This window comes from Butyrivibrio sp. INlla16, from assembly GCF_900104155.1.
In the GTDB taxonomy this organism is placed as follows: domain Bacteria; phylum Bacillota; class Clostridia; order Lachnospirales; family Lachnospiraceae; genus Butyrivibrio.
Genome location: NZ_FMYB01000002.1, coordinates 57,672 through 173,014 on the forward strand (window position 1 = coordinate 57,672; position 115,343 = coordinate 173,014).

The window sequence follows — 115,343 nt, forward strand, 5'->3', positions numbered from 1 at the left end:
ACACCATAGGCAAAATCGATGCGGATGACCTTCGCACCTATATCAAGAACTTCTACGCAGACGATAACCATGAGCACATGGTTTTTCCGGGAGCGGTTTATATCTCGCATCCAACTGAGTATGGAACGCTGTATTCCAAAGAAGAGCTTTCAAAAATATCAGATGTTTGCAAAGAATTCAATATTCCGCTTTTCCTTGATGGGGCAAGGCTTGGCTATGGCCTTATGAGTAAAAGAACAAATGTTACCTTAGCTGATATAGCGAGCCTTGTGGATGTATTTTATATAGGCGGGACCAAGGTGGGCGCACTCTTTGGAGAAGCAGTTGTGTTCCCGAATGGCGTTACTGCAAAGCATCCGATTCCTGTTATCAAGCAACATGGCGCGCTCCTTGCGAAGGGATGGCTTTTGGGCCTCCAGTTTGACACGCTCTTTACTGATGATCTGTATCTTGAAATCAGCAGAAATGCTATAGAGATGGCTGAGGAGCTCAGGGCTTTGCTTGTTAAGAAGGGATATAGGCTTTTCATAGATTCCCCGACAAACCAACAGTTCATAGTTATGGACAATGAGAGGCTAAAGGAGTTTGCGGAGCACGTTCGCTATGGCTTCTGGGAGAAAATTGATGATAACCACACGGCGATAAGACTTGCTACAGACTGGGCTACGACCAAGGAGGATATCAGGGAGCTGGAGAAGTTTTTGTAAACTGACCGGGATGATTTTTGAGATGATAGAAAATGAGTTTTTAGACAGATATACAAAGAAGCTGAGCGAACAGCAGCTTGATGCGGTAAGGACTGTAGATGGACCGGTGCTCCTTCTTGCAGTGCCGGGGAGCGGGAAAACCACAGTGCTTGTAAACAGGCTTGGATACATGCTCTACTGCAAGGGGATTGCGCCTGAGAACATACTGACACTTACATATACCGTGGCTGCCACAAAGGACATGGCGCAGAGGTTTGAAAAGCTTTTTGGGGAGGATATTTCCACAAGGCTTGAGTTTCGTACTATCAACGGAATCTGCGCGAAGATTATCGCGCATTACGGAAGACTTATCGGTAAAAATGCCTTTGAGCTTATCACGGATGAGAAGATTATAGGAAAAATTCTCACAGAGAATTATGTGCGAATCTATGAAGAATATCCCACGGAGAGTGATATCAAGAATGTTCGCACGCTCATAACTTATTGCAAGAACATGATGCTATCGAAGGAGGATATATACAAGCTTGAGGATGAACTGGATACCGATATCTACGCCATCTACGAGGCCTATAACAGCGAGCTCAAAAAGAGAAGTCTGATGGACTACGATGATCAGATGATATATGCCTACAGAATGCTTAAGTCAACGCCGGATCTGCTTTCATTTTACAAGGATAAATACAGATATCTATGTGTCGATGAGGCGCAGGATACGTCCAAAATTCAGCATATGATAATCAGTCTGCTCTCGGGAAATGATGGTAACCTTTTTATGGTGGGCGATGAAGATCAGAGTATATATGGCTTTAGAGCAGCATATCCTGAAGCTCTTCTTAATTTTGAAAAGGAGCATCCAGGTGCAAAGGTTCTGGTGATGGACAGAAACTACAGGTCCAATGCCAATATAGTTTCTGCCGCAGACAGATTCATAAGGCACAACACCATGCGCCATGACAAGCATATGCAGGCGGCGAAGGCGAGCGCATCCGAGATTAACTACGTAAGGCTTAATAGCAGGAAAAATCAGTATAATTATCTGCTTAAAGTAGCAACTGATATAAATAGCCAGATTGCAGTTCTTTACAGGGATAATGAGAGCATACTTCCGCTGGTGGATCGTCTTGAAAGGCAAGGAATTCCATATAGGATTAAAAACGCTGATATGGCATTTTTTACACATAGAGTAGTTGGAGATGTCATAAATATCATGCGCTTTTCAATAGATCCTTATAATAGCGATCTTTTCATGAAGATATACTACAAGTTCCAGACATATCTCGGTAAAAAGCAGGCTGAGCAGCTCTGCAGGATTGCCGCCGGGTTAAACATTCCTATTCTGGATGCTGTGGAAGAGACGGAGATGATTAACAGCAGGGTTAAGGGAAAGTGCCGCGCACTAAGAACGCACCTTGCAAATATGAGACATGAAAATCCGTATAAAGCGCTTATGAGAATTGACAACTACATGGGCTATGGCGAATATATGGAGACTAATCATCTTGATTATAACAAGATTTTTATTCTTGAAATGCTCGCTGAAAATGAGCACTCGATTGACGGATTTATCAGGAGACTTCAGGAACTTCAGGATATAATCAGGGACAAGGAAACGTCATATAGGGAAAAGTTCATCCTCTCCACCATACACTCCAGTAAAGGCCTTGAGTACGATGAGGTATATCTGATGGATGCCTGCGATGGAGTTTTCCCAAGTGAGGTTATTGATAATAGGAAAAAGGCGTCGCCAAAGGAGCTTCGCGACTACGAGGAGGAGCGAAGGATCTTCTACGTTGGCATGACAAGGGCAAGGAACAAACTGAATATCTTTACTTATAATGATGAGGAGTCCACTTTTGTTAAAGAAATCTCCGAGATATCAGCAAGCGAGAAGAAGGATATCAAGGAGAGAGTAAAGAAAGCAAAGGCTTCCATCAAAAGAAGTGTGAAAGAAAAAGGGAAGATAGATTCTCAGGAATATCCCACAAATCTTACTGTAGGACAAAAGGTGGTCCAGCCTAAATTCGGGCACGGAATAATAACGGATGTCACTTATGATGAGGATGAAATTCCGGCCAAGTTTTCGGTTAGGTTTGAAGATGAAAAGGAGCGCCTTTTTGCATATCCGTTTGCGTTTGTAATGGGGATGAAACTTGAGCAGTGAGTGAGCACAGAGGTAAATGAAATGGATTACATACATAATGTTCAGTACTATGAGACTGATAAGATGGGAATAACACATCATTCAAATTACATAAGGTGGATGGAGGAAGCAAGAATAGATTTCCTTTCGCAGATTGGATGGGATTATGCAAGGCTTGAGGAAATGGGAATCATATCACCTGTCCTTAGCGTGACATGCGATTTCAAGAAGACAACGACATTCTCTGACCGGGTTGAGATAAGCGTTACTGTTGAAGAATTCAAAGGAGTAAAGCTTCATTTGTCATATGAGATGAAAAACGAGGACGGCGAGGTTGTATGCCTTGGAAAATCTTCCCATGCATTTTTGAATAAGGAAGGGCGCCCCATAAGGATGAAACAGGAGTACCCGGAACTGTTTGAGGCACTAAATAAAGCTGCGCAAGATAATTGATTGTAAAGGAGGCAGGTCGATATGGAAGCATTAGAAGCTGTTTTAACAAGACGAAGCACAAGAAGATATTCCGAAAACATGCCGGAGAGAGAACTGATAGAAAAGGTGATTGAAGCCGGGAGATATGCCCCAAGCGGTGGTAATAACCAGACAACCCATTTCATTGTTTTTACTGATAAGAACATGCTTAAAGAGATGGCAGAGCTTGTCTGCACCGAGTTTTCCAAGATGGAAATAAAGGAAGACACCTATTCATCTCTGAAGAATTCAATAAATGCATCAAAGAAGGGCGGCTATGTTTTTCACTACGGAGCGCCGGTTTTTATTGTGACGGCGAACAAAAAGGGTTACGGGAATGCCATAGCTGACAGTGCCTGTGCACTTGAGAATATGATGATTGCGGCAAATGCTCTCGATCTTGGATCATGTTGGATAAATCAGCTTCACTGGCTTGATGAAAACGATGCCATAAGAGAGTTCATGTATAAATACGGACTTAAAGAAGATGAGACTATAACAGGCGGACTAATTCTTGGGTATCCTGAAGGCGGAAGCCCTAACAGAGAACCGCTTGAAAGAAAGGGAAATCCTATAACCTGGGCAGAGTAAAACAATAAGGAGATGAAAAATGGAGACAATATATTTTGCAGGTGGATGCTTCTGGGGAGCCCAGAGATTTTTTGATCAATTTGATGGCGTGATAAATACGGAGGTCGGATATGCCAACGGACCGACTGAAAATCCTACATATGAAGAAGTCTGTAATGATTCCGGGCATGCTGAGACAGTAAAGTTGGAGTTTGATCCCGATAAGATAAGTCTTGAAGAGCTTATAGATTACTACTTTAAGGTTGTTGATCCGGTCTCTGTAAACAAACAAGGTGGGGACGAAGGGATTCAGTACAGGACGGGAATATACTATACTGAAGACAGTCAGCACCCTATTATTGAAAGTAAGATGTCAGAGCTTGAAAAAGAGCTTGGGCAGAAGAGTGCTATAGAAGTGCTGCCACTTGAAAACTTCTACACAGCAGAAGAATACCATCAAAAATACCTGGTGAAGAATCCCACAGGATACTGCCATATTCCGGCTGTGATGTTCGAACTGTCAAAGAATAAAGGACAGGGGAAGTGATGAAAAAGGGGGAATCATGGGAAGATTAAAAGAGCTAAGAAAATATGTGGATGAAGAACTTAATAAGATAGAGGATCCCGACAAAAGGACAAGCGCCATAGCACATCTCTATGGGGTATCGTTATCAGCTACAATCCTTGCAAAAAAGAGGGGGATGGACGAGGAACTTTCTGCTATGGCAGCAATGCTGCATGACCTTCATGCATATAAAAGCGGATCCTATTATGACCATGCGCACCTCGGTGCCGAGCTTGCAAGAAGCATCCTTGAAGAATTGAATATTACGACCAAAGAAGAAACGGATATCATATGTGAGGCCATATACCACCATGATGATAAGCTTGTAGTAGATTCTCCTATGGATGAACTCCTAAAGGATGGTGATGTGATCGACCACTGCCTGAAGGATTCATCAAAACCGGTTAAAGAAAAAGAGCAGAAGCGATATGACTCTATTTGTAAGGAACTGGGAATAAATTAAAGTCGGAATAAGTATATGTACAGTCAAGGGCATCTTGCATGAGATGCCCTCAAACTTTGTATAACAAGAAAAAGTAAATAAAATGGGGTTTCTTGCATTTTGGTATACGTTTTAGGTACTTTTTAAGGGCGTTTTGAAGAGAAAAGTAAATAGAGAGCTGGAAAGAGCATTTTGGTATACCTGTTCTGAGAAATCATGGGTACCAAATGCTTTAAAAAGCCTTTTTATTTACAAATAGCCATAAAAGAATCCGGAAAAATGGCCAAAAGGTATACCAAAAGTTCAAAAATGCTCTCTCATTTACTTTCATCCATTTTTTCCATTAAAGAATGCTTCCCCCTGGTCCTTTGCTATGCGAAATCCAACCTAATTTGATATAATACTCTTTAGCTGTTCTGCTTGGAGGATACAGAAGTAGGCAGGGATAAAATAATAAACATTCATAAAAAGTGATAAGAGGTTTTTACAATGGTATATGAAAACGTGCTCGCTGCAGTCGGGCATACTCCGATGATAAGACTTAACAGGATACCGGATCCGGACGGGGCGGAGATTCTGGTAAAATTCGAAGGTATCAATATCGGCGGATCGATAAAGACGAGAACCGCCCTCAACATGATACTGGCTGCCGAGAAGCAGGGAATAATAAATGAAAATACTGTAATAGTTGAGCCTACAAGCGGAAATCAGGGGATAGGTCTTGCACTTGTCGGAGCGGTAAGAGGCTATAAAACAGTAATAATAATGCCTGATTCGGTAAGTGAAGAGAGAAGAAAGATTATAAGACATTACGGCGCCGAGGTAATACTTATCCATGATGAGGGAGACATAGGTGCATGCATAGAAGAGTGCTTAAATACAGCGCTCAGGATGCAGAAAGAGGATCCGAACATTTTTGTTCCTCAGCAGTTTGAGAATCCCAACAACACCATGGCGCATAAGAATCACACAGCGCTCGAGATAATGGCACAGGTTGAAAAACCGATACACGGCTTCTGCTCAGGAATAGGCACCGGCGGAACCATTACGGGAATCGGTGAAGTACTAAAGGCGCAGTATCCTTTTATAGAAATCTGGGCGGCAGAGCCTGAAAATGCCGCAATTCTCGCGGGAGGTAATATTGGAACACACCTTCAGATGGGAATAGGTGACGGCATAATACCCGATATCCTGGATCAGTCTATTTACAACAATATCTCCATTATTACGGACGAGGAAGCCATCGGAATGGCCAAGAGGCTTGCCAGAGAAGAAGGGATAATGTGCGGAATTTCAAGCGGAACAAATGTAGCTGCGGCAGTTAAACTTGCGAAGAAACTCGGAAAGGGGAAGACAGTAGTTACCATACTTCCGGATACCGCTGAGAGATATTTTTCCACCCCTCTTTTTGATGAAAAATAATCCTGGAGAGTTCAATTTTCATAAGGCAAATGATATAATATTTTTAAGCGAATAGAGACGAGAGAATGATTATCTATATGAAGATGTGTTAAAAATTCTAAAACCAGGAGGTAGAAAGCATGGTGATTATAGATAAGATATTCGGGGAACACGAGGACGTGTACAAGAGCCCCTCAGAAGGAGAGCTCCAGATGGAGCAGACGGGAACAAAGGAGAAAAAGCCGAAGGCCGAGATCACGGAGGAGGATACGGTGAGGTTTACGGAGCACGACAGATTCTGGGAGGGCATGAAATAAGTTTGTTTTAATTTAATTCATCACGTTGACACTGCACTGCGCTAGTGTTATTATGACATACAAGATTCAGATAGAGGTTGCGTATTCTATCAGTAAGAATTCTGATGCGACAGGCGCAGGTGAGGAATTCCGAAAGGACAATACGCCGAAGGATGAGCCCGCCTGCAGGGGTTATACCTGGGCATACAGTTAAGAGCTGTATGACTGTCATCGCAAGATGGGGAGCTATCGCACTAATTTATTTTGGTGATGATTATTATGGAGCTAACTCTCTTTGCGATGAGTTAGCTCTTTTTCAAATGTTATACATTTGAAAAAGACGATGTACAAATAATAAAAGGAGACAACTTTATGGCAGTATTTAAAGGTGCAGGTGTTGCTATTGCAACTCCATTTTATGAAGACGGATCGGTTAATTATGATGAGTTCAAGAGACTGATTGATTTTCAGATTGAGAACGGAACCGATGCTATCATCGTGTGCGGAACGACAGGTGAGAGCGCTACCATGACAGAAGAAGAGCACATGGAGGTATCAAGGTTCTGCATCGAATATGTAAATAAGAGAGTTCCCGTAATTGCAGGAGCAGGATCGAACTGCACTAAGACTGCAATCGATCTTTCGGTTGATGCTGCTAAGGCAGGCGCGGACGCGATCCTTTCAGTAACTCCTTATTACAACAAAGCAACTCAGGACGGACTCGTTCAGCACTTTACTGCAGTTGCTAAGGCTGTTGATATTCCGATAATCCTTTACAACGTACCCAGCCGCACAGGCTGCAACATTCTGCCTGAGACAGCAGTCCGAATGTGCAAGGACGTTGATAATATCGTCGGTATCAAGGATGCAGCAGGTAATCTGGCTCAGACTACCAAGATGATGCAGCTTGCTGACGGATGCATCGATCTCTATTCAGGTGAGGACGGACTTGTTGTTCCGATCATGTCACTCGGCGGACTCGGAGTTATTTCTGTATTATCAAATGTTGCACCAAGGCAGACTCATGACATGTGTCAGAAGGCTCTGGACGGAGACTTTACAGGCGCAGCCAAGATTCAGCTGGAGGCACTTCCTCTTATCGATGCACTTTTCTCAGAGGTTAATCCCATTCCGGTTAAGGCAGCACTCGAGATGATCGGCTTCAAGGCAGGTCCGCTTCGTCTTCCTCTCACAACTATGACAGAGAAGAACAGAGTTGTTCTTGAGAAGGAACTGAAGAAATTCTTGGGATAAGGGGAGAAAGGACAAAGTATGATTAAAGCAATTATGCACGGCTGCAATGGTCGTATGGGTCATGTAATTGTCGACCTTGCAGGGGCAGATGAAAATATCGAGATCGTAGCAGGTGTTGATGCCTATGGGGAGAATTCTTACAATTTTCCTGTATTTGATTCTATAGAAAAATGTGATGTGGATGCTGATGTTGTAATTGATTTTTCCAATGCATCGGCTGTTGATAACCTTCTTGAGGTATGCGCAGGCAAGAACCTACCGGTAGTACTTTGCACGACCGGACTTTCGGAAGCGCAGCTTGCTAATGTTCAGAGCACTTCAGGCAAAATTGCAATCCTGAAATCGGCTAACATGTCTGTAGGTATCAACATGCTTATGAAGGTACTGAAGGAGATTTCACCTGTACTTGACGCAGCCGGTTTTGATATCGAGATAGTAGAAAAACACCACAATCAGAAGCTCGATGCGCCCAGCGGAACAGCGCTGGCACTCGCAGATTCCGTTAACGATTCACTTACTGAAAAGTGCGAGTATGTATTTGACAGAAGCACCAGACGTGAGAAGAGACCTAAGAAGGAAATCGGTATTTCTGCGGTTCGCGGTGGCACCATCGTAGGAGACCATGATGTAATATTTGCGGGAACTGATGAGGTTATCACTCTTTCTCACAGAGCTTATTCACGAAGCGTTTTTGCAAAGGGTGCCATTGAGGCAGCGAAGTTCCTTGCAGGAAAGAGCGCAGGAATGTATGACATGAGCGATGTTATCGGGTGACAGATCTTAAGCACAACTTTCGCATAAATGAGGATAAAATGAGACTTAGACCTTGCATAGATATACATAACGGACAGGTTAAGCAGATTGTAGGCAGCAGCCTGCGCGACACGGGGGACTTGGCTAAAGAGAACTTCGTATCAGAGCAGGATGCTGCTTTTTTTGCACGCCTTTATAAGGAAAAAGGGCTGCGGGGAGGACACATCATAGTTCTTAATGCAGCTGACAGCCTATACTACGAAGCATCTGTAGGGCAGGCACTATCCGCTCTTTCAGAAACACCGGGATATTTGCAGGTGGGAGGAGGAATTACTGCTGAAAATGCCTGGAGATTCCTTGATGCAGGAGCTTCGCATGTCATCGTGACAAGCTATGTTTTTAAGGATGGAAAAATCAATTACGAGAACCTTAAAAAGCTTCTTCGGGAAGTCGGAAAAGAGCACCTGGTTCTTGATCTTAGCTGCAGGAAAGCAATTAAGAATGACAGCTCCGAACAAAACTATTATATCGTTACGGACAGATGGCAGAAGATGACAGAAGTCGCTGTGACAATGGAGACCATGGATGAACTATCGGGCTACTGCGACGAATTTCTTGTACACGCAGTCGATGTGGAAGGAAAGCAGTCCGGCATAGAAGAGGAGCTTGCAACCATGCTTGGAGGGTGGGGGAAACTTCCAATAACCTATGCGGGTGGAGTTCACAACTTCGATGATCTTAACCTTTTGAAAAAATCCGCAGGAGGAAAACTTGATGTCACTATAGGAAGTGCCCTTGATATTTTCGGAGGGAATATGCCTTTTGAAGATGTTATAAGTTTTATGGAACACAGCTGATATGAAGGAATAATGTTGCTATAGCAACCTCGCTCGGTGCTAGAGTTTTTGTTAGCAAAACTCTTTTTTTATACTAATTTAAGAAAAGAATTGTGCATAATATAGTACGATATTATTAGTAAGATTCGTAGAGTTTTTGCAGAGGGGGCACTCAGAATGAGATATATCAACGCAAAGAAAAGATTTATGGTATCTGATGAGGATTGCATCACTAGAAGTATCGAGTTCACTGAAGAATCACTAAAAAGTATAGGCTTAAATAAAAAGCTGGTAATAAAGGCCGTTCTGGTTGCAGAGGAGACGATTGCCCAGCTTATTAAAAAGATGCCTCCCAATGGTACATTTACTGTCTGTGTAAGGAAAATTCTTGGTGAGACGGAAGTGGTAATAAGGGCCAGAGGACCTGAATATAATCCGGATACAACAACCGCAGACGGGGTTGATAATTTAGAGAGGCTTGAGGATGAGGATGCGCAGGATGCTATTAGAGCTATCTTGCTGAAGGCACATGGCGAGGACTTCAAGGTAAGCTATAAAAACGGTGTCAACAAGATCAGAATTCTTGCAAGCGGTGCTGAATCTTCAATGCTTATTAACACAATGATCGGCCTTGTGCTTGGCCTTATTTTCGGAGTTCTTTTGCAGATGGTGATTCCGCCGCAGATTGCGGGAGGTATTTCAAAATATGCACTGGATCCCATAAAAACAGTCTTCATGAACTGCCTTAAGATGATAATCGCACCGGTTGTCTTTTTCTCAATCGTATCCTGTGTATCGCAGTTCAAAGACCTGTCCCAGCTTGGAAGAATTGGCGGCAAAGTAATGGGAGTGTATATGCTGACGACGGTTCTGGCTGTGCTGCTGTCGTTGGGTATTTCGATGTTTATTCACCCCGGGAACTTTGGATTTGCGCTATCCCTTTCGGAAGCGGCAGCAGACGTATCCGTTGATACGAATGTTGATACGTCGATTCTTCATACGATAATTGGAATATTCCCATCGAACTTTGTACAACCATTCGTGGATTCAGATACCCTTAAGATAATATTCCTGGCATTTATATGCGGAATAGCAGTTGGAATGATCGGTGAATATTCGGCATTCCTAAAGAACTTTTTCGATGCCTGCAATTCACTTTTCCTTACAATAACAACGCTTGTCACAAAGATAATTCCTGTCGCTGTATTCTGCTCGGTAGCGCTCATGGTTAAGGACATGGGAGGTGCGTCGATTTTATCGGTGCTGGGGTTTGCCGGAACGGTACTGTTCTCAATGCTTTGCATGATGCTGGTGTATGGCATTCTGATTGCTGTTATCGGACGACTGAATCCCATACACTTTTATAAAAAGAATCGGGAAGGCATGCTTACGAGTTTTACGCTTGCATCAAGTAATGCAGCCATGCCGACAAACATGAGAACCTGTACCGACAAACTTGGAATATCTCCGAGAGTCTGCAGCTTCTCGATACCGCTCGGAGCAACCGTTAATATGGACGGAACCTGTATATTCCTAACAGCAGCGGGATTGTTCCTTGCCAGAGCTTACGGCGTCAGCATTCCTCCGTCAGCATATTTGTCTCTGGTTATAACCATTATTTTGCTTTCTCTCGGATGTCCGGGAGTTCCCGGAGCAGCAATCGTTTGCGTGGGTATTGTTCTTGTACAGATTGGTGTCCCGATTGAGTCGGTAGGACTTATAATCGGTATCCATCCCATTATCGACATGTTCGAAACGATGTCCAACACAACAGGAGACGTGGCTGCAGCCTTGATTGTAGCCAAAACAGAAGGCCTCCTCGACGTAGACCTCTATAAATCATGAAAAACAGTTCCCCGGGTGATGAATACATATACCCGGGGAACGTTATTAAGGGGATAGTATCAGTTTTTGAATTTATCCAAATCCAATAGGTTTTCGGTTTTGGCAACTATGAGAGCGGCGGCAACATCGCCTGTAGTATTCGACATGGTATCGATCATGTCTATGATAGGGTGAATTCCCATCACAATTCCGATAGCTTCCAGAGGAACGCCAATCTGTCCCAAGACAATGCCGAGACACACAAGTCCGGATCCCGGCACGCCCGGACAGCCAAGTGACAGCAAGATAATAGTGATAGCAAGAGAAAAGTACGATGAAGCAGGAATGCTGATTCCATAAGCTCTTGCAAGAAACAATCCTGTGGTTACCAGAAAAATACAAGCGCCGTCCATATTCACCGTAGCACCAAGCGGAATGGAAAAACTGCATACTTTCGGAGAAATCCCGAGTTTATCGGTGCAGATTCGCATATTGGTGGGCATTGCTGCATTACTTGATGAAAGAGTAAAACTCGTAAGCATGCCTTCTTTGTTCTTTTTATAAAACGTAAACGGATTCAGCCTTCCCATAATGGTAATCAGAATGCCATAGATTATGAGCATGCAGAATATGGCAAATAGCTGGGTAAAGAAAAATCCCAGAACCGAAAAAAGTGACTTCCCGCCAAGATTTTTAACCATAATTGATGCAGAACAGAATACAGCGATAGGAATACATTTTGAGATTATTGTCGTTATGGTAAGGAAAAGTGAATTGCAGGCCTCGAAGAATTTTCCTAGAAACGATGAGTATTCACCGATCATCCCAACAGCTATTCCGGTCAGGGCAGCAAGGAAAATGATCTGCAGGGTATTGGAATCTACAAACGGCTGCAGAAAATTCGAAGGGAAAATGCCTACAATTGTGTGAAGAAGAGATGTATCGACAGTTGTATTCACTGATACATTTTGTGATACATCAGTAAGGGTAAGAGCAAATCCCAATTCTCCCGGTTTTATTAGCATAGAAATGCCCATGGCCATCAAAATAGCAAGCACTGTTGTAAACAGATACATGCTCATAACTTTGCCGCCGATCCTTCCGAGCTGGGATAAATCCTTAAACTGCGATATGCAGGATACGATCGAGAAAAAAACCACCGGTGCGATAATCATTTTAAGACAGTTCATGAAGACTGTTTTTACAGGATCCAGAGCATATTGTAAAATACCATCTGCAACCTGCGACGGAATTACTGTTTGCAACAGAACTCCGAAAATAAGTCCAAGCCCAAGACAGATCATAGTATTAATAAGCATTGAAGATTCTGAGCCGCCCGCGAGAATTCTGATCGTATTGGTGCCGTTTTTATAGCTTACTTTATAATTCTCACCATGGGCTTTTAGGAGTAAGGAACGTATTATGTCCTGAGCATCCTCATCTTCAAGCTTTCCGAGATTATCAATTCCATCTGCGACTGAAGTATCAGGATGATATTCGCTTCCTTTTGCAGTTATAACAACTTCCGCCTCGCCGAGCATTTTTCTCACACATACTGAAAAATGCCCATTTGGCGGTATCCTCTCTATGAGCTGAGCAACCGTTTCTTCTGCAATAAGAATAGTCTTTATCAAATGCTTTTTATTTAAATCTCTTTTTTCAAGAAGCCTTCACCCACTGCTCTTGCAATATCCACGTCAAATTTGGTGTGATAAGTAAAAACTATGGGTGCATCTGTCTCATTTTGCAGAATGCGAGCCATTATAGTTGATGATGCCGGGCAATGCGTATGTATTATATCAGGTCTTGTACCTGCAATCTGTTCAATCTCGCGCATTGCAAGTGGGTTACCTGTTCTGTAGCCCTTAATAAAGTCAGTAGTATCAAGACTTTTATAAGGTACTACCTTGTAGGGATAGCCGCTGTAATCAGCTCCCGGGTATTCCGGGGTCCCGACAACAACACCTGCTCCAAGCTCTTTCGTTAGTATCCTTCCATAGTTCATCACTACGTTGGCAACTCCATCAATCACAGGTGGAAATGAATCGTTTAAAAGACAGATATTCATATTATTACGTTGTTCTCCTTAGGCTTTTTTTCTCTCAGAATTCTTGAAAAGCTACGCATCAAGACACTTTGAAAGGTTCGCAAGCGCTGTCTGCATTCTCTTTTATCTTCCGGAATCCTTGTGATCCCCTGCATCAACCGACATAAGATTCCCTATGACGTTATCTAAATAGGCATCTCCGCTCTTTGTGCTTTCAGATATGTCTCTTCATCCTTGCTTTAACCGCATAATCTATTATCTCACATTCTTGCACAAGTGTATGCCTGTTTTTTCTCTTTCGGGCATAATAGAACAATGCCTACGGCATAGTTGTCAAGACATGCATGATTCCGTGTATTAATTTGGCTTTGACTTGAACAGCGGCCTTAATGAGACCGTCTGTGAGACCTCACGGGGTAAGTCTCCGAACCTTTCCTCGTTCACCTATCCGATTTAGTACCATGGTTACGGTTGCCTTTGGGACTTTCACCCAAGGTTCGGGACATGCCCGTCACACTGAAAAAAGCGAAATGCAAGAGCCAACTCTCACATTTCGCTTTAAACTTTTATATCTATAAGGTTTTTACTTACTTCTTAAATTTTTTGTATTTGATGACTGGTTTCTTAGCACCGCTTTTTTTCTTAATTTTGTTAAATACTTTCTGTGCTTTCTTCTTGTTCTTTGCCTTAACTACAATTTTGATCCCGGACTTGGTTTTTCTAAGCCAGTTTTTTCCTGTAGTTTTTAGAACATTTCCATTAACCGTTATTGTACTTAGCTTGGTGCAGCCATCGAAGGCATTTGCACCAATTTTAGTAACATAATTGCCAACAGAGATAGTCTTGACTTTAGTATTTCCTTTTAATGCTTTTGCTTTTACTTCAGTAACCTTGTAAATATTACCGCTGGCGTCCTTTACAGTATCCGGGATGTTAATTTTAGTCTTTTGCGCATTTGCTGTGGTACCGGTGTAGGCAACAGTTGGATTTGATGGATCAGAGCTTGTTACGGTATAACCGGTTTCTGCACCTGATTCGTCTTTAAGCTCTGTACCCTCAGATGCAGGAGTTCCTTCGGCACTGCCGTCTTCTGTGGCAGTTACAGGAAATTTCATCTTTAAATAAGGGAACGACTCTATTGTACTTCCTGCTGCGATCGCTGTGCCTGTTCCTGTACCGGAGACGTTTGTCCAGCCCATTCCTGCAAGAGATGTAGTAATAGGGAAACCGGTATAGGCAAGAGTATCACCTGCTATTTCCACATTACCGCTCTTTATTACCGTGTTTTTATTATCGCAGAAAATTCCATATTGTTTGCCATAAGCATTCAATGTGCCGCCTTCTATAGTAACACCTTCAAAAGAACAGATAGCCGCATACCAATTCTCTGCCGTACCATTCCCGGTAGCCTTCAATGATCCGCCGCTTAAAGTTAAACCGCCGCCGTTCCAATCTGAAAAACCACATGTCCCTCCTGTCAGGTCAACAGTTCCACCTTTTACATGTAATCCATGTGAGCCTATTGCATATCCATTAGAATTAACTGTAACAGTTCCGCTCTCAATAGTAAGAAGTGAACCAGGCACAAATATTCCTGCATCATCAACAGCGTTCCCAACATTTATATCAAGACTGCCAGTGCCTGTTATTGTAACAGGTTGTGCACTATATATTCCATAATAATTATCCATATGAGAACTGTCTGTGATTTTATTGTTTCCTTCTAATTTTATTGTAAGAGGATTCGCACCCAAGTATATAATATTAGCAGATTTATTGGTTCCATTATTGGGATTTATTGCATTCGCAACCACATCATCGGAATATCCATTTAGTGTCAAAATATTATTAATAGCATCATAACTCCATCTACCCGCATTGTAAGAATCCCAGACAGAAATGCCGCCTACATACAGGTTCCAGCCGTCAGCCTTAGCTGTTAAGACGCCGTACCCCAAATTTTGGAAAAGGCAGGAGCACACAAGACTTACAGCCGTTATGGATGCCAACACTTTCAATATGTTTTTACTCATAAAAACCTCCTTGTAATTATTTCTTCACTCAAAGAACACTTATGCCAAGTCAGTATTCAAACTGGTAAGAACATTTTATCATTCGTGTAATTTAAATCAACACTCTTTAGGGTATCCTCAATAAAACCAATACTCTCTCTTATACAATCCTCATCAGACACCAAAAACACTTTTTTAGAATTAATAAATTTCAAAACAAACTCCTCCTTATATCATAGAAGTAAGGTCCCCCGGAGTGTATATGTTCAGCACCCGATCGATTATGCACGAAGTGCAACGAGATCGGTGATGAATATATACACTCCGGGGGACCGTATTATATCAAAGTGAGAATTTTGCAACGAAGTCCTGGAGTTCCTGGGCGTTCTCGGCGAGCTTGTCGGAGGCTTCCGCAACCTCGTGGGTGGAAGCTGTCTGCTGCTGTGATGCAGCGGATACGTTCTGAGTCTCGTCGGCTACATTGGCGCTCATTTCCTCGATCTTCTGAATATTGTTGGCAATAGTCTCGGTACCGCCTGAAAGCTGGTCAACAATCTCACTCATGCGGGCACTCTGCTCGGATACAGAGTGAACACGGCTTACAATCTCGTTGAAGGTATTACCTGCCTCGTTAACGACTTCAGAACCTTCAATAACACTCTGGGCACCTTCTCGCATGGATTCTACAGCTTCTTCGGAGCTTGTCATTATATCACCGATAAGAGCAGTGATCTTGCTGGCTGCTTCGTTTGACTGATCTGCGAGCTTGCTGATCTCACTGGCAACTACAGAGAAGCCTTTACCCATTTCGCCGGCTCTTGCCGCCTCAATACTTGCATTGAGTGACAGGAGATTGGTCTGGCTAGCGATTTCTGCAATTGTATCAACGAAGGCGTCGATATTCTTTAGCTTATCGCCAAGACCTTCAACCATAGTAGCAGTATTTTCCACGGATTCTTTTATCGTATCCATCATGGCTGTTGCGCGGTTCATGTCGGCAGCACCCTTTGTAGCAGCTTCGTTTGTAGCATTTATCATGTCATTGGAGGTAACAATTGCATCCTGGAATTCCTGCATGTTATTAACAAATTGCTGAGTCTCATTGCTTGCTCCGGATACAGCAGTAATCTGGCCGCTGCAGGAGTTAGCTACAACTGTGCAGGAGTTTGCAACCATTTCACTGGCCTGTGCTGACTGTGAAGCGCTTGCGGAAAGCTCCTCAGATGCAGATGCAACGTATGCTGTAGTATCTGAAATCTTTGCCATGAGTTCACGGATATTGGTATGCATGAGATCGAGGGCTTCAGAAATAAGACCAATCTCATTATTATGTGTTTTTAACGGACGAACCTTTTGTATGTCTTTGTTATCACTAAAGTCGCTGTTTGCCATTCGCTCCATCTCTTTTGCAACGAGAACAATGGGAGTACTGATCTTTTTGCCGATATAAAATGCAAGAATTATGCCGAGAATGATCATGACAATCAGCACGATAACTGACTTGATGATGGCGTTCCGCAGAGAAGCCTCTGCTTCAGCTTTATATTCTGCTTCGAGAGCATCGATGTGATCAATCCATACACCGGTTCCTACAACCCAGTTATAGGGCTCGTAGAGCATAGTGTAACCCATCTTCGGGAGCGGCTCTGTCTCATCGGGCTTAGGAAAACTGAAATAGGAAAAACCGCCGCCTGCCTTAGCATTTGCGATGAAATCCTTGATCATATATACGCCGTTGGGGTCGCAGGAATCGATACGACTTTTTCCCTCGGTATTTTCACGTCCCAGAAGCACGACATTGACACCTTCTGTGGTATCAATCCAGAAGTATCCGTCGCCGTCCATGTAGCGGAGTTCGCGGACATATTCAGCGGCGATTCGCATGGCGTCATCTTCTGTAATGGCACCGGCCTCAGCAGCTTTATGTACCTGCTCAATAAGGCTGACCACGTTCTGAACCTGGTTTCGAAGCTCTGACTGCTGATCCTCCAACAGCCTTTGTCTATACGCGGCGGTCTGCCTTTTTGTCGTAGCGATTGTGCTATTAATTGTAAAAAGCTCAATGATTATACCGGTCAGAATAACAGCACCGGCTATAACTGCAATTAGTACATACATTAAAGATCCATTACGCTTTCGCATTGTGATACCTCCATAAGAAAAATCGAACACAATTAAATGATAGCAAAAACGGAATATGGATAAAATTAAGTAGATATAAAAATAGATTAAAACCTTATAAAATCGTAGGGATTAAATATGAGATTGAAAGAAAAGGAAGATAGTTTGGCCTCAAAAAACCCATCCGTTACCGGATGGGCCTATTGATTAATCATTTGTACACTTGCTGATTCTATATATTAAGAATAAGGCACATTGTAGTCTTGATTAAATGTTGCCGCTAATTAAAGCTTGTTTACGTTAACGGCCTGGGGTCCTTTTTCACCCTGGATTACGTCGTAATCAACTGCAGCGCCTTCGTCGAGAGACTTGAAGCCCTCCATGTTGAGTCCGGAATAATGTACGAATACATCATTGCCTGCCTCATCAGAAATGAAGCCGTAACCCTTCTGGTTGTTGAACCACTTAACTGTACCCTTGTTCATAGCTTACCTCCACTAAAAAATAAAAAATAGTTCTTATCGTCAAACGAGTACATCAATTGACGATATGTTGTATTAAAACAACATAATTAGGATATCATACGGGGCATTAAAAGTAAAGGAATTATTAAAATATTCGCGAAAAAAATCACAATTTACAATACTTATGATAGCATCACTTTACTTTAATTGTTTAGTGTGTTAAAATATGCAAGCAGTGAAGTGAATTGACGAAATAAAGTAAATTATGTTTCAACATATTTATTTGCTTTTTTGGATATAGTTGCTTCATTTTTTTATGCATTAGAGGGCAATGATATTTTTTATCACACGGAGGATAATAATGAATAAGAAAATTCGTACAGAGGCTGTTGATCACTTATTTGAGGCCATTCTGTCACTTGATGATAAGGAAGAGTGCTATAGCTTTTTTGAGGATCTTTGCACGGTGAATGAGCTTATGTCTCTTTCCCAGAGATTTGAAGTTGCAGCCATGCTCAGAAAGCATAAGACCTATCTCGAGATAGCAGAGAAGACCGGAGCTTCAACCGCCACTATCAGCAGAGTTAACCGATCATTGAACTATGGCGACGACGGCTACGCTTTGGTATTCTCTAAAATGAAAGAACAGTAAGTGGTAAATCTTCTCTTAGTGGGAGATAAGATAAAGATTAAAGCCTTCTCCCTCAGGGAGAAGGTGGCAGCAACGCTGCCGGATGAGGGAGAATCAAAAGCCCGCCGGAATATATATGAAATTTCAAGCGATTATAGCTTTGCTAACGAGCGAGAAATTTCATATATATTTTGGCGGGCGTATTATATTAAGTAGTAGCAGCTCTTTCTTTGGCTGTTTCAGCAGAGGTTTTTTCTGCGGTCATCTTGCATTGGCCCTGGAAAATTGCATTTTCATCGATTACGAGAGTTTTTGCGGCCAGGTCTCCGACAAGCTTTCCTGTGTCACTGATTTCAACTTTACCCTGAGAGCAGTTTACGTTGCCCTGAATTTCACCTGCAAGGAAAAGATTTGTGGCGGTAACTGCGCCTACGATTTTTCCTTCCTGACCAAGGATAAGTGATCCGCCTACGGACACATTGCCATTGATGGTTCCGTCAACTCTTGTGCTCTCCTTAGCGGTGAACGGACCATCTATAGTTGCGCCGGATGCGATAAACGTTGTTATCGGCTCCGCAGCAACATCAATTGAACCGTCTGATTTTGAACTGTTAAAAAGTGCCATTGTATTCCTCCTAATTTTAGCGGCTTTGTTAACCGTTAATCTCAACCATCTCTTCGGGATTGACAAAAACCCCGTCCTGCTTGATCTGATATCCAAGCTTTGTATTATTTTCTCCGACAACGAAAAGTGTAGCTCCCTTGGCAACACTGTCACCTTCGTGAACGAGGCTCTCGCCGGCATTTCTGTAAATTGTTATATAGCCGTTGCCGTGGTCAATCGTCACACTGTTTCCGTATTTTACATCTGCAGTAACGCTGGTTACTGTGCCGGAACCTGAAGCAATTATAGTAGAGTTGGCCTCGGTGGTAAGAATGAGGATGGGATCAAGACCTGTGGTATCAACAGGAGTCTTCTCTGCATCTTCGCCCTCTGCACCTTCTTCGTCAGCGTTTTCTTCGCCGCCGTCCGCCTGAAGTTCAATCTCGGTAGAATTAGGATCGTCGTAGGAATTCTCAATCGATGCTGTTCCTGAGATAGGAAGAAGAGAGGGGATGTACTGCTGTTGTTCCTCGGCTGCGGTCTGAGCCTCCGCCTCAACCTTCTGATTGAGCGCCTGACTGAGCTGAGATACTTCATTCTCAAGCTCGGAGTTTTTCTGAATGAGTTCCTTGTTTGCTGTATCGAGTTCCTCTATCTGAGCACTCTGCTGGACTGTATATTTTTTCAGAGATGAGAGTGTGATAGCTGAGTGGATGACATAACATATAAGGAATAAAAAGATCGCAAATATGGAAAATGCCAGAACCTGAGCTGCTACATGTCCCACATGGAAGCTTCCGCTGCTTCCGTCGGAATCCCCCGAAATAATCATAAATGTGTAGTGGCGTTTATGCCTGTGTTTTTTTGGTTTATTAATATCTGCCATAAAAACCCCCAATAAAATTCAACTTATAATAGCATATATTATTAAAAAATCCAAGATATAGTTGTTTGAAAAATGCGGACCGCTAAATCTGCCATTTTCATCTGAGAAACCCCGAAATATCCCAAACGTTTACATAACAATGAAAAGATACTATAATATGAAAGATTAACATCTTATTTATGTTGATTTCGAAATACTATTATTTGGAAGTGAGGTTACACATTATGGCATTATTAAAAGAGTGGCGCGATATGGCTTATTCAGAGAAAGCTGATAAGGCCCAGCTGCAGAAACTTTGGACAGATTATTTTCAGAAGGAAAAAGAGATCTATGCAGAGCTTCTTAAGAATCCCGACGAAGTTGTAAAGGGAACAGTTAAGGAGCTTGCTGAGAAATATAGCATCGATATCATGACAATGACAGGTTTCCTTGATGGAATCAATGATTCACTTAAGGAGCAGAACGACATCGAAGCGATGGAAGAGGACACAGAGGTTCAGCTTGGTTTCGATAAGGAACTCCTCTACAAGAACATGGTAGCAGCAGGTGCTGACTGGCTTTACGGCCTCGAGGAGTGGAATGATATCTTCTCAGAGGAGAAGCAGAAGGAGCTCTACAAGGAGCAGAAGGCTTCACAGACCGTACGCAAGGAGAACAAGGTATATCCCAACGATCCCTGCCCGTGCGGAAGTGGCAAGAAGTACAAGAAGTGTCACGGTAAGGGTAAGTTCTAAGCGCTTCCTCAGATAAGCCTTCTCCCACTGGGAGAAGGTGGCGCGAAGCGCCGGATGAGGGGCTTTAATAAAAATAACTGTACCCGGTTGGTACGGAAAAGGAGAGAACAATGACAAAAGAAGAATTCAAAGAAGTGTACCGCCATTCATTGGCACACATCCTGGCAAAAGCCGTAATCGAGCTTTACGGTGAGGAGACACAGTACGCAATTGGTCCGCAGGTAGCAGACGGTTGCTATTATGATTTCGTTTTGCCGAAGGCTGTTACTGAGGATGATTTCAAGACTATCGAGGATAAGATGCGCGAGATCATCAAGAGAAGAGAGGACTGGACAAGAAAAGAGGTATCCAAGGCTGAAGCTCTCGAGATTTTCAAAGGTCAGAAATTTAAGACCGAGCTTATCGAGGATCTTCCCGAGGGTGAGACCATCACTACTTATAACACAGGTGATGACTTCATCGATCTTTGCCGCGGACCTCACGTTGAGAACTCTCAGGAGCTGATGAATGTTTCATATAAATTGAAGGCTGTATCCGGTGCATACTGGAGAGGCGATGAGAAGAGAGATTCCATGACCAGAATCTACCTCTACGCTTTTCCTTCAAAGGACGAGCTCAAGGCTCACCTCAAGATGATCCAGGAGGCCTTGGAGCGCGATCACAAGAAGATCGGTGCTCAGCTTGATCTTTTCATGTTTGATGAGACAGCTCCCGGAATGCCTTACTGGCTTCCCAGAGGCTGGAAAATGTACCAGAAACTCCTCAAGTTCTCAAGAGATATTCAGGAGAGACATGGCTATACAGAGATCGCTGCTCCCCTTATCGATAATAAGAAGCTGTGGCTCATCAGTGGACACTGGGCTCACTACATCAACAACATGTTCATAGTTCCCGGAATCGCAGGACACGTGCAGGCAGATACCAATATTCCTGACGTAGCCGAGAGCATGGAAGAGGATGCACCTAAGGCTCCCGTAAAGATTGAGAGAGGCTCGGTTATCTACAACAGAGAAGCGCTTGATACAATGGGCGCTAAGCCTATGAACTGTCCTAACGCGATGATGACTTACAAGAGAACAGTTCATTCTTATAAAGAACTTCCTATTCGTTACAGCGAGTATGATGTACTTCACAGAAAAGAGAAGTCAGGACAGATGAACGGTCTTTTCCGTGTTCAGGAGTTCAGACAGGATGATGACCATACATTCGTAATGGAGTCACAGATCCAGGATGAGATTGCAGATATCATCTCAATTGCAGACGAGATCTACAAGACATTCGGTGTAACTTACAGAGCTGAGTTTTCAACACGTCCCGAGGACTTCATGGGCGATATCGAGGTTTGGAACAGAGCTGAGGCTGCTATTAAGAGCATTCTTGATAAGAAATATGGCGAGGATGGCTATGAGATAAATGAAGGCGACGGTGCTTTCTACGGTCCCAAGATCGACCTTCAGATTAAGGATGCGCTCGGAAGAGAGTGGCAGTGCGGAACAGTACAGCTTGACTATCAGCTGCCTCACAACTTTGGCCTTACATATCAGGCTCAGGACGGAAGTCTTGAGATGCCTGTTGTTATTCACAGAGCGATCTACGGATCACTTGAGAGATTCATAGGTATCATTATCGAGAACTTCAAGGGTGCTTTCCCGTTCTGGCTCAGCCCTTATCAGGTAGGTATCGTTCCTATCCGCGTAGAACACAATGAGTATGCTAAGAAGGTAGCAGATCTTCTTTATGAGAACGGAATTGATGTTGAGGCTGACTACTCCGACAATAACATGAAGGAGAAGATCAAGAAGTTCAAGAACTACAAGGATCCTTACATCATCGTACTCGGTGATAAGGAGGCAGCTGAGAACACTGTTTCAATCAATGTTCGCGGTTCCAACAAGCAGATTCAGAACGTACCTCTCGATAAGTTCGTTGAGATGTGCAAGAAGATGAACGCTGAGCACACACTTGAGCTTATTGATAGTGTAGAGTAAAAAAACTGATCAGAAATAAACGCCTTCCCCCACTGGGGGAAGGTGGCGCGAAGCGCCGGATGAGGGGATTAATGACACTCCTTAACGATTCAAAAAAAACGTGGGACAAAGCCGAAATAATCTGCGGAAGTCTTCTATACCTGATTTCTTCAGCAATGATTATCTTTTCAGCATATCTTTGCTTTAGTCCCGACATATGGTACGACGAGCTCTTTAGCATGCAGCTTGCCACTAAGCCTGTTTCTGAGATGGTTAAATTAACAGCGGCGGATGTTCACCCGCCGCTGTATTATATTATCGTCCATTTCGTGATTAAGGCGCTCACACCCTTTGGCAATTCCTTCATGTCATCCGGACTTGTAAATAGCGGAGCTGCCCTGGGGAGCATGCAGATCATGTATGCAAAACTGGCGAGTGTAATTCCGCTGTTCATTCTCTTTTTGTATGCCGTCACAATCATCAGAAAGCGCTACGGAATTCTCGTGGGAGGACTTTTTTCCTGCGCTGTGATTGCAATGCCGCAGATGGCTGATTATGCGGTTGAAGTGCGTATGTACAGCTGGGTTATGCTTTTTGTGACAGCACTTTGCATACACGCCGGGCCGTTTATTGAGACTGAAAAGGATAAGCAGATAAAGGGACTGAAGTGGGGGAAGATTTTTCCTTTATTTATATATGGGCTGTTAGCCTGCTATACTCAGTACTATGCTGCTGTCGCAGTGGCTGCGGTATATCTGTTCCTGATCATTTGGTCGGTTCGGAAAAATGTATATCAGCTTGGAATCCTGCTTATCAGTGCCAACATGACTGCGGTTTGCTATGTGCCCTGGATAAGCGTTGTGCTTTCGCAGGCGAGATCAGTCTCATCCAATTACTGGATTCAGCCGCTGTCTCTAAGGAGCTTTGGCGGAATTATCAAGTTCCTGATGAAGCCCGGATTTTTTAATGATAAACTCGCTACTGTTCTGGCAGTTGTGATGTTTGTGCTGGTGGTAGCAGTGGTATTTTGCAATATCAGGGACTCCTATATGTGGCTCTGCTTCATGCCGATAATCGGAATTATTGCCTTTGGCTTTGCTGTGTCATTTTTACTTAGACCTGTTTTTATATACAGGTACATGATTCCCGCTATGGGAGCTATGTGGCTTTCAGTACTGATTGCTGCTAAGCGGCTCCTTAATGGAGAACGTGGAAAACTCCTATTTGCAGGACTTCTTCTGTATACATTGATGACTATTTTCTGCATCAGAGACTTTTGGGCTTTCCGTGGAAATGAGCTCTATAAACGTGTTAATATGGTACAGACGGAGCAGTTCTGGAAGGGTATATGTGAAGGCACAGGTGCTGAAAATACAGATGAGGACTCACTTTCGGAAGATCCGATACTCATCTGCAATTTTGAACAGGTAGCGGCTCTTTCAATGTACTATGCGAATGGATACTGTGACATAGTGGGAGATGCGGGAAAAGAGCTTCCGGTACAGGTTTATCTATACGGAGCGATAACGGATAGCATTCTTGAGAGTACTTTACCGGGGATACAGGTTATAAGTGAATACCCGGAAGTTCAGGAGCTTGTGGACAGTGGGAGGAGAGTGCTTTTCCTTGGAAGCTTTAATTCCAGAGAGGACATTCTGCAAGAATGGAAGGATTCACCTGCCGGGATTGAAAATAAGAACATTGGCAGCTATCTTAATGAGCGATATTGGTTTGATGTGTTTGAACTATCGCGAAAATGAGAAGACAGACAAGAGGATAGCTGATTACAGAAAGATTATTTCTATAGATATATAGGAGAGACATTTGAGAAAAAGATTTTTATCAATTATCTTCATACTTACGGTATTCACGCTGGGAAACAGCAGAATCAGCACGCTGGCTTCGGCAGGTGCGGGCGCGGTTCTGGATGACATGATTAAGGATGCGGATTCTGAGAATTCTTCCGGATCAGGTGATGAATCCAAGGCCGGAGGTATATCAAAGCTTCCGGAAGCACTTGCCTGTACGTTTTTCGTGCCCATGGGATTCAAGGCTTCAGATGAACCCGGAGTCTTTGTGAATGAGCACTATCCGTTGGAATCCGCAAACATCACTTACGAGGTTTCGGTTCTTCCGGAAAAGAAAATACTTACCAATGCTCAGAGGGCAGCAGGGGAATCCGAGGATGCGACCAATATCGAGTATAGATATGACGAACTCGCCGCAGAGATGTATGAGACTATTCAAAAGGAAAACTACGAAAGTCTCTACGGAGAAAACATCGGATTTACGCTGGAATCCTTTGAAAACATGGAGTATGACGGTTTCCCGGGATATATGATAAGGACCTCTTACACACCGGAGAACTCACAGACAATTCATCAGGCTATCGCAATAGTACTTTCCAAAAACAAGGTATTCACGATTGTCTTTTCAAGGGCAGAGGATGATGACTTTGAGGACAAATGTACACAGACACTGGATACAATACATGTTCTTGCTAAGAAGTAACCGCTCATTTAGAGCGGTTTTTCTTTTATATAGTACGTGCTCAATAATTAATAACTACTGATATTTACTGACTTTGTGGGCAATCCGTGAGATAATAGATGCAAGGAAATTATTACTTTTACCTCAAAAACCTTGCACCTTTCGCGGAGAATCCCATGTACAAAAAGAATCAAAATCGTCAAATTACCCTCAAGTTGTGGGATGCCGGCAAAGCCTCTAAGGATGGCACTTGGTGCACTTCTCATTCAGAAGAAATATGACTATTCTGACAGAGAGCTTGTAGAACAAATCCAGGAGAATCCGTATTATCAATACTTCATCGGGCTACCAGGATTCCAGCTAGAGCAACCATTTGCACCATCACTACTTGTTGAGTTCCGAAAACACCTTACGGATGAAAAGCTTGCCGGACCAGCTCTTGGAAGGCCTGGCAAAGATACAGTCATCGATAAGCGTACAGAGTACATTGATAGTGTAGACAGAATCGAAGCCCGGTGTAAATTTGGAATATCAAAACGCAGTCACGGACTGGGGCTGATTTTGGGAAACGTGAGAACTTACATTTGTTAATTTTAATCTTTATAAAAAGAGATATTAACGGAAAAAAGAATATTCTATGTCAGGTGTGCGGAAACTAAATTTGCTGATACAAAGAGAAATATCAGGAAAATAGAAGAGTTTAAGGGAATTATTAAATTTTGAATATAAAGAAATTCGTTTATAAATATTTTAGAATTGGTCTGATTGACGGAAACTAAATCCGAGAATACACTACAGTTACTGTTTTTGTTCTGCGACAAAACATATTTCGGCAAACTATGGGTGACCATAGGACGCAAAGCTATAGGGACTTTCATTAAGAAGTCAGCCAGTTGCACTTTCTGAGAACCTTAGCTTTGCGAAGCGAAGGTTTTTTAGAAAGGGGATTTGTTCATTATGAATCGAATCAAATCAATTCTCGCTATTGCTTTGACAATGTTAATTGTCTTTTCCGGCGTTTCGCCGACTTCTATGTCAGTAATGGCAAAGAAGTCATCTTCAGGGGGAAAATCCATAACCCTCAACTATTCCCAGTACACACTTAAGAAGGGCAAAAAAGTAAAGCTTAAGGCAACAACATCTTCTAAAAAGAAGTCAGTTGTATTTAAGAGTAAGAACCCCAAGGTAGCAACCGTTGACAGCAAGGGTAACGTAAAGGCTGCTAAAAAGGGAAAAACAGTTATCACAGCTACAATAAAGGGTACTAAGAAAAGTGCAAAATGTACTATTTATGTAGGATCACCCGTAAGCATTGTATCCATTGGGGATCAGCAGATAGAACTTAATGCAGGGCAGAATTATCAGGTGACAGCAAGAGTTGAGCCCCTGGATGCTTCTATTAAAACAGTAAGCTTTAAGAGTTCAGATGAGTCTGTTGCATCAGTTTCAGAATCAGGACTTGTTGTTGCAAAAGGAGAAGGAACTGCCACAATAACAGCAACAGCTAATGACGGAAGTAAGAAAAGCGCATCTTTGCTTGTTAAGGTAAACGGTGCAACACAAAACGGCAAAGATTCCAAGGATTCAAAGGATTCCAAGGATGCAAATAATACAAATAATACAAATGGCACAAATGGCTCAGGTGAGTCCGGTAACTCAGGTGGATCATCAGAGTCAACCATAGGTTCCGCATCAAAGAATTCAGGCCTTGTAACCCTGACAGCTTCAAGTAATAGCGTTGTAGCCGGAACTACAGATAATAAAGTATATTTATATGCCACAGTCGCTGTAAATGTAGATAAAGTTGAGCTCTATGACTCCAATGGCAACTTTGTAAAAGCGATGGAGGATGACGGAGTTTATAAAGATAGCGGCGATGATATGAAGGGAGACCAGATTTACTCTGCTTACAAAAGGTTTGTATCAGGTAATAACGGTCGTTACAGCTATTATGTAAAGGCATATGTGGGATCAGAGGAGATAACCTCTGACACAGTTGATATTGATGTTGTTTCCGTAATGTCCGATGAAAATAGAGAAGAGATGACAGCAGCGGATAATGCCATCGAAGAGGTAACGGAAACTCTTAATCCAAATGCCACCATCGAAGTAAAAAAGACAGCAGTTCAGAATGTCTTAAATGAACAGAAAAACTCCGGAAATATTAAATCTGTCGGAACATTTGACAGTGAATCAAATGTTATAACCTTTGAATATACTGATGGCACCACAGGTGCAGTATCTCTTGAAGAGAATACAATTAAGAGTAATGGTACCGGAAAAGTTCGTAATCCCAAGGGAAGCGGACTCTGGGATACAATGATTAAGTCGGAATCTCTTGCACCGATTGCCCGTAACAGCTCAAATACTGCAGGATCAATCGGAAAAGCTATCATATACTTCGGTTTTAGCGGAAGTAATGAAGTAGGCTGGAGAAAGGCATATTATAACGACGAAGCCATTCCGGAACTGAATGGAATGGGACTGACAACAACTATGAAGGAAGCTACCTTAAAAGACTTCAAAGCTATGTCAGCCTATGATGTTATTGTTTTCAGTATGCATGGATCCTCTTATGGAAATGATCTCTATATGTGTACCTATGAAAAAGTTTCTGCTGAAAAGGATAACGCGTATTATGCAGATCTGATCAATGGCAGAGTAGTAAGAGCAACACTTATAGATGGCAATACATACTACTGGGTTAAGCCCGCATTCTTTACTGCAAACCTTGGTGCTACTTCCCTGAACGGAAAAGTACTTTTCTCTGAGACCTGCGATTTTATGGGTGAGGGATCAAAAGTAAGCACACAGTTTTCATCAGCACTCTTAGGACGCGGAGCAAGTACGGTTGTGGGCTTCCATAATTCAGTTCTTGCAGTCTACAGTAGAGAACTTATGAAGGCATTTGTTACAGGACTTGCTTCCGGTAAGACAACAGGCGACGCATTCGCAAGTGCAACGGCAACATACGGGGTAAATGACGGGCACGGAGCATACCCTATACTTTCAGGATCAACCAATACTGTGCTGTTCACAGATGATTTCAAAAACGGAAGCTTTGAATTAACACCTGTTTTGACAGAATGGTATCATCTTGGTGATGCAAGAACCATAACAGGACTTGCAGAATTATCACCCACTCATGGAAAAAAGATGGCGATACTTACAACCGGTATCGGATCATCCTCCTCTTCTTACGACACACAGAAGAATGAGGGTACAGAGGGAAGTGTTCTTTCGCAGACCTTTGTGGTTCCGTCGGATGCAAGCACACTCAGCTTTACCTATAATGTGGTATCTGAAGAGCCTCTGGAATATGTTAATACTGAGTTTGATGACAAATTTATAGCCCGTCTCCTGGATACTAACGGAAATCTGATTGTAGAGCTTGCACGTGAAGAGGTTAATACTTCCACATGGTATGAGATATTTAATATCGATTTTGATGACGGTGACGATACTGTTTATCATACTAAGTGGAAGGATGTTTCCTACGATTTGTCTTCGCTCAGAAATCAGAGAGTAACACTTGAATTCGTGACATTTGATGAAGGCGATTCAGTATTTGATACAGTAGGTATAATTGATAATGTGGTTGTAAAATGATGAAAAATGCAGTTCGAACGGTTATACTGATTGCTATAATTTCATGTACTATTCTTTGTGGATGCAACCAAAAGATAACAGGGAATGGTGATAAGGAGGCAGCGGCAGTTATGAGCAGTGATTATATCAGTGTTGTTTCGAAAAGAGTGACGAACGTTTTGAAAAATGCTACCTCGGAGGATGCCGCGTTGTCAGGATTAAGCGAAGAATTGGAAGCATTAACGAAGGAGGGATATATTCTGGACTATAAGATTGATTATCCCAAGGCAGTGCAGGTGACCTATTCGGATTCCACGGAAGGAATGATCATGCTTACACCGTTTGATACTAACTACAACTAAACAGCAATCTTGAAAACTTTATAAAATAACATTGTGCACTTTGCGTTTTTTACTATATATGGTAAAATAAAATAATTAGCAGACGATATATAGTGTTTGATTCTTGTATGGGGGTATTATGGCAGGAATAGAGCTTCTATTATTTATCTGTGTTCTTATTTGTCCTGTGATAGCGGCGATTGCAGGATTTATTCTTATGAAAAATCCACCGAAAGAAATCAATGATACCAAGGGGTACAGAACGAAAAGATCCAAGAGCAGCCAGGAGGCTTGGGATTTTGCGAATACCTATAGCGGAAGAAATACTATGATCTATGGAATAGTAGCACTTGTACTTAGTGGAATAGCCTATGTTTTGGTTGTGAAAAATGCAGGCTTTAATCCGCTTGCAGCGATGGTGCTTATTATTTTGATTCAGATGGTTGTCATGATAATCGTTATGATTGTTCCGACGGAGAAAAAGTTGAAAGAAAAGTTTGGGGAGTAAAATCAAACACTTTTAACATAACTTTAATGGGTGGGGGGAGACTCAGTTGAAGAGTGTTTACAACAAAGAAGCACTGAATAGGATTGCGGCTCAGGATAAACTGGATAGGATGATAGTCCTTGTTTCGCCTGCAGCTTGGGTCTCTATTTTTGGTGCTTTTATTATTATCGGAGGACTTCTTGTCTGGGGATTTTTTGGAAAACTCCCTACAAGTGTTGATACTGACGGAATCTACCTAAATGCTGAGGGTGCGAATTACATCTATTCACAGACTGAAGGCTTTGTCGTCTCTGTTAATATCAAGGACAATGATGTGGTTCATAAGGGCGACATAGTTGCGACAGTCGGAGATGAAGATGATATTTACCGAATCAAGCAGCTTGATACCCGCATACAGTATGTCGAGAATATGACCTTTGACTCGGAAATGGACATTGTTACTTCGGATACAGAGCAGATGGCTCAGATAAAGCTTTCCGCAAAGCAGGCTGACCAGGATGCACTGAGCACAGAGGCGGAGCTGCAGCTCAAGGAGGAAAAACTGAAGGAAGCACAGACCCTTGCGAATGAAAAAGAACAGCAGATGCTTGATTTTAAGCAGCAGTTTTTTGCGACACTGAATGTTACGGATCAGGAACCGCAGGTAAAGTATAACGAGGCAAGTACCGATTACGAAAATTGTTCGCAGAGATACGAAACAGCAAAGGCAAACTATATCAGCCTCAAGGAAACTTATTATTCCGCGAAGGAGATATTTGATGCCCAGTACTTCGATTTTGATGCTCTTGAGCATACCGAGGCGGAAAGAAATGCTTTCGAAGCAGCCCTTGCTGATGTGGAAGCCAAGGAAGCTGCTGCAAATGATCATCCGAAGACTGAGTCAAGCTTTAGACTTACCGCCAAGGCCAATACGGAGCAGGGCTATACGTTCAAGTATTGGGAAGACGGAAGCGGTAATGTTTTCACAAATGAAACCTTTGTGGTTTCCGGATTAAAAGAAGATAAGACCTATACTGCGGTATTTGTTCAGAGTGCGCAGCAGGTTACTGTTGTTATAGAACCGTCTCCTGAAGAGGGCGGAACTGTTCAGTATAACAACGAAGCGCCTGTATCCAAGGCAACGCCCTACATTTATAACAAGGCCACTGAGACCGGCTTTACGTTAAAAGCTGAAGTTAAGCCCGGATACACCTTCCAGTACTGGATTGATGACAAGGGCAATACCTATACCAAGAGCTCTGTCAGAATTACCAACGTTAATGAGGACAGTGTCTTTACCGCATTTTTCGTAAATGAGGAAGAGGAAGGGGGACTGCGAGTTGTAGCAAGCCCTCCGAGCGGAGGCCATGTAAGGAAAAAGGTCCTGAAAAACGGTAAGTACAAGATTACCGCTGAGCCTAATGAGGGCTGGTATTTCGTCGGATGGAAGAAGGATGACAGGAAGGGCGAAAAGAAAGGCTATGTGTCCAAGGCCAAATCCTTAAAGGTGAAGGATGAAGATATCACTTATATTGGATGCTTTGAAAAGGATGAGAATTATTCCAGGAACACGGACATAATTAGCGAGCATTTTTATGATGAAAAGCGCGAATTCACAGAGCCGAACAACAGCGTAACAAGGCAGACAATAGAGGGGCTTGCGGCAGCAGCTGTCTCCTACGACAGACTAAGATACGGCAATGATCTTCCCAGTTTGCATGCCTATGGCGCTGTGAAGTCTGTGGAAAACTACTATAAGGAAAAGCTTAATGATTCAGACTTTTCCTTTGCCCGCGGCATTCTTACAACAACTGAGGATGAAGTGATAGGGACCAGCAACATAAAGGATATTGATCCTCTTATGAATTCGGCAAAGAATATCACACTTGATAAGTTTGGGGAGCGCTACGACAGCGAAGTAGTCGCTGCCGTATACACAGAGCCTCCGGAGGATTTCGACGGCGAAGTAAGAACCTACCTGTGGAGAAACACAGACACGAGCATCAACGACAACATCTACGTCATGTACCGCAACTCCGGCTCAGGCTACAAGGAGATGGCAGCAGTCGTTGATGATGACGGCACCGTCCGCTTCACCCTCGAAGACGCCCTCACCGGCACCGAATTTGCCCTTATCCGCGTCAACATCGAAGACAACGTCCAATCCAAGAAGGATTGATGAATTTCGCCCCGGCACTCGGAGCCGGGGTGAATTTACAGAATGTCTCTGAGGTGGGAGTAGTTTTCTTGTTCGGGGATGCGGTGAACGGCGGTATCGGCAAAGACGTTGGCGCGAAGGAGATCCTGCTTGTCGGGGTGGCGCTGTCCTTCATCGAAGATGGCGATCATTCGGTCGGCGAATTCATCGCCCCGTTTTCCGCGGAGCTCTTCGTAGCGATCGCGAATGAAGGCCGGCATGGAGCCCTGGCAAAAGAAGGAACCGAGATAGCGGTTGTCTGTGGGAAGCCAGACAGTAGCAATGGCTTCGACGGACTTGTAGTAGGCGGGATCATTTCCCATGCCACAGGTGCCGAAAAAGGCCACATTTTTTCCATGCAAAGAAGAAATAAGGTCTATGACTTCCAGTGAACAGGTACCACGGTTAACCCAAAAACCAACGAAATAAGTCTCGGCGTCATGCCTTCCGTTCCAGCTTCGTACATTGAGCTCTTCTTTGGAGTCGGAAGGAAGTGCATAGAAAATTTCGTCGGCTATTTTCTTGGTATTCCCTGTTTCACTTGCATAGACCACTAAATATTTCAGCATGTTTCCTTTATGGTTTTCTGAAAAACTTTATAATTCTGTCGGTAAATTTCACAAAAGCCTCATTTTCATGATAACGTCCCGGAATATTTTTCGAAAAAAGACGGAAGTAACTGTAAATGAGCAGAGCAATTGCTATGTAATATATAAACTCAAAAGGAGTAAGGTATGACAACACAAGGATAACAACCGAAGCAGCCAGACAGGTTTTGGTCAGTCTGTCAGTTCCGTATGCACCGTACCGTCCCTGAAAAAAACGATATAAAAAATCTTTCATATACTACACCTTCGAACAAGATCAATTTGTGTTTAAGTAAACACCCCCTCAATCTTAAGGAAAGTATAGTGTTCATGCGGCGAAAATACAATTAATCGCCAATGAATTTCTCTTAAAAATCCATAAATGTATTATTACCTAAACCCAAACTTTATTAACACGAAATAAGCTTAATTGAGCACTATTTCCTTGATTTCTAGTAAACGATGATAAATAGTGGTATTATATATGGGATTATTTATTGCATGGATTGTTTTGAATAAAATATTCCATGCAATAAAGATTTTTTGGAGGAAAGTATGCAGATAATTATAGTTGGCTGCGGTAACGTAGGCGCAGCTTTGACTGAACAGCTCAGTGGTGAGGGGCATGACGTTACTGTTATTGAGGAAAAACGTGACGTCATTCAGAGTGTTGTCAACAACTTTGATGTAATGGGCATCGTCGGTAACGGCGCAAGTTACCTTGTAATGAAGGATGCCGGAATAGAGTACGCGGATCTTATGATCGCGGTTACGGGTAATGACGAGCTTAACCTTCTGTGCTGTCTGATAGCGAGAAAGGCCGGTCATTGCAACACTATCGCCCGTGTTAAGAATCCTATTTATAAGAGAGAGATCAATTTCATCAAGGAAGAGCTCGGTCTCTCCCTGGTTGTTAACCCTGAGGAACTCTCTGCGGCTGAGGCAGCAAGACTTCTTAAATTCCCGGCTGCCACCAAGATCGAGACCTTCGCAAGAGGCCGTGCCGAGATAGTGCACATGACCGTTAGAGAAGATACCAGAATCTGCGATAAATCCCTTAAGACAATACAGTCTGAGATTAAGAGTAAAGTGCTGATTGCGGTTGTATCCCGTGCGGACGAGGTTTTCATCCCGAACGGAGACTTTGTTCTTAGAGCGAACGACGAGCTTACAATCGTTGGTGCATCGAGAAGTATCGCCGAATTTTTCAGAAAAATAGGAATGCCCACCGCTAGAGTACATTCCTGCATGATCATCGGCGGAGGTGCGACATCATATTACCTCGCACAGCAGCTGATTTCCTTCGGAATCGATGTAAAGATATTCGATAAGAGCCTTGAGAGATGTAAGAAGCTCTCTGATCTGGTTCCGCAGGCGCTCATAATAAATGCCGATGGAACCGACAAGGATGCGCTGATGGAAGAGGGCCTCGTCGGAACGGAATCCTTCGTCGCCATGACCAATCTCGATGAAGAGAACATCATGCTTTCTATGTATGTAAAGAGCGTGAATCCCAAGGCTAAGCTTATTACCAAGGTTCACAGAGTTAATTACGGTGAGATTATCGGCTCACTTCAGATCGGAAGTGTTATCTATCCCAAGAACATCACTGCGCAGAGAATTGTCCAGTATGTCCGCGGAATGAGTAATTCCATGGGTAGTAATAACATAGAGGCACTCTATAAGATGAACGACGGCAAGGTTGAGGCGCTGGAGTTCTTCGTAACGGAAGGGGCATCAGTTATCGGCAAGCCTCTTTCAGAGATGCATTTGAAAAAGGGTATCCTGGTGGCTCTTATTAACCGCAAAGGCGAGATCATCTCCCCTAAGGGTTCAAGCGTCATAGAGGCGGGAGATACGGTAGTTATCATAACCAGCCAGCTTGGACTTCAGGATATTTCGGACATCGTATCCGACAAATAATTACAGAGGTGATTTTGTATGAACTATAAGATGATCCGTTTTCTGCTCTCAAGAGTTTTGCAGATAACCGGAATTCTCATGATGCTGCCGCTGATTGTGGCGATCATTTATAAAGAGTACGGCTGCGCACGCATGTTCTTTTTACTGATTATGACGTGCCTTGCAGTCGGATCCATCGGCGCTCATTTCAAACCGAAGAATGTTGCAATTTATGCCAGAGAGGGCTTTGTATCCACAGCCCTGACCTGGATTCTTATAAGTATGATCGGCGGGCTTCCCTTTGTCCTTTCGGGAGTAACCGACAGCTATGTGGATGCTGTATTTGAGACAATTTCAGGTTTTACAACGACCGGATCTACGATTCTCACAAGCGTTGAGATGTACTATAGCGTGCAGTTCTGGCGCACCTTCACCCACTGGGTAGGCGGTATGGGTGTGTTGGTATTCATCCTTGCTATCATGCCCATGGGAGGCGGCTATAGCATGCACCTTATGAGGGCGGAGAGCCCGGGCCCCTCTGTAGGAAAAATCGTACCGAGGGTGCGTGATACAGCCAAGATTCTTTACCTGATTTACATCGGTATTACTGTATCTCAGATTATTCTGCTTATGATCACGGGACTTAATCCGTATCAGGCTATGACAACCACCTTTGCTACGGTTGGTACCGGAGGTTTCGGTATTACAAACAGCGGCGCCAACGATTTTTCAACAGCATCGCAGATAGTCATAACCATATTCATGATAATGTGCGGTATCAACTTCAACGTATACTACTATCTGATAACGCTGCGTCCGAAGGAAGCTATTAAAAGTGATGAGGTTAAGCTCTATCTGGCGTTGATGTTCGGATCCGCTTCACTTATCGCATTCATGATTTATAGAAACGGTGTGACTGCAACTCCCTTTGAATCCTTCCATCACTCACTTTTTACTGTGGCATCAGTAATGACGACGACAGGTTTTGCAACTCTGGATTTCAATCAGTGGCCTCAGCTTTGTAAGACGCTTCTGGCGTGTCTGATGCTCCTTGGAGCCTGTGCGGGTTCAACGGGCGGTGGCTTCAAGCTCTCCAGATTCGTCATCTTGATAAGAGCCCTGAAAAATGAGCTGACCTACATTGTTCATCCGAAGTCAGTCAAGAAGGTATATATGGACGGGCATCCGATAGATTCGACGGTTGTGAAGTCGGTATCCGCTTACCTTAGTATGTATGTTGTGATTTTCATTATTTCAATCCTTCTCATTTCCTTTGATGAGTTCGATTATGAAACGAATTTCACGGCGGTGGCAGCTACACTTAACAACATCGGTCCCGGTCTCGGAATGGTTGGCCCTACAGGAAACTTCAGCGCATATTCAGATCTGTCCAAGATTGTTCTTATGTTTGACATGCTGGCAGGAAGACTTGAGCTGTTGCCGATGCTGATTCTCTTATCACCCAGAACCTGGGCCAAGAGATAAATATAAAATAAAAATAAAATAGTGACGATTTAAAGATGTGAATATAAGTCCGGTAGTATAATTGAGATAACGAATTAATGTTATTGAGGGGAAAATTATGCTGCCGGAAAATTATATTAATCGAAAAGACATGCTTGCCTGTGTGCTGTGCAAAGATCCGCCGTGCACCAAGGCATGTAAGAAGATGGATCCGGGGAAAGCGCTTTTTGATATTTGGTTTGACAATGCAGATATCGCAGCACTAAACCTTCCGGAGAATAATGTTTGTGCAAAGTGTGATGCACACTGTGAAGATGCCTGTATCAGTTCCCGCAGGGTTCCGATACAGAGACTTATGTCGACTTTACATAAGGTGGTCGCACCTGAGGCGGAGATTGATGTGCCTGAGGATTACAAACGTCTTCAGTGTGACATCTGCGGAATCCCGATTGAGAATCCGTTCCTATTGTCTTCATCGGTGGTGGCATCGACCTATGATATGTGTGCAAGAGCCTTCGAAGCCGGTTGGGCAGGAGCCTGCTTTAAAACTATCTGCTCTTTTGATATTCATGAGGCTTCACCTAGATTCTCGGCGATTACAGGGGATAACGGAAGCATAGTGGGCTTCAAGAATATTGAGCAGTTATCGGACCACAGTGTTGCTGAGAACATGGAGATTTTCAGAAGGCTGAAAGAGAGATATCCAAAGAAATTCATTCTGGCATCCATAATGGGACAGGATGAGGACGAGTGGGAATCACTGGCAAGGCTCTGTGAGGAGAACGGAGCGGATGCCATAGAGCTCAATTTTTCATGTCCAAATATGCAGGAGGACGGGCTTGGTTCGGATATCGGGCAGATTCCGGAACTGGTTGAGAAATACACCGCTGCGGCAAAGAGAGGCGCCAATATTCCTGTCCTTGCAAAGCTGACTCCCAATGTGGCAACCATGAGCCCCGCAGCAGAAGCGGCTTTTCGCGGCGGAGCGGATGGCATAGCAGCCATAAATACGATAAAGAGTATAATCGGGGTAAGTCCTTATACCTTTGTTTCTGCCCCGGCAGTCAAAGGAAAATCGGCGATTGGAGGGTACAGCGGCAATGCGGTTAAGCCCATTGCGCTCAGATTCATATCAGAGATCGGTCAGAATCCCATGCTTAAGGGCATTCACATAAGCGGAATGGGAGGAATCGAGACCTGGAGAGATGCTCTTGAATTCATCCTGATGGGTGCAGGCTCAATACAGATAACCACAGCGGTTATGCAGTACGGCTATAGGATTATCGATGAGCTTAAGGATGGCCTCAATTATTATCTGAACCAGATGGGCATAAATTCCGTCAAGGATATAATCGGTGCAGGCCTTGACAGCGTCAGTGATACCACGGATGTACTTGAGAGGGATTCGGTTCTTTTCCCTAGATTCGAGTCCGAAAAGTGTATAGGCTGTGGAAGATGCGTGATTTCCTGCAACGACGGTGGTCACCAGGCTATCTCTTTTGAGAACAGAAAACCCAAGCTTGACGGAAGCAAGTGTGTGGGATGCCATCTCTGCCTGCTTGTTTGCCCGCAGAATGCAATTGTTCCTTCGAAGAAGAGAATAAATCGTGCGACATAAGATTATAATAAAAAACTTATCAAATAATAAAATGATATAATTAGCATTTTATAATAATTTTAGTGTTGAAAAACCGATGATGGATGTATAATAATGAAGTATAGAATAATGACTTATTCAAGAATTTCTTTTATGAAGGGAGAGTTTTGCTATGACAATAAATAAGGAAGCAAGCGGAAGCGATCTGGTTATTGCACTCGGAGGAAGACTTGATACCACTACTGCGCCGCAGCTTGATGATGAAGTTAAGAATCTTGATGGCATCGAGAAACTTACTTTTGATTTCAAGGATCTTGAATATATTTCATCTGCTGGTTTAAGAGTTCTTCTGTCAGCTCAGAAGGTTATGAATAAGCAGGGCAGCATGGTTATTAAGAATGTTAGTGAAGAGATCAGCGAGATCTTTGAGGTAACCGGATTTGTTGATATTCTTACAATAGAGTAAGGGAATCCTATAATTATTTGATTTATGAAGGCTGTTGTACTTTTTTGGTACACAGCCTTTTACTATGTTCTGAAGTAATTCTTTGTGTATCATGTGTTGCAAAAATGCAATATGACCTCTTCTCAGGAATATTGGGCACTCAAGAGGTCAATGGCAGATATTGCTGTCGCTATGGTCAAAAATCAGGAAAAATTTGAAAGTAACCTCGGAAGAAAATAAAATATGTTTTTTGGCGTTTTGGTATACATTTTGGACGTATTTTAACGGTTTTTCAAACCCAAAAGTAAATGAGAAGGCATATTTAATGAGTTGGTATCCTTGTTTTCTCAAATCATGGGTACCAACATGTAAAAAAACATGCTCTCATTTACAAGTTATCCAGAAGAGCCCTAGAAAAGTGCATAAAAGGTATACCAAAATGCCTGGAATGCTCTCTCATTTACATATTAAATATGGGGGAATATATAAGCCAAATTTACAGGCCAAATCTCAGTCAAATCTTCATATTTTTGACGAAATTTCGATTATGATAAATCTGTTTATCTATTTTCCTAATTTGGATTTATGGTTTTTGTTTGAAGAACAAATAAACACACATGAATATACGTAATAAGGTGCAGTGGTGCTATTATACCCAGAATTGGTCCTGATTTTGCTCATTATATTGATAATTAGTAAAACCACTTTTGGAAAACTGTAAAATGGATTTATCATATTTGATAAAACATAAATATATTAATGATATTAAGATGATTTATAGTATTAGGATAATGAATAAGGATTATGCTGGCAGCAAATAATATTCACCCAATATAATCTGAAGAATTACTGCCAATAAGCATAGGCTTTAAGCAACCTATACAGATAATGGCCATTTTTGACAATTGCGACAGCAATCTATGCTATTGACCTCTTAGGTGACATCTATTCCTTAGCAGATGTATGTCAAGGCCTTTAGAGCTTGCGTGCCTTGACGTGCATCTGCTAAGGAATATACTCTGAAAAAGAGGTCAATAGCAGGTTGGAAAAATTATCCCAATAACCTTATTCCCACACGCCAAAGCTCTGGGCGCCAATAACAAGCTCATCTTCTAAGAAATCGGCCTTACCGATGCCGTAGATGAGGTTACTGCAGGAAATAGAGTCAAGCTCGGAAACAGGAATCTTCACAGCTTCACCTGAAGGGTTAACTGCAAGAAGAAGATTTCCGCGTTTATAAACTAAAATCCGCTCGCCTTCTTTGGCATAGACTACTTCAAAAGGTGCGTCGGCCTGAAGGTCCTCGTATTCATGGCGAAGAGCGATGATACTTCTTACTGTGTGAAGTATGGAGTCGGGATCACTTTCTGCTTCTGCAAGAGAAGGTGCATCCGCAGAAGAATCCTGTGGAATGTAGAGCTTCTCGGAAGAAGCTTCTGAGAAGCCGAAGTTTTTAGCGGAAGCATCCCACTGCATGGGAGAGCGGGAGCCTGTCCTGTGAAAACCGCCTTCCTTTGTGCGAACATCAGCTAGATAGCGCATACCTATTTCATCACCATAGTATAGGAAAGGCACGCCGGGCATTGTGAAGAAAAATGCATAGGCAAGCTTTATTTCAGAAATATCCAGTGCCTTGGTGACACGGGGAGTGTCGTGGTTACAGGTGATAAAACTTATGTAGCCATAGTCTTTGGAACCCTCGTAGCGGGGAAGGTAGTCCGCAAGGAATCGCTGCGGTCCGTCGCCGCCATCCTTCTTAAAGTAGCTGTGGTCACCGCCTTCTGTCTCACAGTCACGAACGAGAACATTGTAGCCATTTCCGTGATGATCAAGATAGAAATCTGCGTGAAAACCGTATTTCAAGGCACATTTGGGATTACACCACTCGGAAACAAGAGCTGCTTCAGGGTAATCCGCATCCAGCATTGCTCTGATATTTGTCCAGATAGCTCCGGTCGCACTTTTAACTTCATCATCCTCTTTTACAAGAGAGTCAGCCATATCCACGCGGAAACCGTCGCAGCCTTTATCCAGCCAGAAGCGCATTACATCCTTGATGGCTTCTCGTGTTGCGATACAGGAAGGATGATCTGTGGGAAGCTGCCATTTTTCGGTGATATTCAGCACTCCGTAGTTGAGCGCAGGCTGACACTTGAAGAAGTTAAGCATATAGCAGCCGTCGCGCTCGGCCTCACCGCCGATGTAGGGGTGACCGGCGATTCCGCAAAAAGCTCCGTCGGTCCAGATGTACCTGTCGGAATATTCGTTTCTGTCAGCCTCGCAGCTTTTCTTAAACCACTCGTGCTCCTCGGAGGTGTGTCCGGGAACCAGATCAAGAAGAATCTTTATGCCCTTCTTATGAGCTTCATCAAAAAGTCTGACAAGGTCCTCATTTGTTCCATATCTCTCTGCGACCTTCTTATAGTCGCGCACGTCGTAGCCCGCATCCTTGAAGGGTGAATCGAAAAGTGGATTAAGCCATATCGCGTTACAGCCAAGCCCTTTCACATAATCAAGTTTTTCAATAATTCCTTCAATATCGCCTATTCCGTCAGCGTTTGTGTCGTTGAAGGATTGCGGATATATCTCATAAAATACTGCGTCTTTTAACCATGCCGGCATGATAGCCCTCCTCGTTTAGTTAGTTTTTTTCGAACACCAAAAACAATAGAAATGTTTAGAAAAACGTTTTCCTAAACTTTTTACATTATTACATATCTGTGAAGTAGATTTCAACATGCAAATGAGGAAACGTGGAATTATTTCTGAGGGAGGGCAGCAGTTCTGATATAATAGATGGATATAAAGGTTTTGCCCAGGGGAAATAATAATCAATGGATGAATTATATAACAGACTGGAGAAGCTTGCAGAAGCGCTTCCCAGGTTTGATGCGAGTACTCTGAAAATTGTAGCGGTTATCACAATGCTTATAGATCACATTGGAGCCGGAATTTTACTGTATCTTATTAAGGGTGGATTCTACCCTTTTGGCGGTGATTTTGATCATAATGCGGAGATATATTACTGGATAAGACATGTGGGAAGGCAGGCTTTTCCCATCTATTGTTTTATGCTCACGCAGGGACTTGCTCACACCAGGAGTGTGCCGAAATATCTGCGTAATCTTGCTATATTCGGAATCATTTCTGAGCCGTTTTTCGATTATGCAGTGAAGATAAAACAGGATGTTTTTTCACTTGATCTTGTAGCGGTTTTTAACGCAAACAGAGAGATAATTCTTACCAAGTGCAATGTGTTTTTTACACTGTTTGTTGGGCTGATATCGATTTGGATGATGAAATACGTGGAAGATATGATTTTTGAAGAAGATCCGACTTCACCCTTTGGAGTTTCTGCGGCAAGTCCTTTTCATGTACTTCTGTACCTGGCGCCTTTGGCAGCAGGCTGCATTCTGACGCAGGTAATTCAGTCGGATTACAGGTGGTGGGGAGTTTGCCTCATCGGAATCTTCTATGTCTTTAGAAGGAGCAGGAAAATATCCTGTATCATAGGATATCTGTTTTTCATGAATATGGGAGGAGAGGCGTGGAGCCTTCCGGCTTTTCTTTTGATCATGCTATACAGCGGCCGTCCGGGCACAATAACAAGACGCTTCAAGTATGCTTTCTATGCATTCTATCCGCTTCATCTGTGCCTGATATATCTTGCCAGATGCTATATGGGAAAACTGATGCCTTGAGAATGTACTTCCAATCCTATTCAAACCTTGCCATCGTCAGGAAAAGGGCAACAAGAATAAGAAGCACCATGATAACGAAGATGATTTCGATTATCTTGGCGAAGATACTGAACTGCCTGAAATCTCCGCTGAAGAATAAAAATCTGACAAGCACAAGAAAGAAGAGCAGCTCGGCTATAACAATTATTGCGTCAAAAATGACGGACATGAGGGCTATTGAAGCCATAAACGGAACTGGGATCATCGGCAAATTCCTTCAAAAATTTTTATCAAAAAAATATAAATATCAGAAACATTTTCTCAATTTCATTTTAACACCAAAACATAGTCAAATAGAATCCATAAATCCCTTTTTTAAGCCATTTTTAATACCTAGTTAATAGAATTGTCATTGTTATTGTGATACCATAAAATCGAATTATCATAAAACTATGATGTCGTAACTATGCGGGCAGAGGAGTGTCGATGAAACAAAAAAAGATTACCCTCACAATGCAACTTATAATAATAGTGGTAGCTATTTTGCTCATTGGAGATGCTCTGATGGGTTATGTTATGATGAGGCAATCCCGGGAATCGATTAAGACGATCCTGAATGAGAGAATGCTGGACATCGCCAACAGTGCTGCGGCACTGCTCGACGGAGATATCATGGAATCGATTAGTCCGGCGGATACAGGAACTCCTGAGTACAACAGCCAGATGGAAAGGCTGAGTGCCTTCAGAGACAGCATCGAGCTCAAATATATCTATTGCATCAATGACGATGGAAACGGCAAATTCACGTTTTCAATAGATCCCACAATTCTTGATCCTGCGCCTTTCGGAGCGGAGGTTGTATACACCGATGCCCTATACGAGGCGAGTCTTGGAACCCCTATGGTAGATGAACAACCATATACCGATGAATGGGGCACTTTTTACAGTGCTTACAGTCCGGTATTTAATTCGGAGGGAAAAGTTGCCTGTATAGTTGCTGTGGACTTTTCTGCAAAGTGGTATGATGACGAGCTTGCAAAATATGCAAGGGTCACCATGATAAATATTGTCTCATCATTGATTGTCGGTATTGCGCTTGTTGCCTTTGCCATGGGAAGAGTAAGGAAGCGCTTTGGAGAGCTAAGCGTTGAGATAAATGATCTTGCTTCCGATATTGATGACATTACTCGTGAGCTTCAGACTCAAACGGATAAGACAGTTTCGGAGCCTGTAGTGATAGAACCTGAAAAGAAAAAAGCAAGCACCGATGCCATCGATGATATCAAGGAAATCAGTGAAAAAATCCACGAGGTTCGCGGTCATATAAGTGAATATATGGATCATGCACAGAGACGTGCAAACAGCATGATCACGGCTCTGGCTGCGGATTACAGAAGTGTCTATTATGTAAATCTGGACAAGGATGAAGGCGTCTGCTTCAGAGAGCATTCAAATATAAAAAATGGCCTTGGTGAAGGAGAGCACTTTATTTTCAGCGAGACCTTTACAAAGTATGCGAATGATTATGTTGCTGAGAGCTACAGGCCCGGATTCCTTGAATTTATATCACCTGAGGTTATTAGGAAAAATCTTGAAAGCGAACCGATAATAGCTTTCAGATATCTGGTTTCCAGAAACGGAGTTGAGTCCTACGAGATGCTTAGAATAGCAGGTGTTCGAAGGGCTGAAGACAGGGACGATCACATCGTTCATTCTATTGGAGTGGGATTTACCGACGTTGATATGGAGATGAGAAGATCCCTCGATCAGAGCCAGGCTCTTAGTGATGCGCTACAGGTTGCTGAGGAAGCAAGTAAAGCGAAAACTGTTTTCCTGTCAAATATGAGTCATGAGATCAGAACGCCCATGAATGCCATCATAGGGCTCGACAGGATTGCCCTGAGCGACCCCGATATCTCTGAAAAAACCAAGGATTACCTTGAGCAGATTGAAAGCTCCGCGAATCATCTGCTTAAGATAATAAATGACATTCTTGATATGTCCAGGATCGAGTCGGGACGTATGACGATGAAAAATGAGGAATTTTCATTCATTAAATTATTGGAGCAGATCAATACGATTATCGGAAGTCAGTGCAACGACAAGGGACTTAGGTTTGAGAGCAAGATAGTCGGAGATGTTGATAAATACTATATCGGCGATGACATGAAGCTGAAGCAGGTCATCATAAATATCCTTGGCAACGCGGTTAAGTTTACACCAAAGGACGGTACGGTGAGTCTTGTAACCGAGCGAACGGCAAGGTTTGACGGGAAATCAACCCTGACCTTCACCATGAAGGATACTGGAATCGGAATGGATGAGGAATTTATTCCGAAGATTTTTGAACCCTTTGCACAGGAAGATGCTTCCAGTACCAACAAGTACGGCAGTACCGGCCTTGGTATGGCAATAACCAAGAATATCGTCGAGATGATGAACGGTAAAATTGAGGTCACAAGCAAAAAGGGAGAAGGTACAACGTTTGTTGTCTCTGTTACTCTGATGGACTCCGACAGAGTGGACACAGCTGAGGATGGAGATGAGATAAATCCGCATGAGATGGTTGTACTTGTTGTTGATGATGACGATTTTGCATGCGAACATGCAAAGCTTGAGCTTGAGAAGGTAGGAATAGCCTCGGAGATTGCACACTCAGGTGAGGAAGCTTTGGAGATGGTAAGGCTTCGCCATGCAAGGAGAGAACTGTACAATCTTATTCTTATGGACTGGAAGATGCCTCAGATGGACGGTATTGAGACCACAAAGAAGATAAGGGAGATAATCGGTGATGATTCTGCGATAATCATCCTGACCTCCTTCCAGTGGGATGATGTACTTCATGAGGCATTGGAATCAGGCGTTGACAGCTTTATCTCAAAACCGCTTAATTCAGTCTTTCTTCTTGATCAGTTCAAGGAAGCACTGGTCAAGAAGAATATGGAAAACTCAGCCCGCATAGACAAGGTTAAGCTTGAGGGACGACGGGTTCTTCTGGCCGAGGATATAATGGTTAATGCCAGGATTATGATGAAGGTTCTTGACATGAGGAAGATTGAAGTCGACTATGCCGAGAACGGGAAAATTGCGGTCGAGTTCTTTGAATCCCACCCCGAGTGGTACTATGACGCAATTTTGATGGACATGAGAATGCCCGAGATGGACGGACTCACCGCAGCGGCTGCGATAAGAGCTCTTGACAGGGACGATGCCAAGAAGATCCCGATCATCGCCCTGACCGCCAACGCCTTTGACGAGGACGTGCAGCGAAGCCTCCAGGCAGGCCTCAACGCCCACCTTAGTAAACCCGTTGAACCCGACATAATATTCGAAACCCTCGAAAGCCTCATCACGGATCACCCGCACAATTAAAAACTTCACACAGTAAATAAGAATCCCGCTCAGCCGTTCTCATCAGCGCTGGCGGGATTTTATATTTCATGGCATGCTCCGCCTCCAATGGCCTTGGCCCCCATGCAGCCCGATGGCTCCGGGCCGAGACCATATGCTCATTTTCACCGTCAATTGGCTCAGAACATTCATCAGGCTCTTTGTTTTCTTTAATTCATGCGTGGGACAAAACTCAAAACTGTTTGCGAAAGCCACTAACGTTCTTAAGACTCTTTTGCAATTTATTCTGAGCTTTGAATTTTCTTATGCTCACATAGCAGATTTTAAGTGCATGCGAGATAACGAGCTTTGAAAAAGCGATTATATCGAGCATGCACAATAGAAGAAATCTGCGTGAGCATTAGAAAATTCAAGCGAGTGAATATAGAAGCAAAAAGTCTTAAGAACGTAAGTGGCTCTAAGCAAACCAATTTTTCCTTCATTGGTATATTTTACGGCATTTGACAAAAGATTCTGATATATCTGGCGTAGCCTGACGACATCACCGTACAACCTTCGCGGCATGTCCTGATCTATCCGAACCTCGTAGGCCAGGCCCTTTGCTGTAGCCAGACGTCTCGAGGATTTGATCGTTTCGTTGACCATTTGTGGAAAATCATATTCCGTCTCTGCAAGTTCCAGATTTCCCGAATCAATCAGAGAAAAATCAAGCAGATCATTGACCAGAGAGACTACCAGATTGCCGGCAACATGTATTTCGGAAGCCTGCTTTCGAATAGTGTCATCAGAGGTCTCGCGAAGAATCATCTCATCAAGTCCCATGATGGAATTGACGGGAGTTCGAATTTCGTGTGACATGTGGGACAGGAATTTGTTCTTTGTTTTTACAAGGTTCTCGGCCGTCTTTTTCTGCCTGTTGATTAAACCGGCATATAAACTGAAGACGATGATAAGCGTGATGATAATCAGATCATTTTCAATCGTACTTTCTTTCATCTGTGAAACTTTAATTATAGTCATTTGTTCATCAAGAAATGCATCAAGATGTGCCTTTTCTTCCGGAGTTTGACTTATTCCGTTTTGATCAAAAGCATGGTTGTGATAGTCCTGGAGATTTTCCACTACAGTATTTGTGGCTGTGTCCGTAATCTGTCTTGTCCAAACCGAAGTGGTGAAGAAGATCAGAAACAGAAACATTATCCATACAACAGTGGAACTACCGAATCGCCACTCGTCATCCTTTCGACAGATGTAGCGGAAAAAGATGAAACCAAGGACGCTCCAGATAACAAGAATCAGGTAGGACTCCGTGGAAAGAGTTGATACTGATGAAAAACTGGGAATAATGAAGTACATAAAGAAAAAGACGGAACAAAGCATTCCGATTGTGCCGGTAGCTGTAACTATATAATTTTTCTCATCCTTTGATATTTTGAAAGCTACCAGTGAAATATAAAAATACGCAATTGAGGCGCCTATTGAGCTTATATCCACGATCCAGCCGATAACACTCCTTCCGAGGAATGGGACAGGCAATGAAATAAGAACGATAAACGGAATAATATTCTTGGAAATGTGTTTTTTGTCGGAATGTCCGAACCAGGAGGGAAGCATATTCTGTCTGTCCATGGACATCATGAGCCTTGAGAGTACAAACATGTTGCCGAGGATTCCTGTGAACAATGCCCCTACTATTGTAAGAATGAGAAATCTGATACCACTTTTTCCAAGGATTGTTTCTACCGAATTAAAAACAGGAATACTATTGACTCCGGTGAATCTGCTAAGGTTATTTATATATGAAAACCAGTCCCCATATGGCTTTTTGGGTGCGGATGCGGCAACGAGTGCAAGGGCAATATAACAAAAAGCACTGAGTAACACAGAAACAATAATAATCGGAAGAGATTTTTTAGTTGAAAAATTGAACTCCTCCGAGGCGTGTGAGATGGACTCAAAGCCAACAAAAGCCGATGGAGATAGCGCAATAATATTCATCATCCCAAGGAGCGGTATTTTGCCGGGGGATAATAAGGCACTATATTGAAGCCGTTTTTCGAAAGATGAATAACTGCAGCTATGAAAAAAATGATGATTCCCGCGATCATTATCAAGGCGCAGACAGTCTGTACAATACCGGGAATTCTGTTTCCGGCATAGCAAATTCCGCCTATTAGAAGTATTGCAAAGATGGACAGGAGAGCTTCGCCGAAATATACATCGTATCCTGCAATCTGATAATGGAAGCCGAACTGAAACTTTTTTCCCATGAAATATCTGAAGATCAGCGGGAGTGCCGTGGCATTTGCCCATGCGATTGAAATATAAACAATCGCAAGAAACCATGAGCAGAGAAATCCGTGATCATAACTAAGATTCGTTCGAACATAGGTAAAGGCTCCGCCTGCATCAGGTGAGTGGTTTATCATGAAATGATAATTGACGCCTATTATCAGCATAATTGCAGCGCTGATTAGCATGCTTATGACCGTACCGAGAGGTCCGGCTATGGGAAGGAAAGTTGTTCCCGGCATCATGAAGGCACCCCAGCCGACAGCGCAGCCAAAGGAGATGGCCCACACATTTAGCGGAGACAGATTTTTCTGGAGCATGGATGCGGATTTTTTCGTATTGGTTGGTTTCATTTCGCTCACCATTTTCCCTTAAAAGATTCGACAATATCTGCATATTATAATTATCCACCAAGCTGATAAACCTATGATAAACTGAGCATTAAATATCGATAAAAAGTTTTGTGAAAAATGGTTGACAACGCGGTCTACCGCGAATAGACTATAAATGTGAGGTCGATTGAGAATAGACTTACATAAAGGAGGGAATCATGGCTGTAGAATTAGGGGAAGTTCAGATGCAGTTTGCAGAGCTTATCTGGGAGAAGGAGCCTGTGGAAGAGACTTTTGGGGGATTGCTCCCTGCGTTTCTGGCCGCTTTCACATCGAGACAGAAGCTTTCTAAAAAAGAGATTGATGAGATAAAGAAAATAATCGACGATGCGAAGGGCTGATAGTGACTTAAAGAAGTTTGCGATTGGCATTAAACTTGGGCTAGAGGAGAAGTGTGTATGGGGACAATATTTATCAGGATAGTAGGGATGAGCACGGCTGCAGTTTTTTTGATGCTGGCAGTAATTCTTGTAAGGATTCCGCTTAAGAAGGCGCCTAAATGGTTTATGGGAGTGCTTTGGGCGATAGTTGCGCTGAGGCTTGTTATACCATTTCAGATTGAGTCGAAGATCGGATTTTTGCCGGATATAGGTAATGTGATTGAGTCCTATGCCGATGGCGGAAGGAGTACAAGTTATAGGACAGAAGTTACAACCCATGTTTTTCAGGCTGATGGAGATGTTGGCAGTGATGATGCTGCAGGCACGGCTGAGGAAACTGTGAAAGAATATCTTCCGGCTGAGGAAATTACAACTACAAGTATAGGAAGCACAGGCACTTCGGGGAGTCTTTTGTGGAATGAGCTTTTCATAAGACTTCAGATGATCTGGCTGATCGGAATGCTTCTTGTTATTGGCTATGCGGTGTTCAGTTTTGTTTCTATAAAAAAGAAGACGAGCGCATCTATAAAAATGGAGGGCGTGGACAGAGCATATATCTGCGACGAAATCGATACTCCGTTTATATTGGGAATAGTTCGTCCCGCAATATATCTGCCTTCGGGGCTTGACGGCGAGACCACAAGAAATGTTATCGCACATGAGAGAGCACATATCAGAAGAGGAGACCATCTCCGCAAGCAGTTTGGATTCCTTCTTCTTGCGATTCACTGGTTCAATCCGCTGGTGTGGATTTCCTATATTCTGTTCTGCAAGGACATTGAGCTTGCCTGCGATGAGAAGGTTATTAGCCGCATGTCACTCGATGAGAAGAAATCCTATGCGAATGCGCTTCTTCTTTGCAGTACGCATCAGAGGATGGTGCTTGCTTATCCGCTTGCTTTCGGCGAGGTTGGAGTTGGCACGAGAGTTAAGCAGATATTCAATTATAAAAAGCCGACCTTCTGGCTTATTCTTCTTCTGGTTGTAGTTAGCGGAGCGCTTTCGACTTGCTTTCTGACAAGTGCTGCTGAGAGCGATGTCGCTATGGCCGGAGCCGATGTAAGTGAGAATTCCGAATCCGAAAATGAAGCTGATTCAGTGACAGGGAGTACAGCCGATTTTGATTCTATAAATGATGCGAAGGACAGATTACTCAAGAATTGGGCCGACGCTTTTATTGCAAGAGATGCAGATAAGATCATCAGCTTTTCATCGGAATCTGTTCAGCAAAAACTAATAAGGGAAGGCCTGCTTTCTAAAGAAGATGATGGTGCCACCTTTGGCTGGTCAAGTCCCTGGCCTTTGGTTTCCACGCTTGGTAAGAGTGCTTTTTCCACATGCTATTTCACAGATGATTCCAAGACCGAGGCGGAGTTTCACTATCTGGCGACAGATTCCGAGCCCCATGTTTATGTCTGGATAGAAAAGATTAAGATTGCGGAAGATGAGAACGGAGACTACAAAGTAGTCGAAGAGCATATGGACATCTACTATGAGATTTCATCCTTCAAGGACTTCCAAAATGCTTACTATTTGAACAGTGTCGATAATGAGTACATCGATTATGTGAAGAACGGATTCGGAGAATATCTTAATCAAAATGCAAAGGAAGACAAGGATGGGCTCTACGCAAAGCTGTTTGATCCGGCGGAAGCTGCGAGATATCTACTGAATCTCTCGGATGATGATTCACTTGTTACGGTAGGTACAGGTGCTGATAATGGAGAAGGAGTAGTTGTTTCAGTCAAGTTTTTAAATGAAAATAAGTTCCTGGACATTCTGATGGTACAGCCCTTTGGCGAAGATGGCATATATGTGCCCAGGATGGATCTTCCGATTAGCAATTACGGCAAGCTTAGCTATCCGAATTATAATGATGAAACCGGATATGAGATTACTGAAGAGGATGGGGATTCAGCCGGTGATAGCGATTCAACCGGTGAGGGTGCGACAAATCTTCCGTATACTAAGGACACCGATGCCGAGACAGTGAATCTGCCTTATGAAGGCGACGTGGATTCTGCTGAATATATAGATGAGAATAAATCCGTACTGGATGGTGAGTAATGTGGGGCAGATTCACTAGAATAAGAGCTATGGTGAAGACATGGCGGGACGCAAGTAGGAATCTTGATATTCCTATATTGCGTCCTGTTTTTTATTGAAAGTTTTATTGAAAGGCGTGCATACAACAATAATGAAGGCAAGGACTGAATTTGTTGTAACAGAAAGGAATGTTTACAACAAGTATTATGGCAAGCGATAGATTTATTGTTAGGCAGGAAAAATTGAACAATAAGTCGGCAGAGAATCACAGTGTTTGTTGTGAGCCTATTGAAATTTATGAGATTTGTTTGGGATGCCAAGATATTTGTAAAACTAAGATAATATGGGTACATCGAGAACGCCTGAATGCCAAGATTTTCATATAATCAAGCATATTTGGGCTCGGCAATTTTATAATACTACCAAGATAACTTGAAGAACTGAAAAATCTTGGTATGGAAAATAGTTGGCATTACCAAGATATTATTAAAAATGGAAATATCTTGGCATGAGGAAGATTCGGGAATACCAAGAAAAAGTGAAAAATAGAGATATCTTGGTTTAGAGAACAATGGGGAATACCCAGAAAAAGTCGGAAATCCAAATATCATGGCATGATCACAATAACATAAAAAATATGTGACGACCTTTTGTAGGACAGCTAGTGATACTGTATATGGTGTTGTAAAATGGTGTTTGGAAGGTTTCCAGATATATCAAGGGTTTATCAATAATAGAACTATGAAAGCTCAGAACTGATGCTGATACTCAAACACATACATTAGGAAGGACAACTATTTGACTACAGATTCCAACATACAGATTCTTGTGGCACTCAATATGACACTTATATTGCAACTTCTCGGGGTGTTTTTGGCGGTGCTGGCTGATCCATATATAAAAAGAGGGCATAGGATCAGTCTTTATACAATCTTAGGGCTTGTGACATTTTTGCTTATTGAACCGCAAATCAGCGAGGCTTATGGAGAGGTGCTTTATAGGAGTGCGCCGGGACTATGGAATACACTGATATCGGCGGCCGGTTATATTATGCGCACAATAGTGCTGTATCACTTTATAAAACTTACAGGAAATGAAAAAGGATTAAAGCTGCTGAAGATTCTCATTGTTGCAAATGCGGCTTTATGCTTATCCAGCCTTTTTGTGCCCTGGGTGTTCTTCTATGACAGTGCAGGGCATTGGCACAGAGGACCGCTGAATTACATTATTTTTGTGGTGAGTTTCTTTATGGTGCTTTGGTTCGTGGCAGGAACCCTGATAAGATATCGTGGAATCAGGCACAGAGAGAGTATCGTACCGATTATCATTTCCGTAAATGTTGCAATTGCCGTTGCAATGGATCTTTCGCTGGGCTTTGGCCCCAAAATATCCTTTTTGACGGTGGCGATGACTGAGAGTACCGTATTTTTCTATATCTGGCTGCATCTCCAGTTTGTGCGTGAGCATGAAAATTCTCTTAAAGCCGAGCAGAGAATCAAAATCATGATGTCCCAGATACAGCCGCACTTTTTATTTAACACACTCTCAACCATACAGGCACTGACGGAGATTGATCCGGAGAGAGCTTCGAAGGTCATTGAGGAATTTGCGATGTACCTGAGGCAGAACATCAACTCTCTCAATCAGGAATCGCTCATTCCTGTGAAAAAAGAGATAGAGCACACAAAGATTTATTCAGATATTGAGGAAGTGCGTTTCCCTTCAATCAGAATAGATTATGAGATAGAGGATGATGACTTCCTGGTTCCGCCCTTGACGATTCAGCCGATGGTGGAAAATGCCATCCGCCATGGAGTAAGAGGAAAAAAACATGGTTGGGTTTCCGTCAGCACCTATCGTGAGGATGATTTCCATGTCATCTCTATTCGCGATAACGGCAAGGGATTTGACGTGGACAAGATGATTGAAGATAGCATGAACGGAGATCATATAGGAGTAAAAAATGTCCGCGACCGTATCATAGACATGACGGGAGGAACCTTTGTAATTGACAGCGTGATCGACGAAGGAACATCCGTCACTATAAAGATACCGGCTTTAAAGGAAAATTTATGAAAGCAATATGTGTAGATGATGAGGAGCTGATCCTTTCAAGGACGGTGTCACTTGTTAAAAAAACAAAAAAATTCGATGATGTGGAAGCCTTTTCCAATGCGCTGGACGCACTGAAATATCTTGAGTCCGACAATGCTGATCTGGCGCTTCTTGACATAGATATGCCTGAAATGGGCGGACTCGAGCTTGCAACCAATATTAAGGACAGATGCCCCAATATCAAAATTATTTTTCTGACGGGATATTCCGAATATGCTGTTGATGCGTATGCCATGCATGCGTCGGGGTATCTTCTTAAGCCCATCGGATATGACAGACTTCTCTCCGAGATTGAGTATGCGCTGGGACCGTCTGCGACAGTAGCGACCGCCAAAGACAGCGAGAGTAAACCTTCGAAAATCAAGGTTGAGACTTTCGGATTTTTTAATATTCTGGTCGATGATAAACCGGTGGCTTTTAAGAGATCTAAGGCAAAAGAGCTCCTTGCATGTCTCGTAGATCGCCGCGGACAATTCGTCTCCCGTAAGGATTTGTTCTACATCCTATGGGAGGATGACGACTACGACAGGGCTAAGCAGAAGTACTTTGACACGATTATAAGAAGCCTCAAGGATACTTTAGAGGAGTACAATATATCGGACATCTTTGAAACGCAGCCCGGGCTTATGCGAATAGTACCTGAAAAAATCGACTGCGACCTGTACCGGTTTCTGGATAAAGACAAAGCAGCAATTGACAGCTTCAGAGGGGAGTATATGAACTCCTATACCTGGGCGAGTGCAACCGAAGGATATCTTGACGACCTTTTGTAGGACGGTGTGTGATAAAACTGTGATAGTGCAGTTGATAAAATCACAACTGTAAATAAAAAAAATTCATCTTGAGGGGGAGAATTTTTATGAAAACAAATAAGGTTTCAAAGGTAATTGGTGTTGCAGCTATCACATTGATGATGGCAGGAGTTATGGTTGGCTGCGGAAATTCGCAGGCAGACGTGACTGAGATTGCAGAGGATGAGGCTCCGAAGGCTGCTTCAGGAAATGCCGGCTATGTTAAAACACTGGAAGATGCAGAAGAGACTGATCTTGCAAAAAACGACGCTGCTGATGAGAGTGCAAATGCAGTAAGCGACGCACAGGCAGACGGATACTTTACCGAGGGCGTATATGTTAATTACGCTGCAGAGGCAGAGAATCCGGATAAGACATATTTCTATGTATTTCGCGGTGATGGCACAGGTTCCATCGAGGATGGCGAGGTTATGACAAGCAACTACATGGAATATGAGCAGGGCGACGGAGTTGTTACATTCCATATCGGAAGCAATGATACCATAACAGATGAATTTAAGGTTGATTCCAGTGAAAACGGTATGGTAAAAGGCTCTTTTGAGGATGGACTTGAGCTTGTATTTGAGCCTTTGCAGGGTGAGGATCCGTACACCTTTGATGCAGCCAATTATGTAAGGGCAGCAAGAGGTGAGGATTTCGTTTATACAAGCGGATACGGCTGGAGAGTAAGATACAATCGCGATAAGTTCGAAGTAAACGGTGGTGGCCCTGTTACAACATTTGTTTATACCGGAGAGTGTGCCGGAACAAATATGGTTTCAGTGACCTATACAGTGGACAACAATGCTGAAGATGCTATAAAGGAACTCGGAGAAGCTTACGGAGACAAGGCTGTATTTACCGAGAGCACTTTCCCCGGAACTATGTAGTGTTGTTTTTCAAATCTGTAAAGGTATAACTTGTGTCTCCGTTTTTGACTTTTATCGGAGAGGATTCGATTTTTTTCATGGCCTCTCTGAAATTTGGTCCGTAATTAGACTGGTAACCATACTGACGTCTGTCAGCGACGGGATCATAATTTTCGCATTCAACGCACATTAGCTGTATATTGCTCTGACCCTTTGCGGGACTTATTACAGTGCTTTCATCACTATTTGATGACCAGTCTACGGTAATAGAGTTTTCCGTTACGGTAGGATTCATCCATATAGTTGCGCCACTATAGGATGAGCTTATCAAATACTTATTATATCCGGCAGAATCATAGGTTGATGTATCGAGCGGGACATACTCTGCTTTCTGATATTTTGTGCTATCATCCTCCCCGGTGGTGGTTACAGCATCGCTCTGAAAATAGCGAAGCATTATTTTACCTGTTTTTCCGTCGGTATAACTAATCTTTGCTCCGATTACAACGGTATAAGTATGGTCCGGAGTAAGACCTCTCAGCATGTAGTTACCCTGGGAATCGTTCAGACGATGCGTCTTTTTTCCAATCATTGCCTTTGCGGCTTTTAAGGCATTATCTTTTCCGTTTGCCTGGTCGCCGTAGCCCAGATAATAGGTGATGCTGGGTCTTGTCTTGTCCTGAAGTTCATTCTTCAGTTCCTTTATAAGACTTCGGTAATCCACCGTAGCGGTTGTTCCCGTAGCGCCGAGAACAGGAAGTTCCTTCGGCTTTGTGGAAGTGCAAACTCTTCCGAGAGTAATATTGCTCATAGAATATGACGGACTGCCGGGTGCGTATCTAAAGTAGTATTCGACATTTACATAGTAGTTTTTATCAGACTGTAGACCTGTAAATGTGTACTGTCTTGTAGAACCACCAACTCTTACAGCACCACTTCCGGGACCATTAAAAGCGTGCGATTTTCCGTCATCCGGATCATAAATGACTACATCAAAATAATCGAAATAACCGCTTGGGTGTTCAGCTCTTTTCCTCTTGTATTCGTAATCGGCAGCTTCGGTCCAGTCTACTGTGATGCTGTTTTCTGTGGCATCGATCCAGTAGATGTTTCTACCATCATTTGCAGCTTTTGCTTTGTTTGGAAAAAAACATAGCAGACAAGCTAAAGAAGGCCATGATGAGTATCAGGCCCAAGTGACGTTGTGACATTTTTTTCATACCATTAATTCCCCTTAATAAAATTCCCCCTGAGGGAATATTATAGAGGAAAGCGAAATTAAAGTAAATAAGAGCGCTATGCGAAACACACATAGCGCCAAGGGTTGTTCAAATCTATTATTTCACTTTGATCTTCTTTGTTTTACTCCATCCGGAGTAGATTCTTTCGCTGCCGACATTTTTATAGCATCGGATGCGGACGAAGTATTTTTTTCCGGACTTAAGCTTTTTGATCTTTGCAGAGCTTTTGCTTCCTGCAAAGGTTTTCGTTTTTGCATCTGAAAACTTCTTGTTTGTAGCATACTGAATTTCATATTTGCTGGCGCCGGATACCTTGTCCCAGCTTACGGAGATGCTGCGTTTTCCTTTGGAAAGAGAAAAGGTCTTTATTTTTCTCGGAGCCTTTTCGGAGCTTTCTTTCCCAGAGTTTTCATTCTTCGAACTTTTCATTATATAAAACATAAACTGTTTGGTACCGGTGAAATTGCCCTTTCCGGTTACTATTGCATAGGCATAGCCGGGCTTAACATTGTTCGAGTAGGAAACAGTGTAGTCAACGCCGTTTACTAAAGGTGTTCCATTATAGGTCAGAGACACATCGGGTGTCACAGCGCTTCCGGTGGCAGTTTGCGCAGGAATTGATTCACTATCGACAAAGTACATATTCACGGGATTAACTGTAACAGGTATTGAAAAACGGCTTCCGTTAGAAAGGAAACCATCTATGGTTGCTGAGCCTGCTTTTTTTCCTTTAAGAGTCGACTTGTCAATTTCAATAAGGGAGCTGTCTGAAACGGAAAAGCTGCTGATGGGCTTAGTCTGAATGGGACGATATACCGATTCATAGAAAACAGCCTCCTGAACCTTGGACAGATCGTAAGTTTCGCCATAGTCCAGACTTATACGTGAGACGGAAGTTCCGCTTTTTATTTTTGATGAAAGGCAATCCACATTTACGGCCTGTGTACTGTTGGTAGCGGGGGTAGCAGCTGTGGATACTGTGGGACTTCTGAACTCCTGAACCCAGTAATGGGTGCCGTTTCGGATGACATGACCGACAGCTACGCAGGTAAATCCTTGTCCCAACATATTTCGGCGGTGTCCCTGTCCTTCGTAAGGATCATCTGTCTCCTGCCATGCTCGGAATACTGCATCAGCCGTACTATAGCCGTAGGCTATGTTCTCGCCCGCAGACATATATTGGCTGTATGCAGAAAAGCATTGACTACCATTTGGCCTTGTGTGCTCAAATAAAACGGATATCTCCATGGCTCTTTGCATAGCAGTTTTCTCAAGATCATAATCATACACTAGGTTAGAAAGACCGGTGTACCAAACTTTCTGAGTGTTGCTTTCATTCCATGCCCATGCCTCGGAACCGGTCCTGAAATCATTGATTGCCTTCAGCATATTACGCGCACTTGTCTGCTCGTAGGTTCCTGTAACCTGATAGGTTACGATGGATTCAGCGTGTACGGGCATAGGAGAGGTCAGTGCTGATGAAACTGCTACCACCGTAATTATTGCTGCCGAGATTATCCGGGCAGATAGTGATTTAATTGTAAAAACAAATTTGTTGCTCATGTAGCCTCCAATAAGCATTTATCAGTCTTTCAGAGTATAGCATATAACAATATCAGAATTGCAACTTTTTTCATGACTAATCTGTATAGATAGTATAAGAGAAATAATTGTATTTTTGCCTGTGAAAATGTATCATAACCATAGCAGATATATGGGGATATCTATTGTTTTATGTATGTTTTACGGAGGGAATGTTATGTCAAAGATTTTTGTTGGGAAATGTCCTCAGTGTGATGCGAATGTATATCAGGAGGAGGGAGAGAAAATAGCAAAGTGTTATTATTGCGGATCAATTGTCAGCGCGCTCCCTAAGGCCGATACACCATTAAAATGCGTTACCATTGAAGCGGAGGTAACAAAGCGAAGAAAGTCGGCAGAGACTAACAGTAAGATTGCGCTTGGACTTGTAATAATGCTCGGGATTTTGTTTGTGGGACTCGGCGTTATGCTTAGCGTTCTAGGCATCAGCTACGCAAAGGAACGCCTTGTTGCTTCCAATAAGAAACAGGAGCCTGCAACTATCAGTAATTTTTATGATAAAACGGATGATTCTGACTTGGATTATGATGAACCGGTAGAGCTTCCTGATGTTGCTACCAATCAGGACATTGAGACCATTATAGAGGAGGAAGCACCTACGGCAGCTGCACCTTCTGAGGCTTCGGACGGATCCGTTCCGCAGTATGGTGACCTCACGGTAAATGAGTGCAGGGCAGTGGAGGATGCAAGATTTTATCTGAATTTATACAGCTTTTCCAGAAGCACTCTGATGGAGCTTTTATCAGAAGGAGAGGATGCGAAGTATACAGAAGCTGAGGTCAGTCACGCTCTTGACTATATGGAAGAAAATGATTTCGTGGACTGGTATACACAGGCTATGCTGGCAGCAGAGGAACTCCTGGAGATCTATCCTGATTACACTAAGAAGCAGATTGTATATTTGCTGACTACAGGTTCTCAGAGATACACACAGAAAGAGGCTGAGTTCGCGGCAGATGCACTCGGCATAAAATAAATCACGTCATTGACGTGTGGTATAAAAAACTGTATATTAAAACAGTTGGCAGAAGTGATGGAATTGGCAGACATGCAGGATTTAGGTTCCTGTGCCGCAAGGCGTGTGGGTTCAAGTCCCATCTTCTGCAGGAATAAAAAAGAACCGACTCAATTTTGAGCCGGTTCTTTTTTATTCACACCGAGGAGTCCCTTGAACCCAGGGTTCAAGGTCTCCTCGGTGCAGAGCACCTCGTCGGTCGGTTCGGCGGGAAAACTGTCCCCCGGACAGTTTTCTGTCTCCGCCTCACCCCATCTTCTGCTGCGTTCTTCCAGTATGGTTATTATGAATTGTTTTATTTTTATTTAAAAATCTCTTAATCATTGAATGATACAATTGTTTAAGGATATGATATTGGATTTCTTAGTGGAGGGATTGTTATGCCGGAAGCAGGATTATCTACCAAGTATATTATATTGTCGGATTTTTTGTTCTGTCAGGATTATTCATATTAGGAATGGTCGTAGAAATATTTATAGCAAATCAATTCTTTATCACTCTGTTTTTCTCTATACCCTATACTAAAAAGGTAAAAAGAAATGGCTATAGAGTTGATAATTCGATATATCAAAAATTTTTATTTACTATAATCATATCGTTATCGTTGAATATATTGATTTTCTTGTTGATCGCTATTTTTCTTCCAGATTCATTTATTGCTTATACTTTAGGACTGATATTAGGCTTTTTGATGTCACTAAGTAAATTAGGGGAAAATAAGGATAATGTTTCGGACTATCTTAATACTTATGGGAAATATATAACAGAGGCAGAAGATATTATAGTAGAGAATGTTAGCATAACATATTGTAAAAAATGCGGTGGACAAATTGATAGAACAACTAGGAAGTGTTTATCGTGCGGAAAACAATATGTTTGTCCCAATAGGGTTGTGATTGCAATTTTTAGGTGTAGTTATATGCTGCCTGCTATTTTATATATATCTTTTGAAAATGCAAGTTCAACAGTACGTAGATAATGTTAAAGACTATGAAGAAAGACTATTATCTTATGAAAGTGACGAACAATTTATTATTGAGTTATGTGAGGATAAGATAAATCCCGAAACAGGAGATGGTATACATTCATTGTCAGACTATGTAGAGGCTATAAGTGCAACGATACGTATGAATGAACAACTTGACTCTGATACAAGTGATTTAAAGGATGAGGATGAAGAAATATTAGAAGAGGTTGAACAGGTAGATAAGGTACGATATGTAGGAAATACATCTACTAAGGTATATCATAAGCCAGATTGTTCTATGGTTATCAGAATGAATGAAGATTACAAGATAGTAAGTTCTTCAAAAGATGTCTTTATCAAAAAGGGATATAGGGCTTGTGAATATTGCAAGCCATTAGATTAAGAAAATATCGAGAATATTGACAAATGTGATTGTGTTGTTGATAGTTGTTGCACTAGATAAGGCCCTTGATCCCAAGGGCCTTATCTTATTGAATGCTGGTTTTGGCTCGTGTCCAGTATTGCTTTGAGTCGTCTAATCTCAGCATCTTTGTCAGCAAGAGCAGCATCTTTGTCAGCAAGAGCGGCGTCCTTTTCAGAGAGTGCTCTGTTGGCATCATCAAGTTGTTCCTGTAGTTCGTCTATCATATACTTTACAGTATTGTCATCAAGTATTTTTAATTCCTTTGAAAACATACTCATCACCTCCGCGACGTTTTTACACATCTCATAAAGGTCAGCATACATCTCCTTGAATCGAGGATATTCCTCAATAAGTCTGATGATGTATTCGGGTTCATCACAAGAAAGGAATGTAAGCCATGCGTCAAGCTCACTATTTATACCTTCATTATGGAGTTTTTCAAGAAAAATATCAATCGGGATGAAAGCATAATTTTGTAGCATATTCAGTTTTATACCGCTGTCAGAAGTATATCCAAAATTATGAATATAAGTGTCCGGATATTGTTTGAAAATGGTGGGGCTACTCTCCAGAAAGACAATGGTGTAGACTTGTCCGATATCTTTATAACTGAAATGCTTCTTTTTTTCATCACGAAGTCTCTTGTACTGACGAAGCAGTAAATCTGCTGAATAGCAAGCGGCTCTTTCTCCAAGAAAAGCATAACCAATTTTCTGCACTTCAACATTTGCAATGCTTCCGTCTTCAAGCTCTACAACTATATCAGTGATTACAAGCGACATCTCATCGCCAAGACGTGAAGAGTCGTTTGGAAGGGCATATTTCACTTTGACTTTTTTGCCAAGCAATACAGATAGCAGATTTGATAATCTCTCAGGTGATGATTCGGGATCCAGAATTTCCTTGAAATAGCTGTCATAGAGCATTTTTACACCTATGTTTCCTGTTAGGATGTCAAGAAATTCGTTCTGATGCTCAGTGCTCCAGGAATTAAATGTAATGCTGAGCGCAGGATCAGATGAGATTTCATTAACCAAATCTGTTCTTAGTCTGATCGATGGAAAATAATCAGACAGTTTTTTGTTTCTAGTGTTCATTTTTGTTTTCCTCCTTTGTTACGTAAGAAAATACAAAAAGACACTTCTTTGGGCACTTTATTTGATGGAAAAAATGGAAAATGTGGATGAAATCCTATAAGGATTATCCGAATGCACAAATGTGCAAGAAATATGATAACACTATTTTACAATGATGCAAGACTTTTCTACTAACAATTCCTTTCTATCTATGATATATTAGAAGTCCGGCCTAAAAATATAAGGATAAAATAATTAAGGGGAACTAATATATTATGAACGAACGTGAATCACTTGGCAGCAGAATGGGATTTATTCTGCTTTCGGCGGGATGCGCCATTGGAATCGGAAATGTGTGGCGCTTCCCGTACATGGTTGGAGAGTATGGCGGTGGACTTTTCGTAATCGCTTACATATTCTTCCTTCTGGCACTTGGTATTCCGGTGTTGACAATGGAATATGCCATCGGAAGATCCAGCAGACTCAGTATTCTTCCGGCATTTAAGAAACTCGAACCCAAGGGGGCGAAGTGGCATATCTACGGATACTTTGCAATTGTGGGTAATTACCTGCTTCTCATGTTTTACTCGGTTGTGTCCGGATGGATTTTGAGATATTTCATTTTTGCGGTGATGGGCAAATTTGACGGACAGACACCTGATGAGATAAACACAATTTATTCTCAGATGATGTCCAGTCCTAAAACGCTCATCTTTTTCATGGCACTTACCATGATCATAACCGTATCCGTGGCATCCATGGGACTTAGAAACGGAGTTGAGAAGATAACGAAAATCATGATGGTTGTGCTTATAGTAATCATGGTTTTCCTTGGAATCAGATCACTTACTCTTCCCGGAGCGCATGAGGGCGTGAAGTTTTATCTACTTCCGAATGCTGCGAATGTTAAAAAAGCAGGCCTTGGTAATGTGCTTTACGGAGCGCTAAATCAGAGCTTTTTCACACTGAGTCTCGGAATCGGCGGCATGGAGATATTCGGAAGTTACATCAAGAAGGAGCGAAGCCTTGTGGGAGAAGCAATGATAGTTGCAGGTCTTGATACCTTTGTGGCTATAGTTGCAGGACTTATCACGATTCCCGCCTGCTTTGCATACGGTGTTTCACCGGACAGCGGACCGAGCCTTATATTCCTGACACTTCCCAACATCTTTGCTACGATGAAGGGCGGCAGAGTGATAGGCAGCTTTTTCTTCCTGTTCATGTACTTTGCGGCACTGTCTACCATGATCGGAGTGTTTGAGAACGATGTCAGCTTTTTGATCGATCTTTTCAATATAAAAAGAAAGAACTCGGCGCTTATCGCGGGAGTGCTTATAACTATCGGCTCAATTCCGTGTGCTCTTGGATTCAATGTACTTAGCTCATTCCAGCCGCTTAAGACAGGAAACACTGTCATGGACCTTGAGGATTTCATTGTAAGTAATCTTCTCCTGCCTATAGGATCCCTTATTTGCTGTCTTTTCTGTACTATGAAATTCGGCTGGGGATTCGACAATTACATTGATGAAGTAAACGGAGGAAAAGGCTTAAAGCTCAGTAAGAAGCTTAAGTGGTACTTTGTGGTAGTACTTCCGATGGTGCTTCTGTTTTTATCGGTGTACGGACTAATCAGTTATTTTAAGAAGTGACAATATAAGAAAAATACAAAAAGAACGTATAAAATTTAATTTTTTGTGCATAATACCTTGTTTTATGTTAGAATAGGTTTTGCGTTTTTCATTATTGAGGGGACAATAATATACTAATGGAGGGAAGTATGAAAAAAGAAAATTTATTCAAGAGAATTGTGGCTACAGTTCTCACAACTGCTATGGTTGTGGGTGCAGCTGTAGTATCACCCGCATTTGGAACAGATGTCCACGCAGAAAACTTCACGGAGACAACACTTCAGCTGTTTGCAAACGCTGAGGACGGAGCAAGTGCACCGGCATTATTTACAATGCCTTGTAAGCTTGAAGAGGAAGGTGAAAACAAGAGAGGTTATGCAAAGGAAGCAAAGGGCTATTTCAAGTTTACATTAGCTCAGGATGCATGGGTATATTTCACCAGCTCAACATCTTCTGATCGTGATAAGCAGTCACTCAGTTCCCGTACTAAAATCTATGGAGATCCTAATTTCTCAAATCAGGTTGCTGAATTTGAGGATCCTTACTATACAGATGCTAAGAATGATACAGCATTCCTGAAAAAAGGTACCTATTATGGTTATGTTTACGCACATTGTGATAACTGGGATTATTTTGAAGGTAACGTAAATGTTATTGGTTACGGTGTTCCGATTGCAAGTTGTTTCCAGATTAAACAGAAGAAGAAGCACAAGAAGACAATCGTAACAATAAATAATGCTCTTGGAAGATTCAGCAAGTATATGCAGTGCGTTCCTAAGGGAGTTGGCAGCCAGTCACTTTACAATGACAGAGTTTGGAAGGATGAAGGAAAGTGGCACGGTGATGACAAGACTAAGGTGCTGGATTGCAACGAGAACGATCAGTTCACCTTCACTGTAAAGAAGAAGTCCAAGAAGTATACAGTAATGCTTGAGGATATCAATGGTAAGAGATACCAGAAGACCTTCAAGGTTAAAGTTAAAAGATAATAATGTAAGATAAGTTAATGGGCTGCCGGTTTGGCAGCCCATTATTTATTTTCGCGCGGTGCAGGTTACTAAACTACATCGTCATCCGCTGCATTCGCGTCAAATTTCAGAATATCTCCCGGTTCGCACTCAAGTGCCTCACATATACCTGCAAGAGTGGAGAAGCGAATTGCATTTACTTTATTGTTCTTTATTTTTGACATATTCACATTGGCAATTCCGACCTTATCGGACAGGTCATTGAGGGACATGTGCCTTTTTGCCATCATAACGTCTAATTCAAGTATGATTTTTCCCATAGAAGACCTCCTTACAATAATCCTTCAACGTCGCGTTCAAGCTGTGCGCCATATACAAAGTACTGGGCAAGGCACAGGATAACAAGTCCAAACAGAACCTCGCTGAGCTCAACGCCGAACGCAAATGTTCCGGTAAGTAATCCGAGAATAATGTTCGCGATAAGCTTAACGATCGGAAGTGATATTGCAGCGAAGCCGATCTGCTTTATCAGAGTAACATTGGTCTGTGAGAAAGGTGAGTCCGTGTTGGTCTTTCTGAAGATCAGATTTACATTTCTGAAGATGAATCCCATCAATACGAGTATCGCGGTTATTGAAAGAAATATTATGATCAGGACAGGAAATACTTGGCTCTCATTCACCTGAGTGATGTCGAACCCAAAAGCTGCAAAATCGGACATATCTAAATCGGCATCCTCCGTTAATCCTTTGATGAATTCGTCTCTGACGATAATGCAGAGAATGGTGGAAACGAGAATGCCGGCTCCGCCTATCCATGAGAGTATGAACATAAATTTTGCCATTACTGCTGTGAAGTTTCGTAAGTTTGATGATTTCATTTTAATAATCCTCCTTAGACTATTTGAATAAATGTATATCGTTTAAATGTTAATGTTTATCGTTAAATAAAATATACAACGGCGTTTAATGCTTGTCAACAATAATTTAATGAAAAACATTAAAAAATATTCGCAATTCGTTATTTTGCTAGTGTCAAAGCGGGCTGCGCGATAAATATAATTTTTTCTTAATTGAATTAAGGGTGATACAGAATTAAAATTAAATATAAGGAAATACCATACTAAGACATAAGGAGGGAACGGGCCTATGAAGCTTTGTTTCATCGGTGCAGACCATGAAGTTACCGGCAGCTGTCATTATCTTGAAATTGGTGATAAGCATATTCTTGTAGATTATGGTATGGAGCAGGGGCGAATATCCTTCGAGCATGTGGACTTGCCTGTGAGTGAGGCAGAGATAGATTACGTATTCCTGACGCATGCGCACGTTGATCACTCCGGAAATCTTCCGCTTCTATATGCAAGAGGATTCCGCGGGAAGATATTCATGACAAGACCAACTGCAGATCTTTGCAGCATCATGCTTCGCGACTGCGCGCACATCCAGATGCAGGAGGCTGAGTGGAGAAAGCGCAAAGGTAAGAGAAATAAAGAAATCAAGCAGATAGAGCCGCTATACACCATGGAGGATGCAGACAACACGCTGCGTCACATCATTCCGTGCGACTACGATAAGAAAATCGAAGTCTGCGAGGGTGTACAGATAAGGTTCACAGATATTGGACATTTGTTGGGATCAGCCAGCATTGAGGTCTGGCTCTCTGAAAAGGGTGCCGACAAGAAAATCGTCTTTTCGGGAGATATCGGCAACAATGATCAGCCGCTTATCAAAGATCCGACTTTCACATCAACCGCGGACTATGTTGTCATGGAATCGACTTATGGTGACAGATATCACGGCGAAGAGAAGCCTGACTACGTAAGCGAGCTTGCGGAGATCTTGAACAGGACCTTTGCCAGGGGCGGTAATGTGGTAATTCCTTCCTTTGCAGTCGGAAGGACCCAGGAGATGCTATATTTCCTTCGTATTATTAAAAAAGAAAAACTTGTCACAGCTGTACCTGACTTCCCGGTATATGTGGACTCCCCGATGGCGGTTGAAGCGACAGAGGTTTTCACTGACCATGCGATAGAGTGCTACGATGAGGAAGCGATGGCTCTTGTGAAAAACAAGATAAATCCCATATCTTTCCCGGGACTTAACCTTGCGATTACAACAGAGGAATCCCGCGCGATAAATGAGGAGGAGACACCAAAGGTTATCATCTCAGCGTCGGGCATGTGCGAGGCGGGACGTATCAGACATCATTTAAAACACAATCTATGGAGACCGGAATCCACAATCCTGTTTGTAGGCTATCAGTCCATAGGAACAACGGGACGCGCGATCATCGATGGCGCGGATGAAGTCAAGCTCTTCGGAGAAGTTATTGATGTCGAGGCGGAAATCTGCAAGATGACCGGTCTCTCCGGACACGCAGACAAGGGCGGCCTTATCAGATGGATTCAGGGATTTACGGAAAAGCCGAAGAAGGTATTCATAGTTCACGGTGAGGATTCGGCATGTACTTCCTTTGCAAATTGTCTGAAGGATGAGTACGGCTTTAGTACCTATGCACCCTACAGCGGAACCGAGGTCGACCTTATCTCGGGACAGATAATTAAGGAAGGTGTTCCGAAGGCAGCAGTCAAGAAGACCAGCAAAGTTGTATCCGACGTATTTACGAGACTTAAGGCAGCAGGCGCAAGACTTACTGCGATTATTGCAAGAAGCGAGGGTATGACCAACAAGGACAAGGCCAAGTTTGCCGACCAGATTCTTGCGCTTTGTGATAAATGGGAAAATTGAAAGAAGTATATATGTTAAACAAGGAGCAGGCGCACGGGAGTGCGCCTGTTTTTTTTTAATACAAAATATAGTGATTTTCAAAGATTAATGGTCTAATGCTAGTATTTGTGGTAGAATATATGAGGAATTTTATTGTAAATTCATAGATTTCTTCTATGAAATATATGCAATCCATGAGATTGCAAGATTTTTTATGTGAGGTGAAAGGTATGAAAAAAGGGATAATTGCAGCGCTTGCATGCGCTCTGTTTATTACGGCAGTTCCGCTTACGGCAAAAGCCTGGACGGGAACTCCCATCAGGGGATACGACAATCAGGAAAATGCTACTCCTCTGACAAATGGTGAGGCTTATTTTGAAGAAGCCATCATTGAGGATAAGGGATATTACTACAAGTTCAACACAGGAGCTCAGGACGGAGTTAGTCTGGTGAGCCTTGAGTCCGTTGTTGAGAACAGCACAGCCAGCGGTCAGTTCACGGCTAAGATCCTTGACAGATATGGAAGCGTTATTTCTCAACAGACAGTTGGCGGAGCAGGTGCCGCTTACAGAAATGATGCCGGCGGAAGAGCACTGGACATCATGTTCCCGCTTAACGGACTTGCTAAGAATGAATGGTATTATATTTGCCTCAGCGCAAATGATGGCAACGCAAGTGCAAGCTATCCGATTACCAACAGACTTTGTGTTAAATTTGTTTCTTTCCTTCCTGCTGAGGGATTTACCATGAAGCATGAAGGCAACAAGCTGAACTTTAGCTGGAGTAACATTCAGAAGGCAAATAACTACAGCACACTTAGTTCTTTTGACGGTTTCTGTCTTGAACTTTATGCAGATAATGTAACCAAGATCAAGGAAATTGGAAACGGCGGTGCTACATCATATTCACTTTCCACAACAGATCCCGATCTTTTAAGTCTCGGATATCCGGCAAAGGGCGTTCGCATAAGACTAGGCTGCATTCAGAAGTATCGTTCTGCTCTTGAGCATACAGTTACTACAACTAATTGTGTTTATTCCAACACCGTATTTGTTACGGAAGTAGTTAAGAAGAAGACAGCATCAGCAGTCTCAGATTATAAGTATGAAATTACAAGAGTTGCCGGTGACGGATCAGGAACAGTTAAGCTTCTTGGTTTCACAAAGGCAAATAACAACATCAAGAAGGTGAAGATTGGTGCGACTGTAAATATTGATGGTACTACATACAAAGTCACCGAGATAGATGAAAAGGCATTTGCCGGTAATAAGAAGATTAAAACTGTAGAGATCGGCGATAATGTGACCAAGATTGGAACAAAGGCATTTGACAGTTGCACAAGCCTTAAGAAGATTACCTTCAGAACAAGAAATCTCAGTTCAGTCGGCAAAAATGCATTTACCAACATAAGCAAGAAGACTACAGTACTCAGCCCCGATTCAAAGCTTAGAAAGAAATACAAGAAGCTTCTTAAAAAGAAGATCGTCGGCGGCGTTAAGTACAAGATTATCTAAGAACTGTTTTGTTCGGAGGATTCAATGAGTAAAGCTGATGAGATTTTCATAAATATGTGCAAGGACATCCTTGAGAACGGTACCAGTACTGAGGGCGAGAAGGTTCGCCCTCACTGGGAGGATGGAACGCCTGCATATACGATAAAAAAGTTCGGCGTGGTTAACCGCTACAATCTTGCAGAGGAGTTCCCGATAATGACTCTTCGCAAGACCGCGCTCAAGAGTGCAACGGATGAGATGCTCTGGATCTGGCAGCAGAAGTCCAACAATGTAAACGATCTGCACAGCCACATCTGGGATGAGTGGGCTGATGAAAACGGCTCAATCGGTAAGGCCTACGGCTATCAGATGAGCGTTAAGCACAAGTATAAAGAGGGAATGTTTGATCAGGTTGACAGGGTTATCTATGACCTTAAGAACAATCCTTTTTCCAGAAGAATAATGACCAACATCTATGTGCACCAGGATCTGTCAGAGATGAACCTGTATCCCTGTGCCTACAGCATGACCTTCAATGTCACTCAGAAAAAGGGCGACGATAAGCTTACTTTGAATGCGATTCTGAATCAGCGTTCTCAGGATGTGCTGGCAGCAAACAACTGGAATGTTGTTCAGTACTCGGTTCTGGTTCATATGCTTGCGCAGGTCTGCGACATGAAGGTAGGTGAGCTTGTGCACGTGATCGCTGATGCTCACATCTATGACAGGCATGTGGATATTATCAAGGAACTTATAAAAAGAGAGCCGAAGCCTGCTCCGACTTTCAAGCTGAACCCCGATGTTCACGATTTTTATGAGTTCACAAGAAATGATGTCTCGCTTGAGAACTACGAGGTGGCGGGCGAGCAGATCACGAATATACCGATAGCGATTTAAGAGGAAAAATACATGAAAATGATTCTATCTGCCGACGAGCACTGGGGAATCGGCAATAAGGGCCAGCTCCTTATCAGAATTCCCAACGACATGAAGAATTTCAGAGCAGAGACTATGGGCAAGGTACTGGTTTATGGAAGAAAGACACTAGAGACCTTCCCTGGGCAGCAGCCGCTTGAAGGAAGAAAGAATATTATTCTTTCAACCAATCCGAATTATGAAGTGAAAAATGCCACTGTGGTTCATGATCTTGATGAACTGAAGGATGCACTTGCAGAGTATGACACGGACATCGTGTATTGCATCGGCGGAGCGAAGGTATACGAAGAACTTCTTCCGATGACAGATACCTGTATTGTTACCAAGATTGACAGGACCTTTGAGGCTGACCGTTTCTTCCCGAATCTCGATGAATCGGAGGAATGGGAACTTGTCGAGGAGAGCGAGGAACAGGCGTATTTCGATACGACCTACACCTTCAGAACCTACAAGCGGAAGTAATATTTAAAAGAGCATATTGTAATGATAAGGACTCCCACGAATTTGTAAAATGTAATTCGTGGGAGTTTTTGTTTATATAACTTTTATAAAGTATGAAAAAAAGTAACATCTGTAGTGTATAGGTGTATTTTATAATTTTTATATATAGGTATTTTTCTAAGTCCGGAGGTGCACGAATGCTGCTGATTGATGATATTCCTACCAATAAAATCGGACCATTAAGGTATAGAGTCGGGAAAGTGTTCCCTTTTGGGGCAACGCTCCGGGAAGACGATAGTGTAAATTTCAGCGTTTACTCGAAGGAGGCCACAGGTTGTACCTTGGTTTTGTTTCACCACGGTCAGAAAAAGCCGTGGATAAAAATACCGTTTCCTGAAGAGTACAGAATCGGAAATGTGTACACTATGCTGGTTTATGGAATAAATGTTGAAACTACGGAATACGGATACATTTTTGATGGCCCCTATGAGCCTGAAAAAGGGCTTTTATATGACAAGAGCAGAGTTTTACTGGATCCTTATGCAAAATCGATTTCCGGAAGAACTGTGTGGGGGAAGAAACACCGTGAAGATGAGCAGTTTGTTCACAGAGGACAGATTGTGGATGAGGACTTTACATGGGGCGGGGACAAACCCCTTGAAATTCCGGTAGAGAAGCTGGTTATCTATGAGATGCACGTTCGCTCTTTTACACAAAATAAGAACAGCAATGTCAGGCACAGAGGGACTTATGCCGGAGTTATGGAAAAAATCCCGTACCTTAAGGAACTTGGCATAAACTGTGTTGAACTCATGCCTGTTTTTGAATTCGATGAGTTTGACAATTCGAGAGAGGTCGGTGGAAAAAGGCTTTATAACTACTGGGGGTATTCCACGGTGGGCTTCTTTGCACCGAAGGCCGGGTATGCAGCTTCTGCTCCTCTTGGAATGGAAGGTTACGAATTCAAACACATGATCAAGGAATTCCACAAGAATGGAATAGAAGTAGTACTGGATGTGGTTTTCAATCATACTGCTGAAGGAAATGAGAACGGGCCTTACATTTCATATCGCGGAATCGATAACAGGACCTATTATCTCCTTACACCCGAGGGATATTACTACAATTTCAGCGGCTGTGGCAATACCATGAACTGCAATAATCCCATTGTGAGGCACATGGTTCTGGACTGCCTCAGATATTGGGTGACGGCTTATCATGTTGACGGCTTCAGATTCGATCTTGCATCGATTTTGTCAAGAGATAAGGATGGGGCTCCGATGATGAACCCACCGCTTTTGAACAACATAGCCAATGATGTGGTACTTGGAAAATCACTGCTGATTGCTGAAGCCTGGGATGCCGGCGGGCTCTATCAGGTCGGCGATTTCCATCATTGGGGAGAGCGCTGGGCTGAGTGGAACGGAAAATACAGAGACTGCATCCGCAAATTCATCAAGGGCGGTGAGGAACAGGCTCCCGAAATAATAAGGAGAATAAGCGATTCCAAGGATCTCTACGGAGAAGGAGGTTTCGAATCCTCGGTTAATTTTGTATGCTGTCATGACGGTTTTACACTCTATGATCTTGTATCCTACAACGACAAGCACAACGAGGCCAACGGTGAGAGAAACCAAGATGGCTGTAAATGCGCATTGGGAGGATCACGATTTTGAACTGCCTATTTTGCCTGAAGGGTATAAATGGGAGCTTGTACTCGAATCAGGAGGCTATGGCTATGACGGTTCGGGAAGAATATGTTTAAAGAGCAGATCCACGGCAATACTTAAGGCAAATTGAGAATGGATGATAAAATATATCCTTTTTTCTTGACCAAAGGGGTAGTTTGAGATAATATAATATTTGTTTACTTTGACAGTTTAAAGTGTCAAAATGTTAAAGAGTTAAATAATCACAGGATGGCTGAAAATACCGGGGTTACACCGGCTTTTTAAAAGGAGCATCCGAAAAAACGAGGAGGAAACGTATGAAAAAGAAGATTCTTGCTATGGTTCTTAGCACAGCTATGATTTTCAGTATGACAGGCTGCGCTCGTACAGCAGGCGGCAACACTACTTCTGAGCCTGCAAAGACAGAGGAGACTGCAGAGGCAGACACAACTGAAGCAGAAGCTGCTGATGATACAGCAGAGGCTGAGGATGCTGCAGAGGAGGTGACCGAAGAGGCAGCTTCTGAGGATGCAGAGGATCCCGAAGGTGGTAAGACTTTCCACGTAGGTGTTATCCAGCTGGTTGAGCATCCCGCACTTGATGCTGCTACAAAGGGCTTCGAGGAAGGCCTTGAGGAGGCACTTGGTGAGGCAGGATATTCAGTAGAGTTCGATTATCAGAACGCTCAGGGTGAGCAGGCTAACTGTGCTACCATCGCTACAAAATTCGTAAATGACAAAGATGATCTTATCATGGCAAACGCAACACCTGCACTTCAGGCAGTTGCAGCTGCTACAGGTGATATCCCGGTAGTCGGAACATCAATCACAGACTACAAGTCAGCAGGCGTAATCAATGATAACAATGCACCCGGCACAAACGTTACAGGTGCTTCCGACCTTGCTCCCGTAGATGAGCAGATCGCACTTCTTCAGAAGCTCGTTCCCGATGCTAAGCAGGTTGGTATTCTTTACTGCTCATCAGAGGCTAACTCCAAGTTCCAGGTTGACCTTGCTGCAGCAGCTCTTGAAGCAGCAGGCATCGGTTACAAGGAGTACACAGTTGCTGATTCTAATGAGATTCAGTCAGTTGTTACAAACGCAATCGCTAACAGCGACTGCCTGTACATCCCTACAGACAACACAATCGCTGATAACATGTCTATCGTTAAGAATGCAGCATGGCCTGCAAAGCTTCCCATCATCTGCGGTGAGGAGAACATGTGTAAAAACGGCGGCCTTGCAACACTTTCCATCAGCTACTATGACCTTGGTGTTACAGCAGGTAAGCAGGCTTTCGAGATTCTTGTAAACGGCAAGAACCCTGCAGAGATGCCTATCGAGTATGTATCTGAAGGTATCACAAACGAGTACAATCCTGAGACTGCTGAAGCTATCGAGTTTGACGATGCTCTTCTTGACGGCCTTACAGCAATCGATATGTCAGAGTAATCTATCGGAATACATTTTTATTAAAAAACAGGCGAAGGTGCTCATATCACGCGAGCACCTTCTTATCTTGTTTTTTCAAAACAAGATAAGCGCTCCGCGGGATGCGCAGCTCGCAGAAAGGTAGTTATTGCTCACGCAATCTGCTCGCGCGCAAGAATTTCGCAAGCGAAATTCTATTTCTATGCGTTGTATATTATTTTACAAAGGAGTAATATTTATGATCTCGCTATTACATGCACTGCCGGGTTCTGTTGCCCAGGGACTTATCTGGGGAATTCTGGCAATCAGCGTTTTTCTCACATTCAAGGTACTTGACTACGCCGACATGACTGTTGACGGATCCTTCTGTACCGGAGGAGCTACCTGCGTAATGCTTATGCTCTCAGGACAGAGCGTATATGTAGCTCTTATTTGTTCATTTATTGCGGGAATGTGTGCCGGCTATGTCACCGGACTTCTGCATACAATGTTGAAAATTCCGCCGATACTTTCCGGTATTCTTACACAGCTCGGTTTATATTCGGTGAACCTTGCCATTATGGGAAAATCGAACCAGGCGATAAGCGTAGATCAGTATGCTCTTATTGTCAGCCTCAGATTTATTAACTATTCAATCATCATGAGCGTGATCATAGTTGCGATAATCATTTTCCTTCTGTACATGTTCTTCGGAAGCGAGATCGGATCAGCTATCCGTGCTACCGGATGTAATCAGAACATGGCAAGAGCGCAGGGTATCAATACAGGTCGCTGCATCAGAATCGGACTTGTTGTAAGTAACGGTCTTACTGCTTTTGCCGGCGGACTTTATGCACAGTATCAGGGAAATGCCGACGTCAACGCAGGTCGTGGTGCTATCGTAATCGGACTTGCTGCGGTTATCATCGGTGAGGTTATTTTCGGATCAAGACATAATTTCGCAGTGAGAATGGGAGTATCTGTTGTAGGCGCGATCATTTACTACATCGTAATCGCAGTTGTTCTTCAGCTCGGACTTCCTTCAACATACCTTAAGCTCTTAAGTGCAGTACTCGTTGCGGTATTCCTTGGAATCCCGGCTATTCAGGGATATCTTGGAATCAAGGTGAAACAGAGATAAAGTAAAAAGAGCATAAGCAGAGGAAAAGAAACTATGTTAGAAATCAAGAATCTTGTAAAGATATTCAATAAAGGAACAATCAACGAGAGAGTCGCTCTTAACGGCGTTGATCTCACATTGAACGACGGAGACTTCGTAACTGTCATCGGTGGTAACGGAGCGGGAAAATCGACCATCCTTAACGCTGTTGCAGGCGTGTGGCCGATTGATGAGGGAAGCATAGTCCTGAATGGTCATGATATTACAAAGCTTCCTGAATATAAGAGAGCACAGTACATCGGACGCGTTTTCCAGGATCCCATGATGGGAACTGCTGCTACAATGCAGATTGAAGAGAATCTTGCACTTGCTGCAAGACGTGGACAGAGCAGAGGTCTTAAGAGCGGAATCAATAATAACGAGAGAGCAAGGTACAAAGAGCTCTTGAAGTCACTTGATCTCGGACTCGAGGATCGTCTTACCAGTAAGGTCGGACTTTTATCCGGTGGTCAGAGACAGGCAGTGACACTTCTTATGGCTTCACTTAAAAAGCCCGATCTTCTCCTTCTCGACGAGCACACAGCAGCCCTTGATCCCAAGACTGCGAAGAAGGTGCTTGAGATTTCCGAAAACATCATCAAGGAGCACGGTCTTACAGCCCTCATGGTTACACATAACATGAAGGATGCCATCGCCCACGGTAATCGTCTTATCATGATGAGCGAAGGTAAGATCATCTATGATGTATCGGGTGAGGAAAAGAAGAACCTCAAGGTTGCAGATCTTCTTCAGAAATTCGAAGAGGCCGGAAATGATGAGGTCAATGATGCTATGGTGCTTTCATAAAGGATAAAAAATAAGCCCTCTGTAATCTGCATGATTCTCTTGGAAGAATTGCGGTTACAGAGGGCATTTATTTGTTTCATTTTATGAGCGATTAACGCTGCATTTTTGGTTTACTTAACCTTAATGGGTTTGCGGGTGTATTCTGACCATCCGGAGAAATACTTTTTGCCGTCTTTTACAACATAAGTTCTTACGCCAACATAGTATTTCTTTCCCTTCTTGAGCTTCTTGATGGTTACTGTACCGTTCTTCTTATCGAACTTTACCTTCTTATTTGCAAATGCTTTTTGTACACGATTTTTTTCGAAATACTTATCTGTGGCACAAATAACCTCATAGCCATCAGCATCCTTAACTTTCTTGAATGTTACTTTGAGAGCCTTCTTGGAAGGAGACTCGACCTTGACGAGCTTGGAAGTTGCAGCTTTTGATACAAACAAGCAGGATATATCAATTTTGATATCTTTGGTATCCATGTTGAGGAATGAAATATAATAGTCACCAGCTGTCAATTTGATATTACCAAAATCAGTTTTATTTTCTACATCCTTTACGAGTGTAAGTTCTTTTTCGAGCTCAGGCTTTTCGGCATCTGCCTTCCAGAAATCAACATAAACTTTCCCGTCGCCAAAAATGCTGAAGGTGATTTTTCCATCAACCCCTGCATGGAATTTGAAACATGTACAATCATTTTTGTCAGGTGCTGTGTCACCTTCTTTTCTTCCTGTTATGGTATCTGACTTGCAGTACTCTTCCTCACTAATTACTTCTATGGCATCCTTTTGAAGATTATCCCTTACATCCTTGAAAGTCTTCAACTGGGTTGCGCCTGCCTTGGCAGGGAGCTCTGCATGCGCAACAATAGCTGGTGCAATGGGCGCTGCCAATGTGGTGGCTGATAAAAAACCTGCCATGGTTATCGCAAATCTTCTTCTAAATCTCTCAAATACTTTCATGAAAACCCTCCTATTCATAAGAAAAAGTGCATAAGAATGCAGTATTCCTATGATTTTGAGTATAAGCGCGCGTGGTATGCACTTCAATAGAATGGAGGTTTATTTAATACAATTATAATAATGTTTATTTATCGGAAATAAACGTATCAATACAATAAAATATTACAACTATATTGATGAAAAATATTCCCATGATAAAGCATCCTTAATAATACCGAATACGGTTTAAACTCGGATATAATTGTGATATGATAGTAAATGATAATAAACAAAAACGCCCGTAAACGGCTATTTATTTATGCTTTTATTATTTGCTCCGGAGGTGTACTCATGACAATAGATGAAATGAAGGAGAGAAGACGTGAATTTGGATACTCCTATAAAAAGCTTTCGGAGTTATCCGGGGTGCCGCTGGGTACAATACAGAAGATTTTTAACGGAGAGACGAAGTCACCGAGGCATGATACTATCGTGATGTTACAGAAGGTATTGGAACCGGATAGTGATGCGAAGGAAAACTATAGGTTTAAATCTTATGGCGATAGCAAAGAAAAAAAATACGGCGCGGAGGGGGAACACTACGAAAACCTGAGAGAAGAGCCTGCTATAATTTATGGGAGTAAGAAAAAAGTCGACCTGGAGCATTTTAATGGGAAGAAGCAGGGAGAATATACAATCGAGGATTACGAGGCTCTTCCGGATGATGTGCGAGTTGAGCTAATTGACGGTTATTTCTTTTATATGGATGCGCCATCTACGAGACATCAGCTTATAGGCGGTGAAATCTATGCACCGATTCGCAATTATATAAGAAAAAACAAAGGAAAATGCATACCCTTTATATCACCGACAGACGTACAACTTGACAGAGATGATAGGACTATTCTGGAGCCGGACGTTTTTATAGTTTGTGACCCATCTAAGATTACTGAGAAGAGAATATATGGAAATCCTGATTTTGTTGTTGAGATCATATCGCCATCAACAGCGAGGAAAGACAGGTTTATCAAGGCTAAAAAATATAAGTATGCCGGTGTTAAGGAGTTCTGGCTTGTGGATCCAAAGAAGAGGAATGTGCTTGTGTATAGCTTTGACGATGAGGATAATGATGATATAACTATCTATGGGTTTGGAGATAAGATTCCGATAGGGTTATATGACGGAAAACTGCAGATTGATTTCGCAGATATCGCAGAGTATGTGGATTCGATTTGCGGACCGGTAGAATAGGATTTATGAAAAATGAATTATAAATTTGAAGAAACCACTGATGAAAAAAATGGAAAGTATCTCATAATAAAGGGTTGTGAAGACTCGTGCAGACAGCTGGTTATACCGGAGTCCGACAGTAATCTTGTTCCGGTGAGGATTATCGGTAATCATGCCTTTTCCTCAAGAGATGACCTTGTAGAGGTTGCGATTCCGAATTCTGTACACACTATTCTTGGATTTGCTTTTCATAACTGCGGGAATCTCAAGAAAATATCGTTAACCGATTCGGTCACGGAGTACCTTGACGGTGGTACGAGACAGTGTGAGAGCCTTGAAGAAATCGAGGTTTTCCTGGAAAATGGGAACAACTATATTATACGAAGAATCCTCGAGGATAACGACAGGCGATTGACCTTCAGAATGCATATGCCTGATGGCGAGGCTCTGCTGGTATTTCCGGGATTTAACTATGATTTTGTGGAAAATACGATGGCGAGAACTATTCAGTTTGCCATTGAGGGAACCGGTTATGCTTACAGAGAGTGCGTAAAGAGTGACCAGATAGGCTTTAGAGAGTACGATAACCTCTTTTCAAAAGTTTCGGCGGATGATAAGGGCACGGCAGAGATGATCGCGATGGCGAGAATCCTTGCACCCTATGAACTATCTGAAGATGCCCGTATTGCCTATGAGAAGTGGCTCCTGGAGCATGCTTTGAAGAGTTTGACTATAGCGGTCGATAATGCAGGAACTGTCTCAAAAGGTAAGGCAGGGACAAATACCGGAGCTAATATAGGAACCTTTGATGATTATCTCAGAGATACCGAGGAACACACCGCTTTCTACCTTGAACGAAAGCTTATAACGAAGGCCGATGCCCGTAAATTAGCACATATAGCTGCTGACAGAGGTATCACCGCAATAGTTAGTATGCTTATGGACTACGCAGAAACTGACAATGATGTGGAGAAAAGTGGTGACGAAGGTGTCACAAATAGAAAAGATGACAACATTCTTGAATTGGATTTCTAACACGCCTTCCCCTTGGGGAATACAGAATAAAAAAGCCTTCCCCTTGGGGGCGCACGACGTCCGGGGGACGTCGGCTTTGCGCGGACCGGAGCGGAGCGGAGACAGGTGGCACGAAGTGCCGGATGAGGGGTACATTTTGAACCAAACAGATAACCTTGCCAATAAAATATGGACCAGCGTCAAAACGGAGCTTCTTTTATCCATGCGATTCATGGCTCCGGCTCTTTCTATGCTCGAAATCCGGCGTGATATGTCCACCACATCGGTAGGGACTGACGCGGTCAGCGTGCTGTATAATCCTAATTATGTTTTCAAAACCTATGTCGAGGATCCGAATAAACTGAACAGGGCCTACCTTCATATGCTGATGCATTGCATGTTCAGGCATATGTACAGGGCTTCGGAGTACCCGGATGCTGAGTTGTGGGATCTTGCCTGCGACATTGCCGTGGAGAGCATCCTTGATTCCATGGATTATCAGTGCATTTACAGAGTCAGCTCCGATCTCAGGGAGCGGTGGTATGGAAAGCTCTCTGAAGAACTTAAGGTTCTGACAGCGGAGAAGATATACAGTTTTCTGGAGAAAAATGTTGAATGGAACATAAGGGACTCAGGTTCTGCCAACGAGAATCTGATTACGGAAGATACCTGGAACCGCCTGGTACGCGAGTTCAAACTGGACGACCACAGCTTCTGGGACAGACTTGAGAATAAGGAAGAGGAACCTCAGAAAGAAGATAAGCCAGATATCGACATGCAGATGCAGATGAGGCTCAGAAGGGCCAATAAAAAGGAAATAGAGGACGCCTGGAAGAATACTGCGAAACGCATAAAGAGCGATATTGCAAGTCTCGGAGATGAGAAGAGCACCGAGACCGGGAGCCTTAAATTCTATTTGAAAGCGGATACTCAGGATAAGACCTACTACACCGATTTTCTTAACCAGATAGCGGTTGTGAGGGAGGAAATTCGCATAGATCCCGATTCCTTCGACTACGGATTGTATAATTACGGCATGGAGATCTACGGCAATATGCCTCTTATAGAAGAGAATGAATATAGCGAGACACATAAGGTCGATGAACTGGTAATTGCAATAGATACATCTGCTTCCTGCAGCGAAGAACTCGTGCAGTCATTTCTTAATGAGACCGCCGGGATTTTGCGCAGCAGCGAGAATTTTTTCCGAGAGATACATGTACACATCATCGAGTGCGACAACAGAGTCCAAAATGACCTGACTATCAATCATCCCGAGGAGATGGAGCACTACGCCGACAGATTTGAGATTTCAGGCGGATATGGAACAGACTTCAGACCGGTATTTTCCTATGTGGACGACCTTAGGAAAAAGGGAGAACTGACGCATCTTCGAGGTCTCATGTACTTCACTGATGGTTTTGGGGACTATCCCGAGAAACCCACGGACTACGATACCGCCTTCGTTTTTCCGTCGGACAAGGAGACCGGCGCCGACAAAATGCCAAACTGGGCGATTCAATTATACATCTAAAGGCCTTCCCCTTGGGGGGAAGGTGGCAGCATAGCTGCCGGATGAGGGGAGAAAGGACGAATATGAACATACAACAAGCGAAGCAGGAAATCATCAATACCATAAAGGCATACCGCGAAAAGGACGAGATGGGGAACTACCTCATCCCCGTGCAGAAGCAGCGCCCGATTCTTCTTATCGGACCTCCGGGAATCGGTAAGACAGCCATCATGGAGCAGGTTGCAGAGGAGCTTTCGGTCAACCTCGTTTCTTATACAATAACTCATCACACCAGACAGAGTGCGATCGGCCTTCCTTTTATATCCAAGAAGGAATATGGGGGAAAAGAGACTTCCGTTACTGAGTACACCATGAGTGAGATCATAGCCTCGGTCTATGACAAAATAAATCAGACCGGCGTTAAGGAAGGAATCCTTTTCCTTGACGAGATAAACTGTGTATCAGAGACACTTGTTCCCACCATGCTGCAATTTTTGCAGTATAAGACTTTTGGTGCGCACAAGGTACCGGACGGTTTCATCATTGTCACAGCAGGTAATCCTCCGCAGTACAACAAGGCTGTCAGAGACTTTGATATAGTTACTCTCGACCGTGTGAAGAGAATCGACATCGAGGAGGATCTCGAGGCCTTCAAGAGCTACGCAGATATCAACGGAATTCACGGATCAATCCTGGCTTACCTCGATATTCACAAGGACAATTTTTACGGAATTAAAAATGATATCCAGGGCAAGCGCTTCGTGACAGCCAGAGGCTGGGAAGATCTTTCGCAGCTGATCAGAGCCTATGAAAAGCTCGGCATCGAGGTTGATGAGAAGGTGACTTCGCAGTACCTTCAGGAGCCTGAGGTTGCCAGGGATTTTGCCATGTATTATGCGCTTTATCATAAGTACGAGGATGTTTACAACGTCGATGAGATCCTCGAGGGGAGTGTTCCCGCTGAGAGAGATAAGCTGCGCAAGGCTCCTTTTGATGAAAAACTCAGCATAATAAATCTTCTTATAGACAGACTTAATCAGGAATTCAAGGCATATGACGGTGAGTTTGGAGTGCAGAAAAAGCTCCAGAAGGAGATTACAGATATCGTTAAGGGCACTGTTTTTGCGGAAGAATCTTCGATATATAAAAGGCTTCAGCTTCGCATAAAGGAAATGCGTGCAGAATACGAGCAGAAGGCCGGTGAACATCTGATGGATAAGTCATCCGAGATCACGCTTAAGAAGGAGATCCAGGCACTTGAGAATCTTGAGAGAAAGCTTGCCAGCTCTGAGACTGAGGATAATAAGGATATTATCAAGGCATGGTTTTCCGAGAGAGAGTTCACTCGCAGAGAGAGCGCTGGGAATACCGGAAAGCACCTTTCGAATTGCTTCTCATTCCTTCAGCAGATTTATGGCGAGGAGCAGGAGATGGTTCTGTTCCTCACAAGGCTGGATTCAGGTCACTATAGTCTGAACTTCATCCAGAATGAGGGCTCGGAGGAATATTACAAATATAATAAGCTCCTGCTCCTTCGTGACAGGAGAAAAGAGATTGTAGCGCAGGTTCTGGAAGTGTGAGGAAACTCGCAAGTTTACGGATTGACACTAAAAGCATCCGTATTTCGGCTCACACGAGGTTTTCCATCTATTTGTGATGGGCGGGAGTTTTTGCCATTTTATCTTTATGTATCAGTTTTTGATGCGAAAAATAACAACGAAATATTATAAACTTTTTATAAACTACAATAAAATCCGTAAAAATGCATGAATACTCGATTGACAGCCGTTTTTAGGGGCGGTAAAATGGTAATAGTCACAGTAAACGGTTGCGAAAAACCGTACATTTTATTGAAGGAGGGTTCCTTATGAAGGGTTTTAAACAATTTGGCACAATAGCGCTTGCAGCTGCATTGACTATTACTTTTGCGGTACCTGTAAAGGTTAACGCTACGTATTATGATTATAATAGAAGCGCTGAGTATACCAGAAATGCTGAAGGTGAGATCATCGATACTAAAACAAAGTCATCTACTTATACCAATAAGGTAACTAATGAATCTTATACATTTGATTATGCTACCGGGCAGTCATCAGGCGACATGTATAAGGCTACGCATTACAATAACGGTATTAGAAAAGGCCTTGTAGTGGGAATTAATGACTATAATGATATTAGGTTTACACTTGATCCCGGTGCAGAAGTAACAAAGATAAAGGTTACAAAAGGAAAAGGAAATATTAATGTAAAGCAGTCGGAATTTAAGTCTGAAGAAGCGCAGATCGATAGAGATAGTGAGACTAAAAAGTACTACTATAGAAAAGTAAATGGTGACAAGGAAGAACTTACACTTACGGATGATTCTACAACCGCTGAGTGGGAAGCTGTGAAACGTATGCAGAACTCATATGAATACAGAGTATGGGGAAAGAAGAAAGGTGAGTCTGTTGTAGCCATAACCGTAAAAGATGCAGCAGGTGCTACAACAACAACTAAAGTGAAGGTTTCTGTTTCTGAAGATGAAAGATGTATCACACAGATTACTTATGCCGGCAAGAACTTGAAGATGAATTATAACAAGGGCGCCAATAATAATAATTACTATGCATGCCAGAGTGCAGCTAAGAGCGGTAATTTTTATGTAACTAAGAAATCCGGCAAGCTTAAAGTTACAATGGGCAAGAATTATAAATTTATCGCAGCATATGTAATTAAGCCTAACGCATATACAACAAAGACTCAGACAAGTGATGACAGTACTTCTACTTTTGTTGACAAGTCTACAACTACATATGCTACCAGACAGTATTCTTATGGTATTGACCTTAACGGAGATGGCGATTATGAGGATACAATAGATGGCATTAGAGAGCAGGATCCTGAGTATAAGAATTGCAGCTTTGTGAAAGTTAAGAATAATAGCAAGATTTCTCTTAATACCGTTCCTTACAAAGAAGACAGAACTACAGTTAGAACCTATGGTGAAACGGGACAGTATACAACAACAGAGAAGGAAACTGCTAATGGTAATATGGCTTACACAACAGTAATACTTGTTTGCCAGGATAAGCTTACTAAGGAATTCGTTAATGAGGAAATTACTATTTCACTTAGAACCAGCAAACAATAATTAGTCAAGCTTTATATCAGGTACATCATTTACTTTTATCAATCATACAGAAAATGGTCTCGTGACAAAGTTTGTTCATGTGCTTGATATAGATCATTTCGCCCCGCAGCGTATGCTGCGGGGTTTGTTTTTGCATATAAACTATTCCGTTTGATTATTAGTTGCGCCTATTCAAAATAAGTGTTACTCTGTCAAAGCATTTTCCTTTCTAATGTTGTCTCGAAGAAGCAAATCGGAAAGGAAAAAATGCTATACAACAATTTTTCAGAAGGCCAAGATCAGAAAACTGATCAGAACCGGACAAACAGTGGAAGTACGCCTTATGATGACGTCTTCCGAACCCTTGTAGTCGAGCACAAGGGACTTCTCTTAAAGCTTCTCAATGAGATGTTCACAGACATTCATTACGAGGGAGATGAAGAGGTGAATACGCTCAACAATGCCTATTTTGCCAACCGAAGTGAAGGTAATCAGGATAAGATGATAACCGATTCGGCTATCGAGATTATTGATCACTATGGTTGCAGAAAGCTTTTTCATCTGGAGTGTCAGTCCGATAACAATGGAACAATGATACTCAGGATGTTCGAGTATGACGTACAGATTGCCATAAAAGAAGACAGTTCAGTTTCTGATGACAGACTTATCGTTAACCTTCCTGCTTCAGGGGTGCTGTATCTTAGGAGCAATTCCGCAACACCCGACAATATGATTGTCACAGTTAATGTCCCTAGCGGAGACCATGCGCAGTATAGGGTTCCCATCATGAAACTCAAGGACTATTCTTGTGACGATATTATCGATAAGGAACTGTACTTTTTGATTCCGTTTTATCTGTTTAATTTCGAAGGTGACTTTGATAAAATAGAGTCACAAGATGAAGCTTTTCTTGATAATTTTAGGAAGCGTTATCAGGAGATTTATGATAAGCTTCGGGAAAAGCTTGAAAGAGGACAGATCGATGTTTTGACGCATCATTCGATTATTATGCTGTCTAAGAAGGTTATAGCAGCCTTAACAGCCAAGCGGAAAGTCGTAAAAGAGGAGGCCGAGAGAATTATGGGTGGACAAGTACTTGATTACGAAACTAAGGAACTGATACGAACAGGGATTGCACAAGGAATGTCGAAGCAGAGTGCTGATGATATCCAAAAACTTGCTGATTTTTTCCAAAAAACAAATCCTGAAATGACTGAAAAAGAAGCCTTTGAAGAAGCAAAAAAGGTATTGAGCAACTAAATCATTTTTATAGTGAGAAGAGCCGGCGTGAAGTAGATTCATGCCGGCTTTTACTATGCGATTGAATTATAAAATCAGCCAATTTTTCATAATGTGATAATTCTGTGATAGAAGACCTGATAATATGATCTCAGATAAAACAAAGGTGTGTTTCACAGAAAGGAAGAAATGGTTATGAGATTTTTAGGAAATATATTGTGGATGATATGCGGTGGATTTATTAGTGCAGTTCTTTGGTTTGTGGTAGGATGCTTATATTGCATTACATTGATTGGAATCCCGATCGGAGTACAGTGCTTCAAGATAGCAGGGCTTACACTTAATCCTTTTGGACAGGAAATTAAAAATGAGGGCGGCCCGGTGTCATTCCTTCTTAACGTTTGGTGGTTTTTCTTTGGCGGTATGGAGCTTGCGCTGACAAATTTCATTATTGGAGTACTCCTTTGCATCACAATCATAGGAATACCTTTTGGAAAACAGTTCTTTAAACTGGCAGCACTTTCACTTACTCCCTTTGGAACAGAGGTTCAAAGAGTACATTTTGCTTAATTATTGAAAAAAGCATACGAGATGGAAAGAATAATAAATCAGTCTTGAAATGTTAAATTTCCCTAAAAAAGAGTGCACTAAGGTGGTGCACTCTTATTTTTTATATTTTTATGACGATATAATTGATAAGTGAAGTTATGTGCATTTTATGTACGGATTATCGTAATTTATAATTTTATGGAGTTGTAAACATAACACTTGATTACGGGGGATACATAATGACGAGAATATCTATGAAAAGGTATTTCTGTTATTCTTCGGTGCTGTTAGTATTGCTGATGGCATTCTTTTTATGTCGTTATAATCTCTGCGTAAAAGCTGCTTCCACCAGTAATATCAATCCACAGAATGCTGTAAATATTTCCGTTAGTGGGTCAAACGAAACAGGAAGTGCAACCCTTGGAACAGAATACTGGTATAGCTTTCAGGCTCCTACCGGAAACGTATGGGTGATAGCAAGGCTCACAGGATCACAGACAGCGGGTGTAATGCAGATAGATATTCTGGATGAGCAGTTAAATGTGATTAAGTCCAGTTATACGCATACAGGAAACCATATTGCAGAGATTGTGTGTAGGATGGAATTCCAGGGAGTTGGCAGTAAAGATACATACATGCCTAAGCTTCTGGAGGAAAAGAATTACTATATTCGAATAAGTGGTACCGGGACATATACGTTGAACCTAAATAGCTATGCAGATGATTTTTATGGTGATTTTGATATGGCAACACCGTTAACGGCAGGGGCGGCACAAACAGTCGGAATGCTTGAACGCGACGATGACATAGACAGTTTTTATTTTGAAGTTCCCAATAATATGAACTATAAGGTAACTATTGTAGCTACTAAAAAGATGGATACCAGGATAGCTGATGACAATGATTATACAATCGACAGCAATAGCCTGAGGGTATTAAGAGACAACGGAACAGCTGAATATACGATGTCAGGCTACCAAATCCGGCGATATTTCTTTTTATCCGGAAAAGGCGGTACACAATACAAAATAAGTGTTGATATAAATAATGACGATTCACAGCTGGGACTATGGACAAGTGTTTCAACAAGTACAGGAAGCAGATATATTACAGTTAATACTCTAAAAGGTGCAAAAATCAGCATTATAGTAAAAAAGGGATCAAAAAATAAAAAGATCAAAATAAAATATAAAAAGAAGAAAAAAACTAAGATTTCACTTACTCAGAAAAAAACAACCCAAACGTACACGTTAACAAGAAACTTGAAACCGGGTGATGTAGTAATAGTCACAGCAACCAAGAAACGATATAAAGAATTCAATTATAAGAAGAAATGCAAGTAAGGTGAATACTGCCAAGAATGGAGGGGAAATGAAACGACGACTTCGTAATTTCATAATAATTCTTTTGGTTATAGTATTGTTCAACAGTTCTGCATTTAGCTCAAATGCTGCTTTTAATGATCTTAAAAAGAGTGGTTGTAGCTTTAATTTTACAAAGGGCTCCTGGATTACGGTGTACTCGCAAGTACCGGGAAAAAAAGGGCTTTCCAAGTTTTACGCAAAGATTACCAAGTTTCGAATGAGTGAATATCCCTCATCTTCCGGGACTTCAAGCTCATCTTCTCAGTCTACGGATTCGACTATGACAGTGATAATGACAATACAGGTGCAGAATCCCAAAAAGCCTTCGAAGAAGATGGCTAAAAAGCTGATAAATTCAGGACATGATTTTATAGACTATCTTGATGTTGTGGTTGTGGACAAAAGTACCGGAGAGAATTTAAATACTGCGGAAACGTCTGAAGAGGGAACCAACTACCATGCAGTAAATGTTACTGAGACAGAGTGGAAAGGATTAAAGCCTCAAAAAATGGCATGGTCTGACGGGACTGTGTATCAGTATTATGTTTCATACGTCAAGACTATTGTTATAAAGTTTCCATCCAACTATACAAAAACTTGTGTTGGAATATGCGGAACACACGTCGGCGATTATGAAAAGATGACAGACTGGAATGAGGGATTTATCGAGGGATATACGGTATTATCCGATACAACCCATGTTAAGCTTGGAAGTAAGAAGAAGACCTCTCAGCTTTCGCATTTTATAAATATCAAGAAACCGAAACAGGCTCAGTCGACTAGTGGTAATAATTCAAATAATACCACGCCATATAGATGGGGATTCAATAGATAAAAAATAGCGACGTGAACTAAGATATATCAGATATATCTTGCTTCCGTCGCTAATCTTATATTAATAAACGATAAACAATCATAAAAAATTCGTATATCGCCGCATTTTTCACAATTAGTCGCGTATAATGATATTAGGTATGATTTATGCGCGAGGTTTTTATGAAAAAAATCCTGATCGTAGATGATGAAAGAATTACACTGCGAATGACGCAGCATATACTCGCTTCTCAATATGACACAATTTGTGTGACATCAGGAAGTGAGGCCATTGAGGCATACAAACGTGAGAGACCTGACATGATCCTCACGGATCTTCATATGCCCGGAATGAGCGGCTTTGAGCTTCAGAATACACTTCAGGACCAGTATGCCGAACATATTCCGGTTATGTTTATGACTGCTGATGCCGACGAGGAGACGGAAGGAAAAGGCTTTGAGCAGGGTGCGGTTGATTTTATTAGAAAACCGTTTAGGGCAGATGTACTGCTTAAGCGTGTAGAAAACATCTTGAACCATGTGGAGCAGATTCAGGGACTTAAGGCAGCCGCCGAGACTGATCCCATGACAGGACTCCTTAATAAAGCATCTTCGCAGACCGAGATTGGCGCCATGTGCAGAAATACCCGCGGCGTCCTTATGATGATAGACCTTGATAGTTTCAAACTTGTAAATGACCTCTATGGACATAGCATGGGGGACAAGATTCTCATCAGATTTGCGGAGATAATAAGAGCAGCGATCAGAAACAACGACATCGCAGGCAGAATGGGCGGTGATGAGTTTATTGCTTTCTGTCAGAATATCCTGGATGAAAAAATCGTCGCCGAAAAGACCAGATTTATCAATGAAGAACTCCTCAAATCCGCGAAGGAGTTTATGGGTGAGAATATGAATATTCCGCTTGGAGCCTCGGTTGGAGCAGTTCTTGCTCCCGAGGAGGGCACCGATTTTCTCACCTTATACAAAAAGGCCGACAAAGCCCTTTACACAGTTAAGCAGAATGGAAAACACGGACACAGCATGTTTGTGGGCTCCGGTAAAAACGAGGAAGAGACGACATCAGTCACCTCGGATATTGCTCAGGACATGATGATCCTCGGGGAGCGTAACAAAGGAAAAGGTGCTTATTCACTTGATGGTGATCAGTTCAAACTCATTTATCGATTTTTATGCAGAGTACAGGAAAATTACCAGGTTGGTAATCATTTTATAGTATTTACAATAAGTCCCGAAAAAGAGGGCGAGACAAAGATTCCACAGGAAATCGGTGATGCGTTTTATGAGGTTGTGAAAGATTCCTTAAGAGGCAGCGATGTAGTATCACAGAATGGGAAGAGTCATGTGAGGCTGCTTTTACTGGAGTCAAAGGATGTGAATACTGATATGGTCATAAGGCGAATTATTGAAAATTGGAAGGCTAAGGATCCGGAAGGCAAATACGTTATCACCTACGAGATGGAAATGGTTAAGGGATAGCCACATGTCAACGAACGGGGGTAAAAGTATGAGAGATGAGCAGATGATGCATTACCTGACGGGGCTCCCAAATGCAGGGGGATATATCAGGGAAGTTGCAGGGCGCATCAATCAGGGGACTATCACAAATTACACAGCTTTCTATTTCAATCTGAAGGGTTTCGGTAATATCAATAGCAGATACGGAATGGAGGGCGGAAATAAGGTTTTAGTCCAGTTTACGGAAAAAGTGAAGGATTTTCTTCTGGATGATGAGGTATTGGGACATCTGGGAGGAGATAACTTTGTCGCGCTCATAAAGACGGAGCGGAAGGAAAAATTCTGCCGCCTTTTGAACGGAATAGAAGTCTATCTGGAAAATGATACCAAGCTGAAAATCCAATCGACAATAGGACTTTGGGATATCGAGGAGACTTTCGATGATCCCGGAGATGCTATCGGCAGACCATCCGTAGCGCTTCAGCATGCAAAACATGTGCTGCACGTGCCTGTCGTAAAGGTGACCGATGCGATGCTCAAAAAGGTTGCCAGCAATAAGGAGGTTTTGGAAAAATACCAGAGTGCGCTTGAAAACAGAGAGTTTCTTGTTTTCTATCAGCCGAAGGTGGATTCTAGGACCAACACGCTTGTTGGTGCAGAGGGACTTGTCAGATGGAAGCATGGCGGAGAGATGGTTTCACCCGGCGTTTTCATACCACCGCTTGAAGAGAACGGCGAGATAGTGCTGCTTGATTACTATGTGCTTCGCCGTGCCTGCGAGGATATAAAAAGATGGGTAGAAGAGGGGCTCACACCCGTACCTATCTCGGTCAATTTTTCAAGAAAAGACCTGCTGGACGTTGATCTGGCAGAGAATATAGACAGGATCATTACAAACTCCGGAATTGATAAGAAGTACATCGAGGTTGAGGTTACCGAGACCGTGGATGAGCAGGAACACGGTGAACTATCCAAGTTCATTAAAGACCTGTATGACCGCGGAATTATGACCGCAATTGACGATTTCGGAGCAGGATATTCTTCACTTGCAACACTTCGTGAATTCCAGGTGCACACTCTGAAAATCGATCGCTCATTCATTAATACCGATGAGTTCTCATGGAAGGATGAAGTAATCCTAAAGGATATTATCCACATGGCTTCAGGCCTTGGTATGAACGTCGTAACTGAGGGTGTCGAGAGAATTGATCAGATCGAATTTATAAACAAGGTCGGCTGCTTTGTTATTCAGGGGTTCTTCTATGACAGGCCACTGCCGGTGGAGGAATTTGAGGAGAGACTGAAAAATAAGGTTTATCCAAAGAAGGAATGAACATAATAAAAGAACCTGTACTTCGCGGGGGTACAGGTTCTTGTTTATTTTAAAATTCCCTATGCTCTGTGGACTGATCTTATTGTTATCTGACTGTCGAGCTCCGGATTTGTTATATTCTTTTTAATTACCAAACGAAAGTAACTGCTTCTGCTACGTCTTCTGTGATTGTGTTGTCTTTTACGAGTTTCTTAAGCCATTTCTCCAGGTCGTCTACCTTGTGTGCTGTCTCTATGAAGTGAATACTTTTTCCATTTACATCTTTTGCAAGAAACAATTCGTACATATACATAAGTCATTTACCTCCGTAAAACTCTTGTGATTTGTTTCATGCGTTCGGCCGTTTGTGCATGTTTTTTTGTTGTTCACTAATATTATCGATATGGGAATATGAAAAGTTTATAGCTAGAACAAATGTTTTTAACTTTCATTTTAGGGCGATTTCAGTTGAAAATTATATTCGGAGGAGGGTGTCTTGATAGATCGGGAAATCCAAATTGTGATATGATATCTAATTGGATGTGAAAAAAAAAGATTGGGGACATGAAGAGTGAAACTATTTGTACGTGATAAGCAATTCTATAAAATGCTGGTGGCGTTTGCGCTCCCGATAGCACTTCAGCAGCTGATAACTGTTGGGGTAAATATGGCTGATAACATGATGCTCGGGCAATTGGGAGAGGTTCCCATGAGCGGAGCCACGCTTGCCAACAATTTCATAACTATCTTTCAGATAATGTGTATGGGCCTTGGAATGGGTGCGAGCGTCCTTGTCAGCAGATTCTTTGGAATGAATGACAGACTCAGCATGAAAAAATCGGTAATCATCATGTTCAGGATGTTGTTTATAACCGCCACCTTTTTCTCCGTGATCACTGCACTTATGCCGGGAAATATCATGAGATTGTTTACGGCTGAAGAGGAAGTTGTTCGTCAGGGAACCGGGTATCTTCTGATTTCGATTCCCTGTTACTATCTGAATGGATATGCGGTTACTTCAAGCCTTATGCTAAGGAGCGTAGGAAAAGCGCGTGTTCCGCTTTTTGCAAGCTGCTGCTCGTTTTTTCTGAATATCTTCTGTAACTGGGTATTCATATTCGGAAAACTGGGTGCTCCGGCTATGGGAGTAAGAGGAGCGGCTCTTGGAACGCTCATTGCAAGAATAGTTGAATTTATAATCATATGTGGATTCTTACTGTTTCGTGATACAAATATCGGGCTTCGAATAAGCGATCTTACGATACCCGTCGGGGATTTGCTTCCGGAATACATTCGTATTTCCATTCCCGTTCTTATATCCGATACATTGCTTGGACTTGGAAACAGCGCAGTAGCAGTTGTTATGGGACATGTAGGAGCGAGCTTTGTTGCCGCCAATTCCATAACAACGGTGGTAATGTCCCTGGCAACCGTTATCATCCAGGGAATTTGTCAGGCAAGCTGTACGATTACCGGAATTACTCTTGGTAAGGGAGAGGTGGAAAAAGCCCAGCAGCAGGGAATTACATTTGCAACTCTTGGATTTGTCATAGGTGGTTTCGGGTGCCTGCTGATTCTTGCAATCTCGGATCTGGTGGTGGGAGCTTATAAAATCACACCGGAGACAGCTGTCCTTGCCAAGGATCTCATGCACGCGGTTGCTCTTGTTATCTGGTTTCAGGCGGCAAACAGTATTCTTACAAAGGGGACGCTCCGCGGAGGCGGCGATACGAAATTCCTCATGGTTGCGGATATTATTTTCCTCTGGATATGCAGCATACCACTTGGAGCGCTGGCGGGACTTGTTTTCAAATGGCCGGGCTTCTGGATATATATCATGCTCAGAATAGACCAGTTCATTAAATGCTTTGTATGTGTAATACGCCTTAGGAGCGGTAAGTGGATAAAGAAAATTGACAGGAAATGTTAATTCAAAAGAGCCTGTACTTCAAGTGATAAAGAAGTATGGGCTCTTTTTTGATGCCATGAGAAACGTTTTTGGGGATTTTGAAAAAATGACACTGAAAACATATTGACAAACGGAAACTTGTACGCTATTATTTCAAAGTAATTTAGTTAAAAAGAATTTAGTTAAAACGGAGGAAACAAAAATGACATTCGAGGAAATCAAGGAACTTATAGCAGAAATTCTTGCAGTAGATGAGGACAAGATCACAAAGGACTCAAAGCTCATCGACGATCTTGGAGCTGATTCACTCAGCGTTGTGGAGCTTCACATGGAGATCGAGGAGAGACTCGGCGTGAAGATTCCCGATGAGGAAGTTGCAAATCTTAAGACTGTTCAGGACGTGCTGACTGCAATCGAGGCACACAAATAATAGGAGGTCTGCGATGGGGACTTTTCTTGATTCGTTATCTTTTCCTGCAAGAGTCAGGAAGGATATTGGAGAGGTTTTCCTGAAAAAAGATAAGGAGCCGGTTTTCATAACCTGCAAATCCTGCAACAGACGTGCCCTTAAGAGGGACTGGCAGGAGAACTTCTATGTATGCCCTGTGTGTGGCAATTACAGACCGATAGGGGCTTACTACAGACTCTCACTCATCCTCGACAAGGGGACCTTCAGGGAACTCAACGAGGACATGACGGCTAAGGATCCGATGGGCTTTCCGGAGTACAAGGACAAGCTCAAGGGTCAGATGCAGAAGACCGGACTTCCCGAAGCAGCTGTTACAGCGACAGGGAAAATCGGTGGCCATAAGGTAGTGTGCGCGGTTTTGGACAGCCGCTTCTTTATGGGAAGTATGAGCAGTACTGTGGGTGAGAAGGTGACAAGGGCAATTGAGTATGCCACTGAAAAAAAGCTCCCGCTCATCATCTTTTCAGCGAGCGGCGGTGCCAGAATGCAGGAGGGTATCTACAGCCTTATGCAGATGGCAAAGACCGCAGCGGCAATTGAGGAGTTCAACGCAGCGGGAGGACTTTACATAAGCTTTCTTACACATCCCACAACCGGCGGCGTTACGGCGAGCTTTGCATCCCTCGGTGATATCACCCTGGCCGAGCCCGGCGCACTCATCGGATTTGCGGGGCCAAGAGTAATTGAGCAGACTATCCACAAAAAGCTGCCCAAGGGCTTCCAGCGAAGCGAATACCTTGAGGCACACGGTTTTGTGGACAGAATCGTTCCCAGAAGCGAGATGAGAGATACGCTCCTGCAGCTGATCGAACTGCATGCCTAAAGACAGCAACAATAAATGCCTTCCCCCTGGGGGGAGGGTGGCGCGAAGCGACGGATGAGGGGGTAACCCATGATACAAAAAGTTCTAACCAAAATAGACAAACTTGACGCAAAAATCTCTTCCCTTGAACAGAGGGCAATCGGCGCGACTAAGGCACTTGTAAAGGAGTCCTTAAAAGCACCCGATGTCCTTAGAGATACCCGGGAAGATTACGAAGCCTGGTCCGAGAGTGAAGATGAGCTTGATAAGCTCAAGGACATGCGAGATCACTTTCTTAGCGAATGTGAGAATCTCACACCTGATGAAAAGGTCTTCCTTGCAAGACATCCTAAGAGACCGCATATTGATGATTTTATCGGCGGACTTTTTACGGATTTCTTCGAGCAAAAGGGCGATCATCTCTTTGATGAGGACAAGAGCATTTACGGAGGAATTGCCCGATTCCATGGAATACCTGTGACGGTAGTGGGGCATATGAAGGGACACACCATGGAGGAAAACATGGAGTACAACTTCGGAATGCCTTGTCCCGAAGGATATCGCAAGGCTCTTAGAATAATGAACCAGGCTGAAAAATTCGGAAGACCGATCATTACTTTTATTGATACGCCCGGAGCTTATCCCGGACTTGAGGCTGAGGAGCACGGACAGGGCGAAGCCATCGCAATGAATCTTGCGAAGATGAGCCAGTACCATGTTCCGGTAATTTCAGTCGTTACAGGTGAGGGCAATTCAGGTGGAGCCCTTGCAATAGGCGTTGCAAACAAGGTTTTGATGCTTGAAAATGCGGTTTATTCCATTTTGAGTCCCGAAGGGTTTGCAAGCATTCTGTGGAAGGATGCTGAGAGACACAAGGAAGCCTGCAAGCTCATGAAGCTCACGGCAGACGACCTCTATGAGGCAGGAGTTGCCGATGAGATTGTAAAGGAACCTGTGGGGGGAGCGCAGAGAAATTATGGTGAAGTTTTCAAAAATCTGGACCGCGTCCTCTATTCAACCCTGAAGGAGCTGATGACACTGTCGCCATCCGGCTGCAAGAGACAAAGACTTGAGAAATACAGGAAGATCGGATGAGGTTATGAAAAATATTGAAATAATATCTACCGGAAGGGCTGTGCCCTCGAAGGTCGTTACCAACGATGATCTTGCGAAAATCGTGGACACCAACGATGAGTGGATAAGCACCAGAACCGGAATTCGTGAGAGACGCTTTTGCAGCGAGGAAGAAAGTGCGACCACTCTCGCAGTGGAGGCGGCAAGAAAAGCTCTTGAAGCTTCGCAGCTTGCACCATCCGATATCGGGGCATGCATCTGCGCCACAATTTCCGGTGACTATGCCACTCCAAGCATGGCATGTTTGGTTCAAAGAGAGCTCGGCTTAAGGGAGCCTATACCCACACTTGATGTGAATGCTGCCTGCAGCGGCTTTTTATACGGAATCGAGGTTGCAAGGGGACTGCTGAATGGCTGCGGTGAAAAGTATGCACTTGTTGTCGGCTGTGAACAGCTCTCAAAGCTTCTTGATATGACTGACAGAAGTACCTGCGTCCTCTTCGGAGACGGCGCAGGAGCTGCGGTAGTGAGGCTCTCTGAGGATGCGACTTACGCATCGACTCTCGGTGCAAGAGGCGGCTTTGAGATAAATGTCGAAGGCGCGGGACACGGTTCCAGCCACATCCATATGCAGGGGCAGGAAGTTTTCAAGTTCGCAACATCGATCATACCGGTTTGCATCAGGCAGCTTCAGGAAAAGAGCGGCCTTTCGGTGGAGAATGTAAGCAGAGTGGTCTGCCATCAGGCTAACGAGAGGATTATCGATTCTGTTGTCAGAAGGATGAAGGCAGATCCCGGCAAGTTTTACAAAAACATGGACCGCTTTGGCAATACAAGCGCGGCTTCGGTGCCGATCGCACTCGACGAGCTTGTGGAAAAAGGAGACATCAAGGCCGGAGACATGTTGATGATGGTCGGCTTTGGCGCAGGCCTCACCTGGGCCGGAGCAGTGATTCGATATGCAGGAGTTTAAATATTATGAAAAAAATCAATGAAATCCTGGGCACGGAGTTCCCCATAATCCAGGGCGGCATGGCGAACATCGCAACAGGCTCTTTTGCTGCAGCCTGCTCAAATGCCGGAGCCCTCGGACTTATCGGCGTCGGAGGGATGAACCCCAAGATGCTCAGGGAAGAGATAAGAATTTGCAAGAGTAAGACAGACAAGCCGTTTGGCGTGAACATAATGCTGATGCACCCCGATGCGGACGAATTTGCCGACATCGTGGTGGAGGAAGGCGTCAAGGTAGTTACCACCGGCGCCGGCAATCCCAGCAAGTACATGGAAAAATGGAAGGCTGCGGGCATAACGGTTATCCCCGTTGTGGCGGCTCCTATCCTTGCAAAGCACCTGGAAAAAGCAGGTGCGGACATGATCATCGCAGAGGGCTGTGAGAGCGGCGGCCACGTGGGAGAGATGACCACAATGACACTGGTCCCTCAGACAGTTGACGCGGTTAATGTTCCTGTTATCGCAGCCGGTGGAATTGCCGATAAGAGACAGGTCAAGGCAGCCTTTGCACTCGGAGCCAGCGGAATTCAGGTCGGAACCTGCCTCCTTGCAAGTGATGAATGTCCTATCCATGAAAACTACAAGAATGCCGTTATCAAAGCCAAGGGCACAGATGCGGTTGTGACAGGAAGAATCGGCGGAACACCGGTCAGAGTCCTCAAGAACAAGATGACTCGCGAGTACATCAAGCAGGAAAAGGCGGGAGCAGATATGCTCACCCTGGAAAAATTCACTCTTGGAAGCCTTCGCAGAGCCGTTTTTGAAGGCGACACCGATACTGGAAGTCTCATGGCGGGTCAGACCTGCGGACAGGTTAAGGAAATCAAACCGGTTAAGAAAATTTTAGAGGAGCTGATGGAAGAATGAAGACTGCATTTTTATATGCGGGCCAGGGGAGCCAGCACAAAGGAATGGGCGAGGATCTCTACCGCGATTTCGAAGAATTCAGAGGAGTTTATGACAATGCAAAGACCTCTTTTGATCTTAAAAAGATGTGTTTCGAAGATCCGGACGGAAACCTATCAAAGACAGGCTACACACAGCCCTGTATGGTTGCCTTTGCATCCGGAGTTACCGCAATTTTAAATAAACATGGTAAAAAGCCCGACTATCTTGCGGGACTCTCCCTCGGTGAGTACTCAGCTCTTCAGGCAGCAGGCGTCTGGGATTCAGGAAAAGCCATAAGCCTTGCTGCTTTCAGAGGCGAAGCCATGACCAAGGCTGCAGAGGGTGTTGAGTCAGCTATGACAGCGGTTATGGGACTTTCCGAAGAGGAACTGCAGGCCTGTGTCGACAAGGCATCAGAGGAAAGCTCGAATGGCAACGACGGACTTGTTTCCATCTGCAACGACAACTGCCCCGGACAGATTGTTATAGGCGGCGAGAAGAAGGCAGTTGAGAGAGCAACTGAGCTTGCAAAGGAATGCGGCGCCAAAAGATGCATTCCGCTTAATGTCAGCGGACCTTTTCACACAAAATATATGAGCAGCGCCGGCGATGCACTAAGGAAATATTTCAGTGATATTGAATTCGGAAAAGAGCAGATTCCTGTGGTTTTCAACGTTACAGGACGTGAGAAATCAGAGGCGGAAACCGTCGAAGACTTGCTTGTAAAGCAGGTTCAGAGCGGCGTTAAGATGACACAGACAATCAAGTACCTTTTGGATAAGGGCGTAAGACGCTTCGTCGAGATCGGCCCCGGAAAGGCACTCACAGGCTTTGTTAAGCGCACAGCCAAGGAAATGCAGGTAGATGATATCGAATGCATCACACTTGAAACCTCCGAAGATATAAAGAATTTCCTTGAGATTGCGTGAGGCGAAGGCTTAGAGACAGAGGACAGGATATGGCAAGAACAGTAATAGTAACCGGTGCGAGCCGTGGAATCGGACGTGAGATTGCGCTGGAATTTTCAAAGAAAAATTACAATGTTGTTATCAGCTACGCCGGTAATGACGAAGCCGCAAAAAAGGCCGAGAGCTTCTGCAGAGAATGCGGAGCTTTGGATGTAACCCTTTTCAAGGGAGATATCTCCGATGAAAATGTGGCTGAAAATCTCGTGAAGGAGACGCTTGAAAAGTACGGACAGGTGGACGTTCTTGTCAACAATGCGGGAATAACCAGAGACGGACTTATTGCAAGAATGAGCACGGAGGATTTTGACAAGGTTATTTCTACAAACCTTCGCGGCGCATTTTTGATGAGCAGATTCGTAACGAAGCCCATGATGAAAAATCGCTATGGAAGAATAATCAACATCTCCAGTGTGGTCGGAGTTCACGGGAATCCCGGACAGGCCAACTACTGTGCAAGTAAGGCCGGACTTATCGGAATGACCAAGAGCGTGGCAAAAGAGCTTGCTTCCAGAAATATCACAGTCAATGCGGTGGCGCCCGGAATGATTGCGACCGACATGACAGGTGCACTCAGCGATGCTCAGAAGGAGAACATAAACGCGCAGATTCCTGCGAAGAGAATGGGCGAGCCTAAGGATATTGCCAATGCGGTTGTTTTCCTTGCGGATGAAAACAGCAGTTACATCACAGGGCAGGTGCTCGGAGTAGACGGAGGAATGGGTGCGTAGGAGCAGAACTTCCTTAGAAAGAGGTAAAGATGAAAAGACGAGTTGTAGTAACCGGCATCGGCACCGTGAATCCCACGGGAAACAGCGTTGCGGAGAGCTGGGACAGCATTAAAAACGGAAAGATCGGAATCGGCGAGATTACCTGCTTTGATACCGAGGGCTATAAGGTAAAGGTGGCCGCAGAGGTCAAGGATTTTGATCCGACAGGAAAAGTTGATAAGAGAGAACTTCGCCACACCGCAAGATTCACACTCCTTGCACAGTGTGCGGCTGAAGAAGCCATAAAGGATTCGGGACTTTGTAAAAGCGCGGAAGGCGACTATAGTTACGATACACAGGTATCGGAGATTGCAGCTGACAGATGCGGAGTTATCATTTCAAGCGGAATCGGCGGTCTTGATGAGATTGAAAAGAATCACAGCAAGTCCCTCGATAAGGGCAACGGATTTGTAAGTCCTTTCTTTGTGCCCATGTCCATTACAAATATGGCAGCTGCCCGCATAGCGATTGCTCACGGCTTTAAAGGTATGTGTACCTGTCCCGTAACAGCCTGCGCAGGTGGCAGTAACGCAATCGGAGATGCTTTTTTCAGAATCAGGGATGGCTACGAGGATGCTATGATCTGCGGAGGTACCGAGAGTTCAATAACGCCTCTTGGAATCGCAGGATTCCAGAACATGAAGGCTCTTTCAGAGACTACGGATCCCGCCCGTGCGAGCATTCCTTTCGACAAGGACAGAAACGGATTCGTAATGGGTGAGGGAAGCGGAATTCTCGTGCTCGAAGAATATGAGCATGCGAAGAGCCGCGGAGCTCATATCTATGCGGAAATCGTTGGCTACGGAAGTAACTGCGATGCTTATCACATCACATCTCCCGCGCCCGGCGGAGAGGGCGGTGCAGCCTGCATGAAGCTTGCAATAAAGGATGCGGGCATCACAGAAAGCGACATCGATTACATCAATGCACACGGTACCTCCACCAGCCTAAACGACAAATATGAGACAGCTGCGATTAAGACCGTGTTTGGTGAAAAGGCTAAGGACCTCTACGTATCAAGTACAAAGTCAATGACAGGTCACCTTCTCGGAGGTGCCGGCGGAGTTGAAGCGGTATTTTGCGTAAAAGCCCTTGAAGACAGTTTTGTTCCGCCAACAGCGGGTCTCAAAGAGACAGATCCCGAGATGGATCTCAACTACGTTCCCGGCAAAGGAATCGAGAAAGAACTTAACTACGTACTTAGCAACAGCTTGGGATTTGGCGGCCACAACGCCTGCCTGATCTTCAAGAAATATAAATCATAATGCCTTCCCCCTTTTTGGGGGAAGGTGTCAGCGGAGCTGACGGATGAGGGGAGACTCATGGAAAAAATAGAAATACGCGAAGCAAAAAATTCACTAACAGCCGAAGAGATAGCACAGATATTACCGCACCGCTATCCCTTCGCCCTGGTGGACAGAATCATAGATCACGAGCCCGGAGTGTGGGCAATCGGCAGAAAGTGCGTAAGCATGGATGAGCCTTTCTTCCAGGGACATTTCCCTGGAAAGCCCATCATGCCTGGAGTCCTCATAATTGAGGCACTCGCCCAGACAGGAGCCGTAGCAGCTCTGGCGCTTCCGGAGAACAGAGGTAAGCTTGCACTTTTCGGCGGCATAAAAAATGCGCGCTTTAAAAGGCCCGTTACTCCGGGAGATGTGCTTGAACTTCGCTGTGAAATGGTCAGATGCAAAGGCCCTGTGGGTGTAGCGGAGGCCGAGGCACTCGTGGACGGTGTTACAGTAACGAAGGCAGAAATTACCTTCTCGATTGTGTGATATAATTGAGAAAAAATATTCAAAGGATTTCTGCCCATGTTTGATTATGCAATAAGCCATATTTATGACAAGCTCCGTCTTCATTTGTACATGAAGATATATTCACGTTTTGAAAATCGCGAGGCTACACTATCCGCAGTAGAGACCTTCAGTATGGAGGTCATCATGGCGATGGAGGAGCCCACAGTTGCTCAGTTCGCGAAGATGCTCGATATCTCATCTCCGAATGCTGCGCACAGAGTCAAATGCCTTGTAAATAAAGGCTATGTTGAGAAGGTTCAGTCCCCGGAGGACGGAAGAGAATTTCACCTTCGTCCCACTCAGAAGTATTTGAACTTCTGTAAGATCAATGAGGACTATCTCAAGATCATTATGAAAAGATGCGAAAAGCGCTTTTCCAAGGAGGACTTCGCGAAGCTCAACGAGATGCTGGACATCATCAACAACGAACTGATGCCGGAGCTTGACATAGAGGAGTTTAAAAAACAGTGGGGAAATTAAAATGAACATACGTGGTAAAGAGCTCGCCCATGGAATCATTCAGGGCGGAATGGGGGTTGGAGTATCCCTGTCATCACTTGCGGGTAGTGTCGCAAAGGAAGGCTGCATGGGAGTGATAAGCTCTGTGAACATCGGCTTTAATGAGCCTGATTTTATGGAAAATCCATTTGAGGCAAATATTCGTGCACTTAAGGAGCACATCAAAAAAGCTAAGGAGATATCCAAAGGCAACGGCCTTATAGGTGTAAATATCATGGTTGCGGTGAGCCACTATGAGGAGACCGTGAAGGCAGCCATAGAAGCCGGCGCGGATGCAATCATATCCGGTGCAGGACTTCCACTTAAGCTGGCTGAACTTGTTAAGGGAAGTGATACACTCTTTGCACCTATCGTATCCAGCAAGAGAGCGGCAATGCTCCTTTGCAAAAGTTTTGTTAAAAAGGCCGGAATTCTCCCTGATTTTCTTGTTATAGAAGGCCATCAGGCCGGCGGACATCTTGGTTTTTCCGCTGACGATTTAAAAAGTGACACCTGTCAGCCCAATCTCCAGATATTAAAAGAGGTTAAGGAAGCGATAAAACCCTTTGAGGAGGAGTTTAAAGAGAAGATTTACGTCTTTCTCGGCGGTGGAATTTTTGACAGTAAAGATGTAAAGGAAGCTACTGAAGCAGGCGCCGACGGAGTTCAGATAGGAACCCGCTTCATTGCCACAAAGGAATGTGATGTGGACGAAGTATTCAAGCAGGTGATCGTTGACTCCAAAGAGGAAGATATCCGCATCATCAAAAGCCCTGTGGGAATGCCTGCCAGAGCGATTTACACACCTCTCTTGCAAAAACTTGATGAGGGAAAATCCTTCCTTGCAAAGAAGTGCAACAGCTGCTTAACAGCTTGTCCCAAGGGCGACAACATCCCCTATTGCATCAGCAGAGCACTCATCGCTGCTGCTCACGGAAATAAGGAAGAAGGCCTCTTTTTCTGCGGGGAGAACGCTCCCAGAGTAAAGGACATAGTAACTGTAAAAGAATTGATTGATGAACTGACATGCGTGCAGCCACTGTAAAAAACTACAGTGGCTGCTTTTACGTGCGCTGTCAGCATGTTTTATGGAGAAGATAATAATGAAAATTGTCTGTTCAATAATTATTTAAAGAACTCAAGATCTTCTTTTAGTTCATCTGCAAGCCGCTTAAGTTCTACGGAAGCATCCGCAAGTCTTGCTGTTTCTTTGTTGAGTTCTGCCATGGAGCTTGAGGTTGTTTCTGCGGAGGCGGCATTTTCCTGAGATATCGCGGACAGATTCGTCATAAGATCAACGACTGTCTCTCCGGAGGTCTCACAGGATTTGGCCTGATCAAGTACATCCACAACAGATTCCTTGGTGAAATCGATGCCGATACTTACGTCTTCGAATATGTTGCTGGTTTCATCAATACTGGTTTTCTGTTCGTCAATAAGCTCTGTCACTTCATTGATAGTAGCGACGGTCTTATTAGACTCCTCGGAAAGGTTATGAATTATATCTTCTATTATCTTAGTAGACTGATTGGTCTGATCAGCCAGATTTGAGATTTCGCTTGCAACTACCGCAAAGCCGCGTCCCGCATCACCTGCTCTTGCTGCTTCTATGCTGGCATTTAAAGACAAAAGGTTAATCTGGTCAGCAACAGATGCAATAAGGGATACAGCTTCCTGAATTTTTCCAACGGACTCATCGGTCTTGTGAACCTGTGAAACAATCCTTGTAAAGGCATCGGTGGTTGAATCACTGGAACGTGTCAGATTAGTCATGTTGCTATTGGCTTCTTTTCCGCTGGTACTCATGCTCTCAGATTTATCGGAGAGATTGGATACACTGTCAAGAATCTGCTGGATATTGCTTCTGATATCAACAACCTTCTGAGATGAAGTCTCGATATCCTTTGCCTGTTCTCCTGCGCCCTTTGAGATTTCACTTATTGTCTCACTGATTTCACCTGCAACCTGTTTGGTCTTTGAAGCACTTTCCTCCAGGTTGAGCCCTGTATCGGCGAGGATATCACTTACTTCCTTGACTTTATCGATTGTACCCTCAAGTGTATCCAGGAAGTTATTGAGACTTGAGGCAAAATCGGCAAATTCGTCTTTTCCTGAGTCATTTGCTCTTGAGGAGATTTTTCCGGAGGCAATCTCTTCAATAGCGGACTGGAAAGATTTAACACTCTTATTTATTCCAAGGCTGATGCGGCCAAGTATGATCAGCAGCACAACCACACTTATTATCAAAACGACGAGAATAATGACCGTCACACTGGATCTGAAGGTCCTGGCTGGAATTTGTATATTCCTGATATTTTCCCGTTGAAGATTCATAGCCGCGGGAGGAATGGATTTTCTTTAATTCGTTATAGTTAGATTTACTCTTATCTACATTGCTGATAATGGCTGAGATGGATTCCTGGTACCCGGGACCTGCTATAGTTTGCAGTTTTCCGCTTTTTTGACCCATTTCATCAAGATTGGTGAGAGTGGCATCCAGGTAATTTTCATCAACATAATATTGGTAAAGCGCATCATTAGCCAGATTCTGCGCCTGAAGTACGTTTACTTCATCCACAAGAGATACAATTTCACTATTCTGAGCGTTCTTATTTATTGATGTAGCACCGACAACACCGATTATAAGAGCTGCCGCTATTCCAAGGACACCCATGAAAAGTATCTTACCTTTTACCGATTGAAAGAAATTTCCGTTACTGCCCGTTTTTTTGTTTGTGTTTCGAACCTTGCTCATAGTAATATACCCCCGTATAATATTGAGAAGTGAGTGCATATAATAAAGAATTGATAATTAATAGTATGCTATTAATATAAAAATTAACAATGTATGGAAGGCTAAAAGTTTTCTAAAGAATTTGTTAAGTGAAGTACTGTAAAAAATAAGTCAAAAATCAATATCTGCAGGGAATACAATGAAAAACAGAGTTCTATTTTTATACATAATCGTGGCTATAATACCGCTGCTGATCATGGATGTGGCGGCTCTCGGAGCCATCGTGAGATCTGAAAAGAGAGAAATAATTCATGAGATGGAAAATGCCGCAAGCGCAATCCAGTACACGCTGGCGAATGAGCTGGATAGCGCGGATAAGTTGACTCAGAGTGTTTATACAAATAAATACATCTATGATTTCATCGACCGCCATTACCAGTCGGGACTTGAATACTATGAAGCGTATTACTCATTTTTCGAGGATACTCTTATCGACATGGTGGATGGGGCAAACAATATATCCTACACATTCTATGTGGACAATGATAGCATTATTAACGGAGCGCAGTTCCAGAGACTGGAGACAGCCGAGGGGCAAAGCTGGTATGAATATATAATGGCGAGCGGCAGAAAGCTCGGGCTAATGTTTGATTATGGCGGCGCGATCACCGGCGTCAGGGAGGATGAGAGAAGAGTATATTTCTATGAGATACTGGATATGTACGATCACAGATCCGGGAACCTACTCCTTGTAAATATTGATTACAGCTATTTGAGTAAGCTCCTGCAGAATACGAATTATGATCTGGACGTCTATGTCTGTGATGATGAAAAAATCCTCATGTCCAATAAGAGCGAGATAAATGCGGGAAAGCCTTATGAGAGTATTAAAACCCTTGAAAATATCGGCTATGTCAAGGAGTTCCAGGCGTTTAACCAGCAGCTCACAATTCGCGTCGCAAGAAAAAACGGTGTTAGCAGCGTGTGGATAAGCAGATGGGGAATGCAGCTTTTATTTCTTGTTATCATCAATATACTGCTTCCGATTTTCGTGATTTCGAGGATCAGCCGATTTGTATATTCCTACAGGCTCAGAGAGCAGGAGATGATTGTGACGAGGCAGCATGCGGAGCTACATGCGCTGCACAGCCAGATCAATCCGCACTTTCTTTTCAATGCTCTTGAGAGTATTCGCATGCACAGCATTATTAAGCAGGAGACCGAAACAGCGGAGATGGTTGAAAAACTGGCCAAGCTTCAGCGTCAGTACACCGAGTGGAACGAAGACAACATTTCGATAGAAAAGGAATTGTCCTTTGCGGAGAACTACCTTGGGCTTCAGAAGTACAGATTTGGGGACAGGCTTTCGTACTCAATTGAGGCGGATGATGACTGCAGAGCTTATCTGATACCGAAGCTTACGCTGGTTACTTTTGTTGAAAATGCCTGTGTTCACGGCATTGAAAACAAGAATAAAAACGGATGGATTTTTGTCCGCATATTCAAAAAGGATGAGAAGCTCATTATCGAAATAGAGGATACCGGAAGCGGAATGTCCGCTGAGGAGACGGAGACTCTTCTTCATAAGATGAGAGATGCCGATATGGAGCTTTTGAAGGAGCCGGGAAGAGTCGGCATTGTCAATGCGTGCCTTAGGCTTAAGATGATGACCGATAACACTGTGGAATTCGAGCTTGAGTCCGAGGAGAGTGTTGGCACAATCGTTTCAATTGCGATTCCGATAGATAAGCTTATAAGCTGACAAATAACGAGAGGATTTACGTTTTATGCTTAATTTGTTACTGGTGGATGACGAGCCGTTTATATTACAGGGACTTAAGGTCCTTCTGAATTACGAGGACGAGGGATATGAAGTCTATACCGCTTCGAACGGGCAGGATGCGCTTGATCTCATAAAGACGACAAATATTGATCTGATTATTTCCGATATCAAGATGCCTGTCATGGATGGCTTAGAGCTCCTTGCAAATGTCAGGGAGCGCTACCCCGACATATATTTTGTGATACTTAGCGGCTACGCCGAATTTTCCTATGCGCAGAAGGCACTTCACTACGACTGCGCGGAGTACATACTTAAACCGGTTGAGAAGGATGCCATATTGAAGGTCCTTAGGAAGGTCGCTGCGAGCAAGGCTGACAAGGTTTTTGCGCAAAGACGAAGTATGGAGAGAGAGAAGGCCTTTTTTGACCAGAATCTTAAGGCTGCGCTCATGGGCAGGTACAGCAATGATAATATCGGATATCTGAAAAAGCATCTGCCGGAAAATGAGGATATGTGCTATGTCGGAATTGAACTTTCTCCTACGCTTGAACAGGAGGAGGTATCTGACGAGGAAAAAGCTGCTTTCCTGGATAAGCTTCTTTTGGTTACTCAGGAGGATATGAAGGCAAATTCAGAGCTTGTAATTAAAGATGCTTTTGGCGAAGAGAAGATATATGATATAGGTTTTTTGTTCCATGAAGCGCTTGCAAAGGATCATAATCTTTCACCTGAAAGCTATTTACGAGAGATGCTCGGACGAATCGAGAGAGTATGCGATTTTCCCATAACAATGCTTGTCGGCAAGATGGTGCGCGGAATTGAAGCTATATCAAAATCATACACAACGGTGCGCATGCTCCATTCGTTGCAGGGCTTTCGCGAGAGCAGAGATATATACTTCTATGAGGAGGAATATCAGATCCGCGATAGCGGAATAACTCTTTGCAAAAAGCAGCTCGATAATCTTATAGCAGCGATTGAACTTAATGAGAAAATTCAGATAAGACAGCGGGTAGACGAGTTCCACGAAGAAATGTTAAAGACCGGAATAACCGGAAAAACCATGAATCTCAATATCAACTATCTTCTTTTCCAGCTCATTCATATAGCCAGTGAGCAGGACAGCGATGTTAACCAGGAGGAGATTCTGAGACTTATATCGGAGAGCAGTTTCGAGGAAGGTATAAGCCGCGGAAGTAAGAGTCATCTGTACAGAATGTCCTGTGAATACGGTGATTATCTGGCACAGCTACGCAAAAACGTATCCAAGGGTGTTTTGGCGGATATTGAAAATGAGGTGAGGGAGAACTACGCAAGTAACCTCACATTAAAAGAGCTCAGTGAAAAATACTATGTAAACAGTGCGTATCTGGGGCAGCTTTTCAGAAAAAGATATAAATGTTCCTTCAAGGATTACCTCAATCAGAAGAGGATAGATGAGGCATCGCTCCTTCTTCGAAAGACTGATTTAAAGATTTATCAGGTGGCTGAAAAGGTCGGATACCGCGATGTAGACTACTTTGTGAACAAATTCATCGAGGCTAAGGGATGTACCCCGGCAAAGTATAGAAAACAGGAACAATAATTTTTCGGGGTTTTATTAATAATTTATCCCATGAACTTAATAGTGCATTTCCGTAAAATGTTAATCATCAAGAAAAGGAGGATTTCTATTTATGAAAAAGAAAGTGGTTAGCATTTTGATGGCAACATGCATGCTCGGTGCTACACTTGCTGGTTGCGGCTCTAATGGCGGCAATGATGCAGGTACAACAACTGATGCAGGCACAGCTACAGAGTCTGGTTCAGAAGCTGGTAGCGAAGATGCAGGCAGTGCAGACGCAGGCAGCGAAGATGCAGGCAGTGCAACATCTGACGGTGAGGTTACTGACTTCACAATGTTCATCACAATGCCGGGTTCAGAGATCAACGACGACAATGAAATTGCACAGATGATCGCTGACAAGTATGGTGTAAAGGTTAAGGAAACATGGCTTACAGGCCAGACAGCTTCCGAGGCTACAGGTACACTTATTGCAGGTGGTGAGTATCCTGATTTCATCGATTCCGATGAAATGAATCTTTTGATCGATGCAGATGCCCTTATTCCCCTTGATGATTACATCGACCAGTATCCTGAATTCAAGGAGAAGTGGTTCACAGAGGAAGAGTGGGAGAAGTTCCGTCAGCCCGATGGACACATCTATTGGATCAATCCTTTTGGAAACACAAAGGGCGAAACAAAGACAACAACTCATAATGACGAAGCATTCTGGATTCAGGTAAGAGTTCTTGAGTGGGCAGGATACCCGAAGATCGAGACACTTGATCAGTACTTCCAGCTCCTTGAGGATTACATTGCAGCTAATCCTACAATGGAAGATGGTACAGAGAACATTGCTTACACAATCCTTTGCGAAGACTGGAGATACTTCTGCCTTGAGAACGCAGGTCAGTTCCTTGCAGGATATCCCAATGACGGTTCTGTAATCGTTGACAAGACAGACATGACAATCAAGGATTACAACACATCTGAGGATACTATCGCATACTTCAAGAAGCTCAACGAAGAGTACAAGAAGGGCATGGTAGATCCTGAGTCCTTCACTCAGACATATGATGAGTATATTGCTAAGCTTTCAACTGGTCGTGTTCTTGGTATGGTTGACCAGTGGTGGGATTTCGCTAACAACGTTAACGATTCTTACAAGCAGACAGGCCTTGATGCTAAGGGCTGCAACTATGTTCCGCTTGGACTTACAACAAAGCCCGGCATGGAGAACAGATGGCATACATATGATGACACAGTTAACCAGGCTTCAGGTATCGCTATTACAACAGATTGTAAGGATCCTGATAAGGCCTTCAAGTTCCTTGTAGATTGTGCAATGGATCAGGAGCTTCATGATCTCAGATTCTGGGGTGTTAAGGGCGTTGACTATGAAGTAGATGACGACGGATTATACTACCGCACAGATGAGCAGAGAAAGAACTGGGCAGACACATCTTACCAGGCTTCACACAGATGTCAGTATTCATACTTCCCTCAGTGGCATGGTACATCTGATGATGGAAAGAATGCTAACAAGCCTGAAGAGCAGCCATCCGAATTCATGTATGATATGGCTGAGCCTCTTAAGGCATGCTTCGATGCTTATGGCGCAACAACATATCCTCAGCTGATCGGTTCTGTACAGGAGACAAACGGACCTTGGTTCCCGATGTACTCATACTCTAACAACTTCACAACTGAGACACCCGGCGGTGTAGCTTGGGCTAAGATGGGTGAAGTTAAGCATGAGTGGCTTCCTAAGGTAGTTATGGCTGACGATTTCGAGCAGGGATGGTCAGATTACATGGATGCTTACAATGCATGCAAGCCTGAGGACTTCCTTGGCGAGATGCAGGAGATTCTTGATACATTCAAGTAATAAAAAGCTAGATATTTTTACTAAGAGAATATTATGAAAAAAGAGGAAAAGGCGGTAAACGCGATTCATATAATGTTTACTGCCTTTTTCTTAAGGGAAAAAGAGATTAAGTTCTTGCAGAAAACCTAATGAGGAGTGTCTTATGGCTCAAAATAATAGTATGAAAAAGGACAAGAAGATCACAATTAAAGAATTGAAACGTCAGAAATTTCTTCTTGGTGTGTCATTCTTTGTTGTGTTGTACGGTATTATATTCTACTACCTGCCTTTGGCAGGCTGGATTATGGCTTTTGAGAATTACAAGCCTAAAAAAGGATTTTTTGGATCTACCTTCGTCGGACTTGCGAAGTTTAAGTTCCTATTTGAAGATGAAGTATTTATTAAGGTTATAAGAAATACCTTTGCAATGGGTGTGATCAACCTTGTAACAACAACGATAATGGCAGTGCTTTTTGCAATTGTCTTAAATGAAGTAAGAAGAGGATGGATAAAGAAACCTATTCAGACAATATCCTACCTTCCGCACTTCTTATCATGGATTGTTGTTACCAGTATTCTCCATGTATCTTTGTCATCAACCGGTATTATTAATGACCTGCTGATGAGATTTGGATTTATTAAACAGGCAATCAACTTTTTTGCGCACCCCGGTTATTTCTGGCCGATAGTTGCATTTGCAAACTGTTGGAAGGAGACGGGATGGAACGCAATAATCTATCTTGCAGCCATCACAGCTATAGATCCTGCTTTATATGAAGCAGCATCCATCGATGGAGCAGACAGATTACAAAAGATCAGATATATTACTTTCCCAGGTATAAAGCCCACATTCATGATTCTTCTTCTTATGAATGTCGGTAACGTACTTAATGCAGGTTTCGAAGTACAGTACCTGCTTGGTAACGGACTTGTACAGTCTGTATCACAGACTATCGATATCTATGTACTGAAATGGGGTATTTCGCAGAACGATTACTCTCTTGGTACTGCTGCTGGTTTGTTTAAGAGTGCTGTAAGTATTGCAATCATCGTTATTGCCAACGCTATTGCTAAGAAATACAGCGAGCAGAGATTATTCTAAGGGAGGAGCAAAGCGATGAACGAAAAAGAGTATAAAGTAAGAAGACCGGTGAGTGACGTCATATTTGAGATATTTGTCGTAGTGTTCCTTTTCCTTTTTGTAGTAATAACACTTTACCCTGTACTCAATACGGTTGCACTTTCATTTAATGATGGTATTGATGCTGTAAGAGGCGGTATCTACTTGTGGCCTCGTAAGTTTACAATGAAAAACTATAATACAGTATTTGCCATGCAGAACATTTGGACAGGTGCCAGAGTAACAGTATTAAGAACCGTAATTGCAACACTCACTTCACTTTTTGCAAATGCACTTCTTGCATTTGTAGTAAGTAGAAAGAGATTTTTATTTAAGTCCCAGCTTTCACTTTTCTGGGTTATCACAATGTATGTAAACGGTGGTATGATTCCTACATTCCTCCTTTACAAGAATCTTGGACTTACAGGAACATTCCATGTATACTGGGTTCCCGGCATGATCAGTGCTTTCAATATGCTGGTTATGAGAACTTACATGGAAGGAATTCCGGAAAGTTTGGAAGAATCCGCACAGCTTGATGGTGCAGGATACTGGACAATCTTCAAGGATATCATTTCTCCTTTAAGTAAGCCCGTTTACGCAACAGTTGCTCTGTTCATTGCGGTATGGCAGTGGAACTCATGGTTCGATGCAATGCTGTACAACCGTATGAAGACAGAATACACCACACTTCAGTATGAGTTGATGAAGTTGCTGTCATCAGTAATGCAGCAGAGTGGTAGTGCAGATAGTGCTAAGAATGGTGCAAACACCATCACACCTATCACAATACGTGCAGCAGTTACAGTTGCAACAATGCTTCCTATCGTACTTCTTTATCCTTTCTTACAGAGGTACTTCGTTACCGGTCTTACAATCGGTGGCGTAAAGGAGTGATACTAAGACCATTACACCTTATGGTGTAAATAGATAATACTTTCCTTATATGCGAACTCCGCATCGGTTATGGCCGATGCGGAGTTTTTGTTTGGGAAACGAATCAACCAGATGACTCTAAAATTCGACAATACCTACCGCAAACAAGAAACCCAAAGCGCGCAATTTAATTTTTGTCAAGTACGAATTATGAACAATTCAGTGCATAATTCGTAGGCACAGGAGGGGATACATCATTTAGAATAATAAATTGAAGCACTGTCTATTTCTTGGACTTTTGCAAGGAAGTGCAAAAGTCAAATAGAGGGGAATAATATCATGCCAAAACGCAAAGGGAATTTAAACACTATTTATATTTCCGAACGCCTTCAGGAATGCCTGAGGCAGGTTGCTTTTTGCCCATTGACTACAGTGGTGGCGCCGATGGGATACGGGAAGACTACTGCCGTAAACTGGTTTCTTTCTGAAAAATCGCATGATGAAAAAATTGATACCATTCGTATCAGTGTGTATTCCGATAATGTAACCATTTTCTGGAAAAGTGTTCAGGATGCGTTCAGCTTCGCCGGATACAATTTCTTACAGGAGTATCCTTATCCTACAGACCCCGCCAGCGGAAGTCTGTTAGCTGATGCTGTCTGCCATGAATTGCAGGGAGAGAAAGAATTTCACTTCTTACAGACAAAACCTCCAGCGCTCTACTATTTGCGCTGGTGGCTATGATCTGTTCATTTGGCAGATAGTCATACTCTGCATCAGAAGGCACTATCATATTATCGCCACCTATAGACGCAGCTCCCACTTCAGAAGCCGGAGTGTAGTCATGATAAGTAACCTCAGGCACTTCTTCATCTTTGTTATCTCCAAGCAAAAGAGATTCTACTGCCCCATTCACATCCGGGAAAATCCCAAACTGTGATTCAACCTGAAAAGGCATGATGAGCTTTAATGCTACAATAGCCCAAAGCACACCCATAAACCACTTAGGTGCCTTCTTTAAAGGAAACCTCAAAAGAATAACTGCTATCATGAGAAATGAGGCTGTTATGCTCATCTCAAGAATTTTAATAAAAACTGTCCCCATACATTTCCCTCCAATTTTCAAGTAATCCAGGTACTGTGAAAGCACCTATTTCTGTAATTCATTTATTTTCCTGCACCATATCCCAACAAAAGCAAGCATTTAATCCTTCGCCTTATCAATGATTTCCCTAATCTCATCAAGCTCCTTTTTTGAGAGCTTCTGACGAGAAGTGAAAGCTGCAAGAAAAGCAGGTAAGGATCCCCCAAATGTTTCCTCTACAAACTCCTCGCTCTTTCTCGTATAAAATTCTTCCTGTGAGATTTTGGATGAGACAACTCCATCCTCATTTTGAAATAAACCCTTCTCGCAGAGTTTCTTAAGAACTGTGTAGGTGGTAGATTTCTTCCACCCGAATTCATCGGTGCAAAGCTTTACAAGCTCTCCCGAACCAACAGGCTCCTTCTCCCATATAAGCCTGGCAAACTGCATCTGAACTTCCCCTAATTCAACTGCCATATTTACCTCCTTGGTCTATTCTGTGTAGACTTCATATTCTGAGTTTACTCTGAATAGACCAAGTTGTCAACCTTTATTCTCTATGGTACCTTGAAACATGGCAGTTACATATTATCAAGGTAATGAAAGTGACGGATATTACCTTGAAATCTAGAGAAAGTCAGGAATCAAGGTAATCACACGCTAAAATTGCTTTATTTTATCGGGGGATAATACAGAACTGATTTTGTCGGGCTAACACCCAACCTCAAATTATGCTAATATATATGAGTAGAGGCAAAGACGCTTTTCAAAAGATTGGCGGTCTTTGTCTTTTCTTTTTGCCTTAAGAGAAAGGGGGATGAAGGATGGTCACATTAAATGATTATCTGTATTCGGGGGATACGGTTTTAAAGATTTTGCAGAGATATCACAACGATCTTAAAGAGGATGCAATGAAAACCAAGAATGGCGTTGATATAATCCATTGCAATTTTCTTCTTCAGTTGACGGAGCTCCTGGAACACAATGATTTCCTGACTTCGCAGTCTCAGCGACTTCGCGAATTCTACAAATACATGTCCAATGAATATCCGTTTCTTGCTTTCGCATTTAAGGGGAGGATCAAGTCCCTGATAAGGGCAGAGGAGAAGTTCAATGGAAATATCGTTGAGCATGTCTATGATTACTATGGGAAAAATCATGCCTTTCCAAGTGTCACGGAATTGAAGCAGGAAATGGGACCCATAAGAGATCTGATTGCATACCGCATAGTTATTTCCATGCCTGCATGTCACTTGAAGGACGGGGAAGACCGCGATGAGATAGAACTGAAATACCTGTATAAAATTGCAAATGAGCTCCCCGGATTTCTCGAGGAGATGGGCTTTTCGGCTGAGATATACGGGATACCTGGCAAGGACCCTTCTGATATGATCACAGAAACTCTCAGGCCGTACTATAGAGATTACATTAAAAATCCCAGCCCGTACGGATATCGTTCACTTCATATAACCTTTTATGACAACCAATCCAGATCGTATCTTGAGGTGCAGATTCGGACCAAGCAGATGGATGACTATGCGGAGATAGGTCCGGCGCACCATCTGGGATATGAAAAGAGACAGGATGAAGAGCGAAGCCGCAGGGATACTGTGCCTTCAGGAGAATGTACGTATTTTGACGAAGCATATGAGAGAGGGATGCTTTTGCAGGGGCTTGACCTTTCCAAGCTTGATGTTAACATGTTTGGCGCCGTGAACAATCAGCTTGTGAATGACGGATGCGGACTCTATCGCGGAAGATTGATTTTGCCCTATGAGCATCTTTCGAGATTCCAGAATGATATTATTGATTAAAAACTATTGCGCGTAATTGAATTTTGTTGTATAAAAAATAGGAAAAATTAAACAGACGGGAGCTTGTAGTACAGGCTGAGAGGAAGGTGTGACTTTCGACCGAGAACCTGATTTGGATAATGCCAACGTAGGGATGCCTGATATTATGGGAAGAACGTATGCGGAAGCAATCTGAACGGTTGCTTCCTTTTTTGTTGGAAAAATGGGCACCGTTTTCCGGTTTGTGGTTGAATGCCGTGGGGAGTCTCTTTGCAAGCCGTCTGGGATAGGAGATGAGGTATGAAAAAAAGTAACTATTTGTTGAGGCTGGTTATGCTGGCCATGTTTGTGGCGCTCGGAGTTGTGATATCACCGATTCTGAGAGTTGAGGGAATGTGCCCGATGGCGCACCTTATCAACATAACCTGTGCGGTCTTCATGGGACCGGCTTACGCGCTTCTCTGTGCACTTTTAATCGGCATCATCAGGATGGCGATTATGGGAATTCCGCCCCTTGCTCTGACCGGAGCTGTTTTCGGGGCAACACTTTCAGGAGTTTTTTACAAATTATCAAAAGGGAAAATCTTCGCAGCGGTCCTTGGGGAGATCATCGGAACAGGCCTTATCGGCTCTGTTGTATCCTACCCTGTTATGACTTATCTCTGGGGGAAAGAGGGCCTGACCTGGTTTTTTTACGTTCCGAGCTTTATCTGCGGAACCCTTATTGGGGGAAGCATCGCATTTTTGCTGCTTCTAAGACTTAAGGCTACGGGTATGCTTTCAAAGATTCAGAACAGTCTTAAGGATGTTGAGGCAACTGAAAAAAACAGCGAAAGTAATACAAAAAGAAAGGCGTCATAAATGTCTGAGCTAATTCACTGTATAACAAATCCAATATCTATGATGCAATGCGCAAATGCAATTTTAGCACTTGGCGCGAAGCCGATAATGGCTGAGCATCCGTTGGAAGTCATGGAGATCACTGAGAGCGCTTCTGCTCTTGTAATTAATCTGGGTAATATATCGGACACCAGAATGGAGTCGATGGAGATATCTTTTGAAACTGCTCTGAAGAAAAATATACCGGTTGTGATAGATGCGGTGGGCGTAGCCTGCTCCAAGCTTCGCAGGGATTTCGTGATGAGGCTTCTAAAGATGAGGTCGAAGAAAACGGAATTGTCTTTGAGGGAAAAGGGGATCCTTTTACTTAAGGGAAACTACTCCGAGATTAAGGCGATTTTTGATGAGTCCTACAGGGGAGTTGGCGTCGATGCCGACGAAAGTCTGGGAGCTTCAGAGATAGCTGATATTGTAAGAGTGCTGGCTTTGAATCTGGGAGTGATCGTGCTCGCCAGCGGTGAGAAGGATATCGTATCAGATGTAAGTCGTACATTTTTTATAAGTAATGGGAATCCGATAATGGGGGTGATTACGGGAACGGGATGCATGCTAGGGGCTATATGCGGCGTGTTTCTGGCAAGGGATGCGAGCATAGAAGCTGTCCTCCGCGCAGCCGGATTTTTCGGGATTGCTGGAGAAATTGCATATGAGAGAGCGGAAGCAGTTACGGAGAGGCTTACAAATGGCAAAGCATCTGAAAGCATGGTTGGAAGCGGAAGTTTTCTTGTTGAACTTTTAAATGCAATTTCAATGATCGATGAAGAAACTGTAAAAAGTTTGCTTAGATGCGCTGAAGAAAAACATTCATCTAACTGAATTCGTTTTTCATAAAACATAGAAAGGATTAGTCCGGTCATAGGATTGGATAGTACAAGACAGATGGGAAGAATAGACAGAGAACAGCTAAAGCTCTACCTGGTGACCGACAGCACCGGAATGGATGAGGAGACGTTTCTTCGAAAGACGGAGGCAGCCATACGGGGCGGCGCCACGATTGTCCAGATCAGGGAAAAGGAAAAGAGCACCCGTGAATACATGGAGCTTGCGGGTAAGGTTCATGAGATTACGGCAAGGTACAAGGTGCCGCTGATTGTGGACGACAGGATAGATGTGGCGATGGCGATAGGAGCAGAGGGTGTACACCTAGGGCAGAGCGACATTCCGGTCAGCGTCGCAAGAAGAATTGTGGGAGGCAAGATGATAATCGGTGCCACGACTAAGACTGTGCAGCAGGCGAAGGAAGCTTATGAAAGCGGTGCCGATTACCTTGGAGTAGGAGCAATTTATCCTACCACAACCAAAGTGAAAACAGTTCTGACCTCGGTTGATACGCTTCGAAGTATCTGCGAAGCTGTGCCAATACCCGCAAATGCCATAGGCGGCCTCAATAAGGATAATATTCAGATTCTAAAAGGTGTCCCGATAGCAGGAATATGCGTCGTGTCTGCAATCATGAAGGCAGAAGATCCTGAAAAGGCAGCAGAAGAATTGGGCTCAGCTTTTGAAGAACTGGGGGACTTATGAAAAAGAAGACGGTTTTAACAATTGCCGGAAGTGATTCGTCCGGGGGAGCCGGAATCCAGGCGGACATCAAGACTATTGAAGCGCACGGCGTTTTCGCAATGAGTGTGATAACCGCACTCACAGCGCAAAACACTATGGGCATCACCGAAGTTCTGCCGGTTCCGAAGGACTTCATCTATAAGCAACTGGAGGCGGCCCTTGAGGATATCAGGCCTGACGCGGTAAAGATAGGTATGCTTCCGAATAAAGAAGCAATGGAGGCGGTGGTGCTTGCTATTGATAAATACGACCTTAAAAATGTGGTTATTGATCCGGTGCTTAGCTCAACCTCCGGAACTGAGCTTTCAAGAAAAGATGCTACCGAATACATGATGAAAGAACTATTTTCACGAAGCATTCTGGTTACACCCAATATACCGGAGGCAGAGATACTGTGCGGGATAGAGATTTCTTCCGAGCAGGATATGGAAGTTGCCGCAAAGACTCTTGGAGATGCTTGCGGGTGTAACGTGTTATTAAAAGGCGGACACAGTACTTTTGAAGAGCACGGAGTGACAGCAGATCTGCTGTATATGGCAAATGTGGAAAATACTGATGCGGAAGCTTATAAAGTCAAGGGTGAAGATGCCGGTAGAGCTACTGATGAAAATGTTTACATAGACGATGATATCAGATGGATTTCCGGCACAAGAATAGACAACCCCAACACTCATGGAACAGGCTGCACTCTATCAAGTGCAATTGCCGCTAATCTTGCTAAAGGGCATGACCTTGAAAGTGCGGTACGATCGGCTAAAGAGTATATCAAAAAGTGCATATCCGCTGATCTCGACCTTGGTCACGGCCGCGGTCCCCTCTGGCATTATTGCGGGGAAGATTGTGGTTTTTGGTCGTAGTTAGGATTGTAGTAAGGCATTGTAGCTTGGATTGTGGTTAGGGATTGTAGTTAAAATCGTGGTTAGGGTGCAGGAACAACAAATCAAGATGATATGTAGGAATTTGTTGCAGCTAAAAAAGAGAGGGACAACAAATATAAAATGATTATGGGGATTTGTTGCACAAGAAAAATGAAAAGACAACAAATGAGGAAATTACACCAGTACTTGTTGTTTTGGATAAATCTCAATGCAACAAATGTAGATGAAAACTAAGGTTTTGTTGTTGCTGAAAAATAAAAATACAACAAATACATAAGAACAAAAGAAATTTGTTGTAGTGACCTAAAACTACTCAAACCGGAAAGACAAAAGACGAAATACCAAAAGATGTAAACACAATAAATACAGATGAATAGTGTAGATTTATTGTTCGTCGCTTTATTATTCATCAATACAAACATAATTTGAAGGAGAAGACATAAGTGAGAAATTACACAACACAGATGGAAGCAGCAAGAAAAGGGATCATCACTCCCGAGATGGAGAAGGTTGCAAAGGACGAGTACAGAACGCCCGAAGAAATCAGAGAACTTGTGGCAAAAGGGCAGGTTGCGATCTGCGCTAACAAAAATCACAAGTGCCTTGATGCAAAGGGGGTGGGCTCGATGCTGAAGACCAAGATCAACGTGAATCTCGGAGTTTCAAGGGATTGTAAGGACTACGATATTGAGATGGAAAAAGTGATGGCGGCGGTCAACATGGGAGCGGATGCCATTATGGATTTGTCTTCACATGGGAATACCCAGCCCTTCAGGAAGAAGCTTGTGGAAGAGTGTCCTGTCATGCTGGGAACTGTGCCTGTTTACGACAGCGTCATCCACTATCAGAGGGATCTTTCTGAACTCACTGCGAAGGACTTCATCGATGTAGTAAGACTTCATGCCGAAGATGGCGTTGATTTTGTGACACTCCACTGCGGAATTACAAGGAAGACTATCGACCAGATCAAGAAGCACAAGAGAAAAATGAACATAGTATCAAGAGGCGGCTCGCTTGTGTTTGCCTGGATGAGCATGACCGGAGAGGAGAATCCCTTTTATGAATACTACGACGAAATCCTTGATATCTGCAGAGAGTATGATGTGACAATATCCCTCGGTGATGCCTGCAGACCGGGATGCCTTGCGGATGCCAG

General features: G+C 43.1%; 104 protein-coding genes, 1 tRNA gene, 2 pseudogenes and 3 riboswitches (2 of these 110 cut by a window edge). Of the genes and pseudogenes, 82 read left to right on the forward strand and 25 right to left on the reverse strand.

Going from position 1 to position 115,343, the window contains the following annotated elements; translation table 11 throughout:
- The 12 genes from BLR42_RS01235 to BLR42_RS01285 all read left to right on the forward strand — a co-directional run.
- Positions 1 to 707: the 3' portion of a threonine aldolase family protein gene (locus tag BLR42_RS01235; RefSeq protein ID WP_091865947.1), read on the forward strand. 388 nt of this gene lie to the left of the window's left edge; the window shows 707 of its 1,095 coding nt (coding positions 389-1,095); the start codon falls outside the window, past its left edge; its stop codon occupies positions 705 to 707.
- A gap of 22 nt (positions 708 to 729) precedes the next feature.
- On the forward strand, positions 730 to 2,868 hold the full coding sequence (locus BLR42_RS01240) for an ATP-dependent helicase (RefSeq protein ID WP_242879153.1): 2,139 nt from the start codon (positions 730 to 732) through the stop codon (positions 2,866 to 2,868).
- Between the two features lie 21 nt (positions 2,869 to 2,889).
- On the forward strand, positions 2,890 to 3,300 hold the full coding sequence (locus tag BLR42_RS01245; RefSeq protein WP_091865951.1) for an acyl-CoA thioesterase: 411 nt from the start codon (positions 2,890 to 2,892) through the stop codon (positions 3,298 to 3,300).
- 21 nt (positions 3,301 to 3,321) lie between these two features.
- The gene (locus BLR42_RS01250) at positions 3,322 to 3,909 is read left to right on the forward strand and encodes a nitroreductase (RefSeq protein WP_091865953.1); all 588 of its coding nucleotides are present in this window, start codon (positions 3,322 to 3,324) and stop codon (positions 3,907 to 3,909) included.
- Between the two features lie 19 nt (positions 3,910 to 3,928).
- The gene (gene msrA / locus BLR42_RS01255; protein WP_091865955.1) at positions 3,929 to 4,435 is read left to right on the forward strand and encodes a peptide-methionine (S)-S-oxide reductase MsrA; all 507 of its coding nucleotides are present in this window, start codon (positions 3,929 to 3,931) and stop codon (positions 4,433 to 4,435) included.
- A gap of 16 nt (positions 4,436 to 4,451) precedes the next feature.
- A complete protein-coding gene (locus tag BLR42_RS01260) occupies positions 4,452 to 4,916 on the forward strand; it encodes an HD domain-containing protein (RefSeq protein WP_091865957.1) in 465 nt (154 codons plus the stop codon).
- 468 nt (positions 4,917 to 5,384) lie between these two features.
- The gene (cysK, locus tag BLR42_RS01265) at positions 5,385 to 6,317 is read left to right on the forward strand and encodes a cysteine synthase A (protein ID WP_091865959.1); all 933 of its coding nucleotides are present in this window, start codon (positions 5,385 to 5,387) and stop codon (positions 6,315 to 6,317) included.
- Positions 6,318 to 6,436: 119 nt separating this feature from the next.
- Entirely contained in the window at positions 6,437 to 6,613 is a 177-nt protein-coding gene (locus tag BLR42_RS22540; protein WP_022761578.1) for a hypothetical protein, read from the forward strand.
- A gap of 63 nt (positions 6,614 to 6,676) precedes the next feature.
- A riboswitch (Lysine riboswitch) is annotated at positions 6,677 to 6,849 on the forward strand.
- A gap of 115 nt (positions 6,850 to 6,964) precedes the next feature.
- On the forward strand, positions 6,965 to 7,846 hold the full coding sequence (dapA, locus tag BLR42_RS01270; RefSeq protein ID WP_091865960.1) for a 4-hydroxy-tetrahydrodipicolinate synthase: 882 nt from the start codon (positions 6,965 to 6,967) through the stop codon (positions 7,844 to 7,846).
- An 18-nt stretch (positions 7,847 to 7,864) separates the two neighbouring features.
- The gene (gene dapB, locus BLR42_RS01275) at positions 7,865 to 8,620 is read left to right on the forward strand and encodes a 4-hydroxy-tetrahydrodipicolinate reductase (RefSeq protein ID WP_091865962.1); all 756 of its coding nucleotides are present in this window, start codon (positions 7,865 to 7,867) and stop codon (positions 8,618 to 8,620) included.
- 38 nt (positions 8,621 to 8,658) lie between these two features.
- Positions 8,659 to 9,456 (forward strand): phosphoribosylformimino-5-aminoimidazole carboxamide ribotide isomerase, encoded by a 798-nt coding sequence (gene hisA, locus BLR42_RS01280; RefSeq protein WP_091865964.1) that lies wholly within the window; start codon positions 8,659 to 8,661, stop codon positions 9,454 to 9,456.
- Positions 9,457 to 9,612: 156 nt separating this feature from the next.
- Positions 9,613 to 11,280, forward strand: coding sequence for a dicarboxylate/amino acid:cation symporter (locus BLR42_RS01285; RefSeq protein WP_091865965.1), 1,668 nt, complete (start codon positions 9,613 to 9,615; stop codon positions 11,278 to 11,280).
- 59 nt (positions 11,281 to 11,339) lie between these two features.
- Here the strand turns inward: BLR42_RS01285 and BLR42_RS01290 are convergent, their stop codons facing one another.
- The 6 genes from BLR42_RS01290 to BLR42_RS01310 form a co-directional block, all read right to left on the reverse strand.
- Positions 11,340 to 12,893, reverse strand: coding sequence for a dicarboxylate/amino acid:cation symporter (locus BLR42_RS01290; protein ID WP_091865967.1), 1,554 nt, complete (start codon positions 12,891 to 12,893; stop codon positions 11,340 to 11,342).
- Between the two features lie 11 nt (positions 12,894 to 12,904).
- Positions 12,905 to 13,327 carry a glycosyltransferase gene (locus BLR42_RS01295; RefSeq protein WP_091865969.1) on the reverse strand — a complete coding sequence of 141 codons (423 nt, stop codon included), beginning with the start codon at positions 13,325 to 13,327 and terminating at the stop codon, positions 12,905 to 12,907.
- Positions 13,328 to 13,893: 566 nt separating this feature from the next.
- A complete protein-coding gene (locus BLR42_RS01300; protein WP_091865971.1) occupies positions 13,894 to 15,339 on the reverse strand; it encodes a leucine-rich repeat protein in 1,446 nt (481 codons plus the stop codon).
- Positions 15,340 to 15,395: 56 nt separating this feature from the next.
- Positions 15,396 to 15,533: a hypothetical protein gene (locus tag BLR42_RS22550; protein ID WP_170832589.1), complete on the reverse strand. Its 138-nt coding sequence runs from the start codon at positions 15,531 to 15,533 to the stop codon at positions 15,396 to 15,398.
- 127 nt (positions 15,534 to 15,660) lie between these two features.
- Positions 15,661 to 17,460 carry a methyl-accepting chemotaxis protein gene (locus tag BLR42_RS01305; RefSeq protein ID WP_091865972.1) on the reverse strand — a complete coding sequence of 600 codons (1,800 nt, stop codon included), beginning with the start codon at positions 17,458 to 17,460 and terminating at the stop codon, positions 15,661 to 15,663.
- A 263-nt stretch (positions 17,461 to 17,723) separates the two neighbouring features.
- Entirely contained in the window at positions 17,724 to 17,924 is a 201-nt protein-coding gene (locus BLR42_RS01310) for a cold-shock protein (RefSeq protein ID WP_022761586.1), read from the reverse strand.
- Between the two features lie 340 nt (positions 17,925 to 18,264).
- On the opposite strand from BLR42_RS01310, the gene BLR42_RS01315 reads away from it, so the two are divergent.
- Positions 18,265 to 18,555: a YerC/YecD family TrpR-related protein gene (locus BLR42_RS01315; RefSeq protein WP_022761587.1), complete on the forward strand. Its 291-nt coding sequence runs from the start codon at positions 18,265 to 18,267 to the stop codon at positions 18,553 to 18,555.
- Positions 18,556 to 18,742: 187 nt separating this feature from the next.
- Here BLR42_RS01315 and BLR42_RS01325 read toward each other — a convergent pair whose 3' ends face one another.
- Together BLR42_RS01325 and BLR42_RS01330 are read right to left on the reverse strand one after the other, a co-directional pair.
- Positions 18,743 to 19,159, reverse strand: coding sequence for a bactofilin family protein (locus tag BLR42_RS01325; RefSeq protein WP_091865976.1), 417 nt, complete (start codon positions 19,157 to 19,159; stop codon positions 18,743 to 18,745).
- A gap of 28 nt (positions 19,160 to 19,187) precedes the next feature.
- Positions 19,188 to 20,024, reverse strand: coding sequence for a peptidoglycan DD-metalloendopeptidase family protein (locus tag BLR42_RS01330; RefSeq protein ID WP_091865978.1), 837 nt, complete (start codon positions 20,022 to 20,024; stop codon positions 19,188 to 19,190).
- 224 nt (positions 20,025 to 20,248) lie between these two features.
- On the opposite strand from BLR42_RS01330, the gene BLR42_RS01335 reads away from it, so the two are divergent.
- From BLR42_RS01335 to BLR42_RS01375, 9 genes and pseudogenes are all read left to right on the forward strand, one after another.
- On the forward strand, positions 20,249 to 20,758 hold the full coding sequence (locus BLR42_RS01335; protein WP_022761591.1) for an SEC-C metal-binding domain-containing protein: 510 nt from the start codon (positions 20,249 to 20,251) through the stop codon (positions 20,756 to 20,758).
- Positions 20,759 to 20,868: 110 nt separating this feature from the next.
- Complete coding sequence (locus BLR42_RS01340; protein ID WP_091865980.1) at positions 20,869 to 22,746, forward strand: threonine--tRNA ligase; 1,878 nt, start codon at positions 20,869 to 20,871, stop codon at positions 22,744 to 22,746.
- A 59-nt stretch (positions 22,747 to 22,805) separates the two neighbouring features.
- Positions 22,806 to 24,485, forward strand: a complete 1,680-nt coding sequence (locus tag BLR42_RS01345) for a hypothetical protein (RefSeq protein WP_139165080.1) — start codon at positions 22,806 to 22,808, stop codon at positions 24,483 to 24,485.
- A 64-nt stretch (positions 24,486 to 24,549) separates the two neighbouring features.
- Complete coding sequence (locus BLR42_RS01350) at positions 24,550 to 25,236, forward strand: hypothetical protein (RefSeq protein ID WP_091865983.1); 687 nt, start codon at positions 24,550 to 24,552, stop codon at positions 25,234 to 25,236.
- A gap of 198 nt (positions 25,237 to 25,434) precedes the next feature.
- A pseudogene (locus tag BLR42_RS01355) lies at positions 25,435 to 25,638 on the forward strand (transposase); the annotation flags it as partial.
- 398 nt (positions 25,639 to 26,036) lie between these two features.
- Positions 26,037 to 26,116, forward strand: a riboswitch (cyclic di-GMP riboswitch).
- 56 nt (positions 26,117 to 26,172) lie between these two features.
- On the forward strand, positions 26,173 to 28,824 hold the full coding sequence (locus tag BLR42_RS01360; protein ID WP_091865985.1) for an Ig-like domain-containing protein: 2,652 nt from the start codon (positions 26,173 to 26,175) through the stop codon (positions 28,822 to 28,824).
- Positions 28,821 to 29,165 (forward strand): hypothetical protein, encoded by a 345-nt coding sequence (locus BLR42_RS01365; protein WP_091865987.1) that lies wholly within the window; start codon positions 28,821 to 28,823, stop codon positions 29,163 to 29,165. The genes BLR42_RS01360 and BLR42_RS01365 overlap by 4 nt, the downstream gene beginning before the upstream one ends.
- Positions 29,166 to 29,283: 118 nt before the next feature.
- Positions 29,284 to 29,652: an SdpI family protein gene (locus BLR42_RS01370; RefSeq protein WP_091865990.1), complete on the forward strand. Its 369-nt coding sequence runs from the start codon at positions 29,284 to 29,286 to the stop codon at positions 29,650 to 29,652.
- A 46-nt stretch (positions 29,653 to 29,698) separates the two neighbouring features.
- Positions 29,699 to 31,810 (forward strand): InlB B-repeat-containing protein, encoded by a 2,112-nt coding sequence (locus tag BLR42_RS01375; RefSeq protein WP_091865993.1) that lies wholly within the window; start codon positions 29,699 to 29,701, stop codon positions 31,808 to 31,810.
- 35 nt (positions 31,811 to 31,845) lie between these two features.
- Here BLR42_RS01375 and bilS read toward each other — a convergent pair whose 3' ends face one another.
- Both bilS and BLR42_RS01385 read right to left on the reverse strand, forming a co-directional pair.
- Positions 31,846 to 32,397 (reverse strand): flavodoxin family protein BilS, encoded by a 552-nt coding sequence (bilS, locus tag BLR42_RS01380; protein WP_242879154.1) that lies wholly within the window; start codon positions 32,395 to 32,397, stop codon positions 31,846 to 31,848.
- Positions 32,398 to 32,404: 7 nt separating this feature from the next.
- Positions 32,405 to 32,671, reverse strand: coding sequence for a hypothetical protein (locus BLR42_RS01385; protein WP_091865996.1), 267 nt, complete (start codon positions 32,669 to 32,671; stop codon positions 32,405 to 32,407).
- Between the two features lie 299 nt (positions 32,672 to 32,970).
- Between BLR42_RS01385 and trkA the strand changes: the two genes are divergently transcribed.
- From trkA to BLR42_RS01405, 4 genes are all read left to right on the forward strand, one after another.
- Positions 32,971 to 34,338, forward strand: a complete 1,368-nt coding sequence (gene trkA / locus BLR42_RS01390) for a Trk system potassium transporter TrkA (protein ID WP_091865998.1) — start codon at positions 32,971 to 32,973, stop codon at positions 34,336 to 34,338.
- Between the two features lie 18 nt (positions 34,339 to 34,356).
- Positions 34,357 to 35,802 carry a TrkH family potassium uptake protein gene (locus tag BLR42_RS01395; protein WP_091866000.1) on the forward strand — a complete coding sequence of 482 codons (1,446 nt, stop codon included), beginning with the start codon at positions 34,357 to 34,359 and terminating at the stop codon, positions 35,800 to 35,802.
- A 97-nt stretch (positions 35,803 to 35,899) separates the two neighbouring features.
- The gene (gene preA, locus BLR42_RS01400; protein ID WP_091866002.1) at positions 35,900 to 37,399 is read left to right on the forward strand and encodes an NAD-dependent dihydropyrimidine dehydrogenase subunit PreA; all 1,500 of its coding nucleotides are present in this window, start codon (positions 35,900 to 35,902) and stop codon (positions 37,397 to 37,399) included.
- 151 nt (positions 37,400 to 37,550) lie between these two features.
- Complete coding sequence (locus BLR42_RS01405; RefSeq protein ID WP_091866004.1) at positions 37,551 to 37,844, forward strand: STAS domain-containing protein; 294 nt, start codon at positions 37,551 to 37,553, stop codon at positions 37,842 to 37,844.
- A 1,044-nt stretch (positions 37,845 to 38,888) separates the two neighbouring features.
- On the opposite strand, the gene BLR42_RS01415 is transcribed toward BLR42_RS01405, so the two are convergent.
- Positions 38,889 to 40,445, reverse strand: coding sequence for an alpha-amylase family glycosyl hydrolase (locus BLR42_RS01415; RefSeq protein WP_091866008.1), 1,557 nt, complete (start codon positions 40,443 to 40,445; stop codon positions 38,889 to 38,891).
- A 212-nt stretch (positions 40,446 to 40,657) separates the two neighbouring features.
- Here BLR42_RS01415 and BLR42_RS01420 point away from each other — a divergent pair, with 212 nt between their 5' ends.
- Positions 40,658 to 41,524 carry a TraX family protein gene (locus BLR42_RS01420; RefSeq protein WP_091866010.1) on the forward strand — a complete coding sequence of 289 codons (867 nt, stop codon included), beginning with the start codon at positions 40,658 to 40,660 and terminating at the stop codon, positions 41,522 to 41,524.
- Between the two features lie 16 nt (positions 41,525 to 41,540).
- Here the strand turns inward: BLR42_RS01420 and BLR42_RS01425 are convergent, their stop codons facing one another.
- A complete protein-coding gene (locus BLR42_RS01425; RefSeq protein WP_022762411.1) occupies positions 41,541 to 41,768 on the reverse strand; it encodes a hypothetical protein in 228 nt (75 codons plus the stop codon).
- A 221-nt stretch (positions 41,769 to 41,989) separates the two neighbouring features.
- Here BLR42_RS01425 and BLR42_RS01430 point away from each other — a divergent pair, with 221 nt between their 5' ends.
- Positions 41,990 to 44,875 (forward strand): response regulator, encoded by a 2,886-nt coding sequence (locus BLR42_RS01430; RefSeq protein ID WP_091866013.1) that lies wholly within the window; start codon positions 41,990 to 41,992, stop codon positions 44,873 to 44,875.
- A 339-nt stretch (positions 44,876 to 45,214) separates the two neighbouring features.
- On the opposite strand, the gene BLR42_RS01435 is transcribed toward BLR42_RS01430, so the two are convergent.
- Positions 45,215 to 46,852 (reverse strand): APC family permease, encoded by a 1,638-nt coding sequence (locus tag BLR42_RS01435; protein ID WP_207648502.1) that lies wholly within the window; start codon positions 46,850 to 46,852, stop codon positions 45,215 to 45,217.
- Positions 46,852 to 47,499 (reverse strand): APC family permease, encoded by a 648-nt coding sequence (locus BLR42_RS22290; protein ID WP_170832592.1) that lies wholly within the window; start codon positions 47,497 to 47,499, stop codon positions 46,852 to 46,854. The genes BLR42_RS01435 and BLR42_RS22290 overlap by 1 nt, the downstream gene beginning before the upstream one ends.
- Positions 47,500 to 47,696: 197 nt before the next feature.
- Between BLR42_RS22290 and BLR42_RS01440 the strand changes: the two genes are divergently transcribed.
- From BLR42_RS01440 to BLR42_RS01460, 5 genes are all read left to right on the forward strand, one after another.
- The gene (locus tag BLR42_RS01440; protein ID WP_330387239.1) at positions 47,697 to 47,879 is read left to right on the forward strand and encodes a hypothetical protein; all 183 of its coding nucleotides are present in this window, start codon (positions 47,697 to 47,699) and stop codon (positions 47,877 to 47,879) included.
- 57 nt (positions 47,880 to 47,936) lie between these two features.
- Entirely contained in the window at positions 47,937 to 49,985 is a 2,049-nt protein-coding gene (locus tag BLR42_RS01445) for a M56 family metallopeptidase (RefSeq protein ID WP_091866019.1), read from the forward strand.
- A 777-nt stretch (positions 49,986 to 50,762) separates the two neighbouring features.
- Entirely contained in the window at positions 50,763 to 52,040 is a 1,278-nt protein-coding gene (locus BLR42_RS01450) for a sensor histidine kinase (protein WP_091866021.1), read from the forward strand.
- Entirely contained in the window at positions 52,037 to 52,852 is an 816-nt protein-coding gene (locus tag BLR42_RS01455; RefSeq protein ID WP_091866024.1) for a response regulator, read from the forward strand. Before BLR42_RS01450 ends, BLR42_RS01455 begins: the two co-directional genes overlap by 4 nt.
- A gap of 86 nt (positions 52,853 to 52,938) precedes the next feature.
- Positions 52,939 to 53,760: a hypothetical protein gene (locus tag BLR42_RS01460; protein ID WP_091866026.1), complete on the forward strand. Its 822-nt coding sequence runs from the start codon at positions 52,939 to 52,941 to the stop codon at positions 53,758 to 53,760.
- Here the strand turns inward: BLR42_RS01460 and BLR42_RS01465 are convergent.
- Complete coding sequence (locus BLR42_RS01465; protein WP_091866028.1) at positions 53,753 to 54,550, reverse strand: hypothetical protein; 798 nt, start codon at positions 54,548 to 54,550, stop codon at positions 53,753 to 53,755. The two genes, BLR42_RS01460 and BLR42_RS01465, sit on opposite strands and share 8 nt — an antisense overlap.
- A gap of 526 nt (positions 54,551 to 55,076) precedes the next feature.
- Positions 55,077 to 56,543 (reverse strand): CAP domain-containing protein, encoded by a 1,467-nt coding sequence (locus BLR42_RS01470; RefSeq protein ID WP_170832593.1) that lies wholly within the window; start codon positions 56,541 to 56,543, stop codon positions 55,077 to 55,079.
- 196 nt (positions 56,544 to 56,739) lie between these two features.
- On the opposite strand from BLR42_RS01470, the gene BLR42_RS01475 reads away from it, so the two are divergent.
- The 3 genes from BLR42_RS01475 to BLR42_RS22560 all read left to right on the forward strand — a co-directional run bounded on the left by BLR42_RS01475 (position 56,740) and on the right by BLR42_RS22560 (position 58,967).
- A complete protein-coding gene (locus BLR42_RS01475) occupies positions 56,740 to 57,558 on the forward strand; it encodes a hypothetical protein (RefSeq protein ID WP_091866032.1) in 819 nt (272 codons plus the stop codon).
- Positions 57,559 to 57,606: 48 nt separating this feature from the next.
- Positions 57,607 to 57,688: transfer RNA gene (locus BLR42_RS01480), tRNA-Leu, on the forward strand.
- 997 nt (positions 57,689 to 58,685) lie between these two features.
- The gene (locus BLR42_RS22560) at positions 58,686 to 58,967 is read left to right on the forward strand and encodes an Ada metal-binding domain-containing protein (protein WP_170832594.1); all 282 of its coding nucleotides are present in this window, start codon (positions 58,686 to 58,688) and stop codon (positions 58,965 to 58,967) included.
- Between the two features lie 80 nt (positions 58,968 to 59,047).
- Here BLR42_RS22560 and BLR42_RS01495 read toward each other — a convergent pair whose 3' ends face one another.
- The gene (locus BLR42_RS01495) at positions 59,048 to 60,085 is read right to left on the reverse strand and encodes a PD-(D/E)XK nuclease family transposase (RefSeq protein WP_091866038.1); all 1,038 of its coding nucleotides are present in this window, start codon (positions 60,083 to 60,085) and stop codon (positions 59,048 to 59,050) included.
- Positions 60,086 to 60,339: 254 nt separating this feature from the next.
- On the opposite strand from BLR42_RS01495, the gene BLR42_RS01500 reads away from it, so the two are divergent.
- On the forward strand, positions 60,340 to 61,713 hold the full coding sequence (locus tag BLR42_RS01500) for a sodium-dependent transporter (protein ID WP_091866040.1): 1,374 nt from the start codon (positions 60,340 to 60,342) through the stop codon (positions 61,711 to 61,713).
- Positions 61,714 to 61,841: 128 nt separating this feature from the next.
- Entirely contained in the window at positions 61,842 to 62,681 is an 840-nt protein-coding gene (locus tag BLR42_RS01505; protein ID WP_091866042.1) for a hypothetical protein, read from the forward strand.
- Between the two features lie 68 nt (positions 62,682 to 62,749).
- Here BLR42_RS01505 and BLR42_RS01510 read toward each other — a convergent pair whose 3' ends face one another.
- Positions 62,750 to 62,980, reverse strand: a complete 231-nt coding sequence (locus BLR42_RS01510; RefSeq protein WP_091866044.1) for a helix-turn-helix domain-containing protein — start codon at positions 62,978 to 62,980, stop codon at positions 62,750 to 62,752.
- 11 nt (positions 62,981 to 62,991) lie between these two features.
- A complete protein-coding gene (locus BLR42_RS01515; protein ID WP_091866046.1) occupies positions 62,992 to 63,540 on the reverse strand; it encodes a DUF2975 domain-containing protein in 549 nt (182 codons plus the stop codon).
- 268 nt (positions 63,541 to 63,808) lie between these two features.
- Between BLR42_RS01515 and BLR42_RS01520 the strand changes: the two genes are divergently transcribed.
- The 9 genes from BLR42_RS01520 to BLR42_RS01555 all read left to right on the forward strand — a co-directional run bounded on the left by BLR42_RS01520 (position 63,809) and on the right by BLR42_RS01555 (position 73,304).
- Positions 63,809 to 65,410 (forward strand): MBL fold metallo-hydrolase RNA specificity domain-containing protein, encoded by a 1,602-nt coding sequence (locus BLR42_RS01520; protein WP_091866048.1) that lies wholly within the window; start codon positions 63,809 to 63,811, stop codon positions 65,408 to 65,410.
- A gap of 209 nt (positions 65,411 to 65,619) precedes the next feature.
- Positions 65,620 to 66,903, forward strand: a complete 1,284-nt coding sequence (locus tag BLR42_RS01525) for a leucine-rich repeat protein (protein WP_170832595.1) — start codon at positions 65,620 to 65,622, stop codon at positions 66,901 to 66,903.
- Between the two features lie 24 nt (positions 66,904 to 66,927).
- A complete protein-coding gene (thyA, locus tag BLR42_RS01530) occupies positions 66,928 to 67,779 on the forward strand; it encodes a thymidylate synthase (RefSeq protein ID WP_022762427.1) in 852 nt (283 codons plus the stop codon).
- 12 nt (positions 67,780 to 67,791) lie between these two features.
- Positions 67,792 to 68,280, forward strand: coding sequence for a dihydrofolate reductase (locus BLR42_RS01535; protein ID WP_022762428.1), 489 nt, complete (start codon positions 67,792 to 67,794; stop codon positions 68,278 to 68,280).
- 176 nt (positions 68,281 to 68,456) lie between these two features.
- A complete protein-coding gene (locus BLR42_RS01540) occupies positions 68,457 to 69,935 on the forward strand; it encodes a glycogen debranching protein (protein WP_091866052.1) in 1,479 nt (492 codons plus the stop codon).
- Positions 69,898 to 70,059 (forward strand): hypothetical protein, encoded by a 162-nt coding sequence (locus BLR42_RS22565; protein ID WP_170832596.1) that lies wholly within the window; start codon positions 69,898 to 69,900, stop codon positions 70,057 to 70,059. Before BLR42_RS01540 ends, BLR42_RS22565 begins: the two co-directional genes overlap by 38 nt.
- A gap of 187 nt (positions 70,060 to 70,246) precedes the next feature.
- Entirely contained in the window at positions 70,247 to 71,380 is a 1,134-nt protein-coding gene (locus BLR42_RS01545; protein ID WP_091866054.1) for an ABC transporter substrate-binding protein, read from the forward strand.
- Positions 71,381 to 71,597: 217 nt separating this feature from the next.
- On the forward strand, positions 71,598 to 72,479 hold the full coding sequence (locus BLR42_RS01550) for an ABC transporter permease (RefSeq protein ID WP_091822874.1): 882 nt from the start codon (positions 71,598 to 71,600) through the stop codon (positions 72,477 to 72,479).
- 33 nt (positions 72,480 to 72,512) lie between these two features.
- A complete protein-coding gene (locus BLR42_RS01555) occupies positions 72,513 to 73,304 on the forward strand; it encodes an ABC transporter ATP-binding protein (RefSeq protein ID WP_022762432.1) in 792 nt (263 codons plus the stop codon).
- 110 nt (positions 73,305 to 73,414) lie between these two features.
- Here the strand turns inward: BLR42_RS01555 and BLR42_RS01560 are convergent, their stop codons facing one another.
- Entirely contained in the window at positions 73,415 to 74,260 is an 846-nt protein-coding gene (locus BLR42_RS01560) for a hypothetical protein (protein WP_091866057.1), read from the reverse strand.
- Between the two features lie 330 nt (positions 74,261 to 74,590).
- Here BLR42_RS01560 and BLR42_RS01565 point away from each other — a divergent pair, with 330 nt between their 5' ends.
- The 12 genes and pseudogenes from BLR42_RS01565 (at position 74,591) to BLR42_RS01615 (ending at position 87,882) form a co-directional block, all read left to right on the forward strand.
- Entirely contained in the window at positions 74,591 to 75,490 is a 900-nt protein-coding gene (locus tag BLR42_RS01565) for a Uma2 family endonuclease (RefSeq protein ID WP_091866059.1), read from the forward strand.
- A gap of 12 nt (positions 75,491 to 75,502) precedes the next feature.
- Positions 75,503 to 76,504 carry a leucine-rich repeat protein gene (locus tag BLR42_RS01570; protein WP_091866061.1) on the forward strand — a complete coding sequence of 334 codons (1,002 nt, stop codon included), beginning with the start codon at positions 75,503 to 75,505 and terminating at the stop codon, positions 76,502 to 76,504.
- A gap of 136 nt (positions 76,505 to 76,640) precedes the next feature.
- Positions 76,641 to 78,017, forward strand: a complete 1,377-nt coding sequence (locus tag BLR42_RS01575; protein ID WP_170832597.1) for a vWA domain-containing protein — start codon at positions 76,641 to 76,643, stop codon at positions 78,015 to 78,017.
- A gap of 62 nt (positions 78,018 to 78,079) precedes the next feature.
- The gene (locus tag BLR42_RS01580; RefSeq protein WP_091866065.1) at positions 78,080 to 79,576 is read left to right on the forward strand and encodes an AAA family ATPase; all 1,497 of its coding nucleotides are present in this window, start codon (positions 78,080 to 78,082) and stop codon (positions 79,574 to 79,576) included.
- A gap of 31 nt (positions 79,577 to 79,607) precedes the next feature.
- Positions 79,608 to 79,697, forward strand: a pseudogene (locus BLR42_RS24055) (hemolysin III family protein); the annotation flags it as partial.
- A gap of 166 nt (positions 79,698 to 79,863) precedes the next feature.
- Positions 79,864 to 81,126, forward strand: coding sequence for a hypothetical protein (locus BLR42_RS01585; RefSeq protein WP_091866067.1), 1,263 nt, complete (start codon positions 79,864 to 79,866; stop codon positions 81,124 to 81,126).
- A 246-nt stretch (positions 81,127 to 81,372) separates the two neighbouring features.
- Positions 81,373 to 82,365 (forward strand): hypothetical protein, encoded by a 993-nt coding sequence (locus tag BLR42_RS01590; RefSeq protein ID WP_091866069.1) that lies wholly within the window; start codon positions 81,373 to 81,375, stop codon positions 82,363 to 82,365.
- Between the two features lie 174 nt (positions 82,366 to 82,539).
- Positions 82,540 to 82,914 (forward strand): YccF domain-containing protein, encoded by a 375-nt coding sequence (locus BLR42_RS01595; protein ID WP_091866071.1) that lies wholly within the window; start codon positions 82,540 to 82,542, stop codon positions 82,912 to 82,914.
- 218 nt (positions 82,915 to 83,132) lie between these two features.
- Complete coding sequence (locus BLR42_RS01600; RefSeq protein ID WP_091866073.1) at positions 83,133 to 84,236, forward strand: hypothetical protein; 1,104 nt, start codon at positions 83,133 to 83,135, stop codon at positions 84,234 to 84,236.
- Between the two features lie 28 nt (positions 84,237 to 84,264).
- A complete protein-coding gene (locus BLR42_RS01605) occupies positions 84,265 to 85,092 on the forward strand; it encodes a hypothetical protein (protein ID WP_091866075.1) in 828 nt (275 codons plus the stop codon).
- 161 nt (positions 85,093 to 85,253) lie between these two features.
- Positions 85,254 to 86,570: a GGDEF domain-containing response regulator gene (locus tag BLR42_RS01610; RefSeq protein WP_170832598.1), complete on the forward strand. Its 1,317-nt coding sequence runs from the start codon at positions 85,254 to 85,256 to the stop codon at positions 86,568 to 86,570.
- A 28-nt stretch (positions 86,571 to 86,598) separates the two neighbouring features.
- Positions 86,599 to 87,882 (forward strand): putative bifunctional diguanylate cyclase/phosphodiesterase, encoded by a 1,284-nt coding sequence (locus BLR42_RS01615; protein WP_170832599.1) that lies wholly within the window; start codon positions 86,599 to 86,601, stop codon positions 87,880 to 87,882.
- 127 nt (positions 87,883 to 88,009) lie between these two features.
- Here BLR42_RS01615 and BLR42_RS22570 read toward each other — a convergent pair whose 3' ends face one another.
- Positions 88,010 to 88,174 (reverse strand): hypothetical protein, encoded by a 165-nt coding sequence (locus BLR42_RS22570; protein ID WP_022762445.1) that lies wholly within the window; start codon positions 88,172 to 88,174, stop codon positions 88,010 to 88,012.
- A 258-nt stretch (positions 88,175 to 88,432) separates the two neighbouring features.
- On the opposite strand from BLR42_RS22570, the gene BLR42_RS01620 reads away from it, so the two are divergent.
- The 12 genes from BLR42_RS01620 (at position 88,433) to BLR42_RS01675 (ending at position 99,091) form a co-directional block, all read left to right on the forward strand.
- The gene (locus BLR42_RS01620; protein ID WP_242879155.1) at positions 88,433 to 89,791 is read left to right on the forward strand and encodes an MATE family efflux transporter; all 1,359 of its coding nucleotides are present in this window, start codon (positions 88,433 to 88,435) and stop codon (positions 89,789 to 89,791) included.
- Between the two features lie 181 nt (positions 89,792 to 89,972).
- Positions 89,973 to 90,200 carry an acyl carrier protein gene (acpP, locus tag BLR42_RS01625; protein WP_026499145.1) on the forward strand — a complete coding sequence of 76 codons (228 nt, stop codon included), beginning with the start codon at positions 89,973 to 89,975 and terminating at the stop codon, positions 90,198 to 90,200.
- Positions 90,201 to 90,213: 13 nt separating this feature from the next.
- Positions 90,214 to 91,062 (forward strand): acetyl-CoA carboxylase, carboxyltransferase subunit beta, encoded by an 849-nt coding sequence (gene accD / locus BLR42_RS01630; protein WP_091866081.1) that lies wholly within the window; start codon positions 90,214 to 90,216, stop codon positions 91,060 to 91,062.
- A gap of 69 nt (positions 91,063 to 91,131) precedes the next feature.
- Positions 91,132 to 92,136 carry an acetyl-CoA carboxylase carboxyltransferase subunit alpha gene (locus tag BLR42_RS01635; protein ID WP_022762448.1) on the forward strand — a complete coding sequence of 335 codons (1,005 nt, stop codon included), beginning with the start codon at positions 91,132 to 91,134 and terminating at the stop codon, positions 92,134 to 92,136.
- 4 nt (positions 92,137 to 92,140) lie between these two features.
- Positions 92,141 to 93,088 (forward strand): beta-ketoacyl-ACP synthase III, encoded by a 948-nt coding sequence (locus tag BLR42_RS01640; RefSeq protein ID WP_091866177.1) that lies wholly within the window; start codon positions 92,141 to 92,143, stop codon positions 93,086 to 93,088.
- A 5-nt stretch (positions 93,089 to 93,093) separates the two neighbouring features.
- Positions 93,094 to 93,993 (forward strand): DUF561 domain-containing protein, encoded by a 900-nt coding sequence (locus tag BLR42_RS01645; RefSeq protein WP_026499143.1) that lies wholly within the window; start codon positions 93,094 to 93,096, stop codon positions 93,991 to 93,993.
- Positions 93,990 to 94,943 carry an ACP S-malonyltransferase gene (fabD, locus tag BLR42_RS01650; RefSeq protein WP_091866084.1) on the forward strand — a complete coding sequence of 318 codons (954 nt, stop codon included), beginning with the start codon at positions 93,990 to 93,992 and terminating at the stop codon, positions 94,941 to 94,943. The genes BLR42_RS01645 and fabD overlap by 4 nt, the downstream gene beginning before the upstream one ends.
- Positions 94,944 to 94,972: 29 nt before the next feature.
- Entirely contained in the window at positions 94,973 to 95,710 is a 738-nt protein-coding gene (gene fabG / locus BLR42_RS01655) for a 3-oxoacyl-[acyl-carrier-protein] reductase (protein WP_022762452.1), read from the forward strand.
- A 29-nt stretch (positions 95,711 to 95,739) separates the two neighbouring features.
- Positions 95,740 to 97,014, forward strand: coding sequence for a beta-ketoacyl-ACP synthase II (gene fabF / locus BLR42_RS01660; protein WP_091866086.1), 1,275 nt, complete (start codon positions 95,740 to 95,742; stop codon positions 97,012 to 97,014).
- A 57-nt stretch (positions 97,015 to 97,071) separates the two neighbouring features.
- On the forward strand, positions 97,072 to 97,527 hold the full coding sequence (gene fabZ, locus BLR42_RS01665; RefSeq protein WP_091866088.1) for a 3-hydroxyacyl-ACP dehydratase FabZ: 456 nt from the start codon (positions 97,072 to 97,074) through the stop codon (positions 97,525 to 97,527).
- A gap of 36 nt (positions 97,528 to 97,563) precedes the next feature.
- Positions 97,564 to 98,028 (forward strand): MarR family winged helix-turn-helix transcriptional regulator, encoded by a 465-nt coding sequence (locus BLR42_RS01670; RefSeq protein ID WP_091866090.1) that lies wholly within the window; start codon positions 97,564 to 97,566, stop codon positions 98,026 to 98,028.
- Between the two features lies 1 nt (position 98,029).
- Positions 98,030 to 99,091: an NAD(P)H-dependent flavin oxidoreductase gene (locus BLR42_RS01675; protein WP_091866092.1), complete on the forward strand. Its 1,062-nt coding sequence runs from the start codon at positions 98,030 to 98,032 to the stop codon at positions 99,089 to 99,091.
- A gap of 80 nt (positions 99,092 to 99,171) precedes the next feature.
- Here the strand turns inward: BLR42_RS01675 and BLR42_RS01680 are convergent, their stop codons facing one another.
- Together BLR42_RS01680 and BLR42_RS22575 are read right to left on the reverse strand one after the other, a co-directional pair.
- Positions 99,172 to 100,275 (reverse strand): methyl-accepting chemotaxis protein, encoded by a 1,104-nt coding sequence (locus BLR42_RS01680; RefSeq protein ID WP_207648503.1) that lies wholly within the window; start codon positions 100,273 to 100,275, stop codon positions 99,172 to 99,174.
- A complete protein-coding gene (locus BLR42_RS22575; RefSeq protein WP_170832601.1) occupies positions 100,232 to 100,801 on the reverse strand; it encodes a hypothetical protein in 570 nt (189 codons plus the stop codon). Before BLR42_RS22575 ends, BLR42_RS01680 begins: the two co-directional genes overlap by 44 nt.
- 178 nt (positions 100,802 to 100,979) lie before the next feature.
- Here BLR42_RS22575 and BLR42_RS01685 point away from each other — a divergent pair, with 178 nt between their 5' ends.
- The 5 genes from BLR42_RS01685 to BLR42_RS01705 all read left to right on the forward strand — a co-directional run bounded on the left by BLR42_RS01685 (position 100,980) and on the right by BLR42_RS01705 (position 107,990).
- A complete protein-coding gene (locus tag BLR42_RS01685; RefSeq protein WP_091866096.1) occupies positions 100,980 to 102,542 on the forward strand; it encodes a sensor histidine kinase in 1,563 nt (520 codons plus the stop codon).
- Positions 102,543 to 102,567: 25 nt separating this feature from the next.
- On the forward strand, positions 102,568 to 104,148 hold the full coding sequence (locus BLR42_RS01690) for a response regulator transcription factor (protein WP_091866098.1): 1,581 nt from the start codon (positions 102,568 to 102,570) through the stop codon (positions 104,146 to 104,148).
- A 91-nt stretch (positions 104,149 to 104,239) separates the two neighbouring features.
- Complete coding sequence (locus BLR42_RS01695) at positions 104,240 to 105,994, forward strand: type 2 periplasmic-binding domain-containing protein (protein ID WP_091866100.1); 1,755 nt, start codon at positions 104,240 to 104,242, stop codon at positions 105,992 to 105,994.
- A 142-nt stretch (positions 105,995 to 106,136) separates the two neighbouring features.
- Complete coding sequence (locus BLR42_RS01700) at positions 106,137 to 107,075, forward strand: ABC transporter permease (protein ID WP_091866102.1); 939 nt, start codon at positions 106,137 to 106,139, stop codon at positions 107,073 to 107,075.
- Between the two features lie 15 nt (positions 107,076 to 107,090).
- Positions 107,091 to 107,990: a carbohydrate ABC transporter permease gene (locus tag BLR42_RS01705; RefSeq protein ID WP_022762462.1), complete on the forward strand. Its 900-nt coding sequence runs from the start codon at positions 107,091 to 107,093 to the stop codon at positions 107,988 to 107,990.
- A 598-nt stretch (positions 107,991 to 108,588) separates the two neighbouring features.
- Here the strand turns inward: BLR42_RS01705 and BLR42_RS01710 are convergent.
- Entirely contained in the window at positions 108,589 to 109,074 is a 486-nt protein-coding gene (locus BLR42_RS01710) for a hypothetical protein (RefSeq protein ID WP_091866104.1), read from the reverse strand.
- A 99-nt stretch (positions 109,075 to 109,173) separates the two neighbouring features.
- A complete protein-coding gene (locus BLR42_RS01715) occupies positions 109,174 to 109,530 on the reverse strand; it encodes a BlaI/MecI/CopY family transcriptional regulator (protein WP_026511612.1) in 357 nt (118 codons plus the stop codon).
- A gap of 347 nt (positions 109,531 to 109,877) precedes the next feature.
- Between BLR42_RS01715 and BLR42_RS01720 the strand changes: the two genes are divergently transcribed.
- The 6 genes from BLR42_RS01720 to thiC form a co-directional block, all read left to right on the forward strand.
- Positions 109,878 to 110,867: a nucleotidyltransferase family protein gene (locus tag BLR42_RS01720; protein ID WP_091866106.1), complete on the forward strand. Its 990-nt coding sequence runs from the start codon at positions 109,878 to 109,880 to the stop codon at positions 110,865 to 110,867.
- A 47-nt stretch (positions 110,868 to 110,914) separates the two neighbouring features.
- Positions 110,915 to 111,019, forward strand: a riboswitch (TPP riboswitch).
- A gap of 127 nt (positions 111,020 to 111,146) precedes the next feature.
- Entirely contained in the window at positions 111,147 to 111,707 is a 561-nt protein-coding gene (gene thiW, locus BLR42_RS01725; protein WP_091866107.1) for an energy coupling factor transporter S component ThiW, read from the forward strand.
- Positions 111,708 to 112,562, forward strand: coding sequence for a hydroxyethylthiazole kinase (locus BLR42_RS01730; protein WP_091866109.1), 855 nt, complete (start codon positions 111,708 to 111,710; stop codon positions 112,560 to 112,562).
- Positions 112,563 to 112,625: 63 nt separating this feature from the next.
- On the forward strand, positions 112,626 to 113,270 hold the full coding sequence (thiE, locus tag BLR42_RS01735) for a thiamine phosphate synthase (RefSeq protein ID WP_091866111.1): 645 nt from the start codon (positions 112,626 to 112,628) through the stop codon (positions 113,268 to 113,270).
- The gene (thiD, locus tag BLR42_RS01740) at positions 113,267 to 114,166 is read left to right on the forward strand and encodes a bifunctional hydroxymethylpyrimidine kinase/phosphomethylpyrimidine kinase (RefSeq protein WP_091866113.1); all 900 of its coding nucleotides are present in this window, start codon (positions 113,267 to 113,269) and stop codon (positions 114,164 to 114,166) included. Before thiE ends, thiD begins: the two co-directional genes overlap by 4 nt.
- A 464-nt stretch (positions 114,167 to 114,630) precedes the next feature.
- A protein-coding gene (thiC, locus tag BLR42_RS01745) for a phosphomethylpyrimidine synthase ThiC (protein WP_091866115.1) crosses the window boundary here: on the forward strand, positions 114,631 to 115,343 show its 5' portion. The gene runs 592 nt beyond the window's last position; 713 of the gene's 1,305 nt are visible here — the first part of the coding sequence; its start codon is at positions 114,631 to 114,633; its stop codon lies off the right edge, out of view.

Coding starts and splice junctions, on each gene's coding strand:
- BLR42_RS01240 (WP_242879153.1), top strand. CDS start 730: ATGATAGAAAATGAGTTTTTAGACAGATATACAAAGAAGCTGAGCGAA.
- BLR42_RS01245 (WP_091865951.1), top strand. CDS start 2,890: ATGGATTACATACATAATGTTCAGTACTATGAGACTGATAAGATGGGA.
- BLR42_RS01250 (WP_091865953.1), top strand. CDS start 3,322: ATGGAAGCATTAGAAGCTGTTTTAACAAGACGAAGCACAAGAAGATAT.
- msrA (WP_091865955.1), top strand. CDS start 3,929: ATGGAGACAATATATTTTGCAGGTGGATGCTTCTGGGGAGCCCAGAGA.
- BLR42_RS01260 (WP_091865957.1), top strand. CDS start 4,452: ATGGGAAGATTAAAAGAGCTAAGAAAATATGTGGATGAAGAACTTAAT.
- cysK (WP_091865959.1), top strand. CDS start 5,385: ATGGTATATGAAAACGTGCTCGCTGCAGTCGGGCATACTCCGATGATA.
- BLR42_RS22540 (WP_022761578.1), top strand. CDS start 6,437: ATGGTGATTATAGATAAGATATTCGGGGAACACGAGGACGTGTACAAG.
- dapA (WP_091865960.1), top strand. CDS start 6,965: ATGGCAGTATTTAAAGGTGCAGGTGTTGCTATTGCAACTCCATTTTAT.
- dapB (WP_091865962.1), top strand. CDS start 7,865: ATGATTAAAGCAATTATGCACGGCTGCAATGGTCGTATGGGTCATGTA.
- hisA (WP_091865964.1), top strand. CDS start 8,659: ATGAGACTTAGACCTTGCATAGATATACATAACGGACAGGTTAAGCAG.
- BLR42_RS01285 (WP_091865965.1), top strand. CDS start 9,613: ATGAGATATATCAACGCAAAGAAAAGATTTATGGTATCTGATGAGGAT.
- BLR42_RS01295 (WP_091865969.1), bottom strand. CDS start 13,327: ATGAATATCTGTCTTTTAAACGATTCATTTCCACCTGTGATTGATGGA.
- BLR42_RS01300 (WP_091865971.1), bottom strand. CDS start 15,339: ATGAGTAAAAACATATTGAAAGTGTTGGCATCCATAACGGCTGTAAGT.
- BLR42_RS01305 (WP_091865972.1), bottom strand. CDS start 17,460: ATGCGAAAGCGTAATGGATCTTTAATGTATGTACTAATTGCAGTTATA.
- BLR42_RS01310 (WP_022761586.1), bottom strand. CDS start 17,924: ATGAACAAGGGTACAGTTAAGTGGTTCAACAACCAGAAGGGTTACGGC.
- BLR42_RS01315 (WP_022761587.1), top strand. CDS start 18,265: ATGAATAAGAAAATTCGTACAGAGGCTGTTGATCACTTATTTGAGGCC.
- BLR42_RS01325 (WP_091865976.1), bottom strand. CDS start 19,159: ATGGCACTTTTTAACAGTTCAAAATCAGACGGTTCAATTGATGTTGCT.
- BLR42_RS01330 (WP_091865978.1), bottom strand. CDS start 20,024: ATGGCAGATATTAATAAACCAAAAAAACACAGGCATAAACGCCACTAC.
- BLR42_RS01335 (WP_022761591.1), top strand. CDS start 20,249: ATGGCATTATTAAAAGAGTGGCGCGATATGGCTTATTCAGAGAAAGCT.
- BLR42_RS01340 (WP_091865980.1), top strand. CDS start 20,869: ATGACAAAAGAAGAATTCAAAGAAGTGTACCGCCATTCATTGGCACAC.
- BLR42_RS01345 (WP_139165080.1), top strand. CDS start 22,806: ATGAGGGGATTAATGACACTCCTTAACGATTCAAAAAAAACGTGGGAC.
- BLR42_RS01360 (WP_091865985.1), top strand. CDS start 26,173: ATGAATCGAATCAAATCAATTCTCGCTATTGCTTTGACAATGTTAATT.
- BLR42_RS01365 (WP_091865987.1), top strand. CDS start 28,821: ATGATGAAAAATGCAGTTCGAACGGTTATACTGATTGCTATAATTTCA.
- BLR42_RS01370 (WP_091865990.1), top strand. CDS start 29,284: ATGGCAGGAATAGAGCTTCTATTATTTATCTGTGTTCTTATTTGTCCT.
- bilS (WP_242879154.1), bottom strand. CDS start 32,397: ATGCTGAAATATTTAGTGGTCTATGCAAGTGAAACAGGGAATACCAAG.
- BLR42_RS01385 (WP_091865996.1), bottom strand. CDS start 32,671: ATGAAAGATTTTTTATATCGTTTTTTTCAGGGACGGTACGGTGCATAC.
- trkA (WP_091865998.1), top strand. CDS start 32,971: ATGCAGATAATTATAGTTGGCTGCGGTAACGTAGGCGCAGCTTTGACT.
- BLR42_RS01395 (WP_091866000.1), top strand. CDS start 34,357: ATGAACTATAAGATGATCCGTTTTCTGCTCTCAAGAGTTTTGCAGATA.
- preA (WP_091866002.1), top strand. CDS start 35,900: ATGCTGCCGGAAAATTATATTAATCGAAAAGACATGCTTGCCTGTGTG.
- BLR42_RS01405 (WP_091866004.1), top strand. CDS start 37,551: ATGACAATAAATAAGGAAGCAAGCGGAAGCGATCTGGTTATTGCACTC.
- BLR42_RS01415 (WP_091866008.1), bottom strand. CDS start 40,445: ATGCCGGCATGGTTAAAAGACGCAGTATTTTATGAGATATATCCGCAA.
- BLR42_RS01420 (WP_091866010.1), top strand. CDS start 40,658: ATGGATGAATTATATAACAGACTGGAGAAGCTTGCAGAAGCGCTTCCC.
- BLR42_RS01425 (WP_022762411.1), bottom strand. CDS start 41,768: ATGATCCCAGTTCCGTTTATGGCTTCAATAGCCCTCATGTCCGTCATT.
- BLR42_RS01430 (WP_091866013.1), top strand. CDS start 41,990: ATGAAACAAAAAAAGATTACCCTCACAATGCAACTTATAATAATAGTG.
- BLR42_RS01435 (WP_207648502.1), bottom strand. CDS start 46,852: ATGAATATTATTGCGCTATCTCCATCGGCTTTTGTTGGCTTTGAGTCC.
- BLR42_RS22290 (WP_170832592.1), bottom strand. CDS start 47,499: ATGAAACCAACCAATACGAAAAAATCCGCATCCATGCTCCAGAAAAAT.
- BLR42_RS01440 (WP_330387239.1), top strand. CDS start 47,697: ATGGCTGTAGAATTAGGGGAAGTTCAGATGCAGTTTGCAGAGCTTATC.
- BLR42_RS01445 (WP_091866019.1), top strand. CDS start 47,937: ATGGGGACAATATTTATCAGGATAGTAGGGATGAGCACGGCTGCAGTT.
- BLR42_RS01455 (WP_091866024.1), top strand. CDS start 52,037: ATGAAAGCAATATGTGTAGATGATGAGGAGCTGATCCTTTCAAGGACG.
- BLR42_RS01460 (WP_091866026.1), top strand. CDS start 52,939: ATGAAAACAAATAAGGTTTCAAAGGTAATTGGTGTTGCAGCTATCACA.
- BLR42_RS01465 (WP_091866028.1), bottom strand. CDS start 54,550: ATGAGCAATATTACTCTCGGAAGAGTTTGCACTTCCACAAAGCCGAAG.
- BLR42_RS01470 (WP_170832593.1), bottom strand. CDS start 56,543: ATGAGCAACAAATTTGTTTTTACAATTAAATCACTATCTGCCCGGATA.
- BLR42_RS01475 (WP_091866032.1), top strand. CDS start 56,740: ATGTCAAAGATTTTTGTTGGGAAATGTCCTCAGTGTGATGCGAATGTA.
- BLR42_RS01495 (WP_091866038.1), bottom strand. CDS start 60,085: ATGAACACTAGAAACAAAAAACTGTCTGATTATTTTCCATCGATCAGA.
- BLR42_RS01500 (WP_091866040.1), top strand. CDS start 60,340: ATGAACGAACGTGAATCACTTGGCAGCAGAATGGGATTTATTCTGCTT.
- BLR42_RS01505 (WP_091866042.1), top strand. CDS start 61,842: ATGAAAAAAGAAAATTTATTCAAGAGAATTGTGGCTACAGTTCTCACA.
- BLR42_RS01510 (WP_091866044.1), bottom strand. CDS start 62,980: ATGGGAAAAATCATACTTGAATTAGACGTTATGATGGCAAAAAGGCAC.
- BLR42_RS01515 (WP_091866046.1), bottom strand. CDS start 63,540: ATGAAATCATCAAACTTACGAAACTTCACAGCAGTAATGGCAAAATTT.
- BLR42_RS01520 (WP_091866048.1), top strand. CDS start 63,809: ATGAAGCTTTGTTTCATCGGTGCAGACCATGAAGTTACCGGCAGCTGT.
- BLR42_RS01525 (WP_170832595.1), top strand. CDS start 65,620: ATGAAAAAAGGGATAATTGCAGCGCTTGCATGCGCTCTGTTTATTACG.
- thyA (WP_022762427.1), top strand. CDS start 66,928: ATGAGTAAAGCTGATGAGATTTTCATAAATATGTGCAAGGACATCCTT.
- BLR42_RS01535 (WP_022762428.1), top strand. CDS start 67,792: ATGAAAATGATTCTATCTGCCGACGAGCACTGGGGAATCGGCAATAAG.
- BLR42_RS01540 (WP_091866052.1), top strand. CDS start 68,457: ATGCTGCTGATTGATGATATTCCTACCAATAAAATCGGACCATTAAGG.
- BLR42_RS22565 (WP_170832596.1), top strand. CDS start 69,898: ATGGCTGTAAATGCGCATTGGGAGGATCACGATTTTGAACTGCCTATT.
- BLR42_RS01545 (WP_091866054.1), top strand. CDS start 70,247: ATGAAAAAGAAGATTCTTGCTATGGTTCTTAGCACAGCTATGATTTTC.
- BLR42_RS01550 (WP_091822874.1), top strand. CDS start 71,598: ATGATCTCGCTATTACATGCACTGCCGGGTTCTGTTGCCCAGGGACTT.
- BLR42_RS01555 (WP_022762432.1), top strand. CDS start 72,513: ATGTTAGAAATCAAGAATCTTGTAAAGATATTCAATAAAGGAACAATC.
- BLR42_RS01560 (WP_091866057.1), bottom strand. CDS start 74,260: ATGAAAGTATTTGAGAGATTTAGAAGAAGATTTGCGATAACCATGGCA.
- BLR42_RS01565 (WP_091866059.1), top strand. CDS start 74,591: ATGACAATAGATGAAATGAAGGAGAGAAGACGTGAATTTGGATACTCC.
- BLR42_RS01570 (WP_091866061.1), top strand. CDS start 75,503: ATGAATTATAAATTTGAAGAAACCACTGATGAAAAAAATGGAAAGTAT.
- BLR42_RS01580 (WP_091866065.1), top strand. CDS start 78,080: ATGAACATACAACAAGCGAAGCAGGAAATCATCAATACCATAAAGGCA.
- BLR42_RS01585 (WP_091866067.1), top strand. CDS start 79,864: ATGAAGGGTTTTAAACAATTTGGCACAATAGCGCTTGCAGCTGCATTG.
- BLR42_RS01590 (WP_091866069.1), top strand. CDS start 81,373: ATGCTATACAACAATTTTTCAGAAGGCCAAGATCAGAAAACTGATCAG.
- BLR42_RS01595 (WP_091866071.1), top strand. CDS start 82,540: ATGAGATTTTTAGGAAATATATTGTGGATGATATGCGGTGGATTTATT.
- BLR42_RS01600 (WP_091866073.1), top strand. CDS start 83,133: ATGACGAGAATATCTATGAAAAGGTATTTCTGTTATTCTTCGGTGCTG.
- BLR42_RS01605 (WP_091866075.1), top strand. CDS start 84,265: ATGAAACGACGACTTCGTAATTTCATAATAATTCTTTTGGTTATAGTA.
- BLR42_RS01610 (WP_170832598.1), top strand. CDS start 85,254: ATGAAAAAAATCCTGATCGTAGATGATGAAAGAATTACACTGCGAATG.
- BLR42_RS01615 (WP_170832599.1), top strand. CDS start 86,599: ATGAGAGATGAGCAGATGATGCATTACCTGACGGGGCTCCCAAATGCA.
- BLR42_RS22570 (WP_022762445.1), bottom strand. CDS start 88,174: ATGTATATGTACGAATTGTTTCTTGCAAAAGATGTAAATGGAAAAAGT.
- acpP (WP_026499145.1), top strand. CDS start 89,973: ATGACATTCGAGGAAATCAAGGAACTTATAGCAGAAATTCTTGCAGTA.
- accD (WP_091866081.1), top strand. CDS start 90,214: ATGGGGACTTTTCTTGATTCGTTATCTTTTCCTGCAAGAGTCAGGAAG.
- BLR42_RS01635 (WP_022762448.1), top strand. CDS start 91,132: ATGATACAAAAAGTTCTAACCAAAATAGACAAACTTGACGCAAAAATC.
- BLR42_RS01640 (WP_091866177.1), top strand. CDS start 92,141: ATGAAAAATATTGAAATAATATCTACCGGAAGGGCTGTGCCCTCGAAG.
- BLR42_RS01645 (WP_026499143.1), top strand. CDS start 93,094: ATGAAAAAAATCAATGAAATCCTGGGCACGGAGTTCCCCATAATCCAG.
- fabD (WP_091866084.1), top strand. CDS start 93,990: ATGAAGACTGCATTTTTATATGCGGGCCAGGGGAGCCAGCACAAAGGA.
- fabG (WP_022762452.1), top strand. CDS start 94,973: ATGGCAAGAACAGTAATAGTAACCGGTGCGAGCCGTGGAATCGGACGT.
- fabF (WP_091866086.1), top strand. CDS start 95,740: ATGAAAAGACGAGTTGTAGTAACCGGCATCGGCACCGTGAATCCCACG.
- fabZ (WP_091866088.1), top strand. CDS start 97,072: ATGGAAAAAATAGAAATACGCGAAGCAAAAAATTCACTAACAGCCGAA.
- BLR42_RS01670 (WP_091866090.1), top strand. CDS start 97,564: ATGTTTGATTATGCAATAAGCCATATTTATGACAAGCTCCGTCTTCAT.
- BLR42_RS01675 (WP_091866092.1), top strand. CDS start 98,030: ATGAACATACGTGGTAAAGAGCTCGCCCATGGAATCATTCAGGGCGGA.
- BLR42_RS22575 (WP_170832601.1), bottom strand. CDS start 100,801: ATGAGCAAGGTTCGAAACACAAACAAAAAAACGGGCAGTAACGGAAAT.
- BLR42_RS01685 (WP_091866096.1), top strand. CDS start 100,980: ATGAAAAACAGAGTTCTATTTTTATACATAATCGTGGCTATAATACCG.
- BLR42_RS01690 (WP_091866098.1), top strand. CDS start 102,568: ATGCTTAATTTGTTACTGGTGGATGACGAGCCGTTTATATTACAGGGA.
- BLR42_RS01695 (WP_091866100.1), top strand. CDS start 104,240: ATGAAAAAGAAAGTGGTTAGCATTTTGATGGCAACATGCATGCTCGGT.
- BLR42_RS01700 (WP_091866102.1), top strand. CDS start 106,137: ATGGCTCAAAATAATAGTATGAAAAAGGACAAGAAGATCACAATTAAA.
- BLR42_RS01705 (WP_022762462.1), top strand. CDS start 107,091: ATGAACGAAAAAGAGTATAAAGTAAGAAGACCGGTGAGTGACGTCATA.
- BLR42_RS01710 (WP_091866104.1), bottom strand. CDS start 109,074: ATGGGGACAGTTTTTATTAAAATTCTTGAGATGAGCATAACAGCCTCA.
- BLR42_RS01715 (WP_026511612.1), bottom strand. CDS start 109,530: ATGGCAGTTGAATTAGGGGAAGTTCAGATGCAGTTTGCCAGGCTTATA.
- BLR42_RS01720 (WP_091866106.1), top strand. CDS start 109,878: ATGGTCACATTAAATGATTATCTGTATTCGGGGGATACGGTTTTAAAG.
- thiW (WP_091866107.1), top strand. CDS start 111,147: ATGAAAAAAAGTAACTATTTGTTGAGGCTGGTTATGCTGGCCATGTTT.
- BLR42_RS01730 (WP_091866109.1), top strand. CDS start 111,708: ATGTCTGAGCTAATTCACTGTATAACAAATCCAATATCTATGATGCAA.
- thiE (WP_091866111.1), top strand. CDS start 112,626: ATGGGAAGAATAGACAGAGAACAGCTAAAGCTCTACCTGGTGACCGAC.
- thiD (WP_091866113.1), top strand. CDS start 113,267: ATGAAAAAGAAGACGGTTTTAACAATTGCCGGAAGTGATTCGTCCGGG.